The following is a 110,175-nucleotide window of genomic DNA, read 5'->3' on the forward strand; positions in this document are numbered from 1 at the left end:
CATGGAGCACATTAGCAAATCCGACTTTTCGGACAAAACCTAGGCCATGTCCTTCAAAGGCCGTGCCAGCAGCTCCGAGACGATGCCCGGCATGAACTCCCGGGGCAGGGTGATGGCATAGAAGTTCTCGTAGACGTTGGGCAGCTGCTCCAGGCGGGTCAGTCGCCCTTGCTGTAGCTCGTCCTTGACCACCACCTCGGGCATCACGCTCAGCGCGCCGCTGTCCCGGGCCAGCAGGCGCAACATGGCCATGTCGTCGGCCTCGGCGAGGATTTTCGGCCGATATTGGTACAGGCTGCAGTGGCCATCGAAGGCACGACGAATCTCGTGATGCTCGCCGGGGAGCACCCAGCGCATGTCGTCGAAGCCTTCGGGGAAGGGCCGGCCGGGCGTCGAGTCGGGCGGGCCGATGATTGACAGCGGCTGCCGGGCCAGCAGCTGGCTCTGCCAGGAGGCGTCCGGGGAATCGGATGGCGGCATCTGGGTATTGGTGAGCACCACGTCGAGCTCGTGGCGGGCCAGGCCATCGAGCAGGTTGGCCATGTCGCGGGCGTGCAGGCTGAAGTGGACGCGCTGGCCGCTCTGGTTGAGCAGGGGAGCGATGAAGCCCTCGATGAAGTTGCGCGACATGGTGGAGAGCGTGCCGATGCGCAGGCGCTGATACTCCGGCTCGATACCGCGGCTGATCAGCGACTCCAGCTCCTCGCCCTTGGTGAAGATCACCTCGGCATAGTTGAACACCCGTCGCCCTGCCTCGGTCAGCACCAGGGCGCGGTGGCGTCGCTCGAAGAGCGGCTTGCCCATCCTGTCTTCCAGCTTGCGGATCTGTGCCGAGAGGGCGCTCTGCGACAGGTGCAGCGTTTCCGCCACCCGCGTGAGCTTGCCTTCGCGGGCAACGCGCCAGAAGTAGTAGAGGTGATGGTAGTTGAGTCGGCTCATTGGGTTCTTTTTTATAGAACGATAGATCAATAAATATCTATTTTAATTAAAAAGTAGCTCGCCGGATACTGCTCGCTCCATGGATCATCGGAGGCCTTCCATGCACGGAAATGCGCTGTTCTTCACCTTCCTGCTCACCCTGGTGCCGGCCATCCTGGCGCTGGGGGCAGTGACGAGCGCCCGCGGGCCCCGCGGGCGTGCCTGGCGCATCGGCCGGATCACGACCACGATCGGCCTGCTGCTGTCGGCATCGTTGCTGGTGCTGGGGCTGGCATCGGGGCTTCCGGCGGTGGCCGGCTGGTGGCATAGCGGCATGTTGCAGCTGGTCATGCTGCTGCTGGCCAACTTCATCGCCTTCGTGGTGGTGCGCTACAGCGCCACCTACCTGCAGGGCGAGCCGCGCCAGAGGCGCTTCGTCGCGCTCGTTCAGGCGGTGTTTGCCGCGGTGAGTGTGGCGGTGCTCAGTGACCATCTCCTCGCGTTCCTGTTCGCCTGGCTGGGCATCAGCCTGGCGATGCATCAGCTGCTGATGTTCTATCCCGACCGCCCCCGCGCGGCGCTGGCGGCGCACAAGAAGTTCCTCTTCGCCCGCGCCGCCGAGCTCTGTGCCATGACGGCCTTCCTGTTGCTCTACCTGCACCATGACACCGGGCGGATCAGCGTCATCGTGAGCGACTATGCCTCGGCCGACGGCGCCCTGACCCTGGGCGAACAGGCGGCCGCCTGCCTGCTCGCGCTGGCGGCGCTGATCAAGTGCGCCCAGCTGCCGCTGCACGGCTGGCTGATTCAGGTGGTCGAGGCGCCCACGCCGGTGTCGGCCACGCTGCACGGCGGCGTGATCAACCTCGGCGGTTACCTGCTGCTGCTGTTCTCGCCGCTGCTGCTGCGGTCGGCCCCGGCCCAGGCGCTGGTCCTGACGGTGGCCGGCCTCGGCAGCGTGCTGGCGGCGCTGGTCATGATGACCCGCGTCAGCATCAAGGTGCGCCTGGCCTGGTCCACCAGTGCCCAGATGGGCCTGATGCTGGTCGAGATCGCCCTGGGGCTGACGGAGCTGGCGATGCTGCACCTGCTGGCGCACTCCTGCTACAAGGCCTACGCCTTCCTGAGTTCGGGCGAGGCGGTCGAACAGGATCTGCTGCGCCGCCAGGCCCCCGGGCGCAGCCCCACGCCAAGCCAGTGGCTGGTGGCCGGCCTGATCAGCGTGTCGCTGGTGGCGGCGGTGGTGGCGCTGGCCCGCCGCCTGACCGAGGCGGCGGCCTTCGACGCCAACAGCCCCTGGGTGCTGCTCGCCCTCGCCCTGACCGTGCTGCTGGCCGAGCGCAACAGCGAGCGTACCGCGGGCTCCGTCGTCGGTTTTGTCGGCCTGGCCGCGCTGGTGGTGCTCGCCTACGTCGGGCTCAAGACGCTGTTCGCCGCCTTCCTGCCCGAGACCGGCCACCGCGTCTCGCTCTGGGGCGACCTGTGGGTGAGTGTGCTGTTCGTGCTGCTCTTCGCGGGCTACTGGCTGAAGCGCCATGGGCTTCACTACCCGGCGTCGCAGACGCTCAACCGCTACTGCTATGCCGGTTTCTACCTGGACGAGTGGGTCACCCGGAACACCCTCAGGCTCTGGCCCCACGACCTGCCCGGCCGGATCAGGGCCAAGCAGCTGCACACAGCCTTTCGCGGGAGTGCCCAATGACGAGTCTCGAACATCCCCGGATCGCGCGCCCGGCCGACGCCAACGACGTCGCGCCGCTGACCGACGAACAGGACGCGGCGCTGGATCGCGCCTGCGCACGCATCGCCCCGAGCTGGCCGCTGGATCGGCTGATCGCGGTGAGCCCCTACTGGACCCAGCGCGGTGAGGACGCCGCGACCGTGTCGGCGCGGCTCTCGGCGCTGGGCAACGTCCACTGCCTGATGCCGCCGAGCCATTACCTGGGTGCCTGGCAACGTGGCGAGATCACGTCGGAACACCTGGAGGAAGCGGCCGAGCGGCTCGACTACCGTGGCGGCTACCGCAACCTGCTGGACGTCGTCGAGGAACTCGGCCGGCTGCCCCACTGGCACAACATCAGCGACCTGATCGATGCCCGTCGCGACCGCCAGCACAAGATGGCCTGGCGTGACGAGATCACCCAGCAGATCAGCCAGTTCTGTGCCGCCTACTTCCAGGAGGATGGGCCGCTCAACGCCGAGCGTCTGCAGGCGCCCCGCGGCAAGCGGCTCTATCAGCACTGGCGGGAGATGACTCTGAAGGATCGCGGCATCGCCATCCTGATGGGCGAGCCGATGCTGCGGCGCTACTTCAAGACCCTGCCGGACACCGAGGACGGGCTCTTTCAGGCCGCCGTCGCCGAGCTGGAGGTGGACGCCGAACGTCTCGAGAGCTACGCCCAGGCGCTGCTGCTCGACATCAACGGCTGGGCCGCCTGGGTCGCCTACCAGGACTGGCAGCAGGCGCTGGCCACGCCGGAGGAAGAGAGTGCGGGGCCCGCCTCGGACATGCGCAGCCTGCTGGCGATGCGCCTGGCGTGGGAGCTGGCGCTGTGGCGTTACATCCGGGCGGAGCATCCCGATCAGGGCGACCGCCTGACCCGTCTTTGGCACGCGGAACTGGTGGAGATGCCGCAGCGGGTCGAGCGCCATCGGCGCGCCCAGCGGCCCCTGTGGGTGTGGCAGCTCGCCGGCGAGCTGGCCTACCAGCAGCCGCTCCACCGTGCCCTGGGCGGGGCGGTGCGTGCCTCGGCCCCGTCGCCGAGCGAGCCTCGTCTGCAGGCGGTGTTCTGCATCGACGTGCGCTCCGAGCCGCTGCGCCGCGCGCTGGAAAGCCAGAGCCCGGCCATCCAGACCCTGGGCTTTGCCGGCTTCTTCGGCCTGCCCCTGGAACACCAGCAGGATGGCACCGCGCTGGCCCAGCCCCATCTGCCGGGTCTGCTGGCGCCCCGGGTGACTCTCAGGAGCGGTTCCTGCGAGGGCGAGGCTCGTTCGGCGAAGCGGCTGAACTGGAAGGCGCGCCTGCAGGAATGGAGCCGCACGGCGAGTGCCAGCTTCACCGCGGTGGAAGCGGGCGGCCTGCTCTATGCCGGCAAGCTGCTGCGCCGCTCGCTCGAGGCCAAGGCCAAGCGCGAGCCGCTGGCCATGGACGCGCTCGGCTGGCACTGGCGCGACAGCGGCGAGGCGTTGACCCTGGCCGACAAGGCGGCGCTCGCGCGGACTGTGCTGGGGGCCATGGGGCTCACCGAGCACCTCGCTCCTCGGGTGCTGCTGGTGGGGCACGGCAGCCACAGCAGCAACAACCCGCATGCCGCGGGGCTCGAGTGCGGGGCCTGCGGCGGGCAGTCGGGGGAGGTCTCGGTGAGAGCCCTGGCAAGGCTGCTCAACGATCCCGCGCTGCGCGAGACGCTGGCCGAGGGCGGCCTCGTGATCCCGGAGACGACCCGCTTCGTGCCGGCGCTGCATCACACCATCACCGATCGCATCGAGCTGCCGGAAGGGGAGACGGATGCCTTCGCGCTGAGCGAGGAGGAGCGTGCCTGGCTCGAACGGGCCGGCGCCCAGGCCCGGCGCGAGCGTGCGCCGAGGCTCGGCCTGTCGGCCGATGCACCGGAGCTCGAGAAGACCCTCGATCGCCGCAGCGCCGACTGGTCGCAGACGCGCCCGGAGTGGGGCCTGGCCAACAACGCCAGCTTCATCGCCGCGCCGCGGCGGCTCACCGCGCCGCTCGACCTCGGCGGGCGCAGCTTCCTGCACGACTACGACTGGCGCTCGGATAGCGACTTCTCGCGGCTGGAGCTGATCATGACCGCGCCCATGGTGGTCGCCCACTGGATCAACATGCAGTACAACGCCTCCGTCACCGACAATCGCAAGTTCGGCAGCGGCAACAAGGTACTGCACAACGTGGTCGGCGGGCACATCGGCGTCTTCGAGGGCAACGGCGGCGACCTGCGCATCGGCCTGCCACTGCAGTCGCTGCACGACGGCGAGCGCTGGCGCCACGAGCCTTTGCGTCTGAGCGCCTACCTCGCGGCGCCTCCGGAGGCCATCGCCTCGATCGTCGAGCGTCACGCGATGCTCGGGTCGCTGGTGAATAACGGCTGGCTCCACCTGTTCTCGCTGGATGACCGGAGCGGCGAGATCCTGGCATACCGGAAGGGGGAGTGGCGCGAGTCCTAGCGGGCTCGCGCGCCGAAGCGCTACCCGCGTTCGTCGGCGTCCCGGTGCCGGATCGTGGTGAGGCCTGCGCCAGAATAAAGCCCCGAGCCGGTCAGCCGGTTCGGGGCTTCTGCGTTCTGGCGCGGGCTGACGGCGAGCTTCTCCAGGTCGACGCCGTGCGCGATGCCGAGGCCGTCGAGCAGATAGACCACGTCCTCGCTGGCCACGTTGCCCGAGGCGCCTTGGTGGCTATGGAAAGAGGGCAGCCGCCTAGCGGCTGCTCAATGCCACGCCGGCCTTCGAGCGATTGGGCCGGCCGATGGCGCGGGTGATCCAGCTGCCGGCGGCGGCGAGCTTCTCCAGGTCGACGCCGTGTGCGATGCCGAGGCCGTCGAGCAGGTAGACCACGTCCTCGCTGGCCACGTTGCCCGAGGCTCCTTTGGCATACGGGCAGCCGCCGAGCCCGGCCACCGAGCTGTCGATTACCGCGATGCCTTCCTCGAGCACGGCATAGAGGTTGGCCAGCGCCTGGCCGTAGGTGTCATGGAAGTGGGCGCCGAGCCGCTCCATCGGCACGTCTCTGGTCACGGCTTCGAGCATGCGTTTGGCCTTGAGCGGGGTGCCGGTGCCGATGGTGTCGCCCAGCGAGACCTCGTAGCAGCCCATCTCATGCAGCGCCCTGGCGACCTCGGCCACCCTGGCGGGGGCGATCTCGCCCTCGTAGGGGCAGCCGAGCACGCAGGAGACGTAGCCGCGTACGCGGACGTTGGCTTCGCGGGCGCGCTCCAGCACCGGGGCGAAGCGCTCGAGCGATTCCGCCACCGAGCAGTTGATGTTCTTCCGCGAGAAGGCCTCGGAGGCGGCGCCGAATACCGCGACCTCGTCGACGCCGCATTCCAGCGCGGCTTCCAGGCCCTTGAGATTGGGCGTGAGGGCGGAGTAGGTCACGCCCTCGTGGCGGCGCAGGCCGTGCATCACCTCGCGGTGGTCGGCCATCTGCGGCACCCACTTGGGGGAGACGAAGCTCGCCGCCTCGATGTGAGTGAGGCCCGCCGCGCCCAGGCGGTCGATCAGGGCCAGCTTGGTGCCGGTGTCGATCGCCTCGGGCTCGTTCTGCAGCCCGTCGCGGGGGCCGACCTCGACCAGGCGAACGTGAGTGGGGAATGTCATGGGTTACTCCTCCGGCGCGAATTCCAGCAGCACGTCGCCCTGGCCGACGGTGTCGCCGGCGGCGAAGTGGAAGCGTTCCACGTGGCCGTCGGCGGGGGCGGCCAGGGTGTGCTCCATTTTCATGGCCTCCATCACCATCAGCGGCATGCCTTTCTCCACCCGGGCGCCGGCCTCGGCCAGCAGCGCCACCACGGTGCCGTGCATGGGCGCGGTGAGGGTGGACTCGGCCTCGCGCTGGCCGTGGTCGATGGCGTCGATACGCCGCCAATAAAGGCGGGTCTCGCGCATCGGGTCGACCATCACCACGACATTGCGCTCCCCACCTTCGCCCACGAGGCGCGCCTGGAGCCGGCGGCGATGGCCGTCGATGGTCACCGCCACGGCGTCGCCTTCCAGCGGCTCGAGGCTGGCCTCGAACTTCTGGCCGTTCAGGCTCAGCTGCCAGGGGGCGGATTCGCGCTCGCGCCGGCCCTCGACCACCGTCACGCTCTCGGCGTCGTCCTCGTCCGCCGCATGCTCGGGCGCGCACAGGGCGATGCGGATAGTGTGCGCCGCGTTGAGGCGGAAGCCGTCGTGTCGGTCCCAGGGCGAGTCGCTCTCGCACTCCCGGGCCAGCTGATGCAGGCCGATCAGCGCCGCGGCGGCGTATTCCTCCGGCGCGGTCTCGCGCTCGGCGAACAGCGTGGCCTCGTGGCGCTCGATGAAGCGGGTGTCGAGCTCGGCGGCGCGGAAGGCCGGATGGCCGGCCAGCCGCTGGAGGAAGGCGCGGTTGGTGACCACGCCGCGCACGTCCAGCGCCGCCAGCGCGCGGTTGAGGGTGGCCAGCGCCTGGGCGCGGTCGTCGCCGTGGACGATCAGCTTGGCGAGCATGGGGTCGTAGTGCATCGACACGGCATCGCCGCTCTCCACGCCGCTATCGAGCCGCACCTTGTCGGCCTCGAGGCCGGCGCCGGCGAGGTCCAGGGCGAAGCGGCCCAGGGTGCCGGTGGCGGGCAGGAAGTCCTGTGCCGGGTCCTCGGCATAGAGGCGCGCCTCGAAGCTGTGGCCGGTGATGGTCAGCTCGTCCTGGGCCAGCGGCAGCCGCTCGCCCATGGCCACGCGCAGCTGCCACTCGACCAGGTCCTGGCCGGTGATCATCTCGGTGACCGGATGCTCCACCTGCAGGCGGGTGTTCATCTCCATGAAGTAGAACGCGCTATCCTGACCTTGTGAAGAGTCCAGCAGGAATTCGACGGTGCCGGCGCCCACGTAGCCGATCTCGCGGGCGGCGCGCACGGCGGCCTCGCCCATCTCGCGGCGCAGCGCTTCGGTCATGCCCGGCGCGGGCGCCTCCTCGAGCACCTTCTGGTGGCGGCGCTGCACGCTGCAGTCGCGCTCGAACAGGTAGACCCCGTTGCCGTGGCGGTCGCAGAACACCTGGACCTCTACGTGGCGCGGCTGCACCAGGTACTTCTCGATCAGCATGCGGTCATCATTGAAGGCGGCCTTCGACTCGCGGCGGCAGCCGTCCAGGGCGGTCTGGAATTCGCCGTCGCTCTCGACCACGCGCATGCCCTTGCCGCCGCCGCCGGCGCTGGCCTTGAGCAGCACCGGATAGCCGATGCGTTCGGCCTCGTCCCGCAGCAGGACGTCGTCCTGGCCCTCGCCGTGGTAACCGGGCACCAGGGGCACGCCGGCGTCCTGCATGCGTGCCTTGGCGGCGGACTTGTCGCCCATGGCGGCGATGGCCGGGGCAGGCGGGCCGACGAAGACGATGCCGGCGGCTTCCAGGGCCTCGACGAAGGCGCCGTTCTCGGACAGGAAACCGTAGCCGGGGTGGATGGCGCCGGCGCCGGTGCGCCGGGCGGCCTCGACCACCCCCTCCACGTTCAGGTAGCTCTCGCGGGCGGCGGCCGGGCCCAGGCGCACGGCCTCGTCGGCCTCGCGCACGTGGCGGGCGTTGGCGTCGGCGTCGGAGTAGACCGCCACCGTGCGCAGGCCCATGCGGCGGGCGGTGCGCATCACGCGGCAGGCGATCTCGCCGCGGTTGGCGACCAGCAGGGTGTCGAAGCGCGGGGCGGAAGGGGGCGTGGGGCTCATGAATGGCGCTCCGTGTCGGAATCCGGGGCCCAGGCGGGGCGGCGTTTGTCGAAGAAGCTCGAGAGCCCTTCCTGGCCCTCGTGGCTCACCCGCAGCTCGCTGATGATGCGGCAGGTGTGGTCGCGGGTGGCGTTACTGTCGGGGTCGCGGGCGACCTCGGCCAGCAGCGCCTTGGTGGCGCGGCTGGCCTGGGGCGAGGTGGCCAGCAGGGTGTCGATCATGGCATCGACGGCGGCGTCCAGGGCGTCGGGCTCGACCACGCAGTGGGCCAGGTCGAGCTTCTGGGCGGTGGTCGCGTCGATGACCTCGGCGGTCAGGGCGTAGCGGCGCAGCTGCCGCTCGCCGAGCGCACGTTGCACGTAGGGGCTGATCACCGCCGGCGACAGGCCGATCCGGACCTCGGAGAGGCAGAAGCGGGCCTTCTCGGAGGCGACGACGATGTCGCAGCAGGCGGCCAGGCCGACGGCGCCGCCGAAGGCCGCGCCCTGCACGCGGCACACGGTCGGGCAGGGCAGGGTGTCGAGGCCGTGCATCAGCGCCGAGAGCTCGCGGGCGTCGACCAGGTTGTCCTCGAAGTCGTAGTCGGCCATGCGCTTCATCCAGTGCAGATCGGCGCCGGCGGAGAAGTTCTTGCCTTTCGAGGCCAGCACCAGCAGGCGCACCTCGCCGCGGTGGGCGAGCTCGCCGGCGCGGCGCAGGTGGTCGTTGAGCTCGCCGATCAGGTGATCGTCGAAGGCGTTGTGGACCTCGGGGCGGTCGAGCGTCAGCCGGGCCACGCCGCGGTCGTCGATCTCGAGTCTTGAATATGTCTGTGTCGTCATATCGGTACCCTGCTTGCTTCGGGCTTCGGGCTTCGGGCTTCGGGCTTCGGGCTTCGGGACAGCTCGTGGCCCGCCGCCCGTGGCTCGTCGCCGGCGCGAAGCGCCTACATCCTGAACACGCCGAACCGGGTCTCCTCGACCTCGGCGTTCATGGCGGCGGCCAGCGACAGACCCAGCACGTCGCGGGTCTGGGCCGGATCGATGACGCCGTCGTCCCACAGCCGGGCGCTGGCGTAGGTGGGATGGCCCTGGTGCTCGTACTGGTCGCGGATCGGCTGCTTGAAGGCGGCCTCGTCGTCGGCGCTCCACTCGCTGCCGTCGCGCTCGAACTGCTCTCGTTTGACCTGGGCCAGCACGCCGGCGGCCTGCTCGCCGCCCATCACCGAGATGCGCGCGTTGGGCCACATGAACAGCAGGTTGGGCTCATAGGCGCGGCCGCACATGCCGTAGTTGCCGGCGCCGAAGCTGCCGCCGATCAGCACGGTGAACTTGGGCACCCTGGCGCAGGCCACGGCGGTGACCAGCTTGGCGCCGTGCTTGGCGATGCCCTCGTGCTCGTACTTCGAGCCGACCATGAAACCGGTGATGTTCTGCAGGAAGATCAGCGGGATCTTGCGCTGGGCGCAGAGCTCGATGAAGTGCGCGCCCTTGAGCGCGCTTTCCGAGAACAGCACGCCGTTGTTGGCGACGATGCCCACCGGGTGGCCGTGCAGGTGCGCGAAGCCGGTGACCAGGGTGTCTCCGTAGTCGCGCTTGAACTCGTCGAAGGCCGAGTCGTCGACCAGCCGCGCGATCACCTCGCGGGCGTCGAAGGGCTTCTTCAGGTCGGTGCCGACGATGCCGTAGAGCTCCTCGGGGTTGAGGCGCGGCGGCTTCGAGGCCTGCATGGCCAATTGACCGCGCTTCTGCCAGTTGAGCCGGGCCACGCAGCGCCGGGCCAGCTGCAGGGCGTGGGCGTCGTTCTCGGCATAGTGGTCCGCCACGCCGCTGATGCGGGCGTGCACGTCGGCGCCGCCCAGGTCCTCGGCGCTGATCGACTCGCCGGTGGCGGCCTTCACCAGCGGCGGGCCGCCGAGGAAGATGGTGCCCTGATCGCGGACGATGATCGACTCGTCGGCCATGGCCGGCACATAGGCGCCGCCGGCGGTGCAGGAGCCCATCACCACGGCGATCTGCGGGATGCCCTCGGCGGACAGCGTGGCCTGGTTGTAGAAGATGCGGCCGAAGTGGTCGCGGTCGGGGAACACCTCGTCCTGGCGCGGCAGGAAGGCGCCGCCGGAGTCCACCAGGTAGAGACACGGCAGGCGGTGCTTGCGGGCGACCTCCTGGGCGCGCAGGTGCTTCTTCACCGACAGCGGGAAGTAGGTGCCGCCCTTGACCGTGGCGTCGTTGGCGACGATCACGCACTCCACGCCCGAGACGCGGCCGATGCCGGTGACCACGCCAGCGGCGGGGACCGGGTCGTCGTAGACCTCGTGAGCGGCCAGCGCCGAGAGCTCGAGGAACGGCGAGCCCTCGTCGAGCAGGTGGTCGATGCGATCGCGCACGAACAGCTTGCCGCGCGACTCGTGGCGCTTTCGCGCTTTCTCGCCGCCGCCCTGGGCGATGGCGGCGGTCAGCTCGCGCAGCTTGCCGACCTCGGCGCGCATCGCCGCGTCGTTGGCCTGGAAGCCCTCGCTGCGCGGATTGATCTGGGTCGTAAGAACGCTCATTTATTCCTCCGGGATAAAAGCGGAAAGCTCGAAGCCGGAAGCTGGAAGAAACCCCGAGAGAGAAGTGGCAGTCCTTCCAGCTTCAAGCTTCCCGCTTCTGGCTTATTTTGACTCGTTGAAGACTTCGCGGCCGATCAACATGCGGCGAATCTCGCTGGTGCCGGCACCGATCTCGTAGAGCTTGGCGTCGCGCAGCAGCCGCCCGGTGGGGTATTCGTTGATGTAGCCGTTGCCGCCGAGCAGCTGGATGGCGTCCAGCGCCACCTGGGTGGCCTTCTCGGCGCAGTAGAGGATCACGCCGGCGGCGTCCTTGCGCGAGGTGTGGCCGCGGTCGCAGGCGCCGGCCACGGCGTAGAGGTAGGCGCGGCAGGCGTTCAGGGTGGTGAGCATGTCGGCCACCTTGCCCTGCACCAGCTGGAACTCGCCGATGGCCTGGTCGAACTGCTTGCGCTCGTGGATATAGGGCACCACCACGTCCATGGCGGCCTGCATGATGCCGATGGGGCCGGCGGCCAGCACGGTGCGCTCGAAGTCGAGCCCGCTCATCAGCACCCGCGCGCCCTTGTTGACCTCGCCGAGCACGTTCTCGGCCGGCACCTCGCAGCCCTGGAACACCAGCTCGCAGGTGTTGGAGCCGCGCATGCCGAGCTTGTCGAGCTTCTGGGCGGTGGAGAAGCCGGGCATGTCCTTCTCGATGATGAAGGCGGTGATGCCCTTGGAGCCGGCGTCGGGATCGGTCTTGGCGTAGACCACCAGCACGTCGGCGTCGGGGCCGTTGGTGATCCACATCTTGTTGCCGTCGAGGATGAAGCGGTCGCCCTCCTGGCGGGCGCGCAGCTTCATGGAGACCACGTCGGAGCCGGCGCCCGGCTCGGACATGGCCAGCGCCCCCACGTGCTCGCCGCTGATCAGCTTCGGCAGGTACTTCGCCTTCTGCTCGGCATTGCCGTTGAGCTTGAGCTGGTTCACGCACAGGTTGGAGTGGGCGCCAAAGGAGAGCCCCACCGAGGCGCTGGCGCGGGAAATCTCCTCCATGGCGATGCAGTGGGCGAGATAGCCCATGCCGGCGCCGCCGTCCTCCTCGGGCACGGTGATGCCGAGCAGGCCCATGTCGCCGAACTTCCGCCACAGGTCGGCGGGAAATGCGTTGTTCGCGTCGATCTCGGCGGCGCGCGGGGCGATCTCGTCGCGGGCGAAGGCGTTGACGTGATCGCGCAGCATGTTGAGCTCGTCGTCGAGGCCGAAGTCGAGGGGCGTGTAGGGGGCGTGCATGGCGGCGATCTCCGTTCGTTGTTGGTCGGTCCGGGAGCGTTCGAGTGCTCGGCTGTTGTGGTCCAGCCTAGGGTTGGTTGACGTTAACGTAAAGTGCAGTCTTTGAGGCCTAGACCAAGGTCGTGATCGTGCAGGATTGCGATAGTGAAGAGCCGTGATCGTGAAGAGCCGTGATCGTGAAGAGCCGTGTCTTGAGCATAGAAGCCGGACGGCATCAGGAAGAGATCAGCGTGAGAGTGAAGAGTGAGAGGGGCGCGCAAGCAGGAGGCGGCAGAAGCAGGGCGGCCGCCGTCGCCCTGGTGCCTTACGAGACGGGCTGGTGATTCGGCGCCACCAGGCCGTGGCGACGCATGCGGCGGTAGACGGTGGGGCGTGAGACGCCGAGCTGGCGGGCGACCTGGCTGATGTTCCAGGCCGAGCGCCTGAGCAGCTCGAGCAGCGCCTGGCCGTCTGCCGAGGGTGGGGCGCCGGCCGACGTTGAAGGAGAGGCCGAACCGGGTGCCGAGCCAAGCGACGCCGGTGCCGTGAGGGTGGTGGGCCCGGCGGCGCCGTGGCAGGTCTCGGGCAGGTCGTGAAGGGTGATCTCGTCGCCTTCCGCGGTGGCCATGGCGAAGGCCAGCGCGTTTCTGAGCTGGCGGATATTGCCCGGCCAGTCGTGGGCCAGCAGCGCGCTCATGGCGTCGGCGCGCAGGTGATGCGACTGGCCGCGTTCGGCCTGGAGCTCGTCGTGGACGCGGCGGATCACGTAGTGCCGGTCGGCGCGTTCGCGCAGCGCGGGCAGGTGCAGCTCGGCGCCGTTGAGGCGGTAGTAGAGGTCCTCGCGGAAGTCGCCGGCTCGGATCAGCTCGGTCACGTCGCGGTGGGTGGCGGTGACCACGCGGATGTCGACCTTCACCGGCGTCTCGGCGCCCAGCGGCATCACCTCGCGCTCGGCCAGCACGCGCAGCAGGCGGGTCTGCAGCGTCAGCGGCATGTCGCCGATCTCGTCGAGGAACAGGGTGCCGCCGTCGGCCTGCTGGATCAGCCCGCGCATGCCCTTGGGCCGCCCGCCGGTGAAGGCGCCGGGCAGATAGCCGAACAGCTCGCTCTCGATCAGCGCTTCGGGAATGGCCGCGCAGTTCACCGCCACGAAGGGGGCCTGGGCCCGTGGGCCGCTGTCGTGCAGGGCGCGGGCCAGCACCTCCTTGCCGGTGCCCGTCTCGCCGTGAATCAGCACGCTCACGGTCTCGTTCCGCAGCCGCCGGGCCAGCTTGAGCAGGCGGTGCATCGCCGGGTCATCGCCGGCGAGTCGATCCAGCGCCGGCACCGAGGCATCGCGCGGGGCCGCCGTGGTGGTGGCCTTCCGCGGGCGGCCGCGCGGCTCGAGCAGGGTAACGAAGCAGGTCGCGTCGTTGGCCCGGGCGCGAAACGCGCGGATCTGGTCCTCGCCCGCGGCCGGAATGCCCAAGAGGTCGCCGAGCTCGGCGTCGAACAGCTGGGTGGCGCCGGGCAGGCAGGCCGCCGACCAGGGCGGCCAGCGGCGCAGGTGGGCGTCGATCAGGGCGCGGCCTTCGTGATTGGCGGCGATCAGGCTGCCGTCCTCCTCGATGGCGATCAGCCCGCGGCCGTTGAGATGCACGAATTCCCGGGCGCTGTCGAAGCGCAGGATCAGGCTGTCCCGGTAGCGGTGCAGGAAGTAGGCGTCCTCGATCATCCGCGCGTGCAGGTTGACCAGCGACAGGGCGAAGGTCTGGCTCTCGTGGGAGCGCGGCGACTGCAGCGCGGAGATGTCCAGTACCGCCATCACCCGCCCCTGGGGATCGGTGATCGGCGCCGCCGTGCAGGTCAGGTCGATGTGGGTGGCGTCGAAGTGCTCGCCCTGGTGGCAGGTGATGGCCTGGCCGTCATGCAGGCAGGTGCCCACCGCGCAGGTGCCGGCGTGGCGTTCGTTCCAGTCGGCGCCCAGGTAGAGCCCGGCGCGGCGCAGGGCCCGGTCCTGCTCGGACTGGCCGCGAAAGGCCACGGTGATGCCGCGCTGGTCGGTGAGCAACAGCGCGTAGCCGAGCCGGGCGACCTGGCCGTAGAGGCGATCGACCCCGGCGCGGGCCACGTGCAGCAGTTCGTCGACCGATTCCTGGTGATCGCGCAGCGCCTGCTGGGTGAGCACGCGCACCGGCCGCGGGTGGCAGGGATCGAGCCGATACTCGCCCAGGCAGCGCTGCCAGGAGCGGCGAATGACGTCGCGGTGTTCGGCAGGGCAGGCGTCGCGGCCTTCGCCCAGCCGCATCAGGGTCCGGATGTGCTGGCGTTTCTCGGGTTGCAGAGCCAAGGCTGCCTCCGCTCGGGCCGCCTGATGGCGGCTCTTGTGATGTTGGTGTGCGCTCTGTTCAGCCTATGCCGCTGCGCGCGGGCGTCAATCGGCACGGACTTCGCCCTTGGTCGGGGGTGACAGGTGTAACGCGGGCTGTCACGGCGTACGGGGTACAGCTGTGACATCGCGCCGTGCACTGGCCTATCGATCCGGCGCGTGATGGTTGAGGTTTTATCTTCTTTATCAGTGGTTTGTTGTCGATGCCCGACGATCTGGCACGAATGCTGCCAGTGACTGGGGGCGTGACCCGATAACGATCACACATCACCAATAACAAGCGGAGATACGCCATGACCGCACGCACGCCCACTCAGATCGCCCGGCAATGGCTCGACGACTTCGATGCCGCCCTGACGCAACGCGATATCGCGCGAGTCCTCTCGCTGTTCGGCGAGGAATGCTACTGGCGCGACCTGATCGCCTTCACCTGGAACCTCAAGACGCTGGAAGGCCCGGACGAGATCCAGTCGATGCTCGACGCGACGCTGGATCGCATCGCGCCCTCGAACTGGCAGCTGGACGGCGAGGCCGGTGAGGCCGCTGGCGTCGTCGAGGCCTGGTTCACCTTCGAGACCGCCGAGGCACGGGGCAAGGGCCTGCTGCGCCTGAAGGACGGCCGCTGCTGGACGCTGCTGACCGCCATGCGCGAACTCAAGGACTTTCCCGAGCCCAGCGGCCTCAAGCGTCCCAAGGGTGCCGAACACGGTGCCAACAAGCAGCGCGAGACCTGGCTGGAGGCCCGCCAGCGCGAGGAGGCCGAGCTCGGCTACCAGCGTCAGCCCTACTGCGTGATCATCGGCGGCGGCCAGGGCGGTATCGGCCTGGCGGCGCGCCTGCGGCAGATGAACGTGCCGACCATCGTGATCGAGAAGAATCCGCGGGCGGGGGATTCCTGGCGCAACCGCTACAAGTCGCTGTGCCTGCACGACCCGGTGTGGTACGACCACATGCCCTACATTCCCTTCCCGGACAACTGGCCGGTGTTCGCGCCCAAGGACAAGGTCGGCGACTGGCTGGAGATGTACACCAAGGTGATGGAGCTCAACTACTGGAGTTCCACCGAGTGCGAGAGCGCGCGCTTCGACGAGGCCAGCGGCGAGTGGGTGGTCGAGGTCAATCGCGACGGCGAGCGGGTGACCCTGCGGCCGAAGCAGCTGGTGCTGGCCACCGGCATGTCCGGCATGCCCAACGTGCCGCAGTTCCCCGGTGCCGAGACCTTCGAGGGCGAGCAGCAGCATTCCAGCCAGCACCCGGGGCCGGATGCCTATCGCGGCAAGAAGGTCGTGGTGGTGGGCTCCAACAACTCCGCCCATGACATCTGTGCGGCGCTGTGGGAGCACGACGCCGACGTGACCATGCTGCAGCGCTCCTCCACCCACGTGGTGAAGTCCGACTCGCTGATGGAGGAGGCGCTGGGGCCGCTCTACTCCGAGCAGGCGCTGCAGAACGGCATCGATCATCACAAGGCCGACCTGATCTTCGCCTCGATCCCCTACAAGGTGCTGCCGGACTTCCAGCGCGCTGCCTTCGACGTCATCCGCGAGCGCGACGCCGACTTCTATCGCCGGCTCGAGGCGGCCGGCTTCCTGCTCGACTTCGGCGCCGACGACTCCGGCCTGTTCCTGAAGTATCTGCGTCGCGGCTCCGGCTACTACATCGACGTGGGCGCCTGTGATCTGGTGGCCAACGGCGACATCAAGCTGCGCAGCGGTGTGAGCATCGAGCGCATCAACCCGCACTCGGTGACCCTGACCGACGGCTCGGAGCTGCCCGCGGACCTGATCGTCTACGCCACCGGCTACGGCTCGATGAACGGCTGGGCGGCGCGGATCATCTCCCAGGACGTCGCCGACAAGGTCGGCAAGTGCTGGGGCATGGGCTCCGACACGCCCAAGGATCCGGGCCCCTGGGAGGGCGAACTGCGCAACATGTGGAAGCCGACCCAGCAGCAGGCGCTGTGGTTCCACGGCGGCAACCTGCACCAGTCCCGCCACTACTCCCAGTACCTGGCACTGCAGCTCAAGGCCCGGCTTGAGGGCATCCCCACGCCCGTCTATGGCCTGCAGGAGGTTCATCACCTGAGCTGAACGTCGGCGCACGGTCTCCGCGTCCTCCCGATTCCGGGAGGGCGCTTGCGTGTGTCACCGGGCGTTCGCCTCGGGGCCGACCGCCGAGCCTGCTCATATAACGCGCACCTGCTAGAACTAAGAGAACGAGCCCCGCGATGCCGACAGGGGCGATAGGGACGGTCTCCTGCCGACATGCGGTTCCTGTTCTTCGGACGTGCCACCCGGCACGCCAAGGGAGACCGTCATGAGCACTCCTTCCGCTTTTCCCTCCTCATCCTCCCCATCCCCGCCGTCGGCCGGAATGTCCTCGCCCAGCGACTACGTCGCCTTCTGGAACGATACGCTGGCCGACAAGTTCAACCGCTACCAGCACATCCTGATGAATGGCCTCAGCTACCACAGCCGGGTGGCCCTCGAGGAGCTGGAGCTGTCCCCCGGCTCGCGCATTCTCGACGTGGGTTGCGGCTGGGGCGATACCGCCATTCAGCTTGCGCGAATGACCGGCCCCGAGGGCGAGGTGCTGGGCATCGACTGCGTCGACGCCTTTCTCGAGGACGCACGGCGTCGCGCCGAGGGAGCCGGTGTTCGCAACGTGCGCTTCGAGGCCGCCGACGTCGAGCACTACGCCTTCGCCGCGCACTTCGACCTGTGCTTCTCGCGCTTCGGCATGATGTTCTTCGAGCATCCGGTCCCCGCCATGCGCAACGTCTTCCAGGCCCTGAAGCCCGGCGGGGAGCTGGTGTTCATCGTCTGGCGCGATATCGCCGACAATCCCTGGTTGGGGCTGCCGAAGGAGGTGGTGCTCGACTTCCTGCCGCCTCCCGGTGACAACGCGCGCAGCTGTGGCCCCGGGCCCTTCTCGATGGCCGATCCCGACACGGTCCGCCAGCAGCTCGAGATCGCCGGCTTTACCGACATCGGTTTCGGCCGCAACGACGGCCCGGTCGAGGTGGGCGACTCGGTGGAGGAGGCGGTGCGTTTCCAGCTGGCGCTGGGTCCGGCGGGAGAGGTGTTCCGCGAGGCCGGCGAGGAGGCCGAGCGGCAGCGTCCCGACATCGAGGCGGCGCTGCGCAAGGCGCTGACGCCCTTCGAGCAGGGCGGCAGGATCGTGATGGGGTCGAGTTCCTGGACGATCGTCGCCCGCAAGTCCCACGGCTGAACCTTCCGATGGCGCGGTGGCGCGTCGCCGTTCACCACCCAGAGAGGCACGGGTAACCGCCCGTGCCTCTCTGCGTTCATGTGACCCGCTGGGCCGGCACCTGCCACTCGTTATTTCATTCTATTAAATCGAAAATATATTTCGATTTAAGTCGCTTTTGTTCGTAAATATTGAACTGTAAGCTTTCTAACAAGTCATCGAGACACGCCAACTTTCACCTCATCCCGCGCCCGAAGGAGGCCCATCATGAACACCAAACTGACCCTTTCCGCCCTGCTGATCGCCGCACTGCCGCTGGCCGCCCAGGCTCACGACAACGCCTCCGAGCGTGCCCTGCAACTCAACCAGCAGCCGCTCTCGGCGCCGAGTCATCAGGCCTCGAACGTGCAGGTCGATGTCGACCAGGCCAATGGCGACAGCAGGGCCATGAAGGAGGCTCGCGCCAGCCTGCCGAGCCACAGCGACGAGACTCACATCGATGTTTCCGGCGATCCGCTGACCCTGGCCAAGCAGGCGACTGGCTAACACGACGCCAGGCGACCGAGTTCGCTCCGTTATCCAACATTCATTGCCTTTCGAAGGAGATGCTTCATGAACACCAAACTGACCCTTTCCGCTCTGCTGATCGCTGCCCTGCCGCTGGCCGCCCAGGCTCACGACAACGCCTCCGAGCGTGCCCTGCAACTCAACCAGCAGCCGCTCTCGGCGCCGAGTCATCAGGCCTCGAATGTGCAGGTCGATGTCGACCAGGCCGATGGCGACAGCTGGGCCATGAAGGAGGCTCGCGCCAGCCTGCTGAGCCACAGCGCCGAGACTCACATCGATGTTTCCGGCGACGCTCTGTCGCTGGCCCGGGAAGCCACCAGCTGATAGGTGCTCGCCGCCACGCTGGCTTCTTGCCGGAACGAACAAGGCCCCGCCAAGCGGGGCCTCGTTCGTTGATGAGCGCTCGTTGGACTTAATGCCCGTCACTTCCCGCGCATTACCCGCACGATGTCGCTCACCGTCGCCAGGGCGATCTCGGCCGGCGTCTTGCTGCCGAGATCCAGGCCGATCGGCATGTGAATGCGTTCGAGGGCCGCCTCGTCGATGCCGCCGCTGCGCCTGAGACGCTCGGCACGCTTCTCCGAGGTGCGCCGGGAGCCCATGACGCCGATGTAGAAGGCGTCACCGCGCACGGCCTCGAGCATGGTCAGGTCGTCCAGACGCGGGTCGTGGGTGACGGCGACCACCGCCGTCATGCGGTGCGCCCCCTCGCGGCGCAGGAACTCGCTCGGCAGCTCGCGGTGGCCTTGGGTATCGCCGAGCTCGATGCCTTCCCAGGCCTCGGGGCGCGGATCGCACACCACCACCTCGAAGCCCAGCGCCAGGCCGAACTGTACGCAGAACTGGCTGACCGGCGAGAGGCCGGCGACCAGCAGCCGCGCGGCGGGGCCGACGTGGATGCTTACCGCTTCTGCCTCGCGCGTCACGCCCGGCCCCATGGCCGCCGCCAGCTGCCAGTGGCTCTCGCCGCCGTCGAGGGCCACGCGGCGCTCCAGCAGCTGGCCGCCCTGCAGCGCCTCGCCGTAGGCCTCGAGCTCGTCGGCCACCGCCACCGACGCGGCGCCGGCCGGCCAGTGCTCGATCAGCACCTCGAGCCGCCCCTCGCAGGGCAGGCTCACCCGGCTGCCGTGCAGCGCGTCGGGGCCGTTGCCGTAGGCGATGACCTGGGCCGGCGCGCGGAAGTCGCCCGCCGCGAGCCGTTCCAGGAAATCCTCCTCCACGCAGCCGCCGGACAGCGAGCCCACATGGCGGCCGTCGGCCCGGGCGACCAGCAGGGCGCCCGGTTCGCGCGGCGCTGAGCCGAAGGTCGAGAGCACCGTGCACCACCACAGGTCATGACCCTCGGCGTGCCAGCGCCGCGCGGCCTCGACCACGTCCACATCCAGTGCGCGCATGGTCAGCCCTTCAGCTGGTTGGCGATCGGCAGCCGACGAATGCGCTGGCCGGTGGCGGCGAAGATGGCGTTGGTCACGGCCGGTGCCAGCGGCGGCACGCCGGGCTCGCCGACGCCGGTCGGCGCCTCGGCGGACGGCACGCTATGCACCTCGATCTCGGGCATCTCGTTCAGGCGCAGCACCTGGAAGTCATGGAAGTTCGACTGCTGCACCTGGCCGTCGTCGAGGGTCAGCTCGCTGTGCAGCGCCGCCGCCAGGGCGAAGCCGATGCCGCCTTCCATCTGGGCGCGGACCATGTCCGGGTTGATCGCCAGCCCGCAGTCCACCGCGCACACCACCCGGTCGACCTTGAGCTGGCCGTCGGCGTCGACCGAGACCTCGGCGACCTGGGCGACGTAGCTGGCGAAGGACTCGTGGACGGCGATGCCGCGGCCACGCTTCACGCCCTCGGCGCCGCCTTCCAGCGGCGTCGACCAGCCGGCCTTCTCGGCCGCCAGGTCGAGCACGCCCTGCCAGCGCGGGCGCTCATGGAGCCGCTCGCGGCGGTACCGGTAAGGGTCCTGGCCGGCCGCCACGGCGGCCTCGTCGATCAGGCTCTCGGTGGAGAAGCCGGTGTGAGTGTGGCCCACGGAGCGCCACCACTGCACCGGCACGCCGATATCGCTCGGCGTGTGCAGCTCGACGTTGAGCGAGGGCACGCCGTAGGCCAGTTCGGCGACGCCCTCCACCGAGGTGGGGTCGATGCCGTCCTTGACCATCATCGATTCCATCGGCGTGCCGGTCATGATCGACTGGCCGACCAGGCGCTGGTGCCAGGCGGTCAGGTTGCCGTCGGCGTCCAGGGCGAGGCGGGCGCGGTGATAGTTGAAGGGGCGATAGTGGCCGCCGCGGGTGTCGTCCTCGCGGGTCCAGACCATCTTGATCGGCACGGCCTGGCCCTGGTCACGGGCGGCCAGGGCGATCGCCACCGCCTCCAGCACGTAGTCGCTGACCGGGTTGGCGCGGCGGCCGAAGCTGCCGCCGGCGAACAGCTGCTGGATGCGTACCTGTTCCGGGGGCAGATCGAGCAGCTTGGCGACCTGTTGCTGATCGAGGGTCTGCCACTGCTCGCCGTTGAGGATATTGACGTGATCGTCCTTGAGATCGACCACGCAGTTGAGCGGCTCCATGGCGGCGTGGGCCAGGTAGGGCACCACGTAGTCGGCCTCGATGACCTGGTCGGCCTCGTTGAGTGCCGCGCTGGCGTCGCCTCGGTCGGTGACCGTGTCGCCGGGTTGGCTGGCACGCTCGCGGTAGTCGGCCTCGAGCGCCTCGCTGCCCATGGTGAACGCCTGGCTGTCGTCCCATTCGAGGGTCAGGGCGTCGCGGCCCTTGATGGCGGCCCAGGTGTTGGTGGCCAGCACCGCGATCAGGTCGCCGTCGCGGGTCGGGGAGGGGAAGCGTACGCTGGCCACCACGCCCGGCACCTTGAGCGCCTCGGCGTCGTCGACGCCGGTCAGCCGGCTGCCGAAGCGCGGCGGATGCGCCGGCACGGCGATCAGCATGCCGTCGAGCTGGACGTCCTGGGTGAAGCGGGCGCTGCCGTCGGTCTTGGCCGGGCTGTCCTGGCGCATCAGCCGCTGCTTGCCGATCAGCGTGAACTGCTCGGGCGACTTCAGCGTGACCTCGTCGGGCACCGGCTGGTCGGCGGCGGCCTCGGCCAGCTCGCCGAAGCCGAGCTCGCGCCTGGAGGCCTCGTGGATGACCTTGCTCTGGTTGACGCTGAGGCTGCCCGGCGAGACCTCGAGTTGCTCGGCGGCGGCGCCCACCAGCATGGCCCGGGCCTTGGCGCCGGCCTGTCGCATCTGCTCGAAGGAGTTGGCGATGGAGGTGCTGCCGCCGGTGCCCTGGATGCCGAAGGCGAGGTTCTGGTAGCGCTGGGTATCGGCCGGGGCGCCCTCGACGCGCACCGAAGCCCAGTCGGCGTCGAGCTCCTCGGCGACCAGGGTGGCGAGCCCGGTGTAGGTGCCCTGACCCATCTCGATGTGCTTGGCGATCACCACCACTTCGCCTTCCGGCGTCACGCGCACGAAGGCGTTGGGCGCGAACTCGCCCTGCTCTCCCGTTTGGCCGGCGGCCCGGGCCTGGCCGTTACGGCCCAGCAGCGGGGCGATGTAGAGCCCCAGGGCGAGCCCGGAGGCGCCCTTCATGAAGCCGCGGCGGCTGACGTTGACCGTCGACAGGGCGGCCGCGGCGCGGGACTGTGCTTGCTGCTTCAAGACGTGCATCAGGACACCTCCTGGCCGAGGGAGGCCGCGGCCTCGTGGATGGCGGCACGAATGCGGGCATAGGTGGCGCAGCGGCAGATGTTGCCACTCATGGCGCCGTCGATGGCACTGTCGTCCGGCGCGGGGTTGCCCTGCAGCAGGGCGGTCGCCGACATGATCTGGCCGGACTGGCAGTAGCCGCACTGGACCACGTCGAGCTCGCGCCAGGCCTGCTGCACGCTGGCCCCGGCCGGGTCGTCGCCGATGGCCTCGATGGTGGTGATCTCGCGATCGCCCACCGCGGCAATCGGGGTGATGCAGCTGCGGGTGGCCTGGCCGTCCAGATGAACGGTGCAGGCGCCGCACAGGCCGCGACCGCAGCCGTACTTGGTGCCGGTGAAGCCGACGAGATCGCGAATCGCCCACAGCAGGGGCATGTCGGCCGGGGCATCCACCTCGTGGGTCTGCCCGTTGATGGTGAGGGTCGTCACGGGTCGTTCTCCTCTTGTCGTTCTTGGTTGGCGCGTCTGCGTCCGGTCAGTCTAGACACGGTCCTCGCGCCACAGGGCGGTGAGATCGTCGGGCGCGTCGATATCGAGATGGATGCCGGGATCGTCGACCCCGATCTCATGGCTGCAGTCGCGATGGTGGGCGATGACGCGCCGTGCGCCCTCGTCGCCGTCGAGGGCGGCAAGCTCTGCCCAGACGTCGCGGCCGAACAGCACCGGATGGCCCGGTCGGCCGGCGTGCCGGGGGCGGACGATGTGCCCGGTCGCGGCCCGATCGCTCAGTGACACGAGCGTCGCGGGGGCGATGTTTGGCATGTCGCCGAGCAGCACCGCGGCGGCGGGCGCCCGGGACAGGCTCGGGTCGGAGCACAGCGCGGCGAAGGCGTCGGCCAGGCTGGCGCCGAGGCCGTCCGCGGCACGGTGAGCGCGCAGGATCGGCGTGTCGGGCGCCAGGCCGAGGGCGACGGGGTCGTCGTCCTCGCGCAGCACCACCCACAGACGCGGAAAGACCACCGACGCCGTGGCGAGCGTGGCGGCCAGCAGCGTCCGGCCCGAGGGCAGTCGGGCCAGACGCTTGTCCGTGGCACCGAAGCGCCGGGAAGCGCCGGCGGCCAGGATCACCGCCACCGGCTCAGGTCTCACAGCCTAACCAGCATCTTGCCGCGGTTGGCGCCCTCGAACAGCTTGAGGAAGGCATCCGGGGTGCGCTCCAGGCCGTCTTCCACGGTTTCCTCGTGGTCGAGCCGTCCGGTGACCATCTGGGGGCCGACTTCCTCGAGGAACGTCGGGTAATGGGCCCAGTGGTCGAAGACGATGAAGCCTTCCATGCGCGCACGACGAATCAGCACCATCGCCAGGTTGCTGGGGCCGTGGCTCGGTGTGGCCTCGTTGTAGCCGGTGATCAGCCCGCACACCGCGATGCGCGCGCCGACGCGCAGCGTGTTCAACGCTGCCTCGAGGCATACGCCGCCGACGTTCTCGTAGTAGACGTCGAAGCCCTCGGGGCAGGCCTCGTTGAGCGCCGCGGTGAGCTGGGCGGCGTCGCGGCCCTTGTAGCTGACCGCCTTGACACCGTGAGCCTCGAGCCAGTCGAGCTTGTCTTGGGAGCCGGCGATGCCGACCACGGTGCCGCCCCTGGCCTTGGCCAGCTGCACGGCCAGCGAGCCCACCGCGCCGGCGGCGCCGCTGACCAACACGTTGTCGCCTTCGTTCATCTCGGCGATGCGGTTCAGGCCGGCCCAGGCGGTCATGCCGGGCATGCCCAGCACGCCCAGGTAGGCCTGTTCCGGCACGTCGAAGGCGGGTAGGCGTTCGAGCCCCTCGGCGGGCAGCTGGGCGACGTCGCGCCAGCCGCCCATGTGGCGGACCTTGGTGCCTGTGGGAAAGGCTTCGGCGCGTGACTCGATCACCTCGCCGATGGCGGCGCCTTCCAGCGGCGCCCCCAGCGTGAAAGGCGCGATATAGGTGGTCACGCCGGTCATGCGTCCTCGCATGTAAGGATCCACCGAGAGCCAGGTGTTTCGCACCCGGACCTCGCCCTCGGCCAGCGCCGGCAGTTCGGCGGTTTCCAGCTCGAAGAGATCGCGTTCCGGCGTGCCTTCGGGGTGGGCGTGGATGGTGAAGTAGCGTGACTGCATGTCGTGCTCTCCTGGTGGGGGATGGCGAGATCGGTGCGGTTCAAAGCCTACGCCATGGCGACGATCATCGGCCAGCGAGCCGCGGCCACGACGTCGCCGGCCGCCTCGGGGAGACGGCCGGAGGGTGAGCGCTCAGTGCCTCATTCCTTGAGCGAGGCCATGTCGATGACGAAGCGGTAGCGGACGTCGCCCTTCTCCATGCGCTCGAAGGCGGTGTTGATGTCCTGGATGTTCACCGTCTCGATATCGCAGCGGATGTCGTGTTCGGCGCAGAAATCCAGCAGCTCCTGGGTCTCCTCGATGCCACCGATCAGTGAGCCGGCCAGCACGCGGCGCTTGAATACCAGGTTGGCGCCTTGTACCGCCGGCTCGATCGGGTCGAGCAGGCCCACCAGGATGTGGGTGCCGTCGTATTTCAGCGCCGCCAGGTAAGGGTTGAGGTCGTGCTGCACCGGTACGGTATCGAGCATGAAGTCGTAGGTCTCGGCGACCGCCGCCATCTGCTCCTCGTCGGTGGAGACCACCACGTGGTGGGCGCCATGACGGCGGGCCTCCTCGACCTTGGCCTCGGAGCGGGTGAACACCGTGACCTCGGCGCCCAGCGCCTTGGCGAGCTTGACACCCATGTGCCCGAGGCCGCCCATGCCGATCACGCCAACCTTGTGGCCCGGCTTGACGCCGTAGTGCTTGAGCGGCGAGTAGGTGGTGATGCCCGCGCACAGGATCGGTGCGGCGGAGGCCAGGTCGATGCCCTCGGGCATGCGCAGCACGAAGTGCTCGCTGACCACGATCTGGTCGGCGTAACCGCCCTGGGTGAGACTGCCGTCGTGGCGATCGTCGCTGCCGTAGGTCATGGTGAAACCGTTCAGGCAGTACTGCTCGTTACCGTCCTCACAGGGCTGACAGTGACGGCAGGAATCGACCATGCAGCCCACGCCGACGATATCGCCGACCTGGTGTTGGCTGACCTCGTCGCCGACGGCGGTCACGCGGCCGACGATCTCGTGACCCGGCACGAGCGGGTAGCGGGTCATGCCCCAGTCATTGCGGGCGAAGTGCAGGTCGCTGTGGCAGACGCCGCAGTAGAGGATCTCGATGGCGACGTCGTCCGGGCGAGGCTGGCGACGCTCGACGCTGAACGGGGCCAGCGGCTTGTCGGCGGCGAAGGCCGCGTAAGCGTTGGTCTGACTCATGAAGCATCCTCCTGGCGGGTAGTGAGGGCTCGAGGTGCCCAAGGCACCTCGGCGAATCGCTCGAGCATTATGGATGCCAGGCGCCGGCATCGGGTCGACGTTTCTCCGCCATTTTTGTCAAATCCTTCGGCATGGGGCGACCGGTGGATGCGATAGTGGGTAAAATTGTCACGATCATCTCGCCATCACCTTCACAGGAGACGCCAGTCCGTGCCCCGTACCTGCCCTCTGATCGAGCTGATTTCGCCGCTGGTCGAGCGTGACGGCTATACCCCGACGCGGCTGCCGGGCGTCACGCTGATGGCCTCACGCCGACCGGTGCCACGCACGCCGCTGATCTATGATCCCAGCCTGATCATCGTCGCCCAGGGGTACAAGATCGGATATCTCGGCGACCGCGAGATTCATTATGGCCCCGGCCAGTACCTGGTGCAGACGCTGCCGCTGCCCTTCGAGTGCGAGACCCATGCCTCGCTGGAGGCGCCGCTGCTGGGCGTATCGGTTCGCCTGGATCCGGCGCTGCTCGGCGAGCTGGTGGCGGCCATGGCCGAAATGACAGGGGGAGAGGCGTCGCCGGTGCCCATGGACTCGGTCTCGATGTCGGCCGGCATGGAAGGCGCGGTGGAGCGATTGCTGCGTACGCTGCACGACCCGGACGAGATCGCGGCCATGGGGCCACAGCGGGTGCGCGACGTGGTCTTCGAGGCGCTTCGCGGTCGACAGGGTGGGGCGCTGCGAGCGCTGGTGCATCATCAGGGGTACTATTCGCGCATCGTGCAGGTGCTGTCGTGGCTGCATGCCCATTATGCGGATGACGTGTCGGTCGAGGATCTGGCGCGCCAGGCCAGCATGAGTCCCACGACCTTCCATCAGCACTTTAAGCAGGTCACCCAGGCGTCGCCGCTGCAGTACCTGAAGCGACTGCGGCTGATCAAGGCCCAGCAGCTGCTGGTGCAGGAAGCCTGCAACGTCAATCAGGCCGCGGAGGCGGTGGGCTATCGCAGCGTGTCGCAGTTCAGCCGCGACTATAAGCGCTGTTTCGGCACCTCGCCGCTGCAGCATCGCAAGGAAGAGCGGGCACTGCAGACGTCGTGAGCCGGCAGGGTGGTGGGCCTCGATCGGCAACCTCCTTCATGGCCCCGCTCGAGGAAGCGGAACCGTCCCGGGAAGTAGGGCAGTAGATGGGTGCCGCAAAAGGACCGGGCATCGAGGCGAGGAGCGCCGCGTCGGTGGTGGCCGCGATCACACCCGCTGGATATCGATGACGTAACCGATGATCGGATAGCCGGCCTTGTTGGCGGCCTTCTCGGCTTCCATCTGAGCCTCGAGCTTGGAGATGCTGGTGGAGTGGTACTCGAAGGCGGTGTCCATCTCCAGCTGCTTGGTGCGTACGGCAAGCTTGACGATATGGCCGGTCTTCATCTCGCTGGCGGAGGCCCTGGGCGGCTGGGGCTTCTTGGCGGCGGGCCGGGTCGTCTTCTGCGGTTTGGCGGGCTGTGATTCGGCTTCGAGGAAGGCGTCGATCTCCTCGTGCATGGATCGTTCGAAATCCTTCAGGTCGTCGGTGCTCATCGGGTTCCTTCTCGTGGATTATCGAGTCTGTAGTGTACTACGAAATTCGGGGTGGCTTGCCAGCGACAGAAAAAGAGCGTGTTGTCTTTCATTTTTTGACCGAGAGTTTGGGCCAGGTTTCCAGCCAACGCTTATCGCACAAGCGTTTGTCGAGTGCATGTGGCTTCGGGTTGTTGGGGTTCAGCGTGACCGTGAGTTCGAATAACGCCTTGAGTCCAAAGGGGGAAATGAGCGAAATGTCTTGGCCATTTTTCAAGGTGGCACCAACTGCCGTTTCGACCTCAACCCATTGGCTCATGGCATCTGAAGTTGACGTGTAGGGGCTGTCACCGTTTCTCGTGTGCATTCGGGCCTGATTCTTCACTGACCAAGGAAAATGGAGAATACTGGAAAGGCGATGTTCAAGGTCCCGGTCTCGGCTTGCGGATATATCCGATGGGTCGAAGTAGACAAGGTCGATATCGTTCAGCGGTGTGATGGATGTGAATTGATGAAGCTTGTCCCAGACAAGATTGCGCACGAAGCCGGCGGCAAGGCACCAGTCTGGAAGTGAAAGGCGTGAGGCAGCGGCAAGCGCTTGCCGTCTTTCAGGGTCATTCTCTATCCACTTCCTGACCATGTCTGCGGCGCCTATCATGCCTGCACCATGCTTATCCATTCACTAGCCTTCGGTATTGTCGAGTGGTTGTTAACTCTGATGCGGGAGGCGTGCTTATTCCGGCCATTCCAGGTAAGCCCTCAAGGTGGGCTCGTATTTCTGGCTCAGTGATAGCACATTCGTCCTCGACGGATTGGTGGGTATCGCGAGAGAAACGCCGACAGTCGGTCGTATCAAGGAAAAGACGAATGATCATCAGCACCGAATCCTTTCGGCCAAGGGGCACGGTACAGCGTGTCCCGATGGAGAAGCGGAATGTCTGATCGACGATATCAGATGACTTTGAGCATAAGTGACCTGCGAGACGAGGTAAATGTCCTCTGCGATACGTTACGTGACCGTCAGGTAATGGAAGCATTCAAGCTGACGTATGGATCATTATCCTGATGGAGAGCTGTCATGAGCGAGTATACGGAGTATCTGCGCGATGTGTTCGTACGGCTGGGACCGATCGATCTGCGGCGCATGTTCGGCGGTCACGGGGTCTATCACGATGGGGTGATGTTTGCCCTGGTGGTCGATGAGACGCTGTACCTCAAGACGGATGCGGGGAACGTCGAGGACTTCGAACGCGAGGGGCTGCCGGCCTTCGAGTACCTGCGCCGTGGCAAGGTGGTGAGGCTTTCCTACCGTCAGGCGCCGGAAGCGCTGTTCGAGGATCCCGAGCTGGCGCAGGAATGGGCCTGCCGCTCGCTTCAGGCGGCACGGCGAGGTCGCGGCGCCTGAAGCGAGCGGCGGCCCGGGGAGGCTCACACTCTTCGAGAGACCTTGCCATGGCCCGGCGTTGGGCGTCAGCTCTGGGTGGCCAGGCGCTCGATATCGGCAACGATGTTGTCCAGCGGGTCGCTGTCGCGCATCAGCAGCTGGGCATCGCCCTGCGGGTCGAAGGCGAAGACCGCGCTGGAATGGGTGACGTCGTAGCGGCCGTCGGCGTCCGGCTCGTCGTAGGAATAGGTGATGCGATAGCGGTTGGTCAGCGCATCGATCTGCTCGGTCTCGCCGGTGAGGCCGACGAACTGGGGCCCGAAGGCATCGGCATAGCGGCCCATGACCTCGGGGGTGTCGCGGGCCGGGTCCACCGAGACGAACAGCACCTGAACGTCGTCACGGAGGGATTCGTCGAGCTGGTGGGTAGCCGCCGAGAGTCGTGCCAGGGTGGTCGGGCAGACGTCCGGGCAGTGGGTGTAGCCGAAGTACAGCAGCGTGGTCTTGCCGAGATAGTCGTCGGCCTGCACCGTCTCGCCGTCCTCGTCGACCAGGGTGAAGTCGAGGGCCGGCATGATCTCGGAGACGTCGGTGGTGCGCCAGTTCTGGTCGCTGCAGCCGGCCAGCGTCAGCGCTGCCAGCATCGGCAGAGTCCAGCGAGCAAGCGTCCGGCGGGTCGGGATGGCGGTCATGGTCACTCTCATGGCGGACAGTATCTCGACTACAGGGCGGCGGGAGACACCACGTCGAAGGTCACCGGCAGGGGCGGCGCGTCGGCGAACTCCAGCGTGACCTCGAGTGCGTCGCCTACGGCCAGCGGTTGGCTACGCTGCATCAGCATCAGGTGATAGCCCTTGGGCGCGAACTCGAGGGTGTCGCCGGGCGCGACCTCGAGTTCGGAGACGCCGTGCATGCTCGACATGCCGTCTTCCTGCACCGTCCGGTGCAGCATGACGCGCTCGAAGGCGTCGCTGTCGGCGCCGGTCAGGGTGACGCGTTCGTCGCCAGCGTTATGCAGCCGGAAATAGCCGGCGGCGGGCAGGTCGCCCGGCATCAGCCGCAGGCGGGCGTCGCTGACGTCCAGCTCGGCTGCCTGCACGGTGGCGGTCGTCATCAGGGCCGTCAGCAGGCCCAGTGCCATTCGACGGGACTGGCGAGCGGTGCGTCTTGCGCTTGGCATGGTGTCGTGTCTCCGTTCGGGACGCGGCCGAGGAATCAGCACACGGCCGACAGGCTGCAATGCGACTGATAGCGGCGCGAGGTGATGTCCAGGGTGAGGCGGTCGGCGTTGGTATCGTAGAAGAAGGAGGCGTAGCCGTGCTCCGTGTCCTCGGTGCGATACAGTCCGCAGATGCCGTAGCCGTACTGGACTTCCTGCAGGTTCTTGAGTTCGATCTCGCCGCTGGTGCCGAGCTCGTCGGCCAGGGCCTGCTGGATCTTGCGATCGAGGCCGCTGTCGGAGAGCGCCTGGCCGCCGAAGATGAAGCCGGCGAGAGCCAGGATCAGAACCACCGGGATGGCCAGCAGGAAGATGAAAGGGCGCTTGTGAGTCATGCCGGCGATTCTATGTCGCTGGCCGGAGACGGGCAAGCGAGCGCCGCTCGGTGTCCCGCGGCATTTGGCCGCGGGGCTGGGCTCTCAGCGTGGCGGTGTGGGATCAGTCTTGGAGACGGTCGCCGCGCCCGTCGCCATCGGGCTTCGACGCGTCGGGACAGGCGTCGTCGGGAGCGTCGCCGGGATAGGTGAGCGGGCTGAAGGTGTCGTCGAAGACCGCATCGAGGTCGAAGGAGGAGTGCCGGCCGAGGGCATCGAAGTTTGCGTCGAGCCAGCGCTCGGCCCAGGCGCGTCCCTGGTCGTGCAGCCGCGAGATGAATTCCCACTCGGCGTTCATCTTGCTTGAGGCACTGAGCTCCTGGACGTCCTGCTCGGCATGGATCAGGTGCAGGCGCATCGCGCGCACACGCTCGAGCTCCAGGCCCTCGACCTCGATCAGCCGCTGTAACAGCTGGATGCTGCGCAGCTCCTTGATCAGGCTCGAGTTGAAGGTGATCTCGTTGACCCGGTTGATGATCTCCCGGGCGCTGCCGGGCAGCTGGCGGCGCATCAGCGGATTGACCTGCACCACCACCAGGTCGCTGCAGCCGCGGTTGTCGACCAGCGGGTAGAGCGCCGGATTGCCGCTGTAGCCGCCGTCCCAGTAGGCCTCGCCGTCGATCTCCACGGCCGGGAACAGGGTGGGCAGGCAGGCCGAGGCCATCAGGGTGTCCAGCGACAGGTGGGGTTGGCGGAAGATCGTCGCGCGGCCGGTGCGCACGTTGGTGGCATTGACGAACACCTTGACCTGCCCGCAGGCGTTGACGCGTTCGAAGTCCACCTGCTCCTTGACCAGGTCGCGCAGCGGGTTGATGCCCAGCGGGTTGAGGCGTGCCGGGTCGACCAGTCGGGTCAGCCCCTCCATGAACAGGTAGCCCGGTGAGTGATCGAGGCTGTCGTTGCCTACCAGCCGGTCCCAGAAGGTGCGGCGTAGCGGTGAGAAGCGCGACAGCCGGCTCACCGCCTGCCAGAAATCGCGCAGTGCCTCGCGGGCACCGTCGCGGCCGTTGCGGTGCAGGCCGTCGGCGAGTATCACGGCGTTCATGGCCCCCGCGCTGGTGCCGCTGATGGCATCGATTTCCAGCCGGTCGTCTTCCAGCAGGCGGTCGAGCACGCCCCAGGTCAAGGCGCCGTGGGAGCCGCCGCCCTGCAGCGCCAGGTCGATGCGCTTGCGCGCTGCCGTCGGGGTGCCGTTCGTCATGTGGCTCGTCTCCGTTCTCGGTCGCCATGCTGCGCTGCAGTGTAGTCCCCCATGGCGTTGATTGCCGTCGACGCAAGCGACAGGGCCGTGCTCGATAATGACGCGAGCCCATCGGCCTTGGGCGCGATGGGCTCGAACGGAGGGGCCGGCGCCGCTCCCCGCAGGGGGCCCGGCGCCGGAAAGGCGGAAGGGTCAGGTGTTGGCGGTGCTGGCCTGACGGGCCGCTGCGTGGCGACTGCGTACCACGCGATAGCCCACGGCACCGGCGATCACCAGCATGCCGCCGCAGCCGATGGCCAGGGCGTAGGCGCCGGTGACCGCGGACTCGGCGATGCCGAAGCGGCCGGCCAGCTCGGCCAGGGTGTCGGCGTACTGACGCCACAGGAAGGCGCCGACGCCGACGCCCGCCAGCATGGTGAACACGGCGACGCCGCGGGAGCCGGCGGCCCAGCCGGCGGGCTCGTGCTCGTCGTCGCGATGCAGGAAGGCCCGATAGTCGCTCTCGGCCTGGCTGACCCGGGTCATCGACGAGGCCACGGCGATTGCCACCAGCGCCATCAGGGTGCTGAGCAGCACCGGGTGCAGGTAGGTCGGCAGCGCGATCCATTCGGCCTGCACCATCAGCGACAGGATGAGGTTGCCGATGAAGCCGACCGTCAGGCCCCAGCCGGCGCCGGCAGCGGTGATGCGACGGCTCCAGATGCTCATCAGCGCCACCGGGCCCCAGGACGAGGCGAACAGGGTCGCGGCGAACCACACCACGGCCATCACCGCCGGCGGCTGGAACAGCGCCAGGATCAAGGCGATCAGGCCGGCACCCAGCACCGCGAACCGGCTGGTACGCATGGCCGCGGCCTCGCTGCTGTTGGCCGGCATGATGTCGTTGGAGATGCTGAAGCCGATGATCGACAGGAAGGTGGAGCAGGACGACAGGCCGGCGGCGAAGACGCCGGTGAGGATCACCACGCCGAGCCAGGTCGGCAGCACGTTGAGGGCGGCCCAGACCATGGCGCGTTCGCCGTTCAGGGTCGGGTCGTAGAGGTTGATGGCCGCGCCGGTCATCATCATCAGGGCATAGAAGACTGCCAGCGATACCGCGGTGAGCATGGCCGAGCGCATGACCACGTGTTCGTTGCGCGCCATCAGGTAACGGCTGGACTGCCAGGGGCTCGCCGCCAGTACGGCGGCCCACACCAGGCCCAGGGTCAGGCCCCAGGTCAGCGCTTCGCCCGGCGTGGCGAAGGTCGCGTCGTCGCCCTGCAGTACGCCATGCCAGAGCGCGATGCCGGGCTTGTCGCTCTGGGTCAGCAGGCCCTCGACCACGCCGTGCCAGCCGCCCAGGTCCTGGATGATGTAGAGCGAGCCGCCGAGGGCGGCCACCGAGAAGATCACGAACATGATGGTGTCGGTCAGCATCACGCCCGGCGAGCCGGAGTAGAGGATGAAGCCGGTGTAGGTCAGCCACACCAGCACCAGGCCGACCCAGTAGGGCAGGCCGGTGAGTTCCTGGAACATGATGCCGGCGCCCTGCATCACACCCAGCAGGTAGGCGCCCAGGCCGAGCACCGTGGTCAGGCCGGCGATCCGCTGCACGCGCTTGGAGGCGAAGCGCTTGCCGAAGAACTCCGGCACGGTCAGGGCACCGCTGCGGCGCAGATAGCGGCCGAAGGCCAGCGCGCCCAGCAGGCAGCCGGAGGTGCTGATGGCGGCGAAGATGAGCATCACGAAGGGATAGCCCTGATAGGCGAAGCCGGTTTCGCCGAGAAAGGCGCTGGTGCTCAGGTAGCTGGCGACCAGGGTGCCGAGGATGAGGAAGGTCGGGGCGTTGCGTCCGGCGACCAGATAGTCGTCGAGGTGCTTGACCCGTCGTCCGGCCAGATGGCCGATGACGAAGTAGCCGATCAGGCTCAGCAGGATGGCGCTGGTATAAACCATGGTGGGAACCGTGTGTTGTCGAATTGTGCTGCCTCATGATGCGGTTACGCCCGGGGCAGGGCGTTCTCGCAGCGTCATGATACAAGGCCAATACGACATGGGCCCCGCCACAGGGCCGGCTAGCGGTTGGCGCACCCCATCAGCAGCGCGCCCTCGACGGGCACGAAGCGGTCGGCGGCGCGGATCAGGGCGTCGGCGGTATAGGCGGGCACGCCGAACACTTCTACCTCGACCCCGAACCGTTCGCGCAGCCTGTCGACCAGCGGCGCGAAGTCGCCGTCGCCGGAGATCAGCACCACCACGTCGGCATCAACCGCATGGTCGATGGCGTCCAGGGTGATGCCCACGTCCCAGTCGCCCTTGGCCGAGCCGTCGGCGCGTCGGATGAAGGGCTTGAGCTTCACCTCGAAGCCGATGGCGCGAAGGATGTTCTGGAACTGGCGCTGTTTTTCGTCGCCGCGGTCGATGGCGTAGGCGATGGCGCGGCTAACCCGCCGGCCCTCGGTGGCGCGGGCCCAGAGGGCGTTGTAGTCGACGTTGCGCCCGTGGGCCTGGCGGCTGGTGTAGTAGAGGTTCTGGACGTCGAGCAGGATCAGTGCCGTGGGCATGCGGGGTCTCGGTGGGCGAGGTGGGAAGAGCCGGCGCGCCGCAGAACGGCGCGCCGGCTTTCAGTCCGCGGCGTCTGGCCGCGAGCCGAGGATATGGTACACGCTGCCGTCGCGCACCATGGGATCATCGGGATTGACGACGATATCGGAGTGCGCCAGCACGAAGGCCTTGCCGGTGATGGTGTTCTCCACCACCGTCTGGCCGCCCTCCTGGCGGGTGCCGGTGAACTGGCCGATGAAGCCCGTCTCGCGCAGCGACACGGTCTCGAGCCGGTCGCCCGGCCGGATGCGGCCCTCGTGATGCATCAGCGCCAGACGCGCCGAGGTGCCGGTGCCGGTGGTGCTGCGACAGATCACGCCGGGATGCACGTAGGTGGTGGAGCGCGAGCGGTAGAAGCCGTCGGCCACTTCCGTCACCGGGCCCATGAAGTGCAGGAAGGGCAGCGGGCCCACGTCGCCCAGGGTGTAGTGGGTGAAGCCGCGCTCGGCCTGCAGCGCCTCGACGATCTTGTAGGCGCAGTCGGACAGCGCGCGTTCCTCCTCGCGGACCAGCGAGAAGCCGAGCTCGGTGGCATCCACCAGGGCGTAGAAGCCGCCGCTGTAGGCCACGCTGTAGGCGACCTCGCCGATGCCCGGGACGTGAATCGTCTCGCGGTAGGTGTCGATGTAGCTCGGCAGTCCCTCGCAGGTGATGGCCTCGACCACGTCGTTCTCGACCAGCGCCTCGATCTGCACGCGCCCGGCGGGCGATTCCAGCAGGAAGTGCTGGCGCCCCTCGCGCTTGGGCACCAGCCCGGCCTCGAGCACCGCGGTGGCGGTGCAGATGGTGTTGGAGCCGGAATAGATCGGGTAGCCCATCACCTCCATGATGATGTAGCCGGCGGCGGCCTCCGGGTCGCTGGGCGGCACGATCAGATCGACCGACATCTCGGGGATGCCGTAGGGTTCGTCGAGCAGCAGCGTGCGCAGGCCGTCGGCGCTGTCGCGCAGATAGTGCATCTGGTCGCGCACCGTGGCGCCCGGCAGCGGCGTGACGCCGCCGAGCACGATGCGGCTGACGTCGCCGCCGGCGTGGATGTCCATCAGCCGCAGTGTCAGTTCGGGCTTGCTCATTGCTTTCCCTCGAGGGCGAAGGGCGCGCCGTGCTCGTCCCATTCTGCGTCGGGGACGATCACGATCTTGCCGAGATAGTGGCTGCCGCGATGGACGAAGTAGCGCTCCGCCGCATGCAGTTCGGAGAGCCTGAAGGCCGCGTGCAGCACCGGCCTGAGCTGGCCGCCACGAATCCATTCCATCAGCTGCTCGGCTTCCTCCCGGGTGCCGTGGGAGACGCCGAAGATCTGCACCTGGTAAAGATAGATGCGGGTCCACATGATCTCGCTGACGTTGCCGCCGCTGGCGCCGGCGATGGACAGCCGCGGGTAGGTCGAGCGGGCCGACATGTCGAAGATCATGGCGTCGATGAAGCGGTCGGTCATCTCGCCGCCCACCAGGTCCATCACCGCATCGAGCGGCGCGCCGCCGGTCATCGCCTTCACCTGCGCCTCGAAGTCGCTCATGTCGGAGCGGTCGAGCACCGCTTCGGCGCCGAGTTCGACCAGGGCGTTGGCCTTGTCCGGCTGGCTCAGGGCGTAGGGAATGGCGCCGACGACGCGGCACAGCTGGATCAGGGCGGTGCCCACGCCGCCGCTGGCGCCGGTGACGAGCACGCGCTCGCCCGACGTCACGCCGGCCGCCGTCATCATGTGATAGGCGGTCTGATAGGAGCACATGCCCATGGCCGCCAGCTCGGCGTCGGCAAGCTCGGCGTTGGGCACATGATGGAACTGGTCCGAGGGTACGGCGACGTACTCGGCGAAGCCGCCGTCGGCGCCGTGGCCGTAGTAGTCCGGCGTCAGGTTGATGTCACGGCGGGCGTCGGCGTAGAGGTTGAAGTCGAGCAGGCCACGCTCGCCCAGCCGCGAGGCCTCGACGCCGTCGCCAGTGGCGACCACCCGTCCCACGACGTCGGCGCCCTGGATGCGCGGGAAGGTCAGGGTCGGGGAGCCGCCCATGGCGAACGAGGTCACGTCGCCCTGGTCCTTGGTCGGGTAGAGACCCTCGCGGGCCTTGCGGTCGGTGTTGTTCTTGGCCGTGGCGGTGACCTTGACCAGCACCTCGCCGGGGCCGGGGCGTGGCGTGGGCACGGTCTCGTCATAGACCAGCTGGTCCACGTCGCCGTGGCCGACCAGTCGCATGGCGGCCATGGTGGCGGGGACGGTGTCGGGCAGGGGCGCTGCGCCCATCGGCTCGCTCCTCGTGTCGGGTGAGTGTCCCGTGACGATAGCAAAGTCGCCAGGCCGCTCCATCCACGGTTTTTTTCGATTTCGGGCGACGCGATGGGGGATTTTTTGGTTGTGTTCGGCGCTCGCCTTCACCCCTCTCCGTGCCGATGGCTGAACAGGCGATAGCCCAATGCCAGCAGGAAGCAGAGCGTGGCGGGGATTGCCAGTGCCAGGAAATGCAGGGAGGCGAACAGCCAGGCGCCGGTGCCGCCGCCGGCCACGAAGCCGACCACGAGAATGGTCAACAGCTGGGCGCGCCGCCGGTCGAAGGGCTTGCCGCGCAGGGCGTTGCCGAGGATCAGCCCGATATCGGTGATGGTGCCGGTGAGATGGGTAGTGCGGACCACCGAGCCGCTGTAGGTGGTGGCCATGGCGTTCTGCAGCCCGCAGGCCATGGAGGCCAGGTAGTGGCCCAGGCGGGCGCCGTCGTCGAGGAAGTGGATGGCGGCCAGCAGCAGCACCCCCTCGAGAATCAGCAGCGTCTCGTAGTGGCGCCCGAGCCTGAGTGAACTGTCGGGCAGCACCAAGCCCGACAGTGCCGCGCCGATCAGGAAGCTGCCCAGGATACCGGCCAGGTGCAGGGCCGATGTGATCTCGCCATTGGCGAGCCCCGTGCCCATCAGGGTAGCCGTACCCGAGAGATGAGAGATGGCCTTGTGCTCGAAGCCCAGCAGCCCGACCGCATTGACGCAGCCGGCGATGAAGGCCAGCACGAAGGCGCCGTATTCGACCCAGCGAGGCAGCCTGGAGATCACGATGCGTCCTTGTGAGGGTGGATAAAGGTGTTGTCGTTATTTCATCATGCCCGTCGGTTCAGGGCAGCATCAGCCCCGACGCGTCCAGCCGGTCGCGCAGCTGCGCCAGGCCGCCTTCGTATTCCCAGTACATCACGCGCCCGTGCGATCCCGTCACCAGCAGGTACTGCTCGCTGATCGACTGAATGCGCTCGATGGCCACCAGCTTGGTGGTGAAGTCGTCCTGGCCTTGCTCTCGGATTTCGCGGTTGTCCTCATCGAATCCGTGGACGATGTGCGCCGTCCTGACGCTCACTTCCAGATATTTCATGGCGACTTTTTCGCCTCCTTGCAGTGTGCAAATTTCGGGGATAAACGGCTCGAATCTGGCCTGGAATGGCGCGAAATGAATGGGCAAAAGGCGCGCAACGATGCGGCTTGATAACGATAACACATTAAATATGTTGCCTTCTTGAGACAGGGTGTGTCGTCGCGGCGCCACATGGGTAAGGCCTCGGGGCTTCGCTAGAATGGCTGCCATTCATCAGGCCCAGGAGGCATCATGTCATTTCGCCCGTTGACCCTTGCGACCCTGTTGCTTGCTGCCCTGTTTCTGGCCGGCTGCAGCTACACGCCCGCCCGTATCGATCCCGAACCGCTGCTCGAGATCGGTGGGCACCACGATCGCGACTATCACCGCCATGGTGGTGGCTTCTGCCCACCGGGCCAGGCGAAGAAAGGACGCTGCTGAGATGACCGTCTCACGTCGCCACGGCGTCATGGGAGGCCTGGCAGTGGCGGTCGTTCTGCTGATGACGGGGTGCAGCTACACGCCGGCGCGCATCGACACCGGCCCTCTGGTGGAGATCGGTGGCTATCACGATGGCCATCGTCATCACGAGCGGCGCGAGTATCGCCACTATCGTCGTCATGACGATCACTACCGTGAGCGTCGCCACCACAGGCACCATCGTGACTACGGCGATCATCGTCGTCGCGGTGGCTTCTGCCCGCCCGGGCTGGCCATGCAGGGGCGCTGCTGAGCGGCGCCGCCTGCCTACTCGCCTTCGTTTCCTTCCACGAGTGCCGCTTCCAGCGTCGCCAGCCGGCCCGGCACCAGGGCATCCTCCACGGCGGTGATCCGCAGCAGGTGGCCGAGTGCCGGATGAGCCGCGCGGGCGGTCAGCTTGCCCTCGTCCAGCAACCTGGCGTGCACGCGTGCGGCCAGCTCGGGGCTGGGCAGGCGAAGGGCGATGAAGTTGGTGGCGCTCGGCAGCACGTCGGCACCCAGGGCACGGAAATGTGCCGTCAGCCGCTCGCGCCGCGCGATGACGTCGCGCAGATGACGGTCTATCTCGGCAGGGTGATCCAGCACCACCTCGGCGGCCGCCAGGCTGAGCGACGACACCGCATAGTGGATGCGCACCTTCTGCATCATCGCGCGGGTCTCGGGCTCGACGATCGCGTAGCCGACGCGCAATCCGGCCAGCCCCATGGCCTTCGACAGCGTGCGGCAGCGAATCACGCCGGGCAGGGCGCGGGTGAATCCGGGCGCGTCGGCATCGTCGCGGAAGTCATGATAGGCCTCGTCCAGCAGCAGCCAGCAGTCCTCGGGAAGCGCCTCGCGTAGCCGGGCGACGTCGTCGACCTCATGGCGGTGGCCGGTGGGGTTATCCGGATTGGCCAGGTACACCAGGCGGGCGTTTTCCCGTTGGGCGGCCTCGGCCAGGGCGTCGAGGTTCGGCGCCAGGCCTTCCTCATTCTCTCGATAGTCGACTTCCACCAGGCGGCAGCCCTGGCCACGGGCGAAGTAGCCGAAGGTCGGGTAGGTGCCGGCGGAGGCGATCACGGTGGTGCCGGTCGGTGCCACGGTGCGAAGGGCCAGGGCCAACAGGCTGTCGCAGCCGGCATCCACCAGCAGGCTGTCGACGTCGAAACCGTGGCGACGCGCCAGGCGCTCACGCAGGGCCATGGCTTCGGCGTCGCCGTAGCAGGTGACGTGCTTGGCCATGGCCTCGCCGAAGTGCTCACGCAGCGCGGCATGGGGCATGTCGAGCCCCTCGTTGGAGCCCAGCCGGTGCGGAATGGCGTGGCCCAGACGCCGCTGCAGCGCCGCGAGGCCGGGAAAGGGGTTGTCGGGACCGGGCGAATAGAGGTGGTCGGCGAAGCGGGGCATGGGGCCTCTCTCGATGCACGGTGGATGTGGGCCCTGTCCTGGGAGGCGGGCTCGCTCATCGTATGAGGTTACCGGCCCTTTGGGTCGCCCTGCCAGTAGGGCGTGGCCAGACCGAGGCGCGTGCTCTTCAGTGTTTCCTGGCCACCAGCCAGTGGGTCACGCCCAGCGCCAGTACCACGGCCGCGATGGACAGCACGTATTCGGCGGAGACGGTCGAGATGTCCAGCACGATGACCTTACGGGCGATGGCCATCAGCGCCGTGGCGACGACCAGTTGGATGGGGAGAACGTTGGTACCCAGGTAGAGGCGGATGTTGATGAAGATCTCGATGGCGATCAGGACCACCATGAAGGCGCCGAACAGCCGGAAGATGTCGCCGACCTCGAGCAGCAGGAAGGGAGGTGAGGCGAGCTCCTGGTAAAGCACGTAGACGACATCGAAGATGCCCCACAGGATCACGAACACCATCAGCACGGCCAGTGCCTTCACACCGACGCGAATGATGCGGTGAAGCCAGCCGATCAGCGGATCCTCGTGTTCCTCGGGGAGCTCGTCGTGGAGCAGCCGAGGTGGATCGTCGCGGGGTACCCGTGGCTCGTCACGTTCGTCGCTCATCATGACCTCCTGGTCGCCAGACCTTCACTGTGCCACCGGAATATCCTTTCCACCAAGAAAAACGCCACGACGCGAGCGTCGTGGCGATCTTGCATTCCTCCCTGGGCATCGTCCCGATGCCGAGATCGGCGTCCCTTGGGGGCGTCCTGCCCCGTGCGTCCCTGGCGAAGCGAGTGGCAGTGTCCGTTGCCGATTCCTGTCTTGAGCCGTTGTAGTCTCGGTCAGGCGCATGACGGTGGAGTGAATCGACGATGACGATTCGATGTCGGTCGTGCTTTGGCTTCCGTATCTCTCTTCGGGTGTCAGCCTTCCGCGTCAGGCTCCAGCGAACTCAACAGCCCGCGCAACAGCGAGAGCTCCTTGCGCGAGGGCTGGGCACGAGCGAACAGCGCCTGCAGCTGTTCTTCGGTGCGGGCATGGGGCTGAGTGATAAAACCGCTGGCCTGCATCAGGCGAGACAAATGGTCGTGGAAGTGGCCCAGCTGTTCCCGGGTCGGCTGGCGATCCTGGGCCGGCCGAGCGGCCTGGAAGCCGCTGTCCGGTCGCTGTCGCCAGGCGCGGAAAGTCTCGTAGGCGAGTACCTGAACGGCCTGGGAGAGGTTGAGCACGCCGTAGTCCGGGTTGGCGGGAATGCTGACCTGGTGACTGCAGCAGCGGATCTCGTCGTTGGTCAGCCCGAAGCGCTCGCGGCCGAACACCAGAGCGACGGGATCGCTCGCGGCATGCGCCACCAGCGACTCGGCCATCTCGGCGGGCTCGTCGAAGTGGGGCAGGGGCATGCTGCGCAGTCGGGCGCTGGCGCCGATCACCTGGACGCAGTCGCTCACGGCCTCTTCCAGCGAGCCGACCACTCGGGCTGCGTCGACGAGGTCCTCGGCGCCGGCGGCCAGTCGGCTGGCCTCGGGGTGAGGGAAGTCGCGCGGGTTGACCAGCACCAGGTCGGTGAGCCCCATGGTCTTCATGGCCCGCGCCGAGGCGCCTATATTGCCGGGGTGGTAGGTCTGGACGAGGACGATGCGGATATGGGAGAGCATGGACAGTAGGGCAGCCAGAAGATGGGAGACTTGGAGCGAGTATCTTACCGCGCCAGGCCGCCAGGCCGCCAAGCCGCCAGTCCCCTTAACGAGAAGACCCCCGCCGGTTGCCCGGCGGGGGTCTGTCTCAGGCGTGGCCTGGAAGAAGGGACCGGCTTACATCATGCCGCCCATGCCTCCCATGCCGCCCATGCCGCCCATGTCGCCGCCACCGGCAGCGTCCTGCTCGTCCGGGTCGTCGGCGATCATGCACTCGGTGGTGATCATCAGGCCGGCGACGGAACCTGCGGACTGCAGGGCGCTACGGGTCACCTTGGCCGGGTCCAGCACGCCCATGTCGAACAGGTCGCCGAACTCGCCGGTCTGGGCGTTGTAGCCGAAGTTGCCTTCACCGTCCTTGACGCGGTTCAGGATGACGGAAGCCTCCTGGCCGGCGTTGGTGACGATCTGGCGCAGCGGAGCTTCCATGGCGCGCACGGCGATGGCGATGCCGTGGGTCTGGTCCTCGTTCTCGCCCTTGAGGCCGGCGACCTTGGTCAGCACGCGGATCAGGGCGGTACCACCGCCAGGCACCACGCCTTCCTCGACAGCGGCGCGAGTGGAGTGCAGGGCGTCCTCGACGCGAGCCTTCTTCTCCTTCATCTCCACTTCGGTCGCGGCACCGACGCGGATCACGGCGACACCGCCGGCCAGCTTGGCGACGCGCTCCTGGAGCTTCTCGCGATCGTAGTCGGAGGACGTCTCTTCGATCTGGGCGCGGATCTGGTTGACGCGAGCCTCGATGTCAGCGTCCTGGCCGGCACCATCGATGATGGTGGTGTTTTCCTTGGACATGGTCACGCGCTTGGCGGTGCCCAGGTGGTCCAGGTTGGCCTGCTCGAGGTCCAGACCCACTTCCTCGGAGATCACGGTACCGCCGGTCAGGATGGCGATGTCCTGCAGCATGGCCTTGCGACGGTCGCCGAAGCCCGGCGCCTTGGCGGCCGCGACCTTGACGATGCCGCGCATGGTGTTGACCACCAGAGTGGCCAGGGCTTCGCCTTCGATGTCCTCGGCGATGATCACCAGCGGCTTGCCGGCCTTGGCGACGGCCTCGAGGGTCGGCAGCAGCTCGCGGATGTTGGAGATCTTCTTGTCCACCAGCAGGATGAACGGATCTTCCAGTTCCACGGCCATGGTGTCCTGGTTGGTCACGAAGTACGGCGACAGGTAGCCGCGATCGAACTGCATGCCTTCCACGACGTCCAGCTCGTCTTCGAAGCCACGGCCTTCGTCGACGGTGATGACGCCTTCCTTGCCGACCTTCTCCATGGCCTCGGCGATGATGCGGCCGATGTTGGTGTCGCCGTTGGCGGAGATGGTGCCGACCTGGGCGATGGCGTTGGAGTCGGTGCACGGCACGGCCAGCTCGCCGACTTCCTTGACCGCGGCCTGGATGGCCTGGTCGATGCCACGCTTCAGGTCCATCGGGTTCATGCCAGCGATGACGCCCTTCAGGCCTTCGTTGACGATGGACTGGGCCAGCACGGTGGCGGTGGTGGTGCCGTCACCGGCGACGTCGGAGGTCTTGGAAGCGACTTCCTTGACCATCTGCGCGCCCATGTTCTCGAACTTGTCCTTGAGCTCGATTTCCTTGGCCACGGAAACGCCGTCCTTGGTCACGGTCGGTGCGCCGAAGGACTTTTCCAGGACCACGTTGCGGCCCTTCGGGCCCAGGGTGGCCTTGACGGCGTTGGCCAGGGTGTCGACACCCTTGGCCATGCGAGTGCGGGCATCGCTGGAGAACTTGACTTGTTTCGCTGCCATTTTCGTAGGTTTCCTGTGAGTTCGTGAACGTCGGTTTCGAGCGGGTGGCGGTCTAGGCTCAGCCTTCGACGACGGCCAGGATGTCGGACTCGCTCATGATCAGCACTTCTTCACCGTCGATCTTCTGCTTCTCGACGCCGAAGCCATCCTTGAAGATCACGGTGTCGCCGACCTTGACGTCGAGCGGGCGAACGTCGCCGCTGTCCAGGATCCGGCCGTTACCGACGGCGAGGACTTCGCCACGCGTCGGCTTTTCCTGGGCGCTGCCCGGGAGCACGATGCCGCCAGCGGTTTTCTGTTCTTCTTCGACGCGACGGATGACGACGCGATCGTGCAAGGGACGGATGTTCATTGCTCACGTTCTCCTGATGGTTTGCTGTGCCGGAACGTCGCTGCCCCGGCGTTTTCATCATCAACCCGCAGGTCTCGCTGCGGGGTGAAGGCGCCTGCCTTCCGTGGGGATGATTCCGGCGGGCCGGAATCGAAACTCGTTGCTGTCGGATAGGTGGGGCTGGCCAGTGGGCTTTCAAGCCCCCGTCCGAAAATTTTTTGCCGTTCAGCCGCGCCGCTCGTCGTGGGCGATGAAGTCGCCTTCCAGCGGCTCGCCGTCAGCATCACGAGAGGAGGTGCGCTGGCCTGGCTCGTGCGATTCGCCGGCCTGCTGCCAGTCGGCGTCGCTCCCCTGGCGGGCCTGATAGGCACCGGCCTGCATGTGGACGCCCTGGAAGCGCATGCCTGCCCGGCCCAGCAGTCGGCCGAGCAGGCGACGCGCGTCCGGAATCAGGCACATGAAACCCAGGGCATCGGACAGGAAGCCCGGGGCCATCAGCAGGGCGCCACCGAAGATCAGGGCGGCGCCGGTCAGCAGCTCGCCGGAGGGCAGCTCGCCACGGTTCATGCGCTCCTGGGCGCGGGCGAAGGTGGCGACGCCTTCCCGACGGATCAGGTGCAGGCCCAGGAAGCCGGTGCCCAGCACCAGGGCCAGGGTGGTCAGCAGCCCGATGTGGCTGCCGACCGTGAACAGCAGGACGAAGTCGAGCAGGGCGAAGACGGTAAAGAAAGCGAGAAAGGGCATGATGACTCCGCGTTGACGAATGCCGGTTTAATGGGGGCGTCGTGGTGGGAAATCAAGCCTCGTTCGAAGGGCGGAGTGTTGCATCGCAACATTCAGGATAGGCTAAGCACGACGGATGTCGGTGCCGGCCTTTCTGCGCTCCGGCAGCGACGCACGATCATCAGCGTGGGGAGATTCGACATGACACTGCAGGATCGCATCATCGCCATCACCGGTGGCGCCCGAGGCCTGGGGCTGGCGATGGCCGAGCGCCTCGGCCGGGAGGGCGCGACCGTGGCGCTGCTCGACCGAGACGGCGACAGCCTGGATGCCGCCGTGAGTCGGCTGGCGGAGGCCAATATCATGGCGCGGGGCTTTGTCGTCGACGTGGCCGACGAGGCCTCCGTGGCGGAGGCCTTCACGGCCGTCGGCGAATCTCTGGGGCCTCTCGATGGGCTGGTCAACAACGCCGGCATCGTGCGCGACGGCCTGCTGGTCAAGGCACGTGACGGCGAGGTGTCGACGCGTCTGTCGCTGTCCGACTGGCAGCGGGTGATCGACGTCAACCTGACCGGCGTCTTCCTGTGCGGGCGTGAGGCGGCCACCCGCATGATCGAGGCCGGTCGCCAGGGCGTGATCGTCAATATCTCCAGCGTGGTGCGCGGTGGCAATGTCGGCCAGAGCAACTACGCGGCGGCCAAGGCCGGGGTGGCCTCGCTGACGGTGACCTGGGCTCAGGAGCTGTCCCGGTACGGCATTCGGGTGGGGGCGGTGGCGCCGGGCTTCATCGAGACCGAAATGACGGCCGAGCTGCGCGAGGACATCCGCGATCGTATCGCGTCGCAGATCCCGTTGCGCCACATGGGCCAGCCCGGTGATATCGCCGAGAGCGTGGCCTTCATCTTCGCCAACGACTATTTCACCGGGCGGGTGCTGGAGTGTGACGGCGGGCTCAGGATCTAGGTTCTGTACGAAAACTGTCTGCGCTCGCCCTTACGGCGTTAAAAATCGGCTAAAAGTCCTCATTTACACCACGTAAACTCCGTCTTTTCACCGATTTTTGCCTTTTCTGGCCATCGCTCGCCGACTTTTCGCACGAAACCTAGGCGCGGTCGGCAAGGTGCCATCCTGCATCGGGGCGCCGGTGCCGCCTGGGTCCGCCGTCGATGCGGTCAGAAGGTGACTTGATCGGAGAGGCCCTGTACGGTCATCTCACCGATACCGCTGACCCGGGAAAGGTCGTCGGCGCTCTCGAAGGGGCCGTTGGCCTCGCGGTATTCGACGATGGCGGCGGCCCGAGTCTCGCCGATGCCCGGCAGCTCGGCGAGCAGGGTGACATCGGCGGTGTTGACGTCGATCGGCGCCATGTCCTGTGCGATGGCCGGTGATACCAGGCCGAGCATCAGCGTCAGGCCCAGGGCGGCGATACCGGTGGTGTAGCGTGTTTTCATGGCAGGGACCTCTCTCGATGGGGGGCGGGCGAACGGGTGAGCCCGGGTGCCGTGGCGGCACCTGTCTCAAGCTAGTGGCATCGGAGGCACTCGGGTGCGAGCCATCGCCTCGGTGTTTTGTCGTCGATGGACGACGCCTGCGAGTCGTGATCTCCCCATGCGATTGGGGCGTTGGCTGATATACTGCGCAGGTTCAATCAGCTACCAGGAGCCCTGCCCGTGCCCACTGCGTCTCCCCTGATCATCGCCCTCGATTACGCCTCTCTGGACGCCGCCCTGTGCATGGCCGACCGGCTCGATCCGGCCCGTTGCCGGGTCAAGGTGGGCAAGGAGCTGTTCACGCGAAGCGGCCCCGACGTGCTCGAGGCCCTGCATGGGCGCGGCTTCGAGGTGTTCCTGGACCTCAAGTTTCACGACATCCCCAATACCGTGGCCGGTGCCGTGCAGGCCGCCGCCGAACAGGGCGTGTGGATGGTCAACGTGCACGCCGGTGGCGGCGGGCGGATGATGGAGGCGGCCAAGCAGCGTCTGGTCCAGCATGACCTGTCCACTCACCTGATCGCGGTGACGGTGCTGACCAGCATGGCGGCCGAGGACCTGGCGGAGGTGGGGGTGACGGCCACGCCCGCGGAGCAGGTCGAGCGGTTGGCGACCCTGGCGCGCGATAGCGGCATGGACGGGGTGGTGTGTTCGGCCCAGGAAGCCGGGCGGCTGCGCACCCTGTGCGGCGACGACTTCCTCAAGGTGACGCCGGGCATTCGTCCGGCCACGGCGGACGCCGGCGATCAGCGGCGCGTGATGACGCCGACAACGGCCATGGCGGCGGGCAGTACCCATCTGGTGGTGGGGCGTCCGGTCACCCAGGCAGGGGATCCCATGGCGGCGCTGGCCGCCATCGAGGCGGAGCTGGCGACGGGCTGAGGGTTGGCTATTCGCCCTCGATCCCGGTGATCGGTTTGGTGGTGCCCCAGCTGCGACAGCGGGGGCACTGCCACAGCAGCGGTTCGCCGCTGAAGCCACAGCGCTGGCAGCGATGGCGGGGTCGGGCCTGGAGCAGCGTGTGGGTGTGGCGCTGCAGCAGTTCGATGCGCGGGTTGCCCGTGCCACCTTCCTGCTGGTGGTAGAGCCGAATCAGGTAGTCGACGGCGCCGAGGCTCGGCGAGCGCTCCAGCTCTCGGGTCAGCAGCGCCTGGGCGGCCTCCGTATCACCATGCTGGCGGCGCAGGGCCTCGGCCAGCGTGATGATCACGCTGGTATAGGGCGCGGTCTCGAGCAGCGACTCGAGGTGACGAATCAGTCCCTCTTCATCGTCGAGCAGCCGATAGGCGCGTCCCAGCGGTTCTAGCAGGGTCGGAATGAAGTGCTTGTCCTGGTCGGGAATTCGCTGCAGCAGCCGGATCGCCTGGCGGTACTGGCCTGTCTCCAGTGCCATGTCGGCCAGCATCAGATTGGCGCGAACGCACTGGCGATCGGTGGAAAGCGCCTGCTTGAGATGGCGACGCGCCAACACCGGGCTCGCCGACTGGCGCTCCTGGTCGGCGATCTCGCACAGCCAGTGGGCGGCGGCGCGCCGCACGTCGTTGCTTTCCTTGATCAGCGCCGGCTGGGCCACGTCCAGTGCCTGCTGGTACTCGCCTTCCCGTTCCAGCAGGTCGACCAGCAGTTGCCTGGCGGCATGGCGATGCTCGCCGTTATGGCTGTCCTTGATCAGCGAGTAGAGCAGTCGCTCGGCGCGGTCCAGCAGGCCGAGTTGCAGGAAGTCGCGTGACAGCTCCAGCTGAACGCGGTCGCCCTGTTGGGCGCTGAGCGTCGGACGTGCCAGCAGGTTCTGGTGGACCTTGACCGCCCGGTCGGCCTCGCCGCGGGTGCGGAACAGGTTGCCCAGGGCGATGTGCGTCTCGATGGTATCGCTGTTGACCTCCAGGGCGCCGATGAAGGTCTCGATGGCGCGGTCCTGCTGGTCGTTGAGCAGATAGTTGAGGCCCACGAAGTAATCGCGGGCCAGCGTCGGCGACTGAGGCGCGGGGGCGGTGTTCCGGCGTTCGCGGCGGCCGAGCCACCAGCCGATGGCGACCGCTGCCAACAACAGGGCCAGCAGCAGAACATCGGTCATGCTCAGGGCAGTTCCTTCATCTCCTGGACGCGCAGCTGGTCCAGCTCCTTGCGCTGCTGCTGATTGTGGCGCTGGGCCCGGGTCAGCAGGGTGCGCAGGCGCAGGTAGACGCCACCCATGGCGAGCATGCCAAGCAGTACACCGACGACCAGGCTGGCCAGCAGCCACACCGAGAGCGACGCCGCCGGCAGCTCGAACCAGATCAGGTTGAGGGGCAGGGCTTGCTGGTTGTTGACGGCGAAAAGAATGCCGACCAGCAGTACCACCAGCAGGATGACGGCCAGGATCAGGCCTTTGAGCCAACGCATGTGTGAATTCCCGTGTCGTGTGAAAGAGAGTGGGAAGGGCGGTCGGGCGCGCCCGTCAGTAACCGAGGGCGCGACTGGCGTCCACCTGCTCGCGCAGCTCCTTGCCGGGCTTGAAGTGCGGTACGAACTTGCCGTCGAGATCGACGGGCTCGCCGGTCTTGGGGTTGCGGCCGACGCGCGGTTCGCGATAGTGCAGCGAGAAGCTGCCGAAGCCGCGGATCTCGACCCGCCCGCCGTCCGCGAGGGTGTCGGTGATGTCATCCAGGATCAGCCGCACGGCGGCCTCGACGTCCTTGACGGACAGCTCGGGCTGTCGCATGGCAATCTGTTCGATCAGTTCGGACTTGGTCATCGGCTCTCTCCGTGCTGTCCTGATCCGGCCGTGGGGCACAGGGCGATCGTTCCTCAAAGCATACTGCGCAACTTTTGATAAAACAACGCACTAGCCTTCACACGCAAGTTGCGTGCCGCTGCCGGACCCGCGCTCGACGCTGCTCGGCCAGTCGCCTTGGCCGCGGGCACGGTGGATCGGGGCGGGCTGCCGGGGGTGGACGGCTCGGGTATACTGTCGACACATTCATCGGATCAACGAGGCCGATCTTGAACGACGATTCGTCCGCGGCAGCCGCCCTTCGCAAGCGCCTCTACTGGCATTCCCGTCGTGGCATGTGGGAACTCGACCTGCTGCTGATTCCCTTCCTGGAGCAACGCTACGATACCCTCGACGAGCGCGACCAGGCCGCCTATCGCACCCTGATCGACGAGGAGGATCAGGATCTCTTCGCCTGGTTGATGCGCCGTGAGTGGCCCGAGGAGCCCGAGCGTCGCCGCATCGTCAAGATGATCGTCGAGCATGCCGAGAGCACCGATAACGATCACTATCGCAACCTCTAGGCTGTCGTTGCTCGCCCAGGGCCTGATGGCCCTGGGTGTGGTGGGGTGGCTGGGAACGTTCGTGACCTGGTGGGCGGCCCTGCCAGCGGCGGCGCTGATGGCTGCCGTGCTGATCGATGTCGCCCGGCAGCGGCTGCGGGGTGCGCTGCGCCTGCAGCCGCGAGAGGGTGCGGCGCCACTGCTGGCCTGGCGTCCTGCGGGGAGTGAGGTCTGGCAGCAAGTGCCGCTGCGGTGCGACTACCTGGGACCCTGGCTGATCGGGCTGCGCCTGCCCGGCAGGCGCCTCTGGCTCTGGCCCGATAGCGGCAACGCCGAATCGCTGCGTCGGCTGCGCAAGGCGCTGCTCTCTCTTCCTTGATGCCGGCTTCTCTTTTCCGCCTTCCCCGATGCCGGACGATGAAGTGTCGCTCCGGGCGCCTCTTCCATGGTGGCTGCCCGTGTTGTTCCGCTCTTTTATACGAGCGCCTCGGGGCGGCCGCATCCCTCAGTGGTTGGCGGGTGTCAGGTCGCTGAGGTGGAGGCGTGATGGCTGTGGTGCGGGATCGCCATGCAGCGGGCAGTCGGGGTTGAAGTGCAGGCCGCGGGATTCGCGGCGCGCCCGGGCGCTGGCCACGGTGAGTCGTGCCAGGCGCAGGGCATGCCATAGCCGGGCGAGGGGAACGCTGGGACGCGCCTCGGCGATGCACGGCGCCAGGCGCTCGGCGAGCTCGGCGAGGCGTTCCTCGGCCGCCGCGAGCCCGGCATCATGGCGCACGATGGCCACGCTCTCGCTCATGATCGTGCGCACCTCGGTCAGCAACGCCTGGCATTCTGCATCCGGCACTGGCGTGGTGCCGGGCTGCCAGGACGTCAGCGGGGCATCGCCGGGCGTGCTGGCATCACGCAGGCGACGCGCGCAGCTGCGGGCAAAGGCCAGGCACTCCAGCAATGAGTTGCTGGCCATGCGATTGGCGCCGTGCAGTCCGGTGCCGGCCACCTCCCCCACGGCATGGAGGCGGGGCACCGTGGTGACGCCCTCGAGATCGGTGCTCACGCCGCCGCAGCTGTAGTGGGCGGCCGGAACCACCGGGATCGGCTCCCGGGCGATGTCGATGCCGCGTGAGGCGCAGTAAGCGTGGATGGTGGGGAAGTGGTGGCGAATGGCATCTTCCCCCAGATGGCGCACGTCGAGCCAGACATGGTCGCGGCCGCTGCGCTGCATTTCGGCGTCGATGGCGCGGGCGACCACGTCGCGCGGGGCCAGTTCGGCGCGAGGGTCGACCTCTGGCATGAAGCGGCGTCCGTCGGCGTCGAGCAGGAGGCCGCCCTCGCCGCGTACCGCTTCGCTGATCAGAAAAGGTGGGCCGTCCGGGTCGAACAGGCAGGTGGGGTGGAACTGCTGGAATTCCAGGTTCATCAGCTCGGCACCAAGCTCGGCCGCCATCAGCATGCCTTCGCCGCAGGCCGGGTCGGGGCTGGTGGTGTGGCGGAACAGGCCACTGGCCCCGCCGGTGGCGAGTACGGTGTCCGCCGCCATCAGCTCCACCAGACCGCCGTTTTCGTCGAGGCAGCGGGCGCCCCGGCAGTGACCGGCGACGTCAGCGATCAGACCGATGGCGGTCAGGTCGGTGCGCAGGCGGATGGCCGGGTGGCGTTCAACGTGCTGTCGCAGGGTCTCCACCACGGCGCGCCCGGTGGCATCGTCGGCGTGGATGATGCGGCGTGCCCCGTGACCGCCCTCCCGGGTCAGGTGATACGGGTAGCGGGCCTCGGGGTCGGGATCCGGCGTGAAGGGGACGCCCAGCGACAGCAGCCACTCGATGGCGGCCGGCCCCTGCTCCACGGTGAAGCGCACCGCGGCCTCGTCGCACAGGCCGTCGCCGGCCACCAGGGTGTCGGCGACGTGCGCCTCGACCTCGTCGTCCGGCGACAGCACGGCGGCGATGCCGCCCTGGGCCCAGCGGCTGGCGCCCAGGGCCTCGCGGGACGGTTGCAGCAGCGTCACGGGGCGGCGTTCGGCGATCTCCAGGGCCAGGACCAGGCCGGCGATACCGCCGCCGATGATCAGGGTCTCGTGGGGGCTGTCGGGCATCGGACGGTTCCTTTCATGGCGGCGTTACTGCGGTGCCTGGCCGGTGTCGTCCGGCTCGAGCAGACCGTGGCGCGACGCGCCCTTGCGCAGACGGCGGCTGGGCAGGCGCTCCAGGCTGCCCAGCCGTTCGACCAGTTCGCCGGTCAGGCGGGCCAGCTCGCGATTGAGCCACAGGTAGCCGCTGGGGCTGAACAGGCGGCGGCCGTCTTCGGCGTAGGCATCGCCCGCGAGCTCGGCATGGCGCTGCAGGTCGAAGGGGGCGAGTTCGACGTCGATGGGGTGGCCGGTGCGTACCTGGAACGCCAGGGTGCCGATGGCGCGGGCCAGGGTGTGCTGCTGGCCGCGAAGGCCGTGCATGGCATCGATGCGCTCGTGGCCGGCGCGGGTGTTCCAGTGGGTTTCGAGCAGCAGCTCGATGGTCGAGAACATGCGGCGCTGGAGGGAGATGAGCTCGTCCAGCTCGACGCGGGTCAGCCGGTTCTCGCGATGAATGGCATCCACCAGCCCGCGCTGCTTGACCAACAGCTTGCTGCAGCCCTTGAGCAGCTCGTGGGTGTCGAGGTCGGGCGGCGCGCTGGCCGACGTATGAGCATGATAGAGCCGGGCCATGTGATCCAGGTGATCGGCGAGGGCGAAGCGCAGCAGGTCGGTAGCCTTGTGGGGCAGCACCAGCACGGTGACGCCGATGCCGATCAGCGTGCCCAGCAGCACGTTGAAACTGCGCCACAGGGCAGCTTCCAGTTCGGGGGTGCTGCCGCCGATGACCAGCAGCAGGCTGATGGCGAACATCAGGCCGCCGTAGCCGAAACGCTTGCTGAAGGTGTACCAGGTGACCGCGGCGATGCCGGCCAGGGCGCCGAGATGCAGCACCGGGGGCCAGAAGGGGGTGATGACGATCAGCAGCAGCCCCCAGAGGGCGCCCAGCAGCGATCCGAGCAGGCGCTGGCGCCCCTTGTCGAGCACGCCGCCGATGTGGGGCAGGTTGCCCATCACCATCACGGTGCTGACCAGCGCCCAGCCGCGATGCGGGAGATCGAAGGGTTCGGTGATGGCATAGGCGACGGTCAGAGCCAGCGCCACGCGCAGCACGTGCAGAATGCGACGATGCTGATTCGTGAAGTAGGGGTCGCGTAGCGGGCGTACCAGCTTCATGGGGAAAGGAGTACCGTCGACAGGTCAGCCCATGGCGGGTCGGGAAGTCATGGTGCCCGGAGCCGGGCTCGAACCGGCACGGTGTTGCCACCGAGGGATTTTAAGTCCCTTGCGTCTACCAATTTCGCCATCCGGGCGGGGGTTCGAGCGCACAGCTATAGGAATGATGGAGGCTGGAGTCGGAATCGAACCGGCGTACACGGAGTTGCAGTCCGCTGCATAACCACTCTGCCATCCAGCCTCAAGGATCGTGCCACCCGTGGGGGATGGAGCGAAGACGATGGCCCGTCATGCGCATTGATCCGTTCGAGTCAGATCTCTTCTGTCGAAGAGAGTGGAGCGGGAAACGAGATTCGAACTCGCGACCCTCGCCTTGGCAAGGCGATGCTCTACCACTGAGCTATTCCCGCCTGACTCGAGGACGTATTATACGGATAAGTCGGTGACTGTCAAACGCTTTTCTCGGCTGTCGTTACATCGAGTCGCTGAGGTGCGGCCAGGCGGCCCGCAGGTACTGGATCATCGACCACAGGGTCAGCAGGGCCGCGGCATAGAGGGTCACGACACCGAGCGTGGCGATGGAAGTGCCCGGGGCGAAGCCCAGCAGCAGCAGCAGGGCGATCATCTGCAGGGTGGTCTTCAACTTGCCGATCGAGGAGACGGCCACCGTGCCGCGCTTGCCCATCTCGGCCATCCACTCGCGCAGCGCCGAGATCACGATCTCGCGACCGATGATCACCAGTGCCGGCAGGGTCAGCCAGCTGGCGTCGTAGCGTTCTATCAGCAGCGCCAGGGCCACGGCGACCATCAGCTTGTCGGCGACCGGGTCGAGGAAGGCGCCGAAGGGCGTCGACTGGTTCCAGCGCCGAGCCAGGTAGCCGTCCAGCCAGTCGGTGATCGAGGCCAGGCCGAACAGGGCGCCGGTGGCCAGCATGCTCCATGAGAAGGGCAGATAGAACAGTACGACCAGCAGCGGGATGAAGACGATTCTGGCCAGGGTCAGGAGGTTGGGGATGTTCATCGAAGCTGCGGTCCTTGCCTGAGGGGGAACACGGGATATCGGGTCATTCTATCCCGCTCGGCGACGCTCATCCATGTAGGCACGGTGAATCGTTTCGGGCGGCCGGCGGCATTTATCCATGCAGGGCGCGATGGATGGTGTCGGCGAGGGTGGCGCTGATGCCTGGGACCCGGGCGAGTTCGTCACGGTTGGCCTGGCGGACGCCCTGCAGGCCGCCGAAGAAACGCAGCAGTTCGCGACGGCGGCGTGGGCCGACGCCGGGAATGTCTTCCAGGGTCGAGGTCCGCCTCGCCTTGTCGCGCCGGGTGCGGTGGCCGGTGATGGCGAAGCGGTGCGATTCGTCGCGGATATGCTGCAGTAGATGCAGGGCCGGGGAGGTGGCATCGAGGTCGAGGGTGCGGTCGACGGTCTCCAGGTAGAGGATCTCCAGTCCCGCCTTGCGGGTGCTGCCCTTGGCGACACCCAGCAGCATCACGCCGGTCACGCCGAGCTCGGCGAACACTTCGCGGGCCATGTTGAGCTGGCCCTTGCCGCCGTCGACCACCAGGATGTCCGGCCGCTCTCCCTCGCCTTGGGCGAGCCGCTTGAAACGGCGAGACAGGGCCTGGCGCATGGCGGCGTAGTCGTCGCCGGGCTCGATGCCCTCGATGTTGAAACGGCGATAGTCGGACTTGCGCGGTCCGTCGGCATCGAACACCACACAGGAGGCCACGGTGGCCTCGCCCTGGCTGTGGCTGATATCGAAGCATTCCAGGCGTTCCGGTGCCTGCTCGAGCCCGAGTGCCTCGCGCAGCGCCTCGAAGCGCTTCGCGAGCTGGGTCTGGTTGGCCAGCTGGCCGGCCAGCTGCTGTTCGGCGTTGGTGCGGGCCAGCTCCTGCCACTGGGCGCGGTGGCTGCGCACCTGGTCGGTGACGCGAACCCGCTTGCCGGCATGCTCGCTGAGGGCCTGTGCCAGCAGCTCGGCATCGGGCAGCGCATGGCTGGTGATCACCTCGGCGGGGATCTCGCGGGCCTGGCCGAGGTAGAACTGGCTGACGAACTCGCCAAGCAGGGCTTCCGGGCCCAGGTCCAGGCCGTTGGTCGGCTGATGATGGCGGGCGCCCAGCAGTCGACCCTGCCGGATGGCGAGCACCGATATGCACAGCGTCCCCGGGCGGGAGGCCAGGGCGAAGACGTCCGCGTCGCCGCTGCCGGTGTCGACGAACTGGCGTTGCTGCAGCTGACGCAGCTGCTGGATCTGGTCGCGCAGTCGGGCGGCCTCCTCGAACTCGAGGGCCTGGCTGGCCGCTTCCATGTCGCGAGTCAGCTCCCGGGTCACGGCCTCGCTCTTGCCTTCCAGGCACTGAATGGCGTGCTCCAGGTCGCGCCGATAGTCCGCCTCCGAGATGTAATCCACGCAGGGGGCCGTGCAGCGATCGATCTGATACTGCAGGCAGGGCCGGGTGCGATGGGCGAAGACGCTGTCCTCGCAGTTGCGGATGCGGAAGATCTTCTGCATCAGCGACAGGCTCTCGCGGACCGCGGTGCTGCTGGGATAGGGGCCCAGGTAGCGTCCGTCGTCATGGCGGGTGCGTGCCCGCTTGTACTCCAGCGCCGGGAAAGGATGGCGGTCGGTAACGAAGACGAAGGGATAGGACTTGTCGTCGCGCAGCAGGATGTTATAGGGCGGGCGCTGCTCCTTGATCAGCGTCTGCTCGAGCAGCAGCGCCTCGGTCTCGCTGTTGGTGACCGTGACCTGGATGTCGGCGATGCGTGCCACCAGCGCCTGGGTCTTGGCGTTAAGCGCGCCGCGGAAGTAGCTGGCCAGGCGTGGCTTGAGGCGGCGGGCCTTGCCGACGTAGAGCGTCTCGCCGCTCTCGTCGAGCATGCGGTAGACGCCGGGGGCTTCGGTGACGGTGGCGAGGAAGTGGCGCGAATCGAAACTCATCGGGCGGCGGTCTGGCGTGGATGGAGGCTCATCCTATCAGACGCGCCGCCGGGGCGGGGATTACGGGGAGTCTCCCGGTCGAGTCATTCCGCCTCGCTGAAGCCGTCGACCAGGCCGTGACGCAGCCCGAGGTGGGTCAGCTCGACGTCGGAATGCACGTCGAGCTTCTCGAAGATGCGGTAGCGGTAGGTGTTGACGGTCTTGGGGCTCAGGAACATGCGGTCAGCGATATCGGCCACCTTCTGGCAGTTGACGATCATCATCGCCACCTGCAGTTCGCGCTGGGACAGCTGGTCGAAGGGGTTGTCGCTGGCGTCGATGCGCGACAGGACCAGGCGCTGGGCGATCTCCGGGCTGACGTAGCGCTGCCCGGCGAAGACGCTGCGCACCGCGGTCACCATCTCGTCGTGCTGCGAGCCCTTGCTGATAAAGCCATGGGCACCGGCATCGAGCAGGCGCTGGGCGAAGGTGTCCTCGATGAAGGCGGTCAGCACCAGGATACGGATGTCCTGGGTAAAACGATGGATCTTGCGCGTGGCTTCCAGACCGCCGATGCCCGGCATGCGGATATCCATCAGCACGATATCGGGCTTGAGTTCGCGGGCCAGGCGAATGGCATCTTCGCCATCTGCGGCCTCGCCCACGATGGTGATGTCCTGCTCGGCACCGAGCAGGTGGGCGATACTGGTCCTTACCAGGTGGTGGTCGTCGGCAACGAGAACCCTGATCAAGGCAGGTGCTCCTGAGATGATGTTAAGTGTGTCGGGCGCATATAGAGCAGCCATGATAGTCCCTAGCGTGGCACAACATCTCCCTAAGGGGAATTGGTGTCAGCCCTAGGTCTGATTTTTCCCGCCAAGGTGTTGACGAGCGTGGGGAATGTCCGTAGTATTTGCCTCGTTCTCGCAAGGCAACAACGGCGAGCAACAGTGGGGCCTTAGCTCAGCTGGGAGAGCGCAACACTGGCAGTGTTGAGGTCAGCGGTTCGATCCCGCTAGGCTCCACCAACGAATTTCGAGAAGCCGCCCGATGCAATCAATGCATCGGGCGGCTTTTTTTGTTTTTTTCGTCGTTAACATGGACCGTCCAAGTGTCGTGAGATAACGCCGGGATAGAGAAACGGCAAGATGTCCGATTGGGCATTTTTCGGTGACATATCAGGCGGCGGACATTGCCACCACCCTGCAGGTACCCCAAGCCTTTCCTAGAAAGGCTTTATCGAGGCCACCACGTATGCCTAGATCCTCAGATACTGTGCTTAAAGCTAAAACCTGATAACCGCACTCCTTGTCTCTGCTGCGGCTGTGACCACAGATCTTATCTACCGAATAGAGTCCGCCTCACACGGCGCAATGCTGGAGGTTGCTTCACCTGTGTTCAGGACATGCGGGCGGTGCTGCCCTGGCGTCGTTCCTCACTGGGCGAGCGGCCGGTGCGGCGGCGGAACGCTCGCGAGAAGGTCGATACGTCGGCGAAACCTAGGTCGAGAGCGATCTCGCCGACCGGGCGCGTAGTCTGGCATAGCCAGTAGCGTGCCCACTGCAGGCGGCGCTGCAGCACGTATTGCTGGGGTGTCACGCCGAACTGGCGCTGGCAGAGCAGGTGAAGCTGGCTCTGGCCGAGGTTCATGGCCTCGGCCAGCGCCTGGTTGTCCGGCGGCAGGTCCAGGCGTTCGTCGATGAAGGCGTCCAGGGCCGCGGCGGGCAGGCGCTCGCGCCGCCGGGCGCCCGGGCCCTCCTCGCCGAGCAGCTGGCTGAACTGGCTGACGAACAGCAGCGCCAGCTGGTGGTTGATCAGCGCCGCCTGTTGCGGCGTGTGCCGGCCGCGAAGCTGGCCGGTGGCGTAGTCGACCATCGGCATCAGCGTCGGCGGCAGGGTGAGCGCTCGGGGCTCGGCGAACAGCGATTCCCGCAGCGCCAGCTCGCAACTCTGTTCCAGGGAGGTCAGACAGGGGTCGTCGCGGTCGAGGTCGATCACCAACACTTCGCTGTCGTCGCCACGTCCCATGTAATGGTGCGTCTCGCCCACCGGGAGGATCGCCGCCTGGCCCAGCGCCAAGCGCTGGCTGCCGCGGCTGAACTCGTAGTCCATCGCCCCGCGCCAGCCCAGCATCAACTGGGGATAGTCGTGGCAGTGCTCGCCGGCGCTACGGGCGATGCGGTTACAGCGAGCCTGGGTCTGTGACATCTCGTCCTCCTCGGGACCGGCGATTGCGGAGCCTGGATCAACGCTTGCGGAGGCAGGGCAAAGTGCCCGTAGGCGGGGGGGCATAGACTGGCTCGGGCACCGTTGAAAAGAGGCTGACATGTATCTCGACGCCGAACAAGTCACCATCAGTTTGCCCTGGGGCGCGCTGGTGGAAGCGCTGGACGATATCTTCACTCGCACCGTGCATTCGCCGGTGCGCCATCATCATCACCGGCACGTGCCGGGCGACCCGGACGCCACCCTGCTGCTGATGCCGGCCTGGATCGAAGGCCAGTACCTCGGCGTCAAGCAGGTCAACGTCTTTCCCGGCAACAGCGGCCGCGGCCAGCCGGGCCTCTCCGGCCACTACCTGCTGAGCTGCGCTCGCACCGGACACCACCTGGCCCAGTTCGAGGCCAACGAACTGACCGCCCGGCGCACCGCGGCGGCATCCGCCCTGGCCGCCCGCTACCTGGCCCGCGAAGACAGCCGCGAGCTGCTGATGGTAGGGGCGGGGCGCATGGGCCGCCGGCTGATCCCGGCGCACCGCGCCGTGCGTCCCATCGAGCGGGTACGCATCTGGGACATCCACGAGGCCGGTGCCCAGGCATTGGCCGCGGAGCTGCGCGACGAGGGCCTGGACGCCCAGGCGGTGCCGGCTGATGGCCTGGCCGAGGCCGCCGGGCGGGCCGACATCATCAGCTGCGCCACCCTGAGCCCCGAGCCGCTGATCCACGGCGAGTGGCTGACGCCGGGCACCCATCTGGACCTGGTGGGCAGCTTCACGCCCTTCATGCGCGAGGCGGACGACGAGGTGATGCGCCGCGGCGCGGTGTTCGTCGACACCCGCGAGGGCGCGCTGAGCGAGACCGGCGACTTGATCGACCCGATCGCCAGCGGCGTGATCGGCGAGACCGACATCCTTGCCGACTTCCCCGACCTGTGCGGCGGGAAACATCCGGGCCGCGCGGCGCTGGCCGACCCCGATCGTGCGATCACCGTCTTCAAGTCGGTGGGCGCCTCGGTGGAGGACCTGGCCGCCGCCATCCTGGCCTACGAGCGCTGCCGCGACTGACCCGACAAGCTTCGCCTCCTGCGACACGATGACAACGACAAAGAAGGGCGGGCGCGTCCCGCCCGGGGAGCCTTCAAGATGCAAGACTATTCGACCCCGGCCATCCCGGTGCCGCGCCTGCCGCTGGCGCTGATCCCGGTGGTGTTGACCATCGCCCTGCTGGGCGTGCAGATCTTCTACTACGACGACTTCACCCCGCACATCCCGCTGGCCATCGGCTTCGGCATTACCGCCCTGGTCGGCTGGCTGCAGGGCTATCGCTGGAAGGACATCGAGTCCGGCGCCTTCCAGGTGCTGCACGTGGCAATGCCCTCCATCGCCACCCTGATCATCGTCGGCATGCTGGTGGGCACCTGGATCGCCAGCGGCACCGTACCGATGCTGATCTATCTGGGGCTGGAGTTGATCGACCCGAGCTGGTTCCTGGCCGCGGCCATGCTGATGTGTTCGATGGTCTCGCTGTCGATCGGCTCCTCCTGGACCACCGTCGGCACCGTGGGCCTGGCGCTGATGGGCATCGGCGACGCTTTCGGCGTGCCGCTCTACTGGACCGCCGGGGCGGTGGTCTCCGGCGCCTTCTTCGGCGACAAGATCTCGCCGCTCTCCGACACCACCAATCTGTCGCCGGCGGTCACCGAGACCAACATCTTCGACCATATCCGCAACATGATGCCCACCACCGTGCCGGCGATGTTGATCGCGCTGGCAGTATATGCCGTGGTCGGCGGGGCCGACGGCGGCGGGACCGATACCCTGACGCGCATCGACGCCATCAAGCAGGGCCTGGCCGACAACTTCGTGATGGGCCCCTGGCAGCTGCTGCCGCTGGTGGTGGTCATCGGCCTGGCGTTCTTCAAGGTGGCGCCGATTCCGGCGCTGTTCACCGGGGTGATGCTGGGCGGCGGCGTGGCCATCTTCACCCAGGGCGCGAGCGTGCACGATGCCCTGACCTTCGCCCACAGCGGCTACAGCGTCGTCACCGGCAGCGAGACCCTGGACAGTCTGCTCAACCGCGGCGGCGTGACCTCGATGACCTGGGTGGTGACGCTGATGATGTTCGCCCTGGCCTATGGCGGCGCGCTCGAGCGCACCCGCTGCCTGGAGGCCATCGTCGGCGCCATCATGAAGCGCCTCAAGGGCTTTCGCGGGCTGCAGACCAGCGCCATCCTGACCTCCATCGCCACCAACGTGGTGTCCGGCGACGTCTACCTGTCGATCGCCCTGCCGGGACGCATGTACAAGCCGGCCTACGATGAGCTGGGCTATTCGCGCCTCAACCTGTCCCGGGCCATCGAGGAGGGCGGCACCCTGGTCTCGCCGCTGGTGCCCTGGAACGCGGGCGGCGCCTTCGTGATCGGTGCCCTGGGGCTGACCGTGAGCGCCGGCGACTTCAGCGCCTTGCTGTACATCCCGCTGGCCTTCGCCTGCTGGCTGTCGCCGCTGTTCGGCATTCTCTATGCCCAGCTCGGCTGGTTCTCCAGGCGCGCCGAGGACGACGCTGCGGCGGCAGGGGAGCGGGCATGAGCCGCATCGCGGTAATCGGTGCCGGGGTGGTCGGCATGACCGCCGCCCTGGCCCTGCAGCGCCGGGGGCATGCGGTGAGCGTGTTCGATTCCAAGGGGCCGGGGGAGGGCGCCTCCTACGGCAACGCCGGCTTCCTGGCCACCGAGCTGATCGACCCGCTGGCCAGCCCGGCGAGCCTGCGCCAGGCACCGCGGCTGTGGTTCGATCCCCACGGCGCCCTGGCGCTGCCGGCCCGCTACCTGCCGCGGCTGGCCCCATGGCTGGCACGCTTCCTGGCCGCCGCCCGGCCGGGCCAGGTGGAACGCGGGCGCCGGGCCCTGGCGGCCCTGAACGGCGCCGCGGTGGACGCCTGGCGGCGCTGCCTGGCCGACATCGGCGCCGAGCATGAGCTGGTGGCCTCGGGCTACCTGCAGGTGTGGGCCTCCCCGCGCGGACGGGTCGCCGCGAGGAAGCGGATGGACGAGCTTCGCCGTTGGGGGCACGCGGTGGAGTGGTGCGAGGCGAACGAGCTACGCGCCCTGGAACCGGGGCTCTCGGGCGCGCTCAGCCACGGCCTCCACTTCCGCGATGCGCACCAGGTGCGCGATCCCCACGCCCTGGTGCGCCGACTGACCGCGGCCTTCGAGGCCCGCGGTGGCGAGCTGCACCGGGACGGCGTGACGCGCCTCGAACCGCGGGGCGAGGGCGTGCGGCTGCACACCGACGATGGCACGCGGGACGTCGAGCGCGCGGTGGTCGCCGCCGGTGCCTGGAGCCATCGCCTGGCGGCCGGGCTTGGCCTGAGCATCCCGCTGGAGACCGAGCGCGGCTACCACCTGACGCTGCCCGGGCGCGGCCAGGCCCTGCGCCGGCCAGTGGGCTCGGCGGAGCGCCGCTGCGTGATGACCCCCATGAGCTGCGGGCTGCGCATCGTCGGCTTCACCGAGCTTGGCGGGCTGGCGCTACCGCCCCGGGCGCTCCGCTATGCCTCGCTTCGCCGGCATGCCGAGGCGCTGCTGCACGATCCCGCCGGGCTCGACGACGGCGCCGAGGAGTGGATGGGATTTCGCCCGACGCTGCCGGACTCGCTGCCGGTGATCGACGTCCATCCGCGCCATCCGGCGGTGGCCTTCGCCTTCGGCCACCAGCACCTGGGGCTGACCCAGGCGGCGATCACCGCCGAGCTGCTCGTGGCCCGACTGGCCGGCGAGCCTCCGGCCCTCGACCTCGCGCCCTTTCGGGTGACCCGCTTCACGGGGCGCAGGAGTGCGCCGCGCGAAGTCTGCTGCGGGAAAGCCTGAGGGCACCGCCGCGGCCGCATGCCTCTTCGGGCCCCTATGGCAGGGGGCCTACGCTATGTGTGTAACTTTCGACAACGACGGCGCCATCAGAGCCTGAATATCGGCGACGCGCTGGACGTCGCTAGGAGATCGACCATGGACGAAGCCAACCGTCATCCACACGATGCCGTGAGCGAGCCGCGCGCGCATCCGTGCCCACTACGGCGTCGACGAGGCGGAGGTGCTGCGCGGGCTGGTCGAGCGCATCGAGCTGTCGCAGCACCAGCGCCGCCAGGTGGCCGAGGTCGGCGCCGACTACGTGTCGCGGGTGCGCGAGTAGACCTCGCCCAGCATGATGGAGGCGTTCCTGGCCGAGTATGGGCTCTCGAACGCCGAGGGGCTTCGGCCCTCGTTTGCCTTCTCTTGGGGGCAAGGGTGCCCAGGCTTGCTAAATGGCAAAAAGCCGGCGTCCAAGCATGGCTCGCGCGACATCATCGCTTCATGCCCGTCTGCGATGGGCTCTGTTTGCGGCCATGGCCATGCTCGGTGCAGTGTTGAAAAGAGGGTTCCGGGCTTGACGTCTCCGACATGACGGCGTAATATTCGCCTCGTTCTCGCAAGGCAGAAGCGGCGAGCAACAGTGGGGCCTTAGCTCAGCTGGGAGAGCGCAACACTGGCAGTGTTGAGGTCAGCGGTTCGATCCCGCTAGGCTCCACCAATCGAATATCGAGAAGCGGCCCGATGCCATGCATCGGGCCGCTTCTTTTTGTCTGTGTGTCTGCTTTTCCCGTCCTGTTCGCTATCTGGCTTTCCTCCTTTCCTGGCACTTCATATTTTGCGCTGCCTGTGTGTCTGGCGTCTCGCCGGGCCTTGGCCCGGCGAGTGATGGCGTTCGTCGTCTTCGCGGCTCAGTCGCGGTCGATGGCGAATGGCGCCCAGGCTTGCCGCACGGGCATCACGTCCATCCGGTTGATGTTGATGTGCACGGGCAGGGTCGCGACGTAGAAGATCTGCTCGGCGATGTCCTCGGCGGACAGCGGCGTGGTGCCCTGGTAGAGAGCGTCGTGGGCGTCCTGGTTGCCGCCGGTGCGCACCAGGGTGAACTCGGTCTCGGACAGGCCGGGGGCCACGTCGGTCACGCGTACGCCGGTGCCCAGCAGGTCGCAGCGCAGGTTGTAGCTGAACTGCTTGACGAAGGCCTTGGTGGCGCCATAGACATGGCTGCCGGGGTAGGGTGTATCGCCGGCTACCGAGCCAAGATTGATGATGCTGGTGCCGGCACCCTGTTCGATCAGCGTCGGCAGCAGCGCATGAGTGACGTTGGCCAGCCCGCGGACGTTGGTATCGATCATGGTGTGCCAGTCGGCGAGGTCGACCTGCTGCGCCGGCTGGGGCGCCAGGGCCAGGCCGGCGTTGTTGATCAGGCAGGTCACCCCGGCGAACTCGTCGGGCAGGGCTTCGACCATGGCCTTCACTGCGGCGTCGTCGCGCACGTCGAGTACCGCCGTGTGGACCGGGACCTTGTCCTCGAGCGCCTCGCGAAGCTCCGCGAGGCGTTCCTCGCGGCGGCCGGAGAGCACCAGCGACCAGCCGGCCTCGGCGAAGCGGTGGGCACAGGCGCGTCCGAATCCGGAGGTGGCACCGGTGATGAAGGCGATACGGTTCATGGCAGGCTCCTTTGCGTCATGAGATCGGTAGGAGCCTCAGCATAGCGCGTCGAGGCGGCGGGGATCGATGGTGCTGATGGACAACGGGCGGGGCCGGCATGGCCGACCCCGCCCATGGTGGCGGCTCCCGTGAGCCGGACTCAGCCCTTCAGGGCGTCCATCAGGCAGCGGGCGACAGGCTCGGAGGAAGGCGGGTTCTGACCGGTGATCAGGTTGCCGTCCTGGCGGGTGTAGGGCGCGAAGTCGTCGGCCTTGGTATACCGGCCGCCCTTGGCGATCAGGGCATCCTCGACCAGCTGCGGCACGATCTCGGTCAGGCCCACGGCGTCCTCTTCGCCGTTGGTGAAGCCGGTGACCGCGCGTCCCTCGACCAGCGGCTTGCCGTGCTCGTCCTTGGCGTTGAGCAGCACGATGGGCGCGTGGCAGACCGTGGACACCGGCTTGCCCTGGGCCCAGAAGGCCTCGATCAGACGGACCGAGTCGGCGTCGTCGACCAGGTCCCATAGCGGGCCGTGGCCGCCCGGATAGAAGATGGCGTCATAGTCGTCGGCCTTGACGTCGGCCAGGCGCTGCGTGGCGGCGAGCCGGGCCTTGGCCTCGGCGTCCTGCTGGAAGCGGCGGGTCGCCTCTGTCTGACTCTCATCGGCATCGCTCTTGGGATCCAGGGGCGGCTGGCCGCCCTTGGGCGAGGCCAGGGTGAGTTCGGCGCCGGCGTCCTGGAACACATAGTAGGGGGCGGCCAGTTCCTCGAGCCAGAAACCGGTCTTCTCGCCGGTGTCGCCGAGGCGGTCGTGAGAGGTCAGCACGATCAGAATGCGCGGTGTCATCGAAGCGTCTCCTGGGGTGTCGGGCCCGGCATGTCGGGCCCGTTTCGGGATGTGTCGGGAATGTCAGCGTGGATCGGATGTCGCCGTTGGTAAAGCCTGGCGTCAGTCCCAGGCCGGCGCGAAATCCGGGTTGGCGATGCGTTCGCCACGATCGAGGGCGGCGATGGCCTGCATCTCCTCGTCGCTCAGCGTGATCTCGAGGGCGACCAGGTTGCTTTCGATGTTCTTCGCCTTGGTGGAGGACGGAATGGTCACGATACCCTGCTGGTTCAGCCAGGCCAGGGCGATCTGCGCCGGGCTGGCGTCATGGGCGTCGGCGATGCGCGCCAGGGTCTCGTCCTCCATCACCTTGCCCACGGCCAGCGGCATGAAGGCGGTCACCGCGATGCCGTGGCGTTCGCAGTGCTCGATCAGCGCCCGGTTCTGCAGGAAGGGATGCACCTCGATCTGGTTGGTCAGCAGGGCGCCCTCGCCGAGGATCTCGACGGCCCGGTCGAGCTGGGCGCGGGTGAAGTTCGAGACCCCGATATGGCGGGTCTTGCCGGCCTCTTGCACCTTCTTGAGCGCCGTCAGGTAGTCGGCCATGGGCACTTCGTCGTGGGGCGAGGGCCAGTGGATCAGCAGCAGGTCGACGTGGTCGGTGCCGAGCTTGTTCAGGCTCTCCTCGGCGCTGGCCTCCAGGTCGGCGGGCGAAAGGCGATCATGCCAGACCTTGGTGGTCAGGAAGATCTCCTCGCGGGGAATGCCGCTCTCGGCGATGGCCTGGCCGACCTCGGCCTCGTTGCCATAGAACTGCGCGGTGTCGATGTGGCGATAGCCGAGTTCGAGCGCGGTCAGCACGCTTTGCTTGAGGGTGTCGCCCTCGAGGCGGAAGGTGCCGAAACCTGGGGTGGGCAGCGTATGGGTCGTCATGAAAGCTCCTTGGGTCGGGTTCAGGCGTCAGCGGGTTCGTCGAGGACGCGTATCAGGTGGGCCTGGTACGCATCCCGATGGGCGTCGATGGCCGGTGACTTGATCACGTCGTTGGCCAGGAAGGTTGGCAGGGCGCTCATGCCGAGGAATTCCAGCGCCTTGTGCAGCGGAAAGTAGACGGCGTCGACGCCGCGGCCCTCGAAGAAGTCGCCGGGCGCGTCGAAGGCCTCCTGCGGCGCGTTCCAGGTCAGCGACAGCAGGTAGCGCTTGCCCTGCAGCAGGCCGCCGCTGCCGTACTGCCGGGTCGGATCGTGGCGCGAGCGCCCGTCGCTGGCGTAGAGCGTGCCATGGCCGGTGGTCAGCACTTCGTCCAGATAGCGCTTGACGGTCCATGGCGCCCCCATCCACCAGCCCGGCATCTGCAGGATGATGACGTCGGCCCAGCGCCATTTCTCGACCTCGGCGTCTGCCGAGTAGCCATCGTCGATACGCGTTTCCTGCAGGGTGTGGCCCCGTTCGGCCAGGGTGCCACGCGCCGTCTCGTGCAGGGTGTCGTTGTAGCGGCCACCGGAATGAGCGTAGGCCTTGGCACCGTTGAGCAGCAGGATATTCATGGGCTTTCGTTAATCTCCTAATCAGTCGTGCGCTCAAGAGTGGGGACGTCATGGGCGGGCTTCAATCGCGACAAGGTGCAAAACACCTTTGCGTTTGATGCAAAGGCTGGGATCCTGACGGCGAACGAATGGCCCTAAGGAGACACGCATGGACAGCCGCACGGACGAACTCAGCCTGTTGCTGGCGGTGGTGGACAGCGGAAGCTTCAGTGCCGCGGCGCGTCAACTGGGCGTGCCGGTGTCCCGGGTGTCCCGAGCCGTCCAGCGTCTGGAGCGGCGGCTCGATGCACCGCTGCTCAACCGCACCACCCGCAGCATCATCCTGACCAGCGAGGGGCGGCGCTTCGCCGAACGCGTGCGTGAGGGGCTCGGCGTGCTGGAAGAAGCCGAAGAGGCGGTGAGGATCGGCCGAGAGCGCCCCAGCGGCCCGCTGCGCGTGGACGCGGCCACGCCCTTCATCCTGCATCAGCTGGTGCCGCTGATCGGGGAGTTCCAGGCGGCGTATCCCGGCATCGAACTGGAGCTCTGCGCTTCCGACGACATCATCAACCTGCTCGAGCAGCGTGCCGATGTGGCGATCCGCATCGGCGGCCTCGAGGATTCCACCCTGCATGCCCGCAGCCTGGGTCAGTCGCCGCTGCGGCTGGTGGCGAGCCCATCGTATCTCGAGCGGCACGGCGCGCCCGACGTGCCGCAGGCCCTGCATGGGCATCGACTGCTGGGCTTCATCAACGCCGAGGCGCTGAACTACTGGCCGGTGGCGGGCCTGTCATCGCAGGGGCCCAATATCCGTCCCTCGCTCACGACCTCCAGCGGCGAGGTGATGCGCGAACTGTGCCTGGCGGGCCACGGCATTGCATGCCTGTCACGCTTCATGATTCGAGAGGATCTGGCGCGGGGCGATCTGGTCGGCCTGCTGGACGCGTATATCGTCAGCCCCAACCCGCGCGAGCGGGTGCAGGCGGTCTACTACCGCAACACCGCGCTGTCGCCGCGGATCGGCGCCTTTCTTGACTTCATCGCCCCGCGGCTGACGCTATGAGGGGGATCGGCGTGCGGCGGAGCCTCAGGTGCTCTGGCCGATCAGCAGCTCGAAGCCCACATCCAGCCGTCGACGGCTGACGCGCCGGTCGTCCAGGCGCCGCAGCACCTGTTCGGCGGCCTGCCGCCCCATGGCCTCCCGGGGGGAGCGGATGGTCGTCAGGCGCGGCGTCAGATGCTGACCCAGCGGCAGGCCGTTAAAGCCGGCGATGGCGATGTCGTCCGGCACTGTCAGCCCGAGCCGCACGCTGTGCAGCAGGGCGCCGGCCGCCAGGTCGTCGTTGGCGAAATGGATGGCATCGGCATCGCGGTACTCGGCCAGCACGCGATCCAGCCCGCCGGCGCCGGCGTCCAGACTGCCCAGCTGGTCGAGCTCGAGCAGCGGTGCTTCGTGGCCGGCGGACTCGAACACCTCTCGATGCCCCTCATAGCGCATCTGAGCGCGGTAGTCCCGATCCAGACATGCGCCAACGAAAACACTGCGGCGATGGCCCCGTTCCAGAAGGTGGCTGGCCATGCAGCGGCCGGATTCGCGATGGTCGAGGCCGACGTTCAGGTCCAGCCCGTCGCCGAGCTCCATGACTTCCATGACCGGCTTGTCGCAATGCGCGAGCAGGGTGCGGCAGGCCGGCGAGTGGCGCAGGCCCGCCGTGACCAGGGCGGAGCAGGACCAGCCCAGGAAGGTCCTGACCAGCTGGTGCTCGCGCTCGAGGTCGTAGTCGGTGTTGCCCAGCAGGATCTGGTAGCCCCGGGCCTCGAAGGTGACCTGCAGGCCGCGGATCACCTCGATGAAGACACTGTTCTCCAATGAGGGAACGATCACCGCGATGAAGCGCGAGCGCGCCGAGGCCAGGCTGCCGGCGATCAGGTTGGGCACGTAGCCGACCCGCTCCATGGCCTCCAGGATCCGCGCCCGGGTGGCCTCGTTGACCCGCTCGGGCGTGTTCAGCGCGCGCGAGGCGGTGATGGCGGACACGCCGGCGGCCTCGGCGACCTCCTTGAGTGTCGGTTGCGACGCGCCCCGGCGGCGCCGGGTTCGTTGGGTGTCCCGGTTAGACATTGGTCTCGTCCCTGCGCTCTGCGCTTGCCCCGTCAGAGGCGTCCGTCTAGAAAGGTGTTAGCGCTAACATGATAGCGCTAACACGCGCCGGTGACATCCTCCACCGAGACGGCCAGCACACGATATCGGGAGAACCAAAGGTGAGCGACATTTCCGCAAGCAAGCCCCGCATCGGGGTCGTCGGCCTCGGGGCCATGGGCCTGGGAACGGCCATGGCGCTGCTCGAGAAAGGGCTGCCGGTCACGGGCTGCGACGTTTCCGCGGCGGCGCGGCAGGCCTTCGAGGCACAAGGCGGGCGCTGGGTCGACAGTCCAGCGGCACTCGCCGAGTGCTGCGATATCGTGCTGCTGGTGGTCGTCAATGCCGATCAGGTGGAGCAGGTGCTGTTCGGCGAGCAGGGGCTGGCCGCGCGGCTGGCACCGGGCAGCGTGGTGGTGCAGTGCGCCACGGTGGCGCCCAGCATCGCCCGCCGGCTGGGTGAGCGGCTGGTCGAGGCCGGCCTCGAGATGCTCGATGCACCGATCAGCGGCGGGGCCGCCAAGGCGCGCAGCGGCGAGCTGTCGGTCATGGCTTCCGGGGCGCACTCGGCGTTCGACAAGGCGGCCCCGGCGCTCGAGGCCATGGCGGCCACCGTCTACCGGCTGGGCGATGGGCCCGGCGTCGGCTCGAGCATGAAGCTCGTCAACCAGCTGCTGGCCGGGGTGCATATCGCCACTGCGGCCGAGGCCATGGCACTGGGCATCCGCCTGGGGCTCGACCCGGACACCGTCTACGAGGTGATCACCCATTCGGCGGGCAATTCCTGGATGTTCGAGAACCGGGTGCCGCACATCCTCAAGGGAGACTACACGCCGCTGTCGGCCGTCGACATCTTCGTCAAGGACCTCAACATCGTCCATGACACCGGACGCGAGCTGGCCATGCCGACCCCGGTGACCGCCTCTGCCCTCCAGCAGTTCACCGCCGCCAAGGGTGCCGGCCTGGGTCGCGAGGACGACTCGGCCGTGATCAAGGTCTACGAGCGGCTGTCGGGGATCACGCTGCCCGAGGCGGCCAACGACCCGCAGGAGGCCTGATCATGGCTATCGTACTGGGCGCCATCGCCGACGACTTCACCGGCGCCACCGACCTGGCCAACAACCTGGTGCGCAGCGGCATGCGCTGCGTGCAGGTGATCGGCGTGCCGCACGCCGCACTGGCGCTGGACGACGTCGACGCCGTAGTGGTGGCGCTGAAGTCGCGCTCCTGCGCCGTGGAGTGCGCCGTCGAGGATTCCCTCGCCGCCCTCGACTGGCTGCAGGCGCAGGGCGCGCGCCAGATCTTCTTCAAGTACTGCTCGACCTTCGATTCCACCGACGCCGGCAATATCGGCCCGGTCGCCGAGGCGCTGATGACGCGGCTCGGCGCGACCCAGACGGTGATGGTGCCGGCATTCCCGGTCAACGGCCGTACGGTCTATCAGGGGCACCTGTTCGTCGGTGACCGGCTGCTCAACGAGAGCGGCATGCAGCACCACCCGCTCAATCCCATGACCGATGCCGACCTGGTGCGGGTGCTGTCCCGTCAGGTCGCGCGCCCGGTGGGGCTGGCATCGCACTCGGTGCTGGCCCGGGGCGGGGAGGCGACTCGCCGTCATCTGGAGGCGCTGCATGAGCAGGGCGTCGGCCATGTGGTCTGCGACACCCTCGACGATCGTGACCTCGCGGCGATCGCCGCGGCGGTGGTCGACCTGCCGCTGGTGACCGGCGGCTCCGGGCTGGGTCAGGCGCTGCCGGTCGAGTACCGGCGCTGCGGCTGGCTGGCCGAGGTGGCCGAGCCCGGCCGCCTGGCACCGTCGGCCGGCACGGCCCTGGTGCTGTCGGGCAGCTGCTCTCGGGCGACCCTGGCGCAGGTGGCGCGCTTCCTCGAGCATCACCCTGGTATGGCGCTGGACCCGCTGGCGCTGGCCGAGGGCGAGGACCACCTCCAGGACGCGCTGACCTTCGCCCGGGAGCGGCTGGCGGACGGCGGTCCGGTGCTGGTCTATGCCTCCGCCGACCCGGAGCGGGTCAAGGCTGCCCAGGCGACGCTGGGTGCCGAACGCGCCGGTCAACTGGTCGAAGACGCGCTGGGGCGCCTGGCCCGCACGCTGGTCGAGGAGGGCGTGGGCCGGCTGGTGGTCGCCGGCGGCGAGACCTCCGGCGCGGTGGTCTCGGCGCTGGGGGTTCGCACCCTGCGCATCGGCGAGCAGATCGATCCCGGCGTGCCCTGGACCCAGGCTCCGCTTGCCGGCCGCGAGGCGCCGCTGTCCCTGGCGCTCAAGTCGGGCAACTTCGGCGGCCCCGATTTCTTTACCCGAGCCTTCGAGGTGCTGACATGAGCGCGCATGCCATCAATGCCCAGCGCGAGCAGATCGCCGTCATGGGGAAGTCGCTGTTCGATCGCGGGCTGACCATGGGCTCCAGCGGCAACATCAGCGTGCGCCTGGAAGACGGCGGCTGGCTGATGACGCCGACCAATGCCTGCCTGGGGCGGCTCGATCCGGCGCGCATCGCGCGCCTGGACCGGGACGGCCGACTGCTCGACGGCGACAGGCCGACCAAGGAGCAGTTCCTGCACACGGCGATGTACCAGGAGCGTCCCCAGTCCGGCGCCATCGTCCACCTGCATTCGACCCACTCGGTGGCCGTCTCTTGCCTGCCCGACGTGAATCCCTGCGACTGCATTCCGCCGCTCACGGCCTACTACGTGATGCGGGTCGGGAAGCTGCCGCTGGTGCCCTATCACATGCCCGGTGACCCGAGCCTGGGAGACGCCGTGCGCGGCCTGGCCGGCCGCCACAGCGCGGTGCTGCTGGCCAATCACGGCCCGGTGGTGGCCGGCAAGTCGCTGGAGGCCGCGGTCTACGCCACCGAGGAGCTCGAGGAAACCGCCAAACTGTTCCTCCTGCTGCGCGGGCAGGACCCGCGCGGCCTGACGCCCGAGCAGGTGGCCGAACTCGAAGCGCGCTTTCCGCGCGACTGACCCGACCGCAAGGAGCGACAATGACCCGACTGGCCGCCAACCTCAGCATGCTGTTCACCGAGCACGATTTCCTCGACCGCTTCCAGGCCGCCGCCGATGCCGGCTTTCGCGGCGTCGAGTACCTGTTTCCCTATGCCCATGCGCCGGAGCGCATCGCCGAGGCGCTGCACGAGGCGGGCGTCGAGCAGGTGCTTTTCAACCTGCCGCCCGGTGACTGGGAGGCCGGCGAGCGTGGCCTCGCCAGCCTGCCGGGGCGCGAGGCGGAGTTTCGCGACGCCGTGATCGAGGGCCTGCGCTATGCCGCGCAGCTTAACTGCTCCCGCGTGCATGCCATGGCCGGGCTGCTGCCCGAGGGCCTGGATGACCGCGCGCTGGACGAGGCCCGCGAGGCCCATCACGCCACCTATCTGCAGAACCTGCGTTTCGCCGCCGGCGAGGCGGCGAAGGTCGGCCGGGAGCTGCTGATCGAGCCGATCAACACCCGCGACATGCCGGGCTATTTTATCTCCCGCCAGGACCAGGCCGTGGTGGTTCTCGAGGCCGTGGGCGCGGACAACCTGCGCCTGCAGTTCGATCTCTACCACTGCCAGATCATGGAGGGCGACCTGATTCGCCACCTGGAGCACCTGCTGCCCCATATCGGCCACGTGCAGATCTCCGGGGTGCCGGAGCGACACGAGCCGGATGTCGGCGAGGTGCATTATCCGGCGATTCTCGCGCGCCTTGAGGCGCTGGGCTATGGCGGCTGGATCGGCTGCGAGTATCGGCCGGCCGCCGCCACCCGGGATGGCCTGGGCTGGGGGCAGGCCTATGGGCTGCGGCCCTGAGGGCTGCCTCTCCTTGAGCCACAACATCATTCTCACGATCAGGAAGTGACGCCATGCATATCGTCATTACCGGTGCCGCCGGTTTTCTTGGCCAGCGCCTCTTGCAGCGGCTGCTGGAACTCGGTGAGCTCGACGGCCGGCCGATCCGCCGGCTGACGTTGATCGACCAGGTCGAGCCGCCCGCCATAGAGGGCGCGAGCGTCGAACTGGAGGCCCTGGCGCTAGACATCGGTGCCCCGGGGGGGCTGGACACGGTGCTGGCAGCGCGGCCGGACGTCATCTACCACCTGGCCGCGGTGGTCAGTTCGGCCGCCGAGGCGGATCTGGATCTGGGCATGAGGGTCAACTTCGATGCCACCCGCGCGCTGCTGGAGGGCTGTCGGGCCCATGGGCTGTCCGAGACCCGCCTGGTAATGGCCAGCTCCGTGGCGGCCTACGGGGGGGAGCTTCCCGAGGTCCTCGACGACATGACCGCGCTGCATCCGCAGAATTCCTACGGCGCCCAGAAGGCCATGTGCGAGCTGCTGGTCAACGACTACAGCCGCCGTGGCCTGATCGACGGCCTGGTGCTGCGCCTGCCGACCATCGTGATTCGCCCCGGGCGGCCCAACGCCGCGGCCTCGAGCTTCGCCTCCAGCATCCTGCGCGAGCCGCTCAACGGCGAGGAAGCCATCTGTTCGGTGCCCACTGAGCTTGAGCTGTTCGTGATGTCGCCGGCCAGCGTTATCGAGGCCCTGATCCACGGCGCTGCGGTGCCGGGAGACGCGCTCGGCGACTTCCGGGCCTTCATGCTGCCGGGCATCACGGTGAGCGTCGCCGAGATGCTCGAGACCCTGGGCGAGGTCGCCGGCGAGCCGGCGCTGGCCCTCGTCCGTCACGAACCGGACCCCGCCATCGAGGCCATCGTCGGCAGCTGGCCGGCGCGCTTCCGCAACGACCGAGCCCGGCAGCTGGGCTTCGAGGGCGACCGGAATTTCCGCGATATCGTCCAGGCCTTCATGGCCGAGCAGGCGGGCCAGGGAGGCCCCTTGCCGCCTGCGTGAGGACGATCTTCCGACCATTGTCGTATTTGACATGGTGGAGTGATTGTCATGTCATTATACCAGTTTGCCGTACCCTGTCGGCCCCGGCCGTCGGTCTCTACCCAGCCGCAAACCCAAGGGGATATAACAATGACTACCCGTTTTGCACGTCACGCCTTGCCCGCCGCCATCGCCGGCGTTTCCGCCCTGGCCCTGGCCGCCACCAGCCTCGGTGTCTCGGCCGCCCAGACCATCACCGTGGGGCATACCACTTCCGACAGCTCCCACTACTCGGCCGGTGTCGACGCCTTCGCGGCCAAGCTCGATGAGCTCAGCGACGGTGAGTTCGAAGTGGCCGAGCATCCGTCCGGCGCCCTGGGCGGCGAGCGCGCCATGATCGAGGGCCTGCAGATCGGCACCATCGACATGGTGGTGTCGTCCACCGGGCCGCTGGGCAACTTCGTGCCCGAGACCTACGTGCTCGACCTGCCGTTCCTGTTCAAGGACTACGACCAGGCGCGCTGCGTGCTGGACGGTGACGTCGGCCAGTCACTGCTGGACAAGATCGGCGAGAACAACCTCGTGGGCCTTGCCTGGACCGAAAACGGCTTTCGTCACCTGACCAACAGCCAGCGTGACGTGGAGACTCCCGAGGACGCCGCCGGATTGAAGATCCGCACCATGGAAAACGAGATGCACATGGCCGCGTTCCGCGAGCTCGACGTGCATCCCACGCCCATGGCGTTTCCGGAACTGTTCACCGCCCTGCAGCAGGGCACGGTGGATGGCCAGGAGAACCCGATTTCGGTGATTCTCACCGGCAATCTCTGGGAGGTGCAGGATCGTCTGTCCCTCACCGGCCATGTCTATTCGCCGGCCATCATGCTGGCCTCTCCGGTGCTCTGGGACAGCCTCAGCGACGAGGAAAAGGGTTGGTTCCGCGAGGCGTCCCAAGCCGGCGCAGAGGCCACCCGGGCGATGGTGTCGCGGCTCGAGACCGAGGGGGTGGCCGAGCTCCAGGAGAAGGGCATGACCGTGGTCGAGGATATCGGCAAGGCGCCGTTCCAGGAGGCCGTCGAGCCTTCCTACAAGGTCTACACCGACCAGTATGGCAGCGAGATGCTTGACCGGATCCGCAATAGCGACTGCTGATCGTCACCCGATGCCTGCCTCGACACTCGTGTCGAGGCAGGCCGCTTCAAGGGGTATGTCATGCTGGAATTCTTCCTGCGTTTCGAACGTGTGATGACTCGGTTCTCGCTCGTGGTGGCGGTATTGATGCTCATCATTTCAGTGACCACCGGCTTCTATCAGGTCCTGACGCGGTTTGTCTTCGATGCCCCGTCCACCTGGTCGGAAGTCGTGGCGCGTTCTTCCATGATCTGGTGCGTTTTTCTTGCCGCTGCATCGGGCTTCCGCGGCGGCGACATGATGTCCGTCGAGGTCATCTACAAGCTGGTTCCACGCAAGAGCCTGATCCTGATTGAGACCCTGATCGCCGTGGGCTGTGTGATCGCCCTGGTGATACTGGTCTATTACGGCACGGCGATGACGCTGCGGGTCAGGTCACAGATGCTGTCCGGGCTGGGGGTGACGATTGCGTGGGTCTACGCAGCGATTCCCGTTGGCGCCGGTTTCGCACTGCTGGCGGTCGTGGCGCGACTGCTGGCCCAGGCCAGCGGACGCGAGACCGTCGGCATGGAGGAGAATGACGAGCCCGAACCGCTGCGTCATGACGAAGCGGAATCGGCAACGTCCGAGCCCCCGCCGGGATCTTCCACGCCACCTCGGGACCGGCAATCACGGACATCATTGAGCGGTGTGGCGTCACCCGCCGGCTCAACGACTCGGAGGGCCCGCTCATGAATCTCGCGATTGGCCTGTCTCTGGTTCTCTTCTTTGCGATCGGCGTGCCCATCGCCATCTCCATCCTGCTGGCGTCGATCATCGGCATCGAGTTCTTCACACGATTCCCGCTGCTGATGGTGCCGCAGCAGATGTTCGTGGGCATCGACAACTTCCCGCTGATGGCCATTCCGTTCTTCATCCTGGCCGGCAATCTGATGGCCGCCGGGGGCATCTCGCAGCGCCTGGTGGATCTGGCCAAGTCTATCGTCGGCGGCCTGCAGGGCGGCCTGGCGATGACCTGCGTGCTGACCTGCATGCTGTTCGCCGCGGTGTCGGGCTCGAGCGTGGCCACCACCTTCGCCATCGGCTCGATCCTGATTCCGGCCATGGCGCGCCACGGTTATCCGCGGCCGCTGGCCGCCTCGATCCAGGCGTCGTCGGCGGAGCTCGGGGTGCTGATTCCGCCGTCGATCCCCCTGATCCTCTACGGCGTCAGCACCGATACTTCCATCGGACGCCTGTTCATTGCCGGCATCGGCCCGGGCTTGCTGATCGGCAGTGCCTTGCTGCTGTTCCTGTACCTGTTCTGCAAGGTGCGTGGCTATGGGCTCAGGGATCGGGAAGACCGCCAGGATTTCGGGACGTCCTTCAAGCGGGCCTGGGCCGCGCTGCTGATGCCGGTGGTGGTGATCGGCGGCATCTACGGCGGCGTGTTCACGCCTACCGAGGCGTCGGCGGTGGCGGTGGTCTATGCGCTGATCGTCGGCGGACTGATCTACCGGGAGCTCAGCCTGGCGCAGCTGTGGCCGATCCTGAGGCAAAGCGTGATCGCCACCGCGACGGTGATGCTGATCATCTCGGCGGCGGCGCTGTTCAGCTTCCTGATCAGCCGCTCCGGGCTGCCCGGCGAGGTGGCGGACTGGGTCACCCAGGTGTTCGACAGCCCGATCAGCTTCCTGCTGGCGGTCAACGTTATGCTGCTGGTGATCGGCATGTTCGTCGAGACCTCGGCGGCGATCCTGGTGCTGGCACCGATCTTCACTCCGATCGCCGTGCAGTACGGCATCGATCCGGTGCATTTCGGGCTGATCATCGTGGTCAACCTGGCGCTGGGCATGTTCACCCCGCCGCTCGGCGTCAACCTGTTTGCCGCCTGCGCGGTGGCCAAGCTGTCCATCGATCAACTCATTCCCTGGCTGCTGCGTTTCGTGCTGGTGGTGCTGGCCTGTCTGATGGCGATCACCTATCTGCCCTGGATCTCGCTGGGGCTGGTCGACCTGCTGTACTGATAACAATCAAGGAGACATCGATGAGTGCGTTACCCGTAACGCCGCGCTGCGCGGCACTGATCGGCGGGGAGTGGGTGCCCACGCCCAGTTCCCTGAGCGTCGAGGCACCGGCCACGGCCACGCCGCTGGCCGAGATCGCCCGCTGCGAGGCAGAGCAGGTCGACGCTGCGGTCGCGGCGGCACGGCGTGCCTTCGACGGCGAGCTCGGCGACTGGCACCAGTGGTCGGCCCGCCGGCGCGGCGAATGGCTGTACGCCTTTGCCGACGCCATCGATGCCGACGCCGAGACCCTGTCCGCCCTGGAGTGCGCCGATACCGGCAAGCCGATGACTCAGGCCCGGGGCGACATCGCCGTGTGCGCCCGCTACTTCCGCTTCTACGCCGGCGCGGCGGACAAGCTCCATGGCGAGACCATCCCCTTCGACAACGACTTCGCCGTGTTCACGCTGCGCGAGCCCTATGGCGTCTGCGGCCAGATCATTCCCTGGAACTACCCCTCGCAGATCTTCGGCCGCTGCGTGGCGGCGGCGCTGGCGGCCGGCAACAGTGTGGTGCTCAAGCCCGCCGAGGATGCCTGCCTGAGCGTGCTGCGCCTGGCCGAGCTGGCCGTCGAAGCCGGGCTGCCGGCCGGGGGCCTCAACGTGGTGCCGGGCCTGGGGCGCGAGTCGGGCTCGGCGCTGGCCGCACATCCGGGCATCGATCACCTGTCGTTCACCGGCTCGCCGGAGACCGGGACCCTGGTCACTCAGGCCGCGGCGGTCAATCACGTGCCGGTGACCATGGAGCTCGGCGGCAAGTCGCCGCAGATCGTGTTCGCCGATGCCGACCTCGAGGCCGCCCTGACGGCGGTGGTGCGGGGCATCATTCAGAATGCCGGCCAGACCTGCTCGGCGGGGAGTCGACTGCTGGTCGAGGCATCCTGCTACGACGAGGTGGTCTCGCGACTCGCCGCACGTTTCGGCGACCTGCGCTGCGATGCCGGCGAGCGCGATGCCGACTGCGGCCCGCTGATCAACGCCCGCCAGCGCGAGAAGCTCGAGGCCCGGCTGGCGGCGGCACAAGAGGACGGCATTCGCGTCGCGGCGGCCGGTCAGCTGGCCGAGGGGGCGCCCGCCGAGGGGCATTTCGTGGTGCCGCAGCTGCTGGTCGACATCCCCGAGGGCCATGAGGTGACCCGCGAGGAGCTGTTCGGCCCGGTGCTGGCGGTGCAGCGCTTCGAGGACGAGGAGGACGCTGTGCGCCTGGCCAATGCCACCGACTTCGGCCTGTGTGCCGGCGTCTGGACCCGCGACGGCGGGCGTCAGCTGCGCCTGGCCAAGCGCATCCGCAGCGGCCAGGTCTTCGTCAACAACTACGGTGCCGCCGGTGGCATCGAGCTGCCGTTCGGCGGCATGGGCCGCTCCGGCCACGGCCGCGAGAAGGGCTTCGAGGGGCTGAAGAGCTACACCCAGCTCAAGACGGTGGCGATCCGCCACGGTTGAGCCTCGCCTGCATCCAGATCGACCCGCATGACGCCATTGGCCGGGGAGGGCGCACTGTCGCCGCCTCGGTCGTGGGAGTGTCGTGCGTCAGAGGTTCCATTGCGACACGGGCAGCTTGCTGCCGGGAGACAACATCATGACCTACAGGATCGCAGTACTGGCGGGGGACGGCATCGGCCTCGAGGTGGTGCCCCAGGGGCTGAAGGTGCTGGAGGCGGCGGCTCGTCGTTTCGACCTGCCGCTGGAATTCGAGCACTTCGATTTCGCCAGCTGTGCCTATTACATGGAACACGGCGACATGCTGCCGGAGGACTGGTACGAGACTCTGACCCGTTTCGACGCCATCTTCTTCGGCGCCGTGGGCTGGCCCGATACGGTGCCGGACCATGTCTCGGCCTGGGGCTCGCTGCTCAAGTTCCGGCGCGCCTTCGACCAGTACGTCAACCTGCGGCCGTGCCGGCTGATGCCGGGCATCGAGAGCCCGCTCAAGGGGCGGGAACCCGGCGATATCGACTTCCTGGTGGTGCGCGAGAACACCGAAGGCGAGTACTCGCGCCTCGGCGGGCGAGTGTTCGAAGGGACCGATCGGGAGGTGGTGTTGCAGGAAACGCTGATGACCCGCACCGGGGTCGACCGGGTGCTGAAGTACGCCTTCGAGCTGGCCCAGTCGCGGCCGCGGAAGAAGCTGACTTCGGCCACCAAGTCCAACGGCCTGTCGATCTCGATGCCCTACTGGAACGAGCGGGTGGCGGCGATGAAGACGAATTTCCCCGAGATCGACGTCGATCAGTTCCATATCGATATCCTCACTGCCAACTTCGTGCTGCATCCCGACTGGTTCGACGTGGTGGTGGCCAGCAATCTGTTCGGCGACATCCTCTCCGACCTGGGCCCGGCCTGCACCGGCACCATCGGCATCGCGCCGTCCGGCAACATCAACCCGACCGGGGAATTCCCCAGCCTGTTTGAGCCGGTCCACGGCAGCGCCCCGGACATCGCCGGGCGCGGCATCGCCAACCCCATCGGCCAGATCTGGTGTGGGGCGATGATGCTTGAGCACCTGGGCGAGGCCGAGGCCGGAGCGGCGATCGTCGCCGCCATCGAAGCGGTGCTGGAGCAGAGCGATCCGCAGGTGCTGACGCCGGACCTCAAGGGCCGCGGCAGCACCGAGACCCTGGGGCGTGCCATCGCCGAGGCGCTGGGCGCCGCCTGAGCGCGACATATCGGTAGTTCAACCAGCAAGCGCCACGTGTGGGGCGGGAGGGCCGGGCGCGTGGCGACGTCTAACGGGAGTGACGAATGAACAAGACATACCGGGTCGGCATGATCGGCGTGGGCCTGATGGGCCACGGCATCGCCACCAGCCTGCTGCGGGGCGGCCATCGGCTGAGCTTCCTCGATCATCCCGGCAATCAGCCGGTCGAGGACCTGCTGGAGGCCGGTGCCGAGAAGCGATCCAGCGCCCGCGAGGTGGCCGAGCATGCCGAAGTGGTGATCCTCTGCGTGACCGGCACGCCCCAGGTGGAGAGTGTTCTGTTCGATGCCGGCGGCGTGCTGGAAGGCCTGCAGCCGGGCAGCGTGATCGTCGACTGCTCGACGGCGATCCCGAGCTCCACCCTGGCCATAGCCGAAAGGGTTGCCGCCGCCGGTGGCCAGTTCATGGACGCCGCCATGACCCGCACGCCCAAGGAGGCCGCCGAGGGGCGTCTCAATCTGATCGTCGGGGCCGCCGACGAGCTGTTCCGCGATATGAAACCGCTGCTGGAGAGCTTCTCCGAGCACATCACCCACGGCGGTCCGGTGGGGGCGGGCCACAAGCTCAAGTTGTTGCACAACTATGTGTCGCTGGGCTTCACCGCGGTGCTGTCCGAGGCGGCGGCGGCCTCGCGCCGTGCCGGCATCGATGACGACGTCTTCCTCGAGGTGCTGGGCAACGGCGGCGGTGGCGGGGTGGTGCTGGAGCGCCTGCGGCCCTTCATCGCCGCCGGGGACCCCTCGGGCTTCCGCTTCAGCCTCTCCAATACGCTCAAGGACATCGACTACTACAACGCCATGGCCCGGGACGTGGGCGCCGAGCGTGGCGTGGCCGCCGCCATCGATACGCTGTATCGCGACGTCAACGAGCGGGGGCATGGCGATCGCCTGACCCCGGAGCTGGTGGCGCTGCTGGGGCAGCCTTGAGCGGTAGACAGCCCTGAGCGGAAGGGAAACAAGCGATGGCGCCCGGCGGAGATTCCGCCGGGCGCCGTCTCTTGTGCCGACCATGCGAATCAGCCGAAGTCGGCGTCGCGCAGGCGTCCGAAGTAGGCATCGTCGCCGATCTGGCCGCCCTTGAAGGCAACCTGCAGACCATCGAAGGCGGTCTCGTCGGCGTGGGCAAGGCACAGCGGCGAGCCCGGCGTCTGCGGCAGCGGACGGCAGGTGGTGAGGGCATGAATGCCCAGTTCGTGGAGGGCGTGGCTCGAGGTGTCGCCGCCGGCGACCACCACGCGGGTGAGGCCCTCGGCGAGTACCAGCTCGCGCAGCAGTCGGCCCAGTCCGCGTCCCAGCGCGTGACGCGCGTCTTCGCCCGACAGCGTCGGCAGGCTGCCATCCGGTCCCAGGGCGGTGTAGATCACCACGCTGAGCCCGTCGTGCAGCGCCGTCAGCGCCTGTTGGCGGGCCTCGTCGAGCGCGGCCGATGCCGTTTCGGCGTCGGCCAGGCGGGCCGCGTCGAGGGCGATGCCGCGAAAGCCGTTGGCCTCGGCCCAGCGGATCTGCCGGGCCGTGGTTTCGGAGCAGCTGCCCGAGACCACCGCGATGCGCTCCACCGGAGCGGGCTCCTCGAAGGGGGCGGGGGCCGCGTCGACGATTCCTTGCCGGCGCCATTCCGCGAGCAGCGCATATTCCACCCCGGAGGAGCCGACCACGAAGCCGCCCTGCGGCGGTCGCGTGCGCCACATCTGGTGGCCCGCGGCCGCCTGGCTGGCGGGGTCGAGTACATCGAAGAGCAGCGCCTGGTGGCGTGCCCGGGCCTCGTCCACGCGTCGGTCGGCCGCATCGTCGGTCAGGGTCCGGAAGTCCACGAGGCCCGTCTCGAGGTCGGTCTGGGCGGCCAGATGCCGGCGCAGGTCGGCCTCGTGCATCGGCGTTACCGGATGCTGCGACATGATCGGATGACGGTCGATGCGATACACCTCGCCCCAGGCCGTGGCGAACAGCTGGCCGAAGGCGGTATAGCGGCCGAGCTGGGGGGCGCCGACCACGATCGGCACGCAGGCCTGATCGTGGAGGCGGCGGCCGATCTCCAGGGCGCGGCCGATGCTGCCGGTCTCCGGGGCGCTGTCGAAGGTCGAGCAGGTCTTGTAGTGGCACAGTGCCGCGCCGCGTTCGCGCAGCCAGGTCAGTGCCGGCACCAGATGCCGATCCATCCAGGCCGGCGACTCGCTGCGGCTGGTGCCGGCCAGGCCGATGGCGCGGCAGTGGCGAAAGCGGGCCAGCTGGTCGGCATCGGGGAGGGCGGTGAACAACACGGTATCGACGCCCTGGCTGCTCAGGGCCTCCATGACGTCGGTGGAGCCGGTCAGGTCGTCGCCGTAGTAGCTGATCAGCGTCGTGTCGTGGTCGGGTCTCATCGGCGGAAGGTCTCCAGGGCGCGGGCCAGTTGACGATGTTCGCGGGCATAGGCGTCCAGCTCGATGCCTGCCACGGCGGCCTCCCAGGCTTGGCGCAGGCTATGCACGCCGGCGCCGATGCCGTCGGGATGCGCCATGATGCCGCCGCCGGCGCAGAAGATCAGATCGGTGCTGTCGACGGCGCGATAGGTATCGGCGGCCTGGTCGGCGGTCTGGCCGGAGGAGAACACCGGCATCACCTCGCAGCCCGGTGAGGGCGGGGCGAACATCGGCGTCAGGCAGGTGCGGGCGCTGGCGATGACGCTGGCGTCTTCCTCGCTGAACTTGTTGCTCAGCCCGTTGACGTGGATATGGTCGACCCCGGCCAGTCGCCACAGTTTCTGGTAGGCGACGAAGCTCATGCCCAGGTGCGGCGAGCGGCTGAAAATGCCCCAGCCGGCGCGATGGCCGTGCAGTGCCACTTGGCAGTGGCGGCGCAGCCGGGTGATGCCGGCGAGCCCGACGGCGTTGAGCGCCGCCATCACGCAGCTGCCCCCGGCGGCGACCACGTAGTCGTGATGCTCGCGCATCTCATCCAGGTCGCCGGTGATGTTGAAGGCGTACATCACCCGGCGCCCGGTGCGCTCGGCGTGTTCGCGGATCACCGGCATCACGGCGTCGACCCGCGCCTTGAGCGGATTGTGCGGGCCGTTGGCCTGCAGTTCATCGTCCTTGATGAAGTCGATTCCACCTTCGACAAGTTCGCGGACCACCTCGGCCGTGGCGCCGGGTGACAGGCCGACGCTGGGCTTGATGATGGTGCCGATCAGCGGGCGTTCGCTGATACCGGTCAGCTCGCGGGTGCCGGCGATGCCGAACTGCGGTCCGGGATAGGCGTCGGCGAAGGGCGCCGGCAGTTCCAGGTCGAGCAGCTTGAGCGCCGAGAACTCCTTGAGCTCGAACAGGTTGCCGGCCACCGTGGCCACCAGGGTGGGAAGCGAGGGGCCGAGATTGGCGAGCGGCCAGGACAGCGTCACCCGGGCGCGCCGATAGACGGAATGTCCGTCGTCCACCAGCGGGGCGGGGATGGGCAAGGACGGAGTCGCCACGCTGTCCAGCGGCTCGATGGCCTCGACGCGGGCGCCGTGATGCTCTCGCAGTTCGTCGGTCTCGCTGGCGAGACGCGTGAAGGTGCCACAGGACTGCTCGCCCGCCATGACCGCGGCAGCGTGCTCCAGAGGGTAGGGCGTCTCGATCAGGTAGCTGGCACGAATACGATCGCTCATGGCCGCCCCCGTCAGGTGATGCGCTGGATGCTGTCGGCGATGGCGTCGCGCTCGAAGACCTGTTTCCAGTCGTCGCGCATCAGCATCGGCTTGCCGTTCTCGATGGCCTTGTTGCAGGCATCGGAGAAGGCGCCGGGCTGCTCGTCGAAGATCACCGCGCCGAGGATATTCATGTGGCCGAGCAGGAAGTCGCGCGCGCACTGCTCGGAGACTCCGCGGGTGACGACTTCGTCCATGGCCTCGCGCATCACCGCCAGCAGGGTGGCGCAGACGGTCTCAGACAGGCCCGGCTCGAGCAGCGCCATCTCGTCGACGCTGACGCGATGCGAGCGGCCGACCGGCGCGTAGATGGTCCGGGCGATCCGCTCGCCCAGGGCGAAGCTCTCCTCCGGCCCCTGCATCAGGGCACTGACGATATGCTGGGTTGCCTTGTAGCCGCCGAAATAGTCGCGCTTGGCCTCCAGCTCGGTCTCGTCGTTGAAGATCGGCGGATGGCAGGGATGGGTGACGAAGTAGGTGAGGTCCTCGCGCTCCGGCAGGTGGCCGGCGAAGGGGGCGGCGGCGTCGAGGGTCACGAGCATGGTGCCGCTTTCCATCAGCGGGGCGAGCTGCGCGGAGATGCTGCCGATCAGGGTGTCCGGGACGGCCAGGATCACGGCATCGGCCCCGGGAACCGCCTTTTCGGCGGCCATGCAGTCGATGCCCAGCTCGCTCTTGAGGCGTTCGCGCCCGGCGTCGCTGACCTCGACGTGACGCACGCTGAAGTCCGACGACTGCAGGTTGCGGGACAGGCGAAAGCCCATCTTGCCGCCGGCACCGATCAACGCAATGGTAGTCATGGGGCTGTCTCCTCGGGTCGTTGTGGAGTGTTGTTGTGAACGTCTTGCGAGCGCGCTGTGACATACAGACGCAGGGCGTCGAGCCAGGACGAGCATTTTTCTCGCTCAACTGGTATGATGACAATATAAGTTGACGTGACTGTCAAACACGACCTTGGTGGCATTCGCTATGCCGGCGTGCCGCGAGATGCGTATGCTGTGCCCCTGTTTTCGACCCTGATGAAGGCCAGACACATGAGCGATGCCCTGAAGATCTCGCGCAGAAAGCTGTCCGACGAAGTCTTCGATCGGCTCTATGCGATGCTGCTGAACGGCGACTATGCCCCCGGTGATCACCTGCCTTCGGAGCGCGAACTGATGGAGCGCTTCGGCGTGGGCCGGCCCGCCATTCGCGAGGCCATGCAGTCTCTGGAACGCCTGGGGCTGGTGTCGATCCAGCACGGACAGCGTCCCAAGGTGACCATGCCCACGGCGGAAGGCATGCTGTCTCAGATCGAGCTGACGGCCATGCACATGCTGTCCAACTCGCCGCAGTCGCTGGAGCATCTCAAGGAGGCCCGGGCCTTCTTCGAGCTGGGCATGGTGGCGCGGGCCGCCAGGGCGGCACGCGAGGAGGATGTCGCTCACCTGCAGGAGCTGCTCGAGCGTCAGCGCAGCGAGCTCAACCGTGACATCGGGGCCTTCATCAAGGCCGATATGTCCTTCCACTCTGCAATCGTCGAGATCACCGGCAACCCGATCTTCATCGCCATCAGCCACGCGATGCTCAACTGGCTGGCCAACTTCCACGCCTCCGTACTGCACTGGAAGGGCAGCGAGCACATCACCCTCGAGGAGCACGGGCGCATCCTCGATGCCATCCGCCAGAATGACGAGGCCGCCGCGGTGAGAGAGATGCGGGCGCATCTGGACCGGGCCCGCAGCCTGTATCACCTGTCCTGATACGCTGGCGCGGCATCCTTGGCCCATGAGCCGTGATCTTTCTCCCCTGATCGGCAGCGTCGAGCGCTCCTATCCGCTCGACTGCCTGAGCGATACCCACGACTACCACCAGCTGCTGGTGGGGCTCGGCGGCCGCGTGGACGTCGAGGTCGAGGGGCGTGGCGCCGCCATGGGCCCGGGGAGCGTGTGCCTGATTCCCGCCGCGGCGACCCATCACTACCTGGGGCTCGATGCCGACAATCGCTGCCGCGTGCTGGATCTGCCCGTGGGCGAGGCCGTGGATACGCTGTTCGAGCGAATTCGCTTCCTGCGCCTGGCGCCGGAGGAGGCCGCCGGACTGGACGATGAGCGGTTGCTGGCGCGGCTCGGTGGTGCGCCCGCGTGGCGGGGACCACGGCTCAACATGGCGAGCCTGACCCGGCGGGTCCAGGCCGACCCGGCGGCGCCCTGGAGCCTGGCGCGGCTGGCCGAGGCGTCACGGCTCTCCGAACGGCAGCTGCGTCGCAGTCTCACCGAGATCACCGGCCTGACGCCCTGGCAGTGGCTTACGCGGCAGCGACTGGCACTGGCCGAGCGGCTGCTGATGACCAGCGATGCCTCCCTTACCGAGATTGCCCTGGCCTGTGGCTTCGCCGACGGCGCCCAGTTCAGCCGCCACTTCCGGCGCTGGCGCGGGCAGCCGCCGAGCGCGTTTCGTCGCGTTCGGTGACGGCCGAAATCGACAAGCCTTCGTCTTTCTCGTCCCCCATACTGCCCAGCCGACCCGCGAATGGAGAATCGAGATGTCGGCTGTTTCCCCCGCCGAGGCGCGCCGTGCCACCCTGTGGGGCGCCAGTACCGTCCTGAGCTGGGCGACGCTGGCGCTGTTCACCCAATGGGCCGGCCCGGTGCCGCCTTTCCTGCTGACCGCGCTGTGCTTCGGCCTGGCCGGCGGCCTAGCGCTGCTGGTGTTCCTGCTGCGTGGCGAGAAGCGCGCCCTGGCCGAGGCCTTCCGCCAGCCGCCGGCGGGCTGGCTGCTGGGAGTGGGCGGGCTGTTTGGCTATCACCTGTGCTACTTCATCGCCCAGCAGAACGCGCCGGCGGCCAACGCCGGGCTGATCAGCTATCTGTGGCCGCTGCTGATCGTGATCCTGGCCGGCTGGCTGCTGCCCGGCGAGCGCCTGCGCGGGATTCACCTGGTGGGCGGCGTGTGCGGCTTCATCGGTGCGGGGCTGCTGGTGGGACCCGACGGCTTCGACTGGTCCGGCGAATACACGCCGGGCTATCTGGTGGCGCTGCTGGCGGCCTTCATCTGGAGCGGCTATTCCGTGGCCTCGCGGCTGCTGTCGCGGATTCCGACCACGGCGGTGGCCTGGAATTGCCTCGGCGCCGCGGTGCTGGCGCTCGCCTGTCATCTGGCCTGGGAGCCGCTCGGCTGGCCGGAAGGCGCCAACCTGTGGGCGATCCTGGCCCTGGGGCTGGGTCCCGTGGGCAGCGCCTTCTTCACCTGGGATCTCGGCATGAAGCGTGGTCACGTGCGGCTGCTGGGGCTCATGTCCTATGCCACGCCGCTGTGCTCGACCCTGGTGCTGATCGCCGCCGGCCTGGCCGCCCCCAGCCCGACGCTGTTGCTCGCCGCGCTGCTGATCTGCGGCGGGGCGCTGATCGGTAGCGGCATGTTGAGCGGTCGCAAGGACCGGCGATCGCCGGAGGCGACAGACTCGTCGCGGTGATAACGCCCGCCGCGTGGCTGGGCACGTTCAAGAGATAAGGAGAACACCCTCATGGAACAGATCGCATGGGCGGACTTCGCCAGGGTCGAACTGCGCGTGGGCACCATCGTCGAGGCCGAGGTCTTTGCCGAGGCGCGGCGGCCGGCCTACAAGCTGCGGGTCGACTTCGGCGAGGCCATCGGGGTACGCAAGTCCAGCGCCCAGATCACCGAGCTGTACGCGCCGGACGAGCTGGTCGGCAAGCAGGTGATCGCGGTGGTCAACTTCCCGCCGAAACAGATCGGCCCGATGACCTCGGAGTGCCTGGTCACAGGCTTTCACCGCGAGGATGGCGCCGTGGCGCTGGCCGTGCCCGATCTGGGGGTGCCCAACGGGGCACGGTTGGCATAGAGCATACCCATCCTGACGACGACGGGGCCGCCTTCTGGGCGGCCCCGTTGCGTTGCGGGAAGGAGGAAAGGTCAGCTGGTGTTCAGGCCGGCCGGGTGACGTAGCGCGTCTCCAGATAGGCCTCGAGCCCCTCGCGGCCGAGCTCGCGACCGATGCCGCTGCCTTTCATGCCGCCCCAGCCGAGCCCGGGCGGGGCGATCTGGCCGGTGTTGCACCAGACGTTGCCGGCGACGAGGCGGGATGCCAGGATTTCGGCTCGTGCATCGCTGCCGGCGACCACGCTGGCGGCCAGGCCGAAGGCGCTGTCGTTGGCCAGCGCCACCGCCTCGTCGTCGTTTTGGAAGGTCCGTGCGCACAGCACCGGCCCGAACACCTCCTCGCGCCACAGCCGGCTCGCGGTCGGCACGTCGCGGAACACCCGCGGGGCGACGAAGTGGCCATGGTCGGGCAGGGCGATCGGCGTCGCGGTCGGCGTGAGCCCCTCTTCCTCGGCCTCCGCCAGGTAGGCGCTCACCCGGCGGCGCTGGCCGGCGTTGACCAGCGGCCCAAGGGTGGTCGCCGGGTCATGCGGATCGCCGGCGACGAGTTCGGCCACGGCGGCGTCCAGCCGCGCATGCAGGGCGTCGGCGACCTGTTCGTGGACCAGCAGCCGCGAGGTGGCCGAGCACATCTGGCCGGCGTTGTAGCAGAAACCGGCCAGCACCAGCGCGGCGGCGTGATCCAGATCGGCGTCCTCGGTGACGAGAATCGGCGACTTGCCGCCGAGTTCTAGCGAGACGTTGCGGGAGCCCCGGGTCGCCGCGGCCATCACCGCCTCGCCGACCCGGTTGCTGCCGGTGAAGGACAGCTTGTCGATACCCGGGTGGGCGGCGATCGGCGCGCCGACGTTGCCGCCGTCGCCGTGCACCAGGTTGAGCACGCCGGGCGGCAGGTCGATGGCCTCGGCGATCTCGGCCAGCGCCTGCTCCGGCAAAGGGGTGACCTCGGAGGGCTTGAACACCACCGTGCAGCCGGCGGCCAGCGCCGGGGCCAGCTTCCAGGCGCTGCTGACCAGCGGGAAGTTCCAGGGCGTGATCAGCCCGGCCACGCCGGCCGGGTCCCGGTAGCGGCGCGATACCAGCCCCGCCTCGCCGGTGTCCACGGCCTCGCCCTGGCGTTCATCCAGCGCGCGGGCCTCGCCGGCGTAGTAGCGGTAGCAGGCGATGGCGTCGGCCAGATCCTGTTCGGCCTCGGCCAGTGGCTTGCCGTTGTTGCGGCTGGACAGCGCCGCGAGCTCGTCGCGGCGCGCCACCAGCGCCTCGGCCAGGGCGTCCAGGCTGTCGCCGCGCGCGGCACCACCGAGGGCGCGCCAGCCGGCCAGGGCGCGCCGGGCCGCGCTCACCGCGGCGTCGACGTCCTGCGGCGAACCGGCGGTGACCTCGGCGATCACCGTCTCGTGGTAGGGGGCGCTGACCGGCAGGCGCCGGTGGCCGCGGCTTTCCACCCAGCGGCCGTCGATGAAGTGTTGGGTCAGTGCTTGCATGGGGCGTTCTCGACTCGGCGGAGGGGGAAGCGGCGGCGCGTCGGCTGCATGCCGGGGAAGTGGTGCTCGACCTGGCGCAGCACCAGGGTCAGCACCACCGTCATGGCCAGGTAGATGCCGGCGATCAGCATCAGCGGCTCGTAGACCAGGAAGGTCTCGTCGCGAATGATGTTGGCGGCCTGGAGCAGGTCCATCAGGGCGATGGTCGAGACCAGCGGCACCGACTTGAGCAGCAGGATCATCTCGCCGGTCAGGGTCGGCAGACAGCGCTGAATGGCGCGCGGCAGCCACAGCCGGGCAAACACCTGGAAGGGCGTCATGCCGAAGGCGCGGCCGGCCTCGCGCTCGCCCGGGGGCACGCTGGCCAGGGCGCCGCGCAGCACCTCGCCGGAGTAGGCGCCGACGCTGAGGGTGAAGGTCAGGGCGCCGTAGAAGAAGGGATCGCGCAGCAGCGGCCAGATCATGCTGTCCTGCACGCCGGGAATGCCCTCCAGCAGCCGTCCCACGCCGTAGTAGAAGAAGAACAGCTGCACCAGCAGCGGCGTGCCGCGCATCACCACGGTGAAGCCCTTGGCCAGCATGGCCAGCGGGCGCGGGCCCTTGAGACGCGCCATGGCCACCGCCACGGCCAGCGCCAGGCCGCCCACGGCGGAGACGGCCAGCAGCCACAGGGTGTTGACGAAGCCCTCGATCAGGTACTCCTGATAGAACGGGTCCTGAAGCCAGGAAAAGTCCATGTCATGCCTCCTCGCCGGTCGGCTGGCCGCGGCGCACGCGCTGCTCGAGGCGCGTGAACAGCGCCGTGGAGCTCAGCGTCATGGCCAGGTAGATGACCCCGGCGGCGGCGTAGAACAGGAAGTGCGCACGGGTGCTGGCGGCGGCCTGCTGGATGGTGAAGAACAGCTCGCTGAAGCCGATCACGCTGATCAGCGCGGTGTCCTTGATCAGGATCAGCCACAGGTTGGACATCCCGGGCAGGGCATGGGGCAGCATGGCCGGGACGACGATGCGGTGGAAGCGGTCCCAGGCGGAGAAGCCGAAGGCGTCGGCGGCCTCGAGCTGACCGCGGGGTATCGCCTGGATGGCGCCGCGCATCACCTCGGTCATGTAGGCGCCCTGGACGAAGGCCAGCACGCCCACGGCGGTGACGAAGCCGTTGATGGCGACCTGGCCGGGCAGCCCCATGGCATTGGTCAGGGCGGTGAGCGCCTGGGAGCCGGCGTAGTAGAGCAGGATGATCAGCAACAGCTCGGGGACGGCCCGTACCGCGGTGGAGTAGGCCGTGGCCAGGCCGCGCAGCGGTGCCCAGGGGCTGAGCCGGGCGCTGGCGCCGATCAGCCCCAGCACCAGGCCGATGGCATAGGCCAGCACGGCGATCTCGAGGGTCGTGAGCGCCCCCTGAAGGATCGGGCCGGCCCAGTCGAGCAGCCCCTCTTGGGAAACGTGGTTCATGGGGAAATCGTGTCCTTGATGAGACAGGGCGGGGCCGGCGGCCGCGAGGGCCGCCGGACGAGCGTCGTCGAGGAACGAATCAGGTGCAGATGTCGGTGTCGAAGTACTGTTCGGACAGGGCGCGGCAGGTGCCGTCCTCGCGCACCTTGGCGATGGCGGCGTTGAGGTCGGTCTCCAGGGTGTCGTCGTCCTGGCGGATGCCGATGCCGACGCCCTCGCCGTAGGCCTCGTGGCGCGGCGCGGTGGCCTTGATCTCGAAGCCCTCGGCCTCGTCGCGCTCGAGGAGTTCGGTCATGGCGATCTTGTCGGCCAGGATCACGTCCAGGCGGCCGGACAGCAGGTCGCGGTTGACCTGTTCGGCCTGATCGTAAAGGCGGATGTCGCCGACCTGGTCGCGCAGGGCGCGGCGGGCGTAGGTCGCGTTGGTGGTAGCGGCCTGTACGCCGAGCACCTTGCCGTCGAGGTCGTCCGGGCCGGCAAGCGTCAGGTCCTCGGCGGCCACGAAGGCGCCCGGGGTGAAGTAGTAGGGCTCGCTGAAGTCGATGACCCGCTGGCGGGCCGCGGTGATCGACATGGAGTTCATGATCATGTCGATACGCCCGGCCTTGAGCGAGGGAATGATGCCGCTCCAGCCGGTGGGGGTGATCTCGCAGTCGCGTTCCATGGCCTCGCAGATGGCCATGCCCAGCTCGACCTCGAAGCCGGTCCACTCGCCCTCGGAGGAGGTGTAGGTGAACGGCGGGTAGGGTTCGGCGGAGATGCCGATCTTCAGCGGTTCGCCGGCCTGGGCGGTGGCGGAGAGGCCGAGGGCGGCCGCGGCGGTCAGGGCGATCAGGGGACGGTTCATGCAGTTCTCCTTGGTATTGTCGTGTCGGGCGTGAGTGACTCTCTGCTCGTGGAAGCGATGAGCTGTTCCGGCGACAAGCCCCGGGGTGCCGGACCATAGCGAGGCGCTGTGAACCCATCCCTGGGCGCTACTTTTGCCCTGCGGCGCTCTTGCATCCTGCGCCGCTTGCAGGGCCGGGGTTGACCATCCTTGGCCAACCCGCTCGGCGGGAAGAACATTCACCGAATGTTCTTCTCCTTCCGCCTCGCCCATGGCAAAAACCCTCGCTACGCCTTGTCCCCGGTGCTCATCTCGTCGGGCAGGAGAGCCAAAGGGGATGGGAGGCATTCAGGCCGCTGGCGCGACGAAGCGCCGGCAGCGCGGATCCTGGCTCTCCTCGAAGATCTGGCGCGGCGAGCCGGCCTCGCCGACGAAGCCGCGGTCGAGGAACACCACCTGGTCGGACACTTCGCGGGCGAAGGCCATCTCGTGGGTCACGAGCACCATGGTGCGACCCTCGGCGGCCAGGTCGCGGATCACGCCGAGCACCTCGCTGACGCGTTCCGGGTCGAGCGCCGAGGTGGGCTCGTCGAACAGCAGCAGTCGCGGCTCCATGGCCAGCGCCCGGGCAATCGCGACCCGCTGCTGCTGACCGCCGGACAGGAACCCCGGGTAGCCGTCGCGCTTGTCGGCCATGCCGACGCGCTCCAGGTAGTACTCGGCGCGCTCGATGGCCTGGCGTTTCGACAGGCCCTGCACGCGCATCGGCGCCTCCGTGACGTTGCCCAGCACCGTGAAGTGGGGCCAGAGATTGAACTGCTGGAAGACCATGCTGACCTTGGCGCGCAGCTGCTGCAGCTGGCGCCGGTCGAGGCCGACGATGTCGCCCTGGGGATTGCGGTCGAATCGAATCGTCTCATCCGCAATCGCCAGATCGCCCTGGTCGGGGCGTTCCAGCAGGTTGAGGCAGCGCAGCAGGGTGCTCTTGCCCGAGCCGCTGGCGCCGATGATCGAGGTAACGCTGGCCTCGGGAACCTCGAGAGACACGTCGCGCAGCACCTCGAGATCGCCGTAGCGCTTGACGAGGTGTCGGGCCTCCACCGCCAGGCGGTGCGAGGCGTCAGTGGAAGGAGTTTGTAGCGATGACGTCATAGGCGACTCATTCGATGGTGGAAAGGGTGCCGGCACGGGCCTGCTCGGCGACGCGCGCCAGGCGGCGGCAGGCGTCGTCGAGACGGGCCGCGTCGACGGTGAGGCTCAGGCGCACGAAACCGGCGGCGGAGGGGCCGAAGGCCTCGCCGGACAGTACCGAGACGCCCTGCTCGTCGAGCAGGCGGTCGGCGAAGGCCTGGGACGACAGCCCGGTGGCACGGATATCGATCATCAGGAACATGCCGGCGGCGGGCGTGATGACCTTCACCGACGGACAGCCGCTGAGCGTAGCGACCACCGCGTCGCGCCGGCCGCGGTAGGTTTCGCGCATGGCGTCGAGCTCGGGCAGGGGGGCACTCAGGGCGTCGCGGGCGGCGTCCTGGATGAAGTCCGGGCAGCCGTAGAGCATGCACAGCGCGAGGTGGCTCAGATGCTCGATCAGGGGTTCCGGGCCCAGCACCCAGCCCAGCCGCCAGCCGGTCATGGCATGGGACTTGGAGAGGCTGTCGATCACCACGGTGCGCTCGGCCATGTCGGGCAGGCTCGCGGCGCAGACGTGATCGCCCTCGAAGATCAGCTCGGCGTAGACCTCGTCGGAGATCAGCCACAGGTCGTGGCGCCGGCACAGCGCGGCGATGTCGGCCCAGGCCGCGGCATCGATCAGCTGGCCAGTGGGATTATGGGGACTGTTGAGCAGGATCGCCTTGGTGCGCGGGGTGATGGCCGCCTCCAGGTCGGCCACGTCCAGGCGGAAGCCGGCGTCGCCGCGCAGCGGGATATGCACCATGCGAGCGCCGGTGGACTGCAGCACCGCCTCGTAGGTGACGTAGCTCGGCTCGGGGACGATCACCTCGTCGTCCGGATCGAGCAGGCACTGGGCGGCGGCGTAGAGACCGCACTGGGCGCCGGCGACCACGATCAGGTGCTCCGGTGTGACGGCCATGCCGCGCTTGCGGTAGCGCTCGGCGATGGCCTCGCGCAGGGCCCGCTTGCCCTGCACGTCGGGGTAGTGGGTGGCTCCGGCGCGCAGGCTGGCTACGGCGCCCTCGACGATCGGCGCCGGGGTGTCGAAATCCGGGTCGCCCACCGACAGCACGGTGATGTCCTCGCCGGCGGCCCGGCGGGCCAGGGCGCGGTTGTGGATGTCCCAGGCGGCGGCGCCCTCACCGGCGATCCGCTGGGTCAGTCGGGAATAACGCATCGTTGTCTCGCTCTGTCGTGTCAGCGGGTCGTTTGAGCCCGGGGGGCGTCACCGGTCAGGCGGCGTCGTTCGGCCTGCCAGGCCCGGTCGGTGCCGCCGGGACTCTCGGCCCAGGCCTCGTACTGGCGGGCGACGTGCTCGGCCATGGCCGGCGATGCCTCGAGCAGCGGCCGGCCGGTGGCCTGGGCGGCCAGCTGGGCCTGGCAGCTGCGCTCGAGATCGCGCATGCGCAGGAAGGCCTCACCGACGCTTGTACCGCAGGTCAGCAGGCCGTGCTGGCGCAGGATCATCGCCGAGTGAGGACCCAGGTCGGTGGCCAGGCGCTCGCGCTCGTCGAGATCCAGGGCGATGCCCTCGTAGTCGTGGTAGGCGAGCCGCTCGTGGAACTGCAGCGCCCACTGATTCAGCGGCAGCAGTCCCTCGGCGAGGCTCGATACCGCGACCCCGGCCACGGTGTGGGTGTGCAGCACGCAGGCCACCTCGGGACGGGCCGCGTGCAGGGCGCTGTGGATGGTGAAACCGGCCGGATTGATGCCGAATCCGGTGGGGTCGTCGAGCACCTCGCCGTCGGCATTCACGATCACCAGGTTGTCCTCGCGGACTTCCTCGAAGCGCAGCCCGAAGGCGTTGAGCAGGAAACGTTCGCCCGGCAGGCGCGCGGAGATATGGGTGGAGATGCCGTCGTCCATGCCGTCCAGGGCGATAAGCCGATAGGCGGCGGCCAGGTCGCGGCGGATCTCGCGCTCGTGCTGGGCAAGGGTCACAGGCTGGCCTCCACGGCGCTCAGGGCGTCGTCGCCCTCGCGGGTGGTGACGCCCTCGAGGAAGCTGGCCACGCGCTGGGGATGGGCGACCAGCCATTCATGGGCGACGTCCTCGAGCTCCCGTTCCTTGAGGCTGTATTCGAGGATGAACTCGCTCTGCTCGTCGGCGGAGAGTTCGAATTGATCGAGCAGCCGGATCAGGTTGGGATTGGCCTCGGCATAGTCCTTGGCGACGATGGTCTTGACGTCGCTGCGGCCACCGTCGGCGCCGAAGATGTTCGCCGAGTCGTCGAGGATGCGGGCGTCGTATTCGGGCACCATCCAGTGCGGGGTCCAGCCGTAGAACAGGATCCAGCGCTCCTGCTCGACGGCGCCGTTCACCTCGCTGAGCATGCCGGGGGTCGATGAGGCCATCAGCTTCCAGCCTTCGAGCCCATGGGTGTTGCTGTCGATGGCGCCCTCGATCATGTCGGTGACCGTGGAGCCGCTCTCGATGCTGTAGATGGTGCGCTCGAAGCGTTCGGCGACCTCCGGGTCGGCGAGCTGTTCGGCACGGGTGATGCCGGCCTCGTAGACGTAGTCGGGGACCGCGAAGCCCATGCGGGCACCGTTGACGTTGTTGCCCAGGTCGACGATGGCGTCGGCCTCCATGGCGGCGTCGTAGCTCTCCTGCTGGGCGGGCATCCAGCCGGCCAGGAAGGCGTCGCTGTCGCCGCTCTGCAGCGTGCTGTAGCCCACCGTCGAGCTGATTTCCAGGGTCTCGGTGGTGTAGCCCAGCGGCTCGATGAGCTGGGTCATGATCTCGCTCTTCACGGTCACGCCGGGCCAGGGCGGCACGACCAGGCGCAGGCGGTCGTCGCGGTCGGCGGCCAGTGCCGGACCGGCCAGGCTCAGGCCGGCGATCAGGCTCAGGGTCAGAGTCTTGGTATGCGTCTTCATTCCTGGACGTCTCCTTGTGTCGTGGGCCGGTCTCGGCCGGCCATGAGGTGGGAGATTTCCCAAGGTGTCAGAGCGATGCCGTCCAGGCGGTGGCATCGACCTCGATGATCAGCGGGCTTTCCGCCTCGCAGAGCCGGCCCAGGGCGTCGTGCAGGCTCGCCGGGTCGGTGACGCCGACATGGCGGCAGTCGTAGGCCTCGGCCAGGGCGCGGAAGTCCGGGGCGGCCAGGTCGACGCCGAGATGCGGCACCTCGCTCATCGACATGTAGCGGCGGATCTCGTCATAGCCGTCGTTGTTCCAGATCACCAGCGCCACCGGCCGGCCCAGGTCGCGGGCAGTGCCGAGTTCGCCGAGCACGAACTGCAGGCCGCCGTCGCCGACCAGGGCGACCACCGGCTGGTCGGGCCTGGCCACGGCAGCGCCCAGGGCGGCGGGCAGGCCGTAGCCGAGGGTGCCGAAGCCGGTGGCGGCGTTGAACCAGCGCCTCGGCGCCGGCATCGCGGCCAGGAAGTTACCGGCGTAGACCGGGCCGGTGGAATCGCCGACCACGATCGCCTCGGGCAATGCCTCGCGCAGGGTGGCGTAGAGCGGTACATAGGGGGCGAGCTCCGGGTCCGCGCCCAGCGCCAGGGCCTCGCGCACGGCCTCGGCGCGAGCGGCCCCGTCGCGGTCCGCGGCATCCGGCAGGACATCGAGCAGCCCGCGCATCGCCTGGCCGGCCTCGGCGAGCAGGGCGAGATCCGCGGTCTGGTTGCGGCCCAGCTGCTGCGGATCGATGTCGATGCGGATCAGCCGACCGCCGAGCCGGAAGCCCCCGTCGAACACCAGGTCGTAGTCGGTCTCCCCGAGTTCGGTGCCGATCGCCAGCACCACGTCGGCCTCGGCGGCCAGTCGGCGTGCCGCGGGCAGGCTCTGGGTGGCGCCGAGATCGAGCGGATGGTCGCGGCCGAGCACGCCCTTGGCGTTGATGGTGGTGAAGGTCGGTGCATCGAGGCGATCGACCAGAGTCCGGGCGAGCTCCGGCACGGCGGTGGTACCGCCGCCGAGCAGCACCAGCGGGCGCCTGGCCTCGACCAGCCAGTCTCCGGCTCTTGCCAGTGCCGCGGGGGCCGGCGCCGGCGGAAACACCGAGGTCGGTGTGGCCACGGTATCGGGGGCCGGCGCGGTCATCACGTCGAGGGGAATCTCGACGTGGACCGGGCCCGGTCGGGCGCTCGCGAACACCGCAAAGGCGCGGGCCAGCACTTCGGGCAGCGCCGCCGGGTCATGCAGGGTGTGGCTGAACACGCTGACGCCGGCGAGGGTCTCGCCCTGGTGCGGCATCTCGTGCAGCCGGCCCTGGCCGCGGCCCAGGGTGGCGCGCTGGTTGACGCTGGAGATCACCAGCATCGGCACCGAGTCGGCCAGGGCCTGGCCCATGGCGGTGGCGATATTGGTCATGCCGGGGCCTGAGATGATGAAGCAGGCCGCGGGCTGACCGCTGGCACGGGCGTAGCCGTCGGCCATGAAGCCGGCGCCCTGTTCGTGGCGCGGGGTGACGTGGCTCAGGCCACTGTCGCCGAGGGCACGATACAGCTCGATGGTATGCACGCCGGGGATGCCGAAGGCGGTGTCGACGCCGTGGGCCTCGAGCAGGGCGATGAGGTGCTGGGCACAGTTCATGAACGGGGTTCCTCCTCGACGATGGGCGGCAGACCGCCGAAGGGCGCGCGCGTCAGCACCCGTTCCACCATCGGCACGAAGTGCTCGAGCGGCAGGGTGTCGTAGTCGGGGTCGAAGCTGGCCTGATCCCAGTCGTCGCAGAAGCGCACCGTGCGCTCGTAGGCCGGATGGTCCCTGAACTGATCCCGGGCGTGGCGATCCAGGCCGAAGTAGTGGCGGTAGTGATAGCCCTGGAAGAGCTCGTGATGACGGATCATCCAGGCGTTGAGCGGATCGATGAACGGCTCGAGGATGCCCGCGGCGATCTCGGCGTGGTTGGCCGGTGCCAGGTCGTCGCCGATGTCGTGCAGCAGGGCGCAGACCACCATTTCCTCATCGGCGCCGGCTCGCAGGGCGCGGGTGGCGGTCTGCAGGCAGTGCTCGAAGCGATCCACGGGATAGCCGTGGGTGTCGCCGGCCAGGCGGTGAAGGTGTTCGAGCACGCGGCGGGGGGCGTCGTTGACGTAGTCGCGGAAGCGGTCGTCGATCAGCGCCCACTCGTCGCGGTTGGCCTCGCCGAAGTGGCGGAAACGGGCCTGGTTCATGCGACCTCCTCGGGGGTGGTGATGTCGGTCAACTGGTGGCGCAGGGTCAGGCGGCGGCTGGCGGTGCTGTCGCGATCGACGTAGCCCTGGCGCAGGTGGCGCACGCCGCCGGCCAGTTCAAAGGCGCGGCGGCCGTGGAACAGGCGATAGTTGTCCATGATCAGCATCTGGCCCGGGTCCAGCTTGAGATGCACGGTGAGCTCGTCGGAGGTGATCAGCGCATAGAAGGCGTGGCGCGCGGCGTAGTAGCGCTCGAGCTCATCGGCCGGCAGGGCGTCGACCTGCTCGGTGCGGTTGTTGAAGCGCACGCGGCTCACCCGACCCTGGCTGTCCAGCTCGATCAGCGGACCCTCGCTCTCCAGCCAGGTGCTCTCGTCGCGATAGCGGAAGCGCGGGGACACCCGGGTCAGGCAGTCGAAGGCCGCCGGGTCGCGTTCGCGCAGCACCTGGGCCGCGCGGTAGCCATCGACCAGGGTGTTGTCCCCCCCGTCGGCGGCGTTGGTCAGGCAGTGCAGCCAGATATAGCCGGGGATCGGATCGCGGTAGGGGTTGTCGGTGTGCGGCTCCAGGCCGCGCTGGGTCATGGTCAGGTCATAGGCGTTGGCCACCGACTTGACGTCGGCGATGCCGCCCCAGTTGGTGTGACGCAGCGGGCCGATGCGGTCGATCAGCGCCTGCATGCCGTGTTCGTCCGCAGGCACGCCGGACACCAGGGCGACGCCATAGCGGTGCAGGCCGTCGAGCATCTCGAGCAGGGCGGCATCGTCGGCGACGGCGGCGGCGAAGTCGGCTCGGGGCGGGCCAGACAGCTCGGCGTCCCACAGGGTGCGGCCCGGCACGATATCGCTCGGCCCGGTGTCATCGGCAACCACGGCGGCGAGCGGAAAACGCGTCGCGTGACCGTCGCTGAAGCGCAGGGCCAGGGCGTCGCCGTCGCATTCGGCGTGCAGCAGGGTGAGGTCGAGCGGCAGCTCGGCGGCCTCGATCAGTCGCTGGCCGGTGCCCGGATCCAGGGTCTCGGCGTCGGGCGAGCGCTCCCGCAGCCACATGGCCGCGAGCTCGCGAGAACGTCCGTCGAGGTCGAGGATCAGGCGCTTGCCGTCGTCGGACAGCGCTACCTTGGCGCTTGAGGTCATGGCGATGAATCTCCGGGTGATCAGGGCTTGAGCGGTCGTGGTCAGCGGCGCCGGTGACGTGACACCCCTGTACCCTAACGTCGGTTCAGCGGTAGAATTTGATAAAATTCGCCATAAGGTTGATGAATTTGGACGTAGGCGAGGAGGTTTCCGCCGTCTGGCCCTATCCGCGGCCGGATTCACCGCCACTGCTGTCGCCGGAGCAGGCCGAGCAGACGCTGGACGTCTGGCTGTTGCCCAAGTTCTCGATGCTGACGCTGTTCTGCATGCTCGAGCCGCTGCGGGTGGCCAATCGCTTCGGGCGGGAACTGTTCGCCTGGCGGCTGCGCTCGGTGGATGGCGAGGGCGTGGTCGCCAGCAATGGCGTGTGTATCGAGGTGGATGGCCGGCTGGCCGACGCGCCGGACGATGCCCACCTGATGGTGGTGTCGTCCTACGAGGCGGAGGCCACGGTGATGGCCCAGGACCGTGCGGTGCTGCGCCGGATCGCGGCGCATGGCGGCTGGCTGGGTGGGCTGGACACGGCGCCCTTCATCCTGGCGCGGGCCGGAGTGCTGGAGGGGCATCGCGTGGCCATGCACTGGGAGAGCGTGCCGGCTTTCCGGCGTGAGTTTCCCGCTCTCAGGATCAGTCGGCGTCGCTTCTCGTCCGATGCGACGCGCCAGACCGGCGCCGGTGGCACTACCGGGATCGACATGATGCTGGATCGCATCGCCCGGGATTACGGGCCGGCGCTGGCCGATGCAGTGAGCCGTCAGCTGGTCCATGACCGCCACGATGCCTCGAGCGGTGCAGACGGCGGGGAGGGCGAGGATGGAGACGCGATCGGCGAGGTGACGCCATCACACTACGCGAACCTGCCGCGTAGCGTGGTGAAGAGTCTGGCGGTGATGGAAGCCAACCTGGCCAAGGCACTGCCCATCCCCGAGATCTGCCGCCTGGCGGGTCAGTCCCAGCGGCAGCTGTCGCGGCTGTTTCTGGCGCATTTCGGCGAGACGCCCAAGCAGTGCTACCTGGGGATGCGGCTCGACCGGGCGCAGCGATTGCTCTCGGCCAGCCACGCCACGGTCACCGAGGCCGCCCTGGCCAACGGTTTCAGCCACCTTGCGCACTTCTCCCGGGCCTATCGGGCGCGCTTCGGGGAAGCGCCAAGAGAGACGGCGGCCCGAGGCCCCGGCTAGGGAGACGAGGCCCGGGTCAGGCCTCGACGCCGATGCGCCGCTGCCGGCGGGCGCGCTGCACCATGCGATAGCGCGAGCGGATCTCGTCGCGCTCCATGTAGCAGCCCTGCAGCCAGCGATGGCCGGTGCTGCCCTCGAAGGCGTCGCGGGCGTGCAGCAGGCGGCGGTTGTCGAAGATCACCAGGTCGCCGGGCGCGTAGGTGAAGCGAATGGCGAAGGCCGGGTCGCGCAGCAGCCGCTGCAGTGCCATCAGCGCCTCGTAGGCCGGCTCCACGTCCTCGAAGGCGGTCTGCAGCGGGCCGCGCAGGAAGTCGGCGATGCGTACCTCAAGCAGCTCGCCGCGGGCGTCGAGGCGGATCATCGGCTCGAACCACACATGGTCGGTGGTCCTGGCGGTGTTGGCGTAGCACCAGCGCACCCGGGTCAGGGTCTCCCAGGCCTCGGGGTTTCGCTCACGCAGTGCCTCGGCCACCGCGAAGCCGTCGAGCATCACCGCCTGGCCGCCCTCCACGCTGTTTTCCAGGCAGTGCAGCATCTGCAGGCCCGGATGGTACTCGCGGGTCGGCAGGTCGGTGTGGGGCGGCAGGGCGATGGAGGTGTAGGCGTTGGAGTCCGGGTCCGGCTTGGCCTTGACGTTGAACAGGCCGCCGAAATTGGTATCGCGGATCGGGCCGATGCGATGGGCGATGGCCTCCAGCGAGCCGGGCTCGGTGGGCAGGCCGCGCAGTCTTACCAGCCCCTTGCCGAGCACGCTCTCGAGCGCCGGCGCGAGGATCGCCTCCTCGGCCTCGCTGGCGGGGGCGGTATCGAGCAGGCCGCTGGCGTCGAGGGTGTCGGGGCCGGCATCGGGGCTGCCGTGCCAGAGGGTCACCGGGACCAGCGGCGCCTCGGGATCGCCGGCGTTGTCGTAGTCGTGGGCGCGCAGCCAGCCGGGGTGGAAGCGCAGGCGGCGGTCCTCGGGAGCGAAGGTCACGCACAGCGCGCCGGCGGCATCGATGTCGGCGCCTTCGATCTCCGGCCATGCCGGCAGGGCCGAGAGGTCCAGGATGCGCTCGCGGGTCGCGGGATTGACGGTGGTCTCGTCGGCGGCGTTCTCGCGCAGCCAGATGCCGTGATAGCGGCTGACGCGGCCGTCGCTCCAGCGCACCGTGACCAGGCGCGAGGTGAAGGAGACGGCATCGAGGTCGGCGTCGATCGGCCAGGCGTCGTAGTCGGGGGTGAGGGGCAGTGCGGCGTCGGTCATGGGGGATCTCCCGAGCGATGTATGTTGCGGCTCAGGATGCCAGCGCAGTCCCGTGGGCTAGCGTCATGATTCGACGCCGACTGTGCACGATTCGACAGATAGGCGCTAGGCGAGGCGTTTTACGAAACGTTGCCGATGACCAGCCAGTCGTCCTCCACATGCACCGGCACCGGGTCCAGGGCGCAGCCCGTCCCCAGGCCGCCTACGCCTTCGCCGCTGCGCGTGGCGAAGGCGGCGTCGTGGTTGGTGCAGCGCAGTGTCTCGCCGTCGTCGCTGAGCAGGCGGTTGCCGCGCTGGTCGAGGGGCAGGTACTGGTGCGGGCAGGCGTTGACGTAGGCGACCAGGGCATCGTCGGCGAGGCGCACCACCAGCAGCGGAAAGCGGCCGCGCTCGCTCTCCACGGTCAGGCTCAGGTGTCCGTGCTCGGGCAGATCGATGGCGGGTGCGACGCGGGTGCCGAAGGGTGGGGCGCTGCGGTACTGCTGCCAGGCGGCTGTCATGATGGGGTTCCTCTGATCACGGTTCATTTGGTTTCAAGTGAAACCGTATGGGCATCCGTGTGTCAACGCGGCGAACGTCCTGGGGTATCGGAGTTCAGGTGTCGGAGGCCGGGTATCGGGGCTCAGCGTCGCTGTCGAAGTTCGCTGGGCGTCATGCCATGCCGTTGGCGGAAGGCGCGGGTGAAGCTGGAGGCGGAGGCGAAGCCGCTGGCCAGAGCGACGTCCATCACGGAATGCCGGGTCTCCTGCAGCAGCCGCCGGGCGTGGTCCAGCCGACGCGCCAGGTAGGCCCGCTGCGGCGACGTGCCCAGATGACGGGCGAACAGACGATCCAGCCGCCGCCAGGAGAGGTCGAGCTCGTCGGCCAGTCGGCGAATCTCCAGCGGCGTGTCCAGATTGGCGTCCATCAGGTCGAGGGCGCGGTGGAGTGTCGGATCCTCGGGGGCGGCAGGGTCACGCTGGCGGCTGGCCGGGCGTCGGCCCTGGTCGTGCAGCAGCTGGTCGCGGACCCGCTCGGCCAGCTCGCGGCCGTGGCGTCGTCGGATCAGGTCGAGACTCATGTCGATGGACGAACTGCCACCGGCGCAGGAAAAACCCTCCGGCGTCACCTCGTAGAGCGACTCCACCGCGTCGATGCCGGGAAAGCGGGCACGGAACTCGGGCAGCGATTCCCAGTGCAGCGTCACCGTCTGGTCGTCGAGCAGGCCGGCGGTGGCCAGCACGAAGCAGCCCGTGTCCATGCCGCCAAGCCGGCAGCCCGCCGCGGCGCGCTCGCGCAGCCAGTCGACCAGCGTCTGGTCGATGGCGGCTTCCGGCTCGAAGCTGGCGCACACCGCCAGGCTGGGCGCGAGCGGGGCCTCATCCAGGGCGTGATCGACCGCCAGGGTCATGCCGTTGGAGGCGACCACCGGCTCGCCGTCGCGGCCGATCAGCCGCCACTCGAACAGCGGCCGACCGCTGATGCGATTGGCGATGCGCAGCGGTTCGATCGCCGAGAAGAACGCCACCATGGCGAAGCGCGGCAGCAGCAGGAAGTCGATCCGCTCCGGTGCGGGGACGTTGGGCGTCAGTCTCATGGGCCTCGTGGCGGCAGCGGGGTAGGGTGCACCACGATTGTAGAGCCGGCGCCGGGGGATGCAATGTCGAGCGGTGACCGCCCGGCAGGCTTGTTCCTTCACCTGGGGCCGGTCATCATGTCGGCCCTTTCCTTGCCGTACATCCGCTGCCATGCGCCTCGACTATGCCGGCCCGCTGCCCGAGCCGATCGGGTTCCTCCTGCTGCCCCGTTTCTCGATGATGGCCTTCTTCTCGGCCGTGGAGCCTCTGCGCATCGCCAATCGCATCAGCGGTCGGCCGCTGTTCGAGTGGACGCTGATCAGCGAGGACGGCGGGCCGGTCACGGCTTCCAACGGCATGACGCTGCTGGCCGATCAGGACATCGAGGCGCGCTATCATCCCGCGTCGCTGGCGGTCTGCAGCGGTTTCGATCCCGAGCGTTACCTGAGCCGTGGGCTGATGCGCTGGCTGCATCGGCTGGACGGGGCCGGCTGCGCGTTGGGCGGGCTCGATACCGGCGGTTTCCTGCTGGCCGCGGCGGGGCTGCTGGAGGGCGAGCGGGTGACCCTGCACTGGGAGAGCCTGCCGGCCTTCCGCGAGCGCTTCCCGGCGATCGAGACCTCCGACGAGCTGTTCGAGCTGGGCGAGCGGCGCTTCTCCTGCGCCGGCGGGGCGGCGGCCATGGACATGGCGCTGGACGTGATCGCCCGGCGTCACGGGCAGCGGCTGGCTGTCGACGTGTCCGAACAGCTGATTCACGAGCGCATGCGCACCCGTCACGATTCACAGCGCATGACCCAGGCGCGGCGCCTGGCCACGCATAGCCCACGGCTGGCGGAGGCCGTCGAACTGATGGAGCGCCACCTGGAAACGCCGCTGACGCTGGAGGACGTGGCGAGCCGCAGCGGCGTCTCGCTACGACAGCTGCAGCGGCTGTTCGAGCGCGAGCTGGGACGCTCGCCCCGTGACTGGTACCTGGCGCTGCGCCTGGCCCGGGCGCGTCAGCTGCTGGAGGAAACGGACCTCGAGGTGCTCGGCGTGGCCCTGGCCTGTGGCTTCACCTCGAGTTCCAGCTTCTCGCGGGCCTTTCGCCAGCACTTCGGTGCCTCGCCGCGGGAGGTGCGGCGAGGCTGAGGCGGTCGACTACACCTCCGCCCACATTCTCAGCAGATTCGCCAGGCTCTTGGACAGCATGTCGAAGGTCAGGGTCTTGCCGTTGGCGTCGAACTCCTGGCGGCGAGTGGTATCCAGGTCGAAGAGGATCTCGCGCTGCTGCGGGTCGCGGACCTGGCTCTGGGCCCAGCCCACCGCGGCAAGGCGCTCGCCGCGGGTGACCGGTTCGACGCGATGCAGGGTCGAGGAGGGATAGAGGATCAGTCCGCCGGCCGGCAGCTTGTAGGTCTGCTCGCCGGCGGGGGTGTCCATCAGCAGCTCGCCGCCGTCATAGCTGTCCGGATCGTTGAGGAACAGGGTGAACGACAGGTCGGTGCGCATGGCGCCCTGGGGCGTGGCCATCACCGCATCGTCGACGTGGTTGCCGTAGGTCATGCCTTCCTGGTAGCGGCTGAACATCAGCGGCTTCATTCGCTTCGGGCGCGCCGCCATCTGGAACAGCGGATGGTCGTGGAGGGCCTTGGTGACCTCCTGGCGCAGTTCGGCGATGTCGGGGTGACGGCCGTCGGCCTGCTGGTTCTGCTTGACCGTGCGTGCGTGCCAGCCGGCGGTCTCGCGTCCGTCGCGGAATTCGCTGCCGGCCAGCGTGGCGCACACGCGGGACAGCAGCTCGGAAGGGATGGCCTGGTCGATGCAGAGGATCACGGTCGGTGCTCCGGGAGCTGAGGATGTGTCGCGGATTATAAACGACTGTGAATCGTTTGCATTACACTTCCTGAGGTAGCACCCTATGGCCGCTTGAGTCGGCCTCAGGGCCGCGTGTCCCGGCAATCACAACATCAAAAGGAAGCGTCCATGTCTCACTCTACTCGAACCAAGCTCTGGGTCGGCGTTGGTACCACTGTCCTGCTGGGGGCCGGCACCGCCAGTGGGGCGGAGCCCGATGCTTCGGCGGCGTTCACCCAAGGCCCCGACCAGCCGATGCTGGCACACGCCGACCATGGCGATGAAGGCGGCGAATACGGCCATCACGGCGGCGAAGGTGGCGAGGGTGGCGAAAGCGGTCACCACGACGGCGGTGAAGGCGGCGAGGGTGGCGAAAGCGGTCACCATGACGGCGGCGAAGGCGGCGAGGGTGGCGAATCCGGCCATCACGGCGGCGAAGGTGGCGAGGGTGGTGAATCCGGCCATCACGGCGGCGAAGGCAGCGAGGGTGGTGAATCCGGCCATCATGGCGGTGAAGGCGGCGAGGGTGGTGAATCCGGCCATCACGGCGGCGAAGGCGGTGAAGGCGGTGAAGGCGGTGAAGCCGGTGCCTCGGCCGATCCCTACGCCGTCTTCGCTTACCTGAACGCTTCGGCCGGCGGAGAAGGTGGTGAAGGTGGTGAAGGTGGTGAAGGTGGTGAAGGTGGTGAAGGTGGTGAAGGCGGCGAAGGTGGTGAAGGTGGCGAAGCCGGCCACGTCATGAACGTCACCAATCCCGGCGTCTATGCCACCAACCTCGCCATGATGAAGGGCCACCTGACCGTGGCGCGCGAGCTCTACCAGGAAGGCGAGCAGACCGCTGCCCAGCCGCACTTCGGTCATCCGATCCATGAACTCTACGAGCCCATGGCGCCGGCCTTCGAGGAACGCGGCGTCGACGATGTCGAGCCCGCTCTCAAGGCGCTGATCGCCGATACCCGCGAGGGCGGCGAGTGGGGCAGCCATGACGAGGCCTATGAGGCGGCATTCGATGCCATCGATGGGGCGCTGGAGACGGTCGACGCCGATCTGCGCGGCGACGTGGCCTTCCAGAGCCGCATCCAGCTGGCGCTGCTGAGCCAGGCCATGCACGAGTACGAGGAAGCCATCGGCGACGACGGCGAGTTCGTCAACGTGCTGGAATATCAGGACAGCTTCGGCTTCGTGCAGATCGCCCGCGAGCAGCTCGAGCAGCACGCCGACCTGTATGATGACGAGACACGGGACGAGCTGATGGCGGCCTATGACGCCACGCTGAAGGCCTGGCCGTCCGTGGTGGCGCCCGCCTCGCCGGTGATGACGCCGGGCGAGCTGTCCGCCAGCCTGTTCAAGCTGGAGGCCACTCTCGGCCAGTACTGAACGTAGCGAGATATGTCGGGGCGTTGGCCCCGTGATGAAAGGCCCGATCCGGCGATGCCGGATCGGGCCTTCCTGTTGCCTGCCCTGGTGATCGATAGGACCGTGCTAGCGTTTCGCCGCCGATGCAGGCGCGCGACGCGACTCGCGCAGCAGCGAGAGCAGCACCCCGCCGGTCATCACCAGGATGACCACGCTCAGCGGCAGTGCGGCGGCGATCAACGCGGTCTGCAGCGCCTTGAGGCCGCCGGCCACCAGCAGTGCTGCCGCCACCAGCCCGATCACCACGCCCCAGAAGACCCGGAAGCGCTGCGGCGGCTCCTCGTTGCCCAGCGACAGGATGGTGGTCAGCACCAGGGTACCGGAGTCCGAGGAGGTGACGAACCAGCTCATCAGCAGGAACACCATCAACGCCGAGAGCACCCAGCCGAGGGTGCCGGTGCCGGCGATGCCGTCGGCGCTCTCGAACAGCGCGGCCGGCAGGTTCCAGGCGTTGACCAGCTCGATGATCCCGCCGCTGCCCGGGCCGCCTGCGGCATGCAGCTCCTGGTAGAGGGCGTTGCCGCCGAATATGATCAGCCATACGAAGATGATCAGGGTCGGCACCAGCAGCACGCCGAGCACGAACTCACGCAGGGTGCGGCCCCGGGAGATGCGTGCGATGAACAGGCCGACGAACGGTGCCCAGGCCAGCCACCAGCCCCAGTAGAAGATGGTCCACCCCTGTTGCCACTCGGTGGTGCCGGGCTCGTCGGCGAACCAAAGTCCCATGGGAAGGAAGTTGACGGCGTAGTCGAGCACCGTCTCGCCGAAGGCGCTCACCAGCCACAGGGTCGGGCCGCCGATCAGGAAGGCGCCAACGACCACCACCGAGACCCAGATGTTGAGCTCGGAGATCACCTTGATGCCTTTCTTCACGCCCGAGACCACCGAGAGGATCGAAATCAACGAGATCACGGCGATCAGGGTCAGCTGGGTGTCGAGGCCCGCGCCGATGCCGACCAGACGCTCCAGGCCCACTGCCATCTGGCTGACGCCCAGGCCCAGCGAGGTGGCGACGCCGAACACGCAGCCGAGTACGCCGAGGATGTCCACCAAGTGGCCGACCGGTCCGAAGATGCGTTCGCCGATGAAGGGATAGAGCGCCGAGCGCAGCGCCAGCGGAAGCCCCTTGCGGTAGGCGAAGTAGGCCAGTGACATGCCGACGATCACGTAGATCGCCCAGCCGTGCAGCCCCCAGTGAAACACCGAGACGCGCAGCGCATCGATGGCGCGCTCGTGGTTCATGGCGGTGGCCCCGGCCATGTCGGCATGGGGATTGTTGGGGTAGCCGAAGGCGCCGGCGTTGTCGAAGTAGAAGACCGGCTCGGCCACGCCGAAGAACAGGATGCCGATGCCGATGCCGGCCGAGAACAGCATCGAGAACCAGGCGAAGTTGCTGAAGTCGGGGCGGCTGTCGTCGGGGCCCAGGCGCACGCTGCCGTAGCGGCTGACCACGATGAAGGCGCACACCGCCATCAGCAGCATCACGGTCACCAGGTAGTAGCCGCTGAAGGTGCTCTCGATCCAGGCACGGGTGGTGCCGAACAGGCCGCCGGCCAGGTCCGGCATCATGCCGGTGAAGAGCACGAATGCCAGCACCAGCAAGGCCGCGGTGATGGTCATGCCCTTGTGCATGCCGCTGAAGACACCATTTTGCGACAGTTCGGTGATCATGTAGTCGGTGGAGGTCTCCACCTCATGACTGGCACGGCGAGTCGGTGGGGTGGGGGGAGTTGGCGTGGTGATAATTTTTCTCCTCTCGGGCCGGGCCGCGGGCCGGCGATCCCGTATCCGCCCGGCATCGACCGGGCGGAGAAGCGTTGTCATGTGCTCGATCGTCGTCAGCGCTTGGCGGGCAGCCCGATGCGGCGTCCGGCGGCGTCCGGCCAGGCATCCGCTGCGGCGATTGGCAGCTCGCCGATGGCCGCCTCGACGGGGTCGGGGAAGGGCGCCGGGCGCCCGGCCTCACTGTCGATGCCCATCAGCATCTGCTCGCTGGTGGCCAGCAGGGTGCCCTCGGTATCGCGCATCTCGAAGAAGACGTGAAGCCGTTTGGCGTCGCGGTCGAGCACGGTCACGTCCACCGCCAGCGGCTGACCTTCATGGGCCTCGCGGCGATAGCAGAGATGGGTCTCCAGGGTATAGACGGTGTAGCCATGGCGCCGACGGCCGGCCTCGTCGAGGCCGATGGCGTCCATCAGCGCCTCCACGCCCAGCGAGAACACCCGGGCGTATTCGGCGTCGTTCATATGGCCGTTGTAGTCGACCCATTCCGGGACGACGCGGGTCTCGAGCAGTGCCATCAGATGCGTCCTTCCAGGCCTTCGGCCTCGGGCCAGTACTTCTGCACCAGGTCGAGCAGCTCGACCAGGAAGTCGTCGCGGCGACGGTCGAGCTCGGCGACCGGGCGCTCGGCGGCCTGGAACTCGCAGCCCTCGACCACCTTGTCGATCAGCTCGTCGGTGAGTTCCGGGGCCTCGAGCTTGGTCCAGGGAAGTTTCAGCGCCGGGCCGAACTGCTCGAGCATGTGACGCATGCCCTGTTCGCCGCCGGCCAGATGGAAGGTCAGGAAGGTGCCCATCAGCGACCAGCGCAGGCCACAGCCGTAGACCACGGCGGCATCCACTTCCTCGGTGGTGGCCACGCCGTCGTTGACCAGGTGCAGGGCCTCGCGCCACAGCGCCTCCATCAGCCGGTCGGCGATATGCCCTTCGATCTCGCGACGCACCACCAGCGGCCGCATGGCCAGCGCCTGGTAGAGCGCCTGGGCCTGCTCGATCTGGCGGGGCTCGGTGGCTTCGCCGCCGACCAGCTCCACCAGCGGTAGCAGATAGACCGGGTTGAAGGGATGAGCGACGATCACCCGGCCCGGCACCCAGGCGCAGTCACGCTGCAGGTCGCTGGGCTTGAAGCCCGAGGTGGAGGAGCCGATGATCGCGCCGGGCGCCGCCGCGGCGTCGATGGCGGCGAGGATCTCGCGCTTGAGCTCGAGGCGTTCCGGCACGTTCTCCTGAATCAGGTCGGCGCCGGCCACGGCTTCCTCGAGGCTGTCGACGAAGGTCAGTCGCGTGGGGGCCGCGCCCTCGGCCAGGCCGAGCTTCTCGAGCGACGGCCAGGCATTGTCGACGAAGGCGCGGGTGCGTTCGGCGGCGTTCGGCGCGGGGTCGAAGGCGACCACGTCCCAGCCCTGGGCCAGCGCCCGGGCGATCCAGCCGTTGCCGATGACGCCGGTGCCGATGACCGTCAGTTGGCGGCTCATGCCTCACCTCCCGGGGTGCTGGTGACGGTCTGACCGGTGCGCGGGTCGCGCAGCTTGAGATGCGCGCGGGTCTCGGCCGGGGTCATGAGGCGTCCGCCGAGGTTCTCGACGATGGTGCCGGCCTTCTCGACCAGCTGGGCGTTGGTCGCCTTCACGCCCTTGCTCAGATAGAGGTTGTCCTCCAGGCCGACGCGGACATGGCCGCCGAGCAGCATCGCCTGGGCGACCATGGGCATCTGCTGGCGACCGATGCCGAAGGCCGCCCAATTAGCGTTTTCCGGCAGCTTGTTGCGCATCGCCAGCATGGTCTCGGGATCGGCTTCGGCGCCCCAGGGGATGCCCAGACACAGCTGGAAAAGCGGGTCGCCGTCGAGCAGGCCTTCCTGCTGCAGCTGGCGGGCGAACCAGACGTGGCCCAGGTCGAAGCACTCGAGCTCCGGCTTCACGCCGGCGGCCTGGACCAGGCGGGCATGCTCGCGCAGCCAGTCGGCGGTGTTGACGTAGACCATGTCGCCGAAGTTGAGGCTGCCGCAGTCCAGGGTGCACAGCTCGGGCAGCAGCTCGCCGACCGGCGCGTGGCGCTCGGCCGGGGTCTGGATGTCGGTGCCCGGGCCGCCGCGGGTCGGGTCCTCGACGTCGGGAATCCAGTCGCCGCCGCCGCCGGCGGTGATGTTCATGACGATGTCGGTGTCCGCCTCGCGGACTCGCTCCATCACCTCGCGGAAGTGCTCGGTGGAGTGGCTGATGCCACCGGTCTCGGGATCGCGGACGTGGATGTGGGCGACGCTGGCGCCAGCCTTGGCGGCGGCGATGCAGTCGTCGGCGATCTGCTGGGGGGTGACCGGGACGTTGGGGTTCTTGTCGGCGGTGTCGCCGGCGCCGGTGATGGCGCAGGTGAGGATGACATTGCGGTTCATGGAGACCTCCTTGCGTGAACTGCAGGGAGTGTCCGTCATGGCGCCGGGAAGAAGTTGACGTTAGGCGACGTCGAGTTGATGCAAGTCGCCAGAGTGGCGAAAGGGAAGGACGCCGAGATCAGGCGATGCCGAAAAGTCGACGAGCGAAGGTTAGGCAAGGAAAAAATCGGCGAGAAGGCGGACCGGGCTCGCGTGCGAGTTTACGTGCTGTAAATGAGTACTTTGACCGGGCTCGCTCACGAGCTGATTTTTGACGCTGTATTACCGAGCGCAGGCACTTTTCGCGGATTGCCTAGGCGATATCGGCGGCGCCCTCGCCAAACATCTCGAACAACAGCTCTCGCCCCAGGTCGGTCAGCACGAAGCGACGCTGGGCGTTGAAGGTGGCGGCCTCGCTGCGCTCCAGGGTGCGCTGATGGCTCGGCCAGTCGTGCTCGGCGTCGGCGAGGGCGCTCAGGGCCTGGCGGTCGAGGCCACGATGGGGGCTGGAGACGGTTTCCAGCACGTGACCCTGGCGATAGAGCAGTTCGGCCATGTTGCAGAGGCACTGGCGGAGGCTGCGCTGGGCGATATTGCCGGCGGAGAGGGTGGTCATGAGGGACGGCCTGTCTCGCGGTGTCATATGTTGCGGCGCATTATACCGGCGGGAAGGGGGTTAGACCAAGGTATAAGGCGTGAGGCGTGAGGCGTCGCTGCTCCTCGGCTGGTCGCTGGTGGCTGCGATGGTGTCAGTCGCGTGGAAAAGCCGCAGAAACAGCGACGCCCCGGTGTTGCCGAGGCGTCGTGAGGGCAGCGAGAGAGGCGTCGATCAGCTCTCGACGCGGCCCAGCAGCAGGAACTCGATCAGCGCCTTCTGCGCGTGCAGGCGATTGCCCGCTTCCTGCCAGACCACGGCGCGCGGGTCCTCGAGCAGGGTCTCGCTGATCTCCTCGCCGCGGTGGGCCGGCAGGCAGTGCAGAAACAGCACGTCGTCGGCGGCGCGGTCGAGCATCGCCTCGCTGACCTGGAAACCGGCGAAGTCGGCCTCGCGCTTGGCCTGCTCTTCTTCCTGGCCCATGGAGGCCCAGACGTCGGTGGTCACCAGGTCGGCACCTTCCACGGCGGCCATCGGGTCGCGATGGATGGTCACCCGGTCACCGGCGGCATCGAGGATGTCCTGACGCGGCTCGTAGCCTTCGGGGCAGACCACGCGCAGGTCGAACCCGAACTGGCGGGCGGCGTTGATCCAGGAGTGGCACATGTTGTTGCCGTCGCCGATCCATACCGCCGTGCGGCCGCGCACGCTGCCGCGCAGCTCGGTCCAGGTCATGACGTCGGCCAGCAGCTGGCAGGGATGGTAATCATCGGTCAGCGCGTTGATCACCGGCACGTCGCTGGCGTCGGAGAACTCCTCGAGGCCTTCATGGGAGAAGGTCCGGATCATCACCGCGTCGACCATCTCCGAGAGGACGCGGGCGGTGTCGCCGATCGGCTCGCCGCGGCCCAGCTGGGTGTCGCGGGGCGACAGGAACAGGGCGTGGCCGCCGAACTGGGCCATGGCGGTCTCGAACGACACCCGCGTGCGCGTCGACGACTTCTCGAAGATCATCGCCAGGGTGCGATTGGCGAACGGGGTGTAGGTCGGGCCGTGGGTCTTCAGGCCGTTCTTGATCGTGATGCCGCGCTGAATCAGGTAGCGCAGCTCTTCCGGACTCAGGTCGAGCAGGGTCAGGAAATGGCGGGTGGCCATGGCGTCACTCCACGGGAAAAAACGACCATCCTAGCCAGCCGGCGGGGGATGCGCAACGCGGCTGGCATCCGTACAATGGCGGCATCGAAGGCCCACCTGCGCGCTCGGGTATTGTCCTTGGCGCGGCGGCCACCACCGATCCAGAGGGAATGCAGATGAGTACCACCGTCGAGAACATCCAGCGCCAGATCAGCGAAAACCCGATCCTGATCTACATGAAGGGCACCCCCCAGCTGCCGCAGTGCGGCTTCTCCGCCCAGACCGTCCAGGCCCTGATGGCCTGTGGCGAGCGCTTCGCCTTCGTCAACGTGCTGGACAATCCGGACATCCGCGCCGAGCTGCCCAAGGTCGCCAACTGGCCGACCTTCCCGCAGCTGTGGGTCGAGGGTGAGCTGGTCGGCGGCTGCGACATCGTCGTCGAGATGTACCAGAACGGCGAGCTCGAGCCGCTGATCAAGGAGACCGCCGCCAAGCATCAGGACGACGCATCTGAAGCCTAAGCTTGAAGAGCGGCGCTTCACGCCTGGAAGCGTGAAGCTGGAAGAACAACACCCCCGCAGCCTGGCTGCGGGGGTGTTTGCTATGGGTGCCACTTGAGCCACTTAAGGGTCTGACCCCGCTGACCTTGGCCCCGCTTACCCGCAGCCTGCCGCTTACGGCTCTTCGATGCCCTGCTCGCGCTGGGCCAGCTGCCAGCCGCCCAGGTCCTTGTAGCGGTTGACCATGGCACAGAACAGCTCGGCGGTGCGTTCGGTGTCGTAGCGCGCCGAGTGGGCTTCGCTGTTGTCGAACTCGATACCGGCGGCGCGGCAGGCGCGGGCCAGCACGGTCTGGCCGTAGACCAGGCCGGCCAGCGAGGCGGTGTCGAAGCTCGAGAAGGGGTGGAAGGGATTGCGCTTGATCCCGCAGCGTTCCACCGCGGCGTTCAGGAAGCCGTGATCGAAGGCGGCGTTGTGCCCCACCAGTACGGCGCGGGTGCAGCCGCTGGCCTTGATCGCCTTGCGTACCGGCCGGAAGATCTCGCCCAGCGCCTCGGCCTCGCTGACCGCGACTTGCTGGCGCAGCGGGTCGTCGAGGCGGATGCCGGTGAAGTCCAGGGCGGACTGCTCGACGTTGGCCCCCTCGAAGGGATTGACGTGATAGGCATAGGTGGCGTCGGGCATCAGGTTGCCCTCGGGGTCCATGGTCAGGGTCACGGCGGCGATCTCCA

At 68.0% G+C, this 110,175-nt stretch carries 111 protein-coding genes and 5 tRNA genes (1 of these 116 only partly in view); 40 read left to right on the forward strand and 76 right to left on the reverse strand.

The genetic code is table 11. From position 1 onward, the window contains the following. Window positions 1–39: 39 nt before the first annotated feature. Complete coding sequence (locus C9J49_RS06245) at window positions 40–939, reverse strand: LysR family transcriptional regulator (RefSeq protein WP_035595638.1); 900 nt, start codon at window positions 937–939, stop codon at window positions 40–42. A 100-nt stretch (window positions 940–1,039) separates the two neighbouring features. On the opposite strand from C9J49_RS06245, the gene C9J49_RS06250 reads away from it, so the two are divergent. Both C9J49_RS06250 and C9J49_RS06255 read left to right on the forward strand, forming a co-directional pair. After that, a complete protein-coding gene (locus C9J49_RS06250) occupies window positions 1,040–2,620 on the forward strand; it encodes an NADH-quinone oxidoreductase subunit L (RefSeq protein ID WP_107181519.1) in 1,581 nt (526 codons plus the stop codon). Further along, window positions 2,617–5,100: a YbcC family protein gene (locus C9J49_RS06255; protein ID WP_107181518.1), complete on the forward strand. Its 2,484-nt coding sequence runs from the start codon at window positions 2,617–2,619 to the stop codon at window positions 5,098–5,100. The genes C9J49_RS06250 and C9J49_RS06255 overlap by 4 nt, the downstream gene beginning before the upstream one ends. Before the next feature lie 20 nt (window positions 5,101–5,120). Here C9J49_RS06255 and C9J49_RS17440 read toward each other — a convergent pair whose 3' ends face one another. The 7 genes from C9J49_RS17440 to C9J49_RS06290 all read right to left on the reverse strand — a co-directional run bounded on the left by C9J49_RS17440 (window position 5,121) and on the right by C9J49_RS06290 (window position 14,399). Continuing rightward, window positions 5,121–5,306 (reverse strand): hypothetical protein, encoded by a 186-nt coding sequence (locus tag C9J49_RS17440; RefSeq protein WP_375700485.1) that lies wholly within the window; start codon window positions 5,304–5,306, stop codon window positions 5,121–5,123. A gap of 43 nt (window positions 5,307–5,349) precedes the next feature. Beyond that, window positions 5,350–6,249, reverse strand: a complete 900-nt coding sequence (locus C9J49_RS06265) for a hydroxymethylglutaryl-CoA lyase (RefSeq protein WP_107181517.1) — start codon at window positions 6,247–6,249, stop codon at window positions 5,350–5,352. A gap of 3 nt (window positions 6,250–6,252) precedes the next feature. Next, the gene (locus C9J49_RS06270) at window positions 6,253–8,328 is read right to left on the reverse strand and encodes an acetyl/propionyl/methylcrotonyl-CoA carboxylase subunit alpha (protein WP_107181516.1); all 2,076 of its coding nucleotides are present in this window, start codon (window positions 8,326–8,328) and stop codon (window positions 6,253–6,255) included. Beyond that, window positions 8,325–9,149 carry an enoyl-CoA hydratase-related protein gene (locus tag C9J49_RS06275; protein ID WP_046077992.1) on the reverse strand — a complete coding sequence of 275 codons (825 nt, stop codon included), beginning with the start codon at window positions 9,147–9,149 and terminating at the stop codon, window positions 8,325–8,327. Before C9J49_RS06275 ends, C9J49_RS06270 begins: the two co-directional genes overlap by 4 nt. Window positions 9,150–9,253: 104 nt before the next feature. Further along, window positions 9,254–10,861 (reverse strand): carboxyl transferase domain-containing protein, encoded by a 1,608-nt coding sequence (locus tag C9J49_RS06280; protein ID WP_046077993.1) that lies wholly within the window; start codon window positions 10,859–10,861, stop codon window positions 9,254–9,256. Window positions 10,862–10,963: 102 nt separating this feature from the next. After that, a complete protein-coding gene (locus C9J49_RS06285; protein ID WP_046077994.1) occupies window positions 10,964–12,133 on the reverse strand; it encodes an isovaleryl-CoA dehydrogenase in 1,170 nt (389 codons plus the stop codon). A 304-nt stretch (window positions 12,134–12,437) separates the two neighbouring features. Then, window positions 12,438–14,399: a sigma-54-dependent Fis family transcriptional regulator gene (locus tag C9J49_RS06290; protein WP_082090807.1), complete on the reverse strand. Its 1,962-nt coding sequence runs from the start codon at window positions 14,397–14,399 to the stop codon at window positions 12,438–12,440. 374 nt (window positions 14,400–14,773) lie between these two features. On the opposite strand from C9J49_RS06290, the gene C9J49_RS06295 reads away from it, so the two are divergent. The 4 genes from C9J49_RS06295 (at window position 14,774) to C9J49_RS06310 (ending at window position 18,581) form a co-directional block, all read left to right on the forward strand. Continuing rightward, window positions 14,774–16,570, forward strand: a complete 1,797-nt coding sequence (locus C9J49_RS06295; RefSeq protein WP_107181514.1) for an NAD(P)/FAD-dependent oxidoreductase — start codon at window positions 14,774–14,776, stop codon at window positions 16,568–16,570. 283 nt (window positions 16,571–16,853) lie between these two features. Beyond that, entirely contained in the window at window positions 16,854–17,711 is an 858-nt protein-coding gene (locus tag C9J49_RS06300) for a class I SAM-dependent methyltransferase (protein WP_220084851.1), read from the forward strand. Window positions 17,712–17,957: 246 nt separating this feature from the next. After that, entirely contained in the window at window positions 17,958–18,236 is a 279-nt protein-coding gene (locus C9J49_RS06305; protein ID WP_107181512.1) for a hypothetical protein, read from the forward strand. Between the two features lie 66 nt (window positions 18,237–18,302). Continuing rightward, the gene (locus tag C9J49_RS06310) at window positions 18,303–18,581 is read left to right on the forward strand and encodes a hypothetical protein (protein ID WP_107181511.1); all 279 of its coding nucleotides are present in this window, start codon (window positions 18,303–18,305) and stop codon (window positions 18,579–18,581) included. 98 nt (window positions 18,582–18,679) lie between these two features. On the opposite strand, the gene C9J49_RS06315 is transcribed toward C9J49_RS06310, so the two are convergent. From C9J49_RS06315 to C9J49_RS06340, 6 genes are all read right to left on the reverse strand, one after another. Beyond that, entirely contained in the window at window positions 18,680–19,651 is a 972-nt protein-coding gene (locus tag C9J49_RS06315; RefSeq protein ID WP_107181510.1) for an XdhC family protein, read from the reverse strand. A gap of 2 nt (window positions 19,652–19,653) precedes the next feature. Further along, the gene (locus C9J49_RS06320) at window positions 19,654–21,918 is read right to left on the reverse strand and encodes a xanthine dehydrogenase family protein molybdopterin-binding subunit (RefSeq protein ID WP_107181509.1); all 2,265 of its coding nucleotides are present in this window, start codon (window positions 21,916–21,918) and stop codon (window positions 19,654–19,656) included. Then, the gene (locus tag C9J49_RS06325; protein WP_035595611.1) at window positions 21,918–22,388 is read right to left on the reverse strand and encodes a (2Fe-2S)-binding protein; all 471 of its coding nucleotides are present in this window, start codon (window positions 22,386–22,388) and stop codon (window positions 21,918–21,920) included. The genes C9J49_RS06320 and C9J49_RS06325 overlap by 1 nt, the downstream gene beginning before the upstream one ends. Window positions 22,389–22,439: 51 nt before the next feature. Next, on the reverse strand, window positions 22,440–23,048 hold the full coding sequence (locus tag C9J49_RS06330; protein WP_046078001.1) for an NTP transferase domain-containing protein: 609 nt from the start codon (window positions 23,046–23,048) through the stop codon (window positions 22,440–22,442). Then, a complete protein-coding gene (locus tag C9J49_RS06335) occupies window positions 23,045–24,043 on the reverse strand; it encodes an NADP-dependent oxidoreductase (protein ID WP_107181508.1) in 999 nt (332 codons plus the stop codon). Before C9J49_RS06335 ends, C9J49_RS06330 begins: the two co-directional genes overlap by 4 nt. 140 nt (window positions 24,044–24,183) lie before the next feature. Next, a complete protein-coding gene (locus C9J49_RS06340; protein WP_035595605.1) occupies window positions 24,184–25,236 on the reverse strand; it encodes an NAD(P)-dependent alcohol dehydrogenase in 1,053 nt (350 codons plus the stop codon). A gap of 210 nt (window positions 25,237–25,446) precedes the next feature. Here C9J49_RS06340 and C9J49_RS06345 point away from each other — a divergent pair, with 210 nt between their 5' ends. Then, on the forward strand, window positions 25,447–26,331 hold the full coding sequence (locus tag C9J49_RS06345; protein ID WP_046078004.1) for an AraC family transcriptional regulator: 885 nt from the start codon (window positions 25,447–25,449) through the stop codon (window positions 26,329–26,331). A gap of 147 nt (window positions 26,332–26,478) precedes the next feature. On the opposite strand, the gene C9J49_RS06350 is transcribed toward C9J49_RS06345, so the two are convergent. Beyond that, window positions 26,479–26,808: a hypothetical protein gene (locus C9J49_RS06350; protein WP_035595600.1), complete on the reverse strand. Its 330-nt coding sequence runs from the start codon at window positions 26,806–26,808 to the stop codon at window positions 26,479–26,481. Between the two features lie 88 nt (window positions 26,809–26,896). After that, on the reverse strand, window positions 26,897–27,466 hold the full coding sequence (locus tag C9J49_RS06355; RefSeq protein WP_082090808.1) for a nucleotidyltransferase family protein: 570 nt from the start codon (window positions 27,464–27,466) through the stop codon (window positions 26,897–26,899). 399 nt (window positions 27,467–27,865) lie between these two features. On the opposite strand from C9J49_RS06355, the gene C9J49_RS06360 reads away from it, so the two are divergent. Continuing rightward, on the forward strand, window positions 27,866–28,192 hold the full coding sequence (locus C9J49_RS06360) for a TfoX/Sxy family protein (protein ID WP_106489009.1): 327 nt from the start codon (window positions 27,866–27,868) through the stop codon (window positions 28,190–28,192). Between the two features lie 65 nt (window positions 28,193–28,257). On the opposite strand, the gene C9J49_RS06365 is transcribed toward C9J49_RS06360, so the two are convergent. The 10 genes from C9J49_RS06365 to C9J49_RS06410 all read right to left on the reverse strand — a co-directional run bounded on the left by C9J49_RS06365 (window position 28,258) and on the right by C9J49_RS06410 (window position 36,897). After that, entirely contained in the window at window positions 28,258–28,863 is a 606-nt protein-coding gene (locus tag C9J49_RS06365; protein ID WP_046078006.1) for an SCO family protein, read from the reverse strand. 29 nt (window positions 28,864–28,892) lie between these two features. After that, window positions 28,893–29,351 carry a copper chaperone PCu(A)C gene (locus tag C9J49_RS06370; protein WP_046078007.1) on the reverse strand — a complete coding sequence of 153 codons (459 nt, stop codon included), beginning with the start codon at window positions 29,349–29,351 and terminating at the stop codon, window positions 28,893–28,895. Window positions 29,352–29,386: 35 nt separating this feature from the next. Then, window positions 29,387–29,725: a hypothetical protein gene (locus tag C9J49_RS06375; RefSeq protein WP_046078008.1), complete on the reverse strand. Its 339-nt coding sequence runs from the start codon at window positions 29,723–29,725 to the stop codon at window positions 29,387–29,389. A gap of 103 nt (window positions 29,726–29,828) precedes the next feature. Further along, window positions 29,829–30,965 carry a patatin-like phospholipase family protein gene (locus C9J49_RS06380; RefSeq protein ID WP_107181506.1) on the reverse strand — a complete coding sequence of 379 codons (1,137 nt, stop codon included), beginning with the start codon at window positions 30,963–30,965 and terminating at the stop codon, window positions 29,829–29,831. Between the two features lie 192 nt (window positions 30,966–31,157). Further along, the gene (locus C9J49_RS06385) at window positions 31,158–32,900 is read right to left on the reverse strand and encodes a sodium:solute symporter (RefSeq protein ID WP_046078009.1); all 1,743 of its coding nucleotides are present in this window, start codon (window positions 32,898–32,900) and stop codon (window positions 31,158–31,160) included. Window positions 32,901–33,019: 119 nt separating this feature from the next. Further along, window positions 33,020–33,508, reverse strand: coding sequence for an NYN domain-containing protein (locus tag C9J49_RS06390; RefSeq protein WP_046078010.1), 489 nt, complete (start codon window positions 33,506–33,508; stop codon window positions 33,020–33,022). Between the two features lie 60 nt (window positions 33,509–33,568). After that, on the reverse strand, window positions 33,569–34,621 hold the full coding sequence (locus C9J49_RS06395) for a proline racemase family protein (protein WP_107181505.1): 1,053 nt from the start codon (window positions 34,619–34,621) through the stop codon (window positions 33,569–33,571). Then, the gene (locus tag C9J49_RS06400) at window positions 34,618–35,793 is read right to left on the reverse strand and encodes a zinc-binding dehydrogenase (protein ID WP_107181504.1); all 1,176 of its coding nucleotides are present in this window, start codon (window positions 35,791–35,793) and stop codon (window positions 34,618–34,620) included. The genes C9J49_RS06395 and C9J49_RS06400 overlap by 4 nt, the downstream gene beginning before the upstream one ends. Before the next feature lie 128 nt (window positions 35,794–35,921). Continuing rightward, window positions 35,922–36,587 (reverse strand): YoaK family protein, encoded by a 666-nt coding sequence (locus tag C9J49_RS06405; protein WP_107181503.1) that lies wholly within the window; start codon window positions 36,585–36,587, stop codon window positions 35,922–35,924. 58 nt (window positions 36,588–36,645) lie between these two features. Then, window positions 36,646–36,897 carry a hypothetical protein gene (locus C9J49_RS06410; RefSeq protein ID WP_046078014.1) on the reverse strand — a complete coding sequence of 84 codons (252 nt, stop codon included), beginning with the start codon at window positions 36,895–36,897 and terminating at the stop codon, window positions 36,646–36,648. Between the two features lie 231 nt (window positions 36,898–37,128). On the opposite strand from C9J49_RS06410, the gene C9J49_RS06415 reads away from it, so the two are divergent. Next, window positions 37,129–37,317, forward strand: coding sequence for a hypothetical protein (locus tag C9J49_RS06415; protein WP_046078015.1), 189 nt, complete (start codon window positions 37,129–37,131; stop codon window positions 37,315–37,317). A gap of 1 nt (window position 37,318) precedes the next feature. Next, the gene (locus C9J49_RS06420; RefSeq protein WP_258393800.1) at window positions 37,319–37,609 is read left to right on the forward strand and encodes a hypothetical protein; all 291 of its coding nucleotides are present in this window, start codon (window positions 37,319–37,321) and stop codon (window positions 37,607–37,609) included. 14 nt (window positions 37,610–37,623) lie between these two features. Here C9J49_RS06420 and C9J49_RS06425 read toward each other — a convergent pair whose 3' ends face one another. The 6 genes from C9J49_RS06425 to C9J49_RS06450 all read right to left on the reverse strand — a co-directional run bounded on the left by C9J49_RS06425 (window position 37,624) and on the right by C9J49_RS06450 (window position 43,273). Continuing rightward, window positions 37,624–38,742 carry a histidinol-phosphate transaminase gene (locus C9J49_RS06425; protein ID WP_107181502.1) on the reverse strand — a complete coding sequence of 373 codons (1,119 nt, stop codon included), beginning with the start codon at window positions 38,740–38,742 and terminating at the stop codon, window positions 37,624–37,626. 127 nt (window positions 38,743–38,869) lie between these two features. Further along, window positions 38,870–39,358 carry a phosphate-starvation-inducible PsiE family protein gene (locus C9J49_RS06430; RefSeq protein ID WP_046078017.1) on the reverse strand — a complete coding sequence of 163 codons (489 nt, stop codon included), beginning with the start codon at window positions 39,356–39,358 and terminating at the stop codon, window positions 38,870–38,872. A gap of 302 nt (window positions 39,359–39,660) precedes the next feature. Further along, a complete protein-coding gene (locus tag C9J49_RS06435) occupies window positions 39,661–40,392 on the reverse strand; it encodes an RNA methyltransferase (RefSeq protein WP_046078018.1) in 732 nt (243 codons plus the stop codon). 156 nt (window positions 40,393–40,548) lie between these two features. Further along, on the reverse strand, window positions 40,549–42,198 hold the full coding sequence (groL, locus tag C9J49_RS06440) for a chaperonin GroEL (RefSeq protein WP_046078019.1): 1,650 nt from the start codon (window positions 42,196–42,198) through the stop codon (window positions 40,549–40,551). A 58-nt stretch (window positions 42,199–42,256) separates the two neighbouring features. After that, entirely contained in the window at window positions 42,257–42,550 is a 294-nt protein-coding gene (locus tag C9J49_RS06445) for a co-chaperone GroES (protein WP_035595572.1), read from the reverse strand. Between the two features lie 204 nt (window positions 42,551–42,754). Beyond that, the gene (locus C9J49_RS06450; protein ID WP_107181501.1) at window positions 42,755–43,273 is read right to left on the reverse strand and encodes an FxsA family protein; all 519 of its coding nucleotides are present in this window, start codon (window positions 43,271–43,273) and stop codon (window positions 42,755–42,757) included. Between the two features lie 180 nt (window positions 43,274–43,453). Here C9J49_RS06450 and C9J49_RS06455 point away from each other — a divergent pair, with 180 nt between their 5' ends. After that, entirely contained in the window at window positions 43,454–44,215 is a 762-nt protein-coding gene (locus tag C9J49_RS06455) for an SDR family NAD(P)-dependent oxidoreductase (protein ID WP_046078021.1), read from the forward strand. A 209-nt stretch (window positions 44,216–44,424) separates the two neighbouring features. On the opposite strand, the gene C9J49_RS06460 is transcribed toward C9J49_RS06455, so the two are convergent. Then, window positions 44,425–44,703, reverse strand: a complete 279-nt coding sequence (locus C9J49_RS06460) for a ComEA family DNA-binding protein (protein ID WP_107181500.1) — start codon at window positions 44,701–44,703, stop codon at window positions 44,425–44,427. 219 nt (window positions 44,704–44,922) lie between these two features. On the opposite strand from C9J49_RS06460, the gene pyrF reads away from it, so the two are divergent. Next, window positions 44,923–45,624 carry an orotidine-5'-phosphate decarboxylase gene (pyrF, locus tag C9J49_RS06465; RefSeq protein WP_046078023.1) on the forward strand — a complete coding sequence of 234 codons (702 nt, stop codon included), beginning with the start codon at window positions 44,923–44,925 and terminating at the stop codon, window positions 45,622–45,624. A gap of 7 nt (window positions 45,625–45,631) precedes the next feature. On the opposite strand, the gene lapB is transcribed toward pyrF, so the two are convergent. From lapB to C9J49_RS06480, 3 genes are read right to left on the reverse strand one after another with little or no spacing between them, the layout of a single operon-like run. Then, the gene (lapB, locus tag C9J49_RS06470; RefSeq protein WP_107181499.1) at window positions 45,632–46,816 is read right to left on the reverse strand and encodes a lipopolysaccharide assembly protein LapB; all 1,185 of its coding nucleotides are present in this window, start codon (window positions 46,814–46,816) and stop codon (window positions 45,632–45,634) included. A 2-nt stretch (window positions 46,817–46,818) separates the two neighbouring features. Continuing rightward, a complete protein-coding gene (locus C9J49_RS06475; RefSeq protein ID WP_035595562.1) occupies window positions 46,819–47,124 on the reverse strand; it encodes a lipopolysaccharide assembly protein LapA domain-containing protein in 306 nt (101 codons plus the stop codon). Window positions 47,125–47,179: 55 nt separating this feature from the next. Then, window positions 47,180–47,500, reverse strand: a complete 321-nt coding sequence (locus C9J49_RS06480) for an integration host factor subunit beta (protein WP_258393819.1) — start codon at window positions 47,498–47,500, stop codon at window positions 47,180–47,182. A gap of 224 nt (window positions 47,501–47,724) precedes the next feature. Here C9J49_RS06480 and C9J49_RS06485 point away from each other — a divergent pair, with 224 nt between their 5' ends. Further along, window positions 47,725–48,018, forward strand: a complete 294-nt coding sequence (locus C9J49_RS06485; RefSeq protein WP_035595558.1) for a succinate dehydrogenase assembly factor 2 — start codon at window positions 47,725–47,727, stop codon at window positions 48,016–48,018. Between the two features lie 7 nt (window positions 48,019–48,025). Beyond that, the gene (locus C9J49_RS06490; protein ID WP_052719258.1) at window positions 48,026–48,376 is read left to right on the forward strand and encodes a hypothetical protein; all 351 of its coding nucleotides are present in this window, start codon (window positions 48,026–48,028) and stop codon (window positions 48,374–48,376) included. A gap of 126 nt (window positions 48,377–48,502) precedes the next feature. Here C9J49_RS06490 and nadB read toward each other — a convergent pair whose 3' ends face one another. The 8 genes from nadB to uvrY all read right to left on the reverse strand — a co-directional run bounded on the left by nadB (window position 48,503) and on the right by uvrY (window position 54,920). After that, entirely contained in the window at window positions 48,503–50,089 is a 1,587-nt protein-coding gene (nadB, locus tag C9J49_RS06495; protein ID WP_107181498.1) for an L-aspartate oxidase, read from the reverse strand. A 24-nt stretch (window positions 50,090–50,113) separates the two neighbouring features. Next, a complete protein-coding gene (locus C9J49_RS06500) occupies window positions 50,114–51,241 on the reverse strand; it encodes an FUSC family protein (RefSeq protein WP_046078026.1) in 1,128 nt (375 codons plus the stop codon). Between the two features lie 50 nt (window positions 51,242–51,291). After that, window positions 51,292–51,378: transfer RNA gene (locus tag C9J49_RS06505), tRNA-Leu, on the reverse strand. 30 nt (window positions 51,379–51,408) lie between these two features. Beyond that, window positions 51,409–51,482: transfer RNA gene (locus C9J49_RS06510), tRNA-Cys, on the reverse strand. Between the two features lie 94 nt (window positions 51,483–51,576). Then, a tRNA-Gly gene (locus C9J49_RS06515) sits at window positions 51,577–51,651 on the reverse strand. A 62-nt stretch (window positions 51,652–51,713) separates the two neighbouring features. Beyond that, on the reverse strand, window positions 51,714–52,262 hold the full coding sequence (gene pgsA, locus C9J49_RS06520) for a CDP-diacylglycerol--glycerol-3-phosphate 3-phosphatidyltransferase (protein WP_035595551.1): 549 nt from the start codon (window positions 52,260–52,262) through the stop codon (window positions 51,714–51,716). A 112-nt stretch (window positions 52,263–52,374) separates the two neighbouring features. Then, window positions 52,375–54,189 (reverse strand): excinuclease ABC subunit UvrC, encoded by a 1,815-nt coding sequence (gene uvrC / locus C9J49_RS06525; RefSeq protein ID WP_107181497.1) that lies wholly within the window; start codon window positions 54,187–54,189, stop codon window positions 52,375–52,377. Between the two features lie 83 nt (window positions 54,190–54,272). Further along, window positions 54,273–54,920 carry a UvrY/SirA/GacA family response regulator transcription factor gene (gene uvrY / locus C9J49_RS06530; RefSeq protein ID WP_035595545.1) on the reverse strand — a complete coding sequence of 216 codons (648 nt, stop codon included), beginning with the start codon at window positions 54,918–54,920 and terminating at the stop codon, window positions 54,273–54,275. Window positions 54,921–55,120: 200 nt separating this feature from the next. Between uvrY and C9J49_RS06535 the strand changes: the two genes are divergently transcribed. Then, window positions 55,121–55,196: transfer RNA gene (locus tag C9J49_RS06535), tRNA-Ala, on the forward strand. A 370-nt stretch (window positions 55,197–55,566) separates the two neighbouring features. Here C9J49_RS06535 and C9J49_RS17405 read toward each other — a convergent pair. Further along, window positions 55,567–56,376 carry an AraC family transcriptional regulator gene (locus C9J49_RS17405; RefSeq protein ID WP_046078028.1) on the reverse strand — a complete coding sequence of 270 codons (810 nt, stop codon included), beginning with the start codon at window positions 56,374–56,376 and terminating at the stop codon, window positions 55,567–55,569. Between the two features lie 118 nt (window positions 56,377–56,494). On the opposite strand from C9J49_RS17405, the gene C9J49_RS06545 reads away from it, so the two are divergent. From C9J49_RS06545 to C9J49_RS06565, 5 genes are all read left to right on the forward strand, one after another. Beyond that, entirely contained in the window at window positions 56,495–57,451 is a 957-nt protein-coding gene (locus C9J49_RS06545; protein WP_107181495.1) for an ornithine cyclodeaminase family protein, read from the forward strand. A 78-nt stretch (window positions 57,452–57,529) separates the two neighbouring features. Further along, window positions 57,530–58,975: a Na+/H+ antiporter NhaC gene (gene nhaC / locus C9J49_RS06550; protein ID WP_107181494.1), complete on the forward strand. Its 1,446-nt coding sequence runs from the start codon at window positions 57,530–57,532 to the stop codon at window positions 58,973–58,975. Then, window positions 58,972–60,255, forward strand: coding sequence for an FAD-binding oxidoreductase (locus C9J49_RS06555; protein ID WP_107181493.1), 1,284 nt, complete (start codon window positions 58,972–58,974; stop codon window positions 60,253–60,255). Before nhaC ends, C9J49_RS06555 begins: the two co-directional genes overlap by 4 nt. 220 nt (window positions 60,256–60,475) lie before the next feature. Further along, window positions 60,476–60,574, forward strand: coding sequence for a hypothetical protein (locus C9J49_RS17325; RefSeq protein WP_258393801.1), 99 nt, complete (start codon window positions 60,476–60,478; stop codon window positions 60,572–60,574). A 302-nt stretch (window positions 60,575–60,876) separates the two neighbouring features. Next, window positions 60,877–60,952, forward strand: a tRNA-Ala gene (locus C9J49_RS06565). A gap of 190 nt (window positions 60,953–61,142) precedes the next feature. Here the strand turns inward: C9J49_RS06565 and C9J49_RS06570 are convergent. The 4 genes from C9J49_RS06570 to C9J49_RS06585 form a co-directional block, all read right to left on the reverse strand. Beyond that, window positions 61,143–61,901 (reverse strand): SDR family NAD(P)-dependent oxidoreductase, encoded by a 759-nt coding sequence (locus C9J49_RS06570; RefSeq protein ID WP_107181492.1) that lies wholly within the window; start codon window positions 61,899–61,901, stop codon window positions 61,143–61,145. A 140-nt stretch (window positions 61,902–62,041) separates the two neighbouring features. Then, on the reverse strand, window positions 62,042–62,728 hold the full coding sequence (locus C9J49_RS06575; protein ID WP_107181491.1) for a type 1 glutamine amidotransferase domain-containing protein: 687 nt from the start codon (window positions 62,726–62,728) through the stop codon (window positions 62,042–62,044). Between the two features lie 102 nt (window positions 62,729–62,830). Continuing rightward, on the reverse strand, window positions 62,831–63,640 hold the full coding sequence (gene dkgB, locus C9J49_RS06580) for a 2,5-didehydrogluconate reductase DkgB (RefSeq protein WP_107181490.1): 810 nt from the start codon (window positions 63,638–63,640) through the stop codon (window positions 62,831–62,833). Window positions 63,641–63,660: 20 nt separating this feature from the next. Next, entirely contained in the window at window positions 63,661–64,254 is a 594-nt protein-coding gene (locus C9J49_RS06585) for an NAD(P)H-dependent oxidoreductase (protein WP_107181489.1), read from the reverse strand. Between the two features lie 148 nt (window positions 64,255–64,402). On the opposite strand from C9J49_RS06585, the gene C9J49_RS06590 reads away from it, so the two are divergent. Further along, the gene (locus tag C9J49_RS06590) at window positions 64,403–65,296 is read left to right on the forward strand and encodes a LysR family transcriptional regulator (protein WP_046078037.1); all 894 of its coding nucleotides are present in this window, start codon (window positions 64,403–64,405) and stop codon (window positions 65,294–65,296) included. 24 nt (window positions 65,297–65,320) lie between these two features. Here the strand turns inward: C9J49_RS06590 and C9J49_RS06595 are convergent, their stop codons facing one another. Beyond that, complete coding sequence (locus tag C9J49_RS06595) at window positions 65,321–66,355, reverse strand: LacI family DNA-binding transcriptional regulator (RefSeq protein ID WP_046078038.1); 1,035 nt, start codon at window positions 66,353–66,355, stop codon at window positions 65,321–65,323. Between the two features lie 68 nt (window positions 66,356–66,423). On the opposite strand from C9J49_RS06595, the gene ltnD reads away from it, so the two are divergent. From ltnD to C9J49_RS06650, 11 genes are all read left to right on the forward strand, one after another. Next, on the forward strand, window positions 66,424–67,431 hold the full coding sequence (gene ltnD, locus C9J49_RS06600) for an L-threonate dehydrogenase (RefSeq protein WP_107181488.1): 1,008 nt from the start codon (window positions 66,424–66,426) through the stop codon (window positions 67,429–67,431). Between the two features lie 2 nt (window positions 67,432–67,433). Beyond that, the gene (otnK, locus tag C9J49_RS06605) at window positions 67,434–68,714 is read left to right on the forward strand and encodes a 3-oxo-tetronate kinase (RefSeq protein WP_107181487.1); all 1,281 of its coding nucleotides are present in this window, start codon (window positions 67,434–67,436) and stop codon (window positions 68,712–68,714) included. Beyond that, window positions 68,711–69,358: a 3-oxo-tetronate 4-phosphate decarboxylase gene (gene otnC / locus C9J49_RS06610; protein WP_046078040.1), complete on the forward strand. Its 648-nt coding sequence runs from the start codon at window positions 68,711–68,713 to the stop codon at window positions 69,356–69,358. Before otnK ends, otnC begins: the two co-directional genes overlap by 4 nt. A 20-nt stretch (window positions 69,359–69,378) precedes the next feature. Further along, complete coding sequence (gene otnI / locus C9J49_RS06615) at window positions 69,379–70,185, forward strand: 2-oxo-tetronate isomerase (protein WP_107181486.1); 807 nt, start codon at window positions 69,379–69,381, stop codon at window positions 70,183–70,185. Window positions 70,186–70,238: 53 nt separating this feature from the next. Next, entirely contained in the window at window positions 70,239–71,228 is a 990-nt protein-coding gene (gene denD / locus C9J49_RS06620; protein ID WP_107181485.1) for a D-erythronate dehydrogenase, read from the forward strand. Between the two features lie 129 nt (window positions 71,229–71,357). Next, window positions 71,358–72,359 (forward strand): TRAP transporter substrate-binding protein, encoded by a 1,002-nt coding sequence (locus tag C9J49_RS06625; RefSeq protein WP_046078043.1) that lies wholly within the window; start codon window positions 71,358–71,360, stop codon window positions 72,357–72,359. A 60-nt stretch (window positions 72,360–72,419) separates the two neighbouring features. Then, a complete protein-coding gene (locus C9J49_RS06630; protein ID WP_046078044.1) occupies window positions 72,420–73,073 on the forward strand; it encodes a TRAP transporter small permease in 654 nt (217 codons plus the stop codon). Further along, the gene (locus C9J49_RS06635; protein ID WP_046078045.1) at window positions 73,070–74,344 is read left to right on the forward strand and encodes a TRAP transporter large permease; all 1,275 of its coding nucleotides are present in this window, start codon (window positions 73,070–73,072) and stop codon (window positions 74,342–74,344) included. Before C9J49_RS06630 ends, C9J49_RS06635 begins: the two co-directional genes overlap by 4 nt. A gap of 20 nt (window positions 74,345–74,364) precedes the next feature. Then, window positions 74,365–75,825 carry an aldehyde dehydrogenase family protein gene (locus C9J49_RS06640; RefSeq protein ID WP_046078046.1) on the forward strand — a complete coding sequence of 487 codons (1,461 nt, stop codon included), beginning with the start codon at window positions 74,365–74,367 and terminating at the stop codon, window positions 75,823–75,825. A gap of 136 nt (window positions 75,826–75,961) precedes the next feature. Further along, window positions 75,962–77,038 carry a tartrate dehydrogenase gene (locus C9J49_RS06645; protein WP_046078047.1) on the forward strand — a complete coding sequence of 359 codons (1,077 nt, stop codon included), beginning with the start codon at window positions 75,962–75,964 and terminating at the stop codon, window positions 77,036–77,038. Between the two features lie 86 nt (window positions 77,039–77,124). Further along, window positions 77,125–78,006, forward strand: coding sequence for an NAD(P)-dependent oxidoreductase (locus C9J49_RS06650; RefSeq protein WP_107181484.1), 882 nt, complete (start codon window positions 77,125–77,127; stop codon window positions 78,004–78,006). Window positions 78,007–78,095: 89 nt separating this feature from the next. On the opposite strand, the gene C9J49_RS06655 is transcribed toward C9J49_RS06650, so the two are convergent. The 3 genes from C9J49_RS06655 to C9J49_RS06665 are packed head-to-tail and all read right to left on the reverse strand — an operon-like array spanning window position 78,096 to window position 81,543. Next, window positions 78,096–79,439 carry a four-carbon acid sugar kinase family protein gene (locus C9J49_RS06655; protein ID WP_046078049.1) on the reverse strand — a complete coding sequence of 448 codons (1,344 nt, stop codon included), beginning with the start codon at window positions 79,437–79,439 and terminating at the stop codon, window positions 78,096–78,098. Further along, entirely contained in the window at window positions 79,436–80,704 is a 1,269-nt protein-coding gene (locus C9J49_RS06660; protein ID WP_107181483.1) for a ribulose-bisphosphate carboxylase large subunit family protein, read from the reverse strand. The genes C9J49_RS06655 and C9J49_RS06660 overlap by 4 nt, the downstream gene beginning before the upstream one ends. 11 nt (window positions 80,705–80,715) lie before the next feature. Next, entirely contained in the window at window positions 80,716–81,543 is an 828-nt protein-coding gene (locus C9J49_RS06665) for a phosphogluconate dehydrogenase C-terminal domain-containing protein (protein WP_107181482.1), read from the reverse strand. Window positions 81,544–81,777: 234 nt separating this feature from the next. Between C9J49_RS06665 and nanR the strand changes: the two genes are divergently transcribed. The 4 genes from nanR (at window position 81,778) to C9J49_RS06685 (ending at window position 84,587) form a co-directional block, all read left to right on the forward strand. Continuing rightward, a complete protein-coding gene (gene nanR, locus C9J49_RS06670) occupies window positions 81,778–82,485 on the forward strand; it encodes a transcriptional regulator NanR (RefSeq protein ID WP_046078052.1) in 708 nt (235 codons plus the stop codon). Window positions 82,486–82,510: 25 nt separating this feature from the next. Then, window positions 82,511–83,194 carry an AraC family transcriptional regulator gene (locus C9J49_RS06675; protein ID WP_107181481.1) on the forward strand — a complete coding sequence of 228 codons (684 nt, stop codon included), beginning with the start codon at window positions 82,511–82,513 and terminating at the stop codon, window positions 83,192–83,194. 73 nt (window positions 83,195–83,267) lie between these two features. After that, window positions 83,268–84,197, forward strand: a complete 930-nt coding sequence (locus C9J49_RS06680) for a DMT family transporter (RefSeq protein ID WP_107181480.1) — start codon at window positions 83,268–83,270, stop codon at window positions 84,195–84,197. A gap of 51 nt (window positions 84,198–84,248) precedes the next feature. Continuing rightward, window positions 84,249–84,587, forward strand: coding sequence for a tRNA-binding protein (locus C9J49_RS06685; RefSeq protein WP_046078054.1), 339 nt, complete (start codon window positions 84,249–84,251; stop codon window positions 84,585–84,587). Between the two features lie 82 nt (window positions 84,588–84,669). On the opposite strand, the gene C9J49_RS06690 is transcribed toward C9J49_RS06685, so the two are convergent. From C9J49_RS06690 to C9J49_RS06740, 11 genes are all read right to left on the reverse strand, one after another. After that, on the reverse strand, window positions 84,670–86,109 hold the full coding sequence (locus C9J49_RS06690) for an aldehyde dehydrogenase family protein (protein WP_107181479.1): 1,440 nt from the start codon (window positions 86,107–86,109) through the stop codon (window positions 84,670–84,672). Then, window positions 86,097–86,846, reverse strand: coding sequence for an ABC transporter permease (locus C9J49_RS06695; RefSeq protein WP_107181478.1), 750 nt, complete (start codon window positions 86,844–86,846; stop codon window positions 86,097–86,099). Before C9J49_RS06695 ends, C9J49_RS06690 begins: the two co-directional genes overlap by 13 nt. Before the next feature lies 1 nt (window position 86,847). Then, window positions 86,848–87,561 carry an ABC transporter permease gene (locus C9J49_RS06700; protein ID WP_035598240.1) on the reverse strand — a complete coding sequence of 238 codons (714 nt, stop codon included), beginning with the start codon at window positions 87,559–87,561 and terminating at the stop codon, window positions 86,848–86,850. A 79-nt stretch (window positions 87,562–87,640) separates the two neighbouring features. Continuing rightward, the gene (locus C9J49_RS06705) at window positions 87,641–88,408 is read right to left on the reverse strand and encodes a transporter substrate-binding domain-containing protein (RefSeq protein WP_046078057.1); all 768 of its coding nucleotides are present in this window, start codon (window positions 88,406–88,408) and stop codon (window positions 87,641–87,643) included. 327 nt (window positions 88,409–88,735) lie between these two features. Further along, window positions 88,736–89,539, reverse strand: coding sequence for an amino acid ABC transporter ATP-binding protein (locus C9J49_RS06710; RefSeq protein ID WP_046078058.1), 804 nt, complete (start codon window positions 89,537–89,539; stop codon window positions 88,736–88,738). A gap of 7 nt (window positions 89,540–89,546) precedes the next feature. After that, window positions 89,547–90,740: a pyridoxal phosphate-dependent aminotransferase gene (locus C9J49_RS06715; RefSeq protein WP_046078059.1), complete on the reverse strand. Its 1,194-nt coding sequence runs from the start codon at window positions 90,738–90,740 to the stop codon at window positions 89,547–89,549. Window positions 90,741–90,760: 20 nt separating this feature from the next. Further along, window positions 90,761–91,504: a class II aldolase/adducin family protein gene (locus tag C9J49_RS06720; RefSeq protein ID WP_046078060.1), complete on the reverse strand. Its 744-nt coding sequence runs from the start codon at window positions 91,502–91,504 to the stop codon at window positions 90,761–90,763. Next, on the reverse strand, window positions 91,501–92,442 hold the full coding sequence (locus C9J49_RS06725) for an ABC transporter substrate-binding protein (protein ID WP_046078061.1): 942 nt from the start codon (window positions 92,440–92,442) through the stop codon (window positions 91,501–91,503). The genes C9J49_RS06720 and C9J49_RS06725 overlap by 4 nt, the downstream gene beginning before the upstream one ends. 67 nt (window positions 92,443–92,509) lie before the next feature. Next, window positions 92,510–94,105, reverse strand: a complete 1,596-nt coding sequence (locus C9J49_RS06730) for a 5-guanidino-2-oxopentanoate decarboxylase (protein WP_046078062.1) — start codon at window positions 94,103–94,105, stop codon at window positions 92,510–92,512. Then, window positions 94,102–94,689: an HD domain-containing protein gene (locus C9J49_RS06735; protein ID WP_107181477.1), complete on the reverse strand. Its 588-nt coding sequence runs from the start codon at window positions 94,687–94,689 to the stop codon at window positions 94,102–94,104. Before C9J49_RS06735 ends, C9J49_RS06730 begins: the two co-directional genes overlap by 4 nt. Then, the gene (locus tag C9J49_RS06740; RefSeq protein ID WP_052719261.1) at window positions 94,686–95,825 is read right to left on the reverse strand and encodes a TauD/TfdA family dioxygenase; all 1,140 of its coding nucleotides are present in this window, start codon (window positions 95,823–95,825) and stop codon (window positions 94,686–94,688) included. The genes C9J49_RS06735 and C9J49_RS06740 overlap by 4 nt, the downstream gene beginning before the upstream one ends. Before the next feature lie 122 nt (window positions 95,826–95,947). Between C9J49_RS06740 and C9J49_RS06745 the strand changes: the two genes are divergently transcribed. Continuing rightward, window positions 95,948–97,006 carry a GlxA family transcriptional regulator gene (locus C9J49_RS06745; RefSeq protein ID WP_046078063.1) on the forward strand — a complete coding sequence of 353 codons (1,059 nt, stop codon included), beginning with the start codon at window positions 95,948–95,950 and terminating at the stop codon, window positions 97,004–97,006. 16 nt (window positions 97,007–97,022) lie between these two features. On the opposite strand, the gene C9J49_RS06750 is transcribed toward C9J49_RS06745, so the two are convergent. The 3 genes from C9J49_RS06750 to C9J49_RS06760 all read right to left on the reverse strand — a co-directional run bounded on the left by C9J49_RS06750 (window position 97,023) and on the right by C9J49_RS06760 (window position 99,825). Next, window positions 97,023–98,249, reverse strand: coding sequence for a TauD/TfdA family dioxygenase (locus tag C9J49_RS06750; protein WP_046078064.1), 1,227 nt, complete (start codon window positions 98,247–98,249; stop codon window positions 97,023–97,025). 119 nt (window positions 98,250–98,368) lie between these two features. Beyond that, on the reverse strand, window positions 98,369–98,749 hold the full coding sequence (locus tag C9J49_RS06755; RefSeq protein WP_046078065.1) for a Rieske 2Fe-2S domain-containing protein: 381 nt from the start codon (window positions 98,747–98,749) through the stop codon (window positions 98,369–98,371). Between the two features lie 122 nt (window positions 98,750–98,871). Beyond that, window positions 98,872–99,825 (reverse strand): GlxA family transcriptional regulator, encoded by a 954-nt coding sequence (locus C9J49_RS06760; protein WP_046078066.1) that lies wholly within the window; start codon window positions 99,823–99,825, stop codon window positions 98,872–98,874. Window positions 99,826–99,976: 151 nt separating this feature from the next. Between C9J49_RS06760 and C9J49_RS06765 the strand changes: the two genes are divergently transcribed. After that, window positions 99,977–100,939, forward strand: a complete 963-nt coding sequence (locus C9J49_RS06765) for a GlxA family transcriptional regulator (protein WP_107181476.1) — start codon at window positions 99,977–99,979, stop codon at window positions 100,937–100,939. 9 nt (window positions 100,940–100,948) lie between these two features. Here the strand turns inward: C9J49_RS06765 and C9J49_RS06770 are convergent, their stop codons facing one another. Both C9J49_RS06770 and C9J49_RS17125 read right to left on the reverse strand, forming a co-directional pair. Then, window positions 100,949–101,623 carry a Fe2+-dependent dioxygenase gene (locus tag C9J49_RS06770; RefSeq protein ID WP_046078068.1) on the reverse strand — a complete coding sequence of 225 codons (675 nt, stop codon included), beginning with the start codon at window positions 101,621–101,623 and terminating at the stop codon, window positions 100,949–100,951. A gap of 126 nt (window positions 101,624–101,749) precedes the next feature. Continuing rightward, a complete protein-coding gene (locus tag C9J49_RS17125) occupies window positions 101,750–102,379 on the reverse strand; it encodes a hypothetical protein (RefSeq protein ID WP_181454253.1) in 630 nt (209 codons plus the stop codon). Window positions 102,380–102,382: 3 nt separating this feature from the next. Between C9J49_RS17125 and C9J49_RS17130 the strand changes: the two genes are divergently transcribed. Further along, a complete protein-coding gene (locus C9J49_RS17130; protein ID WP_181454254.1) occupies window positions 102,383–103,021 on the forward strand; it encodes a hypothetical protein in 639 nt (212 codons plus the stop codon). Between the two features lie 105 nt (window positions 103,022–103,126). Here C9J49_RS17130 and C9J49_RS06780 read toward each other — a convergent pair whose 3' ends face one another. From C9J49_RS06780 to argF, 6 genes are all read right to left on the reverse strand, one after another. Continuing rightward, complete coding sequence (locus C9J49_RS06780; RefSeq protein WP_107181523.1) at window positions 103,127–104,734, reverse strand: BCCT family transporter; 1,608 nt, start codon at window positions 104,732–104,734, stop codon at window positions 103,127–103,129. 167 nt (window positions 104,735–104,901) lie between these two features. After that, window positions 104,902–105,363 (reverse strand): thioesterase family protein, encoded by a 462-nt coding sequence (locus tag C9J49_RS06785; protein WP_107181474.1) that lies wholly within the window; start codon window positions 105,361–105,363, stop codon window positions 104,902–104,904. Continuing rightward, window positions 105,363–106,319, reverse strand: a complete 957-nt coding sequence (locus C9J49_RS06790; protein WP_046078070.1) for an L-carnitine dehydrogenase — start codon at window positions 106,317–106,319, stop codon at window positions 105,363–105,365. The genes C9J49_RS06785 and C9J49_RS06790 overlap by 1 nt, the downstream gene beginning before the upstream one ends. Beyond that, window positions 106,316–107,236 carry a 3-keto-5-aminohexanoate cleavage protein gene (locus C9J49_RS06795; protein WP_107181473.1) on the reverse strand — a complete coding sequence of 307 codons (921 nt, stop codon included), beginning with the start codon at window positions 107,234–107,236 and terminating at the stop codon, window positions 106,316–106,318. The genes C9J49_RS06790 and C9J49_RS06795 overlap by 4 nt, the downstream gene beginning before the upstream one ends. A gap of 292 nt (window positions 107,237–107,528) precedes the next feature. Next, window positions 107,529–107,831, reverse strand: a complete 303-nt coding sequence (locus C9J49_RS06800) for a hypothetical protein (RefSeq protein ID WP_035598189.1) — start codon at window positions 107,829–107,831, stop codon at window positions 107,529–107,531. A gap of 213 nt (window positions 107,832–108,044) precedes the next feature. After that, entirely contained in the window at window positions 108,045–108,965 is a 921-nt protein-coding gene (gene argF, locus C9J49_RS06805) for an ornithine carbamoyltransferase (RefSeq protein WP_107181472.1), read from the reverse strand. A 155-nt stretch (window positions 108,966–109,120) separates the two neighbouring features. Here argF and C9J49_RS06810 point away from each other — a divergent pair, with 155 nt between their 5' ends. After that, window positions 109,121–109,465: a Grx4 family monothiol glutaredoxin gene (locus C9J49_RS06810; RefSeq protein WP_107181471.1), complete on the forward strand. Its 345-nt coding sequence runs from the start codon at window positions 109,121–109,123 to the stop codon at window positions 109,463–109,465. 153 nt (window positions 109,466–109,618) lie between these two features. On the opposite strand, the gene rnt is transcribed toward C9J49_RS06810, so the two are convergent. Next, window positions 109,619–110,175, reverse strand: partial view of a ribonuclease T gene (rnt, locus tag C9J49_RS06815; RefSeq protein WP_035598185.1) — the 3' portion only. The gene runs 109 nt beyond the window's last position; 557 of the gene's 666 nt are visible here — the last part of the coding sequence; its start codon lies off the right edge, out of view; it ends in the stop codon at window positions 109,619–109,621.

Origin of the sequence: Halomonas sp. SL1 (genome assembly GCF_003030865.2) — a bacterium.
GTDB lineage: Bacteria > Pseudomonadota > Gammaproteobacteria > Pseudomonadales > Halomonadaceae > Halomonas > Halomonas halophila.

Bases quoted from the DNA above. Each gene is read 5' to 3' on its own strand.
- C9J49_RS06270 (WP_107181516.1), bottom strand. From the start codon at position 8,328: ATGAGCCCCACGCCCCCTTCCGCCCCGCGCTTCGACACCCTGCTGGTC.
- C9J49_RS06545 (WP_107181495.1), top strand. From the start codon at position 56,495: ATGTATCTCGACGCCGAACAAGTCACCATCAGTTTGCCCTGGGGCGCG.
- C9J49_RS06420 (WP_258393800.1), top strand. From the start codon at position 37,319: ATGACCGTCTCACGTCGCCACGGCGTCATGGGAGGCCTGGCAGTGGCG.
- C9J49_RS06310 (WP_107181511.1), top strand. From the start codon at position 18,303: ATGAACACCAAACTGACCCTTTCCGCTCTGCTGATCGCTGCCCTGCCG.
- C9J49_RS06790 (WP_046078070.1), bottom strand. From the start codon at position 106,319: ATGAGCCGCCAACTGACGGTCATCGGCACCGGCGTCATCGGCAACGGC.
- C9J49_RS06430 (WP_046078017.1), bottom strand. From the start codon at position 39,358: ATGAGCGACGAACGTGACGAGCCACGGGTACCCCGCGACGATCCACCT.
- nanR (WP_046078052.1), top strand. From the start codon at position 81,778: ATGAGCGATGCCCTGAAGATCTCGCGCAGAAAGCTGTCCGACGAAGTC.
- C9J49_RS06295 (WP_107181514.1), top strand. From the start codon at position 14,774: ATGACCGCACGCACGCCCACTCAGATCGCCCGGCAATGGCTCGACGAC.
- C9J49_RS06570 (WP_107181492.1), bottom strand. From the start codon at position 61,901: ATGAACCGTATCGCCTTCATCACCGGTGCCACCTCCGGATTCGGACGC.
- C9J49_RS06475 (WP_035595562.1), bottom strand. From the start codon at position 47,124: ATGCGTTGGCTCAAAGGCCTGATCCTGGCCGTCATCCTGCTGGTGGTA.
- argF (WP_107181472.1), bottom strand. From the start codon at position 108,965: ATGGCCACCCGCCATTTCCTGACCCTGCTCGACCTGAGTCCGGAAGAG.
- C9J49_RS06435 (WP_046078018.1), bottom strand. From the start codon at position 40,392: ATGCTCTCCCATATCCGCATCGTCCTCGTCCAGACCTACCACCCCGGC.
- C9J49_RS06810 (WP_107181471.1), top strand. From the start codon at position 109,121: ATGAGTACCACCGTCGAGAACATCCAGCGCCAGATCAGCGAAAACCCG.
- C9J49_RS06595 (WP_046078038.1), bottom strand. From the start codon at position 66,355: ATGTCTAACCGGGACACCCAACGAACCCGGCGCCGCCGGGGCGCGTCG.
- pgsA (WP_035595551.1), bottom strand. From the start codon at position 52,262: ATGAACATCCCCAACCTCCTGACCCTGGCCAGAATCGTCTTCATCCCG.
- C9J49_RS06305 (WP_107181512.1), top strand. From the start codon at position 17,958: ATGAACACCAAACTGACCCTTTCCGCCCTGCTGATCGCCGCACTGCCG.
- C9J49_RS06280 (WP_046077993.1), bottom strand. From the start codon at position 10,861: ATGAGCGTTCTTACGACCCAGATCAATCCGCGCAGCGAGGGCTTCCAG.
- C9J49_RS06250 (WP_107181519.1), top strand. From the start codon at position 1,040: ATGCACGGAAATGCGCTGTTCTTCACCTTCCTGCTCACCCTGGTGCCG.
- C9J49_RS06635 (WP_046078045.1), top strand. From the start codon at position 73,070: ATGAATCTCGCGATTGGCCTGTCTCTGGTTCTCTTCTTTGCGATCGGC.
- C9J49_RS06745 (WP_046078063.1), top strand. From the start codon at position 95,948: ATGAATTTGGACGTAGGCGAGGAGGTTTCCGCCGTCTGGCCCTATCCG.
- otnI (WP_107181486.1), top strand. From the start codon at position 69,379: ATGACCCGACTGGCCGCCAACCTCAGCATGCTGTTCACCGAGCACGAT.
- C9J49_RS06355 (WP_082090808.1), bottom strand. From the start codon at position 27,466: ATGGATAAGCATGGTGCAGGCATGATAGGCGCCGCAGACATGGTCAGG.
- C9J49_RS06710 (WP_046078058.1), bottom strand. From the start codon at position 89,539: ATGACGTCATCGCTACAAACTCCTTCCACTGACGCCTCGCACCGCCTG.
- groL (WP_046078019.1), bottom strand. From the start codon at position 42,198: ATGGCAGCGAAACAAGTCAAGTTCTCCAGCGATGCCCGCACTCGCATG.
- C9J49_RS06350 (WP_035595600.1), bottom strand. From the start codon at position 26,808: ATGAGCACCGACGACCTGAAGGATTTCGAACGATCCATGCACGAGGAG.
- C9J49_RS06655 (WP_046078049.1), bottom strand. From the start codon at position 79,439: ATGAGACCCGACCACGACACGACGCTGATCAGCTACTACGGCGACGAC.
- C9J49_RS06725 (WP_046078061.1), bottom strand. From the start codon at position 92,442: ATGAAGACGCATACCAAGACTCTGACCCTGAGCCTGATCGCCGGCCTG.
- C9J49_RS06500 (WP_046078026.1), bottom strand. From the start codon at position 51,241: ATGAAGCTGGTACGCCCGCTACGCGACCCCTACTTCACGAATCAGCAT.
- C9J49_RS06760 (WP_046078066.1), bottom strand. From the start codon at position 99,825: ATGAGACTGACGCCCAACGTCCCCGCACCGGAGCGGATCGACTTCCTG.
- C9J49_RS06335 (WP_107181508.1), bottom strand. From the start codon at position 24,043: ATGCAGTCACGCTACTTCACCATCCACGCCCACCCCGAAGGCACGCCG.
- C9J49_RS06730 (WP_046078062.1), bottom strand. From the start codon at position 94,105: ATGAACTGTGCCCAGCACCTCATCGCCCTGCTCGAGGCCCACGGCGTC.
- C9J49_RS17405 (WP_046078028.1), bottom strand. From the start codon at position 56,376: ATGTCACAGACCCAGGCTCGCTGTAACCGCATCGCCCGTAGCGCCGGC.
- C9J49_RS06780 (WP_107181523.1), bottom strand. From the start codon at position 104,734: ATGATCACCGAACTGTCGCAAAATGGTGTCTTCAGCGGCATGCACAAG.
- C9J49_RS06400 (WP_107181504.1), bottom strand. From the start codon at position 35,793: ATGGGCGCAGCGCCCCTGCCCGACACCGTCCCCGCCACCATGGCCGCC.
- C9J49_RS06715 (WP_046078059.1), bottom strand. From the start codon at position 90,740: ATGCGTTATTCCCGACTGACCCAGCGGATCGCCGGTGAGGGCGCCGCC.
- C9J49_RS06340 (WP_035595605.1), bottom strand. From the start codon at position 25,236: ATGAGTCAGACCAACGCTTACGCGGCCTTCGCCGCCGACAAGCCGCTG.
- C9J49_RS06630 (WP_046078044.1), top strand. From the start codon at position 72,420: ATGCTGGAATTCTTCCTGCGTTTCGAACGTGTGATGACTCGGTTCTCG.
- nadB (WP_107181498.1), bottom strand. From the start codon at position 50,089: ATGCCCGACAGCCCCCACGAGACCCTGATCATCGGCGGCGGTATCGCC.
- C9J49_RS06410 (WP_046078014.1), bottom strand. From the start codon at position 36,897: ATGAAATATCTGGAAGTGAGCGTCAGGACGGCGCACATCGTCCACGGA.
- C9J49_RS06320 (WP_107181509.1), bottom strand. From the start codon at position 21,918: ATGCACGTCTTGAAGCAGCAAGCACAGTCCCGCGCCGCGGCCGCCCTG.
- C9J49_RS06625 (WP_046078043.1), top strand. From the start codon at position 71,358: ATGACTACCCGTTTTGCACGTCACGCCTTGCCCGCCGCCATCGCCGGC.
- C9J49_RS06650 (WP_107181484.1), top strand. From the start codon at position 77,125: ATGAACAAGACATACCGGGTCGGCATGATCGGCGTGGGCCTGATGGGC.
- C9J49_RS06590 (WP_046078037.1), top strand. From the start codon at position 64,403: ATGGACAGCCGCACGGACGAACTCAGCCTGTTGCTGGCGGTGGTGGAC.
- C9J49_RS06575 (WP_107181491.1), bottom strand. From the start codon at position 62,728: ATGACACCGCGCATTCTGATCGTGCTGACCTCTCACGACCGCCTCGGC.
- C9J49_RS06245 (WP_035595638.1), bottom strand. From the start codon at position 939: ATGAGCCGACTCAACTACCATCACCTCTACTACTTCTGGCGCGTTGCC.
- C9J49_RS06585 (WP_107181489.1), bottom strand. From the start codon at position 64,254: ATGAATATCCTGCTGCTCAACGGTGCCAAGGCCTACGCTCATTCCGGT.
- C9J49_RS06375 (WP_046078008.1), bottom strand. From the start codon at position 29,725: ATGACTCACAAGCGCCCTTTCATCTTCCTGCTGGCCATCCCGGTGGTT.
- C9J49_RS06740 (WP_052719261.1), bottom strand. From the start codon at position 95,825: ATGACCTCAAGCGCCAAGGTAGCGCTGTCCGACGACGGCAAGCGCCTG.
- denD (WP_107181485.1), top strand. From the start codon at position 70,239: ATGCATATCGTCATTACCGGTGCCGCCGGTTTTCTTGGCCAGCGCCTC.
- C9J49_RS06705 (WP_046078057.1), bottom strand. From the start codon at position 88,408: ATGAACCGTCCCCTGATCGCCCTGACCGCCGCGGCCGCCCTCGGCCTC.
- uvrC (WP_107181497.1), bottom strand. From the start codon at position 54,189: ATGAGTTTCGATTCGCGCCACTTCCTCGCCACCGTCACCGAAGCCCCC.
- C9J49_RS06795 (WP_107181473.1), bottom strand. From the start codon at position 107,236: ATGAACCGCAATGTCATCCTCACCTGCGCCATCACCGGCGCCGGCGAC.
- C9J49_RS06700 (WP_035598240.1), bottom strand. From the start codon at position 87,561: ATGAACCACGTTTCCCAAGAGGGGCTGCTCGACTGGGCCGGCCCGATC.
- C9J49_RS06360 (WP_106489009.1), top strand. From the start codon at position 27,866: ATGAGCGAGTATACGGAGTATCTGCGCGATGTGTTCGTACGGCTGGGA.
- C9J49_RS17130 (WP_181454254.1), top strand. From the start codon at position 102,383: ATGAACGTCACCAATCCCGGCGTCTATGCCACCAACCTCGCCATGATG.
- C9J49_RS06735 (WP_107181477.1), bottom strand. From the start codon at position 94,689: ATGAACCAGGCCCGTTTCCGCCACTTCGGCGAGGCCAACCGCGACGAG.
- dkgB (WP_107181490.1), bottom strand. From the start codon at position 63,640: ATGACGACCCATACGCTGCCCACCCCAGGTTTCGGCACCTTCCGCCTC.
- C9J49_RS06690 (WP_107181479.1), bottom strand. From the start codon at position 86,109: ATGCAAGCACTGACCCAACACTTCATCGACGGCCGCTGGGTGGAAAGC.
- nhaC (WP_107181494.1), top strand. From the start codon at position 57,530: ATGCAAGACTATTCGACCCCGGCCATCCCGGTGCCGCGCCTGCCGCTG.
- C9J49_RS06685 (WP_046078054.1), top strand. From the start codon at position 84,249: ATGGAACAGATCGCATGGGCGGACTTCGCCAGGGTCGAACTGCGCGTG.
- C9J49_RS06315 (WP_107181510.1), bottom strand. From the start codon at position 19,651: ATGCGCGCACTGGATGTGGACGTGGTCGAGGCCGCGCGGCGCTGGCAC.
- C9J49_RS06265 (WP_107181517.1), bottom strand. From the start codon at position 6,249: ATGACATTCCCCACTCACGTTCGCCTGGTCGAGGTCGGCCCCCGCGAC.
- C9J49_RS06460 (WP_107181500.1), bottom strand. From the start codon at position 44,703: ATGAAAACACGCTACACCACCGGTATCGCCGCCCTGGGCCTGACGCTG.
- C9J49_RS06285 (WP_046077994.1), bottom strand. From the start codon at position 12,133: ATGCACGCCCCCTACACGCCCCTCGACTTCGGCCTCGACGACGAGCTC.
- C9J49_RS06675 (WP_107181481.1), top strand. From the start codon at position 82,511: ATGAGCCGTGATCTTTCTCCCCTGATCGGCAGCGTCGAGCGCTCCTAT.
- C9J49_RS06385 (WP_046078009.1), bottom strand. From the start codon at position 32,900: ATGGTTTATACCAGCGCCATCCTGCTGAGCCTGATCGGCTACTTCGTC.
- C9J49_RS06255 (WP_107181518.1), top strand. From the start codon at position 2,617: ATGACGAGTCTCGAACATCCCCGGATCGCGCGCCCGGCCGACGCCAAC.
- ltnD (WP_107181488.1), top strand. From the start codon at position 66,424: ATGATAGCGCTAACACGCGCCGGTGACATCCTCCACCGAGACGGCCAG.
- C9J49_RS06750 (WP_046078064.1), bottom strand. From the start codon at position 98,249: ATGACCGACGCCGCACTGCCCCTCACCCCCGACTACGACGCCTGGCCG.
- C9J49_RS06455 (WP_046078021.1), top strand. From the start codon at position 43,454: ATGACACTGCAGGATCGCATCATCGCCATCACCGGTGGCGCCCGAGGC.
- C9J49_RS06555 (WP_107181493.1), top strand. From the start codon at position 58,972: ATGAGCCGCATCGCGGTAATCGGTGCCGGGGTGGTCGGCATGACCGCC.
- otnK (WP_107181487.1), top strand. From the start codon at position 67,434: ATGGCTATCGTACTGGGCGCCATCGCCGACGACTTCACCGGCGCCACC.
- C9J49_RS06680 (WP_107181480.1), top strand. From the start codon at position 83,268: ATGTCGGCTGTTTCCCCCGCCGAGGCGCGCCGTGCCACCCTGTGGGGC.
- C9J49_RS06785 (WP_107181474.1), bottom strand. From the start codon at position 105,363: ATGGCACTGCTCGAGACCCGCGTCGTCCCGGAATGGGTCGACTACAAC.
- lapB (WP_107181499.1), bottom strand. From the start codon at position 46,816: ATGACCGATGTTCTGCTGCTGGCCCTGTTGTTGGCAGCGGTCGCCATC.
- C9J49_RS06380 (WP_107181506.1), bottom strand. From the start codon at position 30,965: ATGACGAACGGCACCCCGACGGCAGCGCGCAAGCGCATCGACCTGGCG.
- C9J49_RS06445 (WP_035595572.1), bottom strand. From the start codon at position 42,550: ATGAACATCCGTCCCTTGCACGATCGCGTCGTCATCCGTCGCGTCGAA.
- C9J49_RS06365 (WP_046078006.1), bottom strand. From the start codon at position 28,863: ATGACCGCCATCCCGACCCGCCGGACGCTTGCTCGCTGGACTCTGCCG.
- C9J49_RS06370 (WP_046078007.1), bottom strand. From the start codon at position 29,351: ATGCCAAGCGCAAGACGCACCGCTCGCCAGTCCCGTCGAATGGCACTG.
- C9J49_RS06290 (WP_082090807.1), bottom strand. From the start codon at position 14,399: ATGCGGCTGGGCGAAGGCCGCGACGCCTGCCCTGCCGAACACCGCGAC.
- C9J49_RS06450 (WP_107181501.1), bottom strand. From the start codon at position 43,273: ATGCCCTTTCTCGCTTTCTTTACCGTCTTCGCCCTGCTCGACTTCGTC.
- C9J49_RS06645 (WP_046078047.1), top strand. From the start codon at position 75,962: ATGACCTACAGGATCGCAGTACTGGCGGGGGACGGCATCGGCCTCGAG.
- C9J49_RS06765 (WP_107181476.1), top strand. From the start codon at position 99,977: ATGCGCCTCGACTATGCCGGCCCGCTGCCCGAGCCGATCGGGTTCCTC.
- C9J49_RS06415 (WP_046078015.1), top strand. From the start codon at position 37,129: ATGTCATTTCGCCCGTTGACCCTTGCGACCCTGTTGCTTGCTGCCCTG.
- otnC (WP_046078040.1), top strand. From the start codon at position 68,711: ATGAGCGCGCATGCCATCAATGCCCAGCGCGAGCAGATCGCCGTCATG.
- C9J49_RS06640 (WP_046078046.1), top strand. From the start codon at position 74,365: ATGAGTGCGTTACCCGTAACGCCGCGCTGCGCGGCACTGATCGGCGGG.
- C9J49_RS06395 (WP_107181505.1), bottom strand. From the start codon at position 34,621: ATGAGCAAGCCCGAACTGACACTGCGGCTGATGGACATCCACGCCGGC.
- C9J49_RS06695 (WP_107181478.1), bottom strand. From the start codon at position 86,846: ATGGACTTTTCCTGGCTTCAGGACCCGTTCTATCAGGAGTACCTGATC.
- C9J49_RS06300 (WP_220084851.1), top strand. From the start codon at position 16,854: ATGTCCTCGCCCAGCGACTACGTCGCCTTCTGGAACGATACGCTGGCC.
- C9J49_RS06755 (WP_046078065.1), bottom strand. From the start codon at position 98,749: ATGACAGCCGCCTGGCAGCAGTACCGCAGCGCCCCACCCTTCGGCACC.
- C9J49_RS06275 (WP_046077992.1), bottom strand. From the start codon at position 9,149: ATGACGACACAGACATATTCAAGACTCGAGATCGACGACCGCGGCGTG.
- C9J49_RS06800 (WP_035598189.1), bottom strand. From the start codon at position 107,831: ATGACCACCCTCTCCGCCGGCAATATCGCCCAGCGCAGCCTCCGCCAG.
- C9J49_RS06425 (WP_107181502.1), bottom strand. From the start codon at position 38,742: ATGCCCCGCTTCGCCGACCACCTCTATTCGCCCGGTCCCGACAACCCC.
- C9J49_RS06390 (WP_046078010.1), bottom strand. From the start codon at position 33,508: ATGCCCACGGCACTGATCCTGCTCGACGTCCAGAACCTCTACTACACC.
- C9J49_RS06665 (WP_107181482.1), bottom strand. From the start codon at position 81,543: ATGACTACCATTGCGTTGATCGGTGCCGGCGGCAAGATGGGCTTTCGC.
- C9J49_RS06660 (WP_107181483.1), bottom strand. From the start codon at position 80,704: ATGAGCGATCGTATTCGTGCCAGCTACCTGATCGAGACGCCCTACCCT.